This is a genomic window from Allobosea sp. GW821-FHT03A12 (assembly GCF_058986765.1).
In genome coordinates this window covers 55,147-157,619 of record NZ_JBYSVZ010000004.1, presented here as the reverse complement: position 1 = coordinate 157,619, position 102,473 = coordinate 55,147, and the positions used below count along the sequence as shown (strand labels likewise).

Sequence of the window (102,473 nt, the reverse complement as noted above, 5' to 3'; positions counted from 1 at the left end):
TAATGCGGCAGCTTGGTCGGCACCGCCTCGAAGACAATCCAGGACGGCACGATCCAGGCGAGGAGGAAGAGGATTTGCGGCTCGCGCCGCTTTACCCAGGCGAACGGGATCGCCATCGCCGCCAGTGCGGCCGAGGGCCAATAGGTGCCGAAGAACAACAGCAGGTAGAGGCCGGGCGGACCCCAGTGCTTCTCCTGCCCTTCCCCGACCTTGGCGAGCATGTCCTTCCCGACGCTCTCGGCGAAGAAGTCGCCGCCGGTCTTGATCGCGATGGCGACGAACCAGGGCAGCACCACGACGAGGCAGAGCAGCAGGCCGAGCCCGGGCCGCAGCGGCGCGAACCAGCGCAGCGAACGCTCGCGAATGGCGAGCACGATCGTCGCCAGCCCCCAGACCATCGGCACGATCGGGCCCTTGAGCAGCAGGCCGAGCGCCGTCGCCGACCAGAACACCAGCCAGTTCCAGCGGCTCGGCACGAAGGCGAGCGAGCGCGTCCAGTCGAGCCATGCACGGGCGAGCGCGCCCATGGTCGCAACCGCACAGGCGGCGAGCAGCGCGTCGGTCTTGGCGAAGCGGGCTTCGACGCCGAGCAGCACGCAAGCCGCCATCAAGGCCCCGCCGAGGAGAGCAAGGCGGGCGCCGACGAAGGCGAGCAGGGCCCAATAGGTCAGGAGCACGGTCGCGATCGCGCCGACGAGCGAGGGCAGCCGGTAGAGCCACATGGTGGTGCGCGCCTCTGGCACGCCGAGCGCCTCGCCCGCGGCGACGCTCGCCGCCTGCAGCCAGTAGATGCCGACCGGCTTCTTGTGCCGGGCTTCGTCCTGGAAGCGGATGTCGACGAAGTCGCGCGTCTCCAGCATCTGCTTGCTGGCCTGGGCGAAACGCGGCTCGTCGCGGTCGAAGGGCTGCAGGCCGGCAAAGCCCGGCAGGAATGCCGCCAGCGACAGCAGGACGAGCAGCAGGCAGGCGCGCCGGTGGCTCGCGGACGCGAAGCTAGCGAGCCGGTCGAGACCGGAGCCGAGCGAGATCATCGACACTCCTTGCGGGCCGAAACCATGCATGGCCCCTGCCCCTCATGGGCAGCGGACAAGTGGGCAGGCAATCGGGTTGGCCGCGGCGCGTTTACGGCCTCGCATCGCTCGCGGCAAGCGCGCAGACGCAATCCGCGGTGACGCAAGGCGGCGCGTCCGAGCCTGGCAGGTTGGCATTCGAGGCCAAGTTTGTCCTGAACATGGCGAAACGCCTGCCGGAACCCCATATCGCGCCAGGGGTTGCTTGTGCGCACGGCGCGCCGCAGGCCGGTGAGACCGTGCAGGCACCAGGAAGGCAGGAGCACGATGAAGATGCCGATCGCCGTTCATACCGACGAGGACTACGAACAGGCCCAGCAGCGCGTGGCCGAGCTCAACGCCGCGCCCGACAGCAAGGAGAAGGAGCGCGAGCTGGAGGCGCTGGCGGAAGCGATGTTGGCCTTCGAACTGCGTCGCGACGAAGCGCAGGACTGAACCGGCGAGGCATCGCCCCCCTCTGAACTGAAGCTGGCGCAGACCTCGTTTGTGTCATCGCCGACCCGCGGCACGTTCGCCAAAGCAGAATTTGCCACTTAATATCTGCAGCATTCGTCTTCACAGCAGCCTACTCTGCCCCAGCCTATGTGGCAGCCGAGCTTAGGTGATCCAGGACGCGATGAGCAGGCGCCACCGTCATTCGAGCATGATCGCGGCTCGAATCCTCCCCTTCTTGCGTTGATGCTCGGCTTTGCCGCGCCGGCTGCCATGGCGGAGCCGGCACGCATCCTGGACGACAATTCGGATTCGATCGCGGTGGTGATCGGCAACCGCGACTACAAGCAGACCAGCAAGGTCGACTACGCCCATAACGATGCCGAGGCGATCCGGGACTATCTCGTCCGCGGGCTGCGCTTCCGCGAGCAGAACGTCTTCCTCTTGAAGGATGCGACGCTCGGCGAACTCACCCAGATGTTCGGCAGCGAGGCCAATCCGCAGGGCGGCAAGCTCTGGCGCAGCGCAGTCGAGGGCCGCTCCAACGTCTTCGTCTATTATTCCGGCCATGGCGTGCCGGATATTGCGACGCGGCAGCCCTTCCTGCTGCCACAGGACGGTAACCCCAACGCCAGCGAGAGCGGCTACGCGCTTCAGACGCTGTATCGAAACCTCGAACTGGTCCGCCAGAAAATTGGGGCCCAGCGGCAGTTGATCGTGATGATCGACGCCTGCTTCACCGGCGAGACCGGGCGCAAGGGCGAGAGCCTGCTTGCGGTCTCGGCGCCGGGCTTCACCCCGGCCAAGCCGCGCAGCGGCGGCGGCATCGTCAAGCTTATCGCAACCTCTGGCACGACCCCAGCCAATTGGGACGCCAACCAGAAGCTCGGTTTGTTCACCAGCCGCTTCCTGATGAGCGCGGCCGGGCTGGCGCAGGCCGGCCGCGACAGGCGGATCGGCTGGACCGAGCTGCAATCCTATGTCGTCCGCGAGGTCGAGATGGTCGCGCGGCGCGACAGCGGGCGCGAGCAGAAGCCCGAATTCGACACCGCCAGCCTGTCGCTGCCGATCGTCGAGCCGTCGGCCACGATCCGCCGCAGCTTCGAGAGCGCACAGGACGAAGCGCGCTGGCGCAGCGCGACGGCGGACGGCTCGCGCGAGGCCCTCGAACGCTATGTCGCGCAATGCACGGCCCCCTGCGCCTATCGACAGCAGGCGATTGATCGACTGCGGCAGCGCGATGCCGAGGCGACCAAAGACGACGAGAGCTGGCGGCAGTTCAGCGCCGAGGGCAAATACCAAGCCTATCTCGACGCCTGCAACCGGATCTGTGCCTACCGACAATTGGCGCTCGGCTATCTCGGCAAGGATCCGATCGCAGCGGCCGCGCCGGAGGGCACGCAAGCGAAGCCGCAAGTACTCGCAGCAACACCACAGCCGACCGTGACCAGCAATCCGGCCCGGGCCCTCGCCGACGCGAAGGCGGCGGGAACGATCGAAGCGCTGGACCGCTTTCTCAAACTCTACCCCGAAGGCAAGCTGGCGACGGAAGCTTTTGCCGCACGGGCAGCGCTGGTCCAATCTGCCAGGCAAGCTGGCGCGGGCCACGCGCCGACCTCAGGCGCCAATGCGCGCTACTCCGCCGGTCAGACGCAAACCGACGCCATGGCTACGGCAGGCTCCAACCGAACGCCCGGAGTGATCGGGGGGAGATATACGCTTGGAGACATGCCGGTCCCAGGGCATCGTCGTGAAGCTCGGGCCCCGTCGTCCGGAAGACCCGAAGAGCGGGTTCCTGTCCGTGCGCTCCGGACCGGGCGGCAGCGGCTACTTCGAGACCGACCGAGTCTACAACGGCGATCTACTGATCATCTGCGACACGATCGGCCCGTGGCACGCGATCATCTACCCGAATCGTGGCCAGTCGCTTCAAGAGTGCCGAGCGCAGCTGAATGTGAAGTCAGCAGGCCCAGCGACTTACTCAGGCTCGTGCCGCTCAGGTTGGGTTCACAAAAATTATGTCGAGATAACCACAAGATAAGCGCGCACCTGCGCGGTGGCGCTCCTGATCACCGTATCGGACCCCGACGGTGCGCGTGGTAGTTTTACTCCAATCGGAGCAAACAATTGAATGAAAACAGTGGCGAGCCCGACAGGATTCGAACCTGTGACCAGCAGCTTAGAAGGCTGCTGCTCTATCCAGCTGAGCTACGGGCCCTGAAGGAAACGGCGGGCTTGGTATCCGCCGTTCACTTGAACTTCAATGCGTCCACTGGCCGACGCGGTTGAACTTGAAATTGTCGGCATAGGCCATGCCGCGGCGCTTGGGCGCATGCGGCTGCTCCAGGCGATAGGCGATGCCGTTGCGCGTGGCGTAGGCGACGGCCTCCTCGGCGGTGTCGAACCAGAGCCTGAGCTGGCTCTTCATGTCGCCCGACGAGGTCCAGCCCATCAGCGGCTCGATCTCGCGCGGCCGCTCGGGCTCGTATTCCAACAGCCAGCGGCCGGTCTTGGCCGTGCCGGACTGCATCGCGTTGCGGGCCGGCGAATAGATGCGTGCCGTCATGCTCCCCCTCGCCTTCCGGCAAAGCCCAAAATGGTCGGGGCACCAGGATTCGAACCTGGGACCCTCTGCTCCCAAAGCAGATGCGCTACCGGGCTGCGCTATACCCCGCCGCCTCGCAAGTGCATCAAAACACTCGCTAATCGTATCGCCCGGCCCGTTCGTACCCCGGAGCGACGCGGAACGAAATAGCACCGTCGGGAACGTTTGGGAACTGAAAGTTCCCGCGAATTTCCCCATGCTGTTCTCGGTTCCTTCCCGTCCCCTCGCTGCCCCTCTGATGGAGGGCCGGTGATGGGAGCTATGGTCGAGGTCTATTCGAAGAATGGACGCACCGTCAGTGTCCGGGCCGATCTCGCTGAAGCATGGGCAGCGCAGAACCGCGAATGCCCATCATGCAAGGGGCACGGCTCTTCCACCTATCTGGCTGGCGGCAATCTTTGGGTTCGCGGCTGGGCTGTCTACGAAACCTTTGGCTGCCGCGAGTGCAGGGGCACCGGGTTCGTTCGGCCCACCCCTCTGATGGAGGGTGGCCGCCATGGGTGAGCGGGCAAACCCGTACCTCATCACCGGCCCTGCGCTCATCAGCTTCAGCGGCGGCAGGACCAGCGCCTTCATGCTCTGGAATATCCTCCAAGCGCACGGCGGCAAGCTGCCGGACGACGTGGTGGACCTGCGCCGAACGATCCATGAGATCGTGGAGTGGGTAGAGATGGAAGTGGACCTGTCGCTAAGGCCGGCGCTTCGGAAACGCATCGAAGCTGCCAAGTCTCTGCTCGAACGACCCGCCCTGTCCTCTCCCGCGACACCCGAGCCGGTATCTGCTCCCGCGAATGGGGAGGTGGTGAACAAGGTGGAGGGGCGCTCATGAGCCGCCCGAAGGTATATACTCTCTGCGGGTCAAGTCGCTTCCCGGAAGCGTTCCATCTCGTCAATGCACACCTGTCTATGCAAGGACACGTGGTCATCAGCCTCGGTCTGTTCGGCCATGCCGACGAGCCGCGCGGCGCGCGTTTTCTGACTTCCGACGGTGATGAGAGCACGCCCGAGAAAGTCGCGCTCGACCAACTGCACTTCCGAAAGATCGACATGGCGGATGCCATCTTCGTCGTGAACGTTGGCGGCTACATTGGGTCCAGCACGAAGCGAGAGATCGCCTACGCGCAGGAACAGGGCAAAGCAGTTGAATGGCTATTCCCCGCCCTATCCAACCCCGCCCCCGGCCATGGGGAGGGGGGATTATGAGTGGCATCCGCGAGCTATCCTCACCTACCTGGCCGCGTTGGGGAAGTTTAGAGCCGTCGAAAGCCGTACGGCGCCGCGAGGACATATCAATCGGCAGCGTCGTGCTGATCCATGACATGAACAACCGCGTCTATTTGCAGCGGCATGGCGGGCCTGATGCACGACATTTTTTCGTGCCGCGCGAGGTCATCGGAGAGACGAGCCGGTCATGGCTTGTCGGCTGGCCACACCGTGCAGACAAGCATCCGAAGGCTTCACCTACCGGCTTGTACGGACTCGACGATGTCGAGGACGCGCTCTGGGTAAGGGAACACTCTTACCGCCTTGGCCAGCACGTCGGGCGCATCAACGATGCCGAACTCCTTCGGCAAATCGCGAAGCTTGCGGGGTTCGAGCCATGACCCTCTCAAGGCTACACAACGCCTCCTTGCAGTATCTGGAGAACGGTCCTGCAAGTCTCGCGGATGCCACCCCAAAAGCCCTGCGCACCAGCGACGGAGGCAAGGATGCAGACTGACATCCCGAGTGAAGATCTCAAGGTGGAAGTCTGGCCCTACGGCAAGAGCCCCGGTGGCCAACAGGTTGGCACTCATCCGGGCGTCAAGGTCACGCACCTGCCGACCAACACTGTCGCCATTGTCGAGACTGATAGGTCTCAGCACCGCAATCGCGAAATCGCGTTCGACATGATCCTTACCGCGATCACCCATCCGAGGTTCCGGCCATGACTGAACTTACCGCGCTCATAGAGCGGGTGGAGAGCGAGCGCATCACAGGCGTCGCGATCGTTGATGGTCAGGGCCGTCTCTGGGCTCTGCCGGCGCCTCATCGTCACCACCACATCTTCGCGCTGGCGGCGTTCATCGGAGAAAGCGCCGAAGGCAACATGCGCGGCCAAGGCTTCACGACCAGCAATCACCGGTTCGTCGAGCGCGCTGAGGCCCTGACCATCGCCCAAGCGGCCGGCCAGACGCGCTCCGGCGCCAAGCTCGGTCATCAGCTCTATTCGGAGGACGTTTGGTGACCACCGCCCTCCGCGCCATCCAGGAGTCTCGCGCCGATGACAGCTAGCCCCGACTTCTTTGCGGAAAGTGCAAAGAACCCAACCAGTGCAGAAAATGCACACGTTGGGCTGCCGAGCGAGTTGCGAGAGGCCGTCAAATCAGCCCTCCCGAGCATTGCAATCGCAATCGAGGAATGGCTGTTCAACGGCGCGGCTGATGATGAAGCCGCCTCTGCGATCGCAGACCTCATCCGCCCAGCGTTCGAGGCGAAGGACGCGGAGATCGAGCGCTGGCGGCGCAGATGGCTAAGCGCTGAGGCAGAACTTCAATCCGCCGAAGCCAAGCTCGCGCAGGCGGGGGAGGCTATGGAACCTTTCGACGACGCATTGGGCGAGGATGACGAGGGCTACGGCGGCGGCCTGACGGTCGTCATGAAGTGGGGAGCGTGCACCGACTACAGCATCACGCTGGAAGATCTGCGCGATCTCCGTAAGGCCTGCCGCACCGCCTCAGCCTCTGCGAGGGGATAGACGTAGATGAGCGAGATCAAGATTTGTCGGTTAGCGTGGCAGGAGGCCCGTTGTTCGGATCTCTATGAGCGTTTCACGGCGGCATCAGTGTTCGGCAATTACGAAGCGCTGGAATGGAGCGATGGCGGGTTCGGTGGCTCATTTCCGGCACTGGATAGGCAGAGCATCAACACCGAATTTCGAGCCAGCACGATCGAAGAGGCAAAGGCTTTCTGCCAAGCCAACTATGAACGGCGTTTCCTCGCACTCGCAGAGGGGAAAGAGGGATGAGCCCTGAGATCGCTACGGTTTGGCTGCTTATGCACTGGAGCGCGATCGGACAGGCTCGTGGTGACGTGTTCGCTGCGGCCATCCCGCAATCACGGCATGCGACAGCGGAAGAATGCGGCGCCGCTCTCCAAGCGACCCTGCGCGAACGCTACGGTACATGGTCGTGCATTGAGGCATCGCATAGGGCAGCGCCCTACAACCCCAATCTGAAGCGAACGACAACGACCGGAGGAGTGACCTGCACCGGCGATGACCGCTTCTGCGGACGCGCCCTCGCCTCCGTCAAGGAGAATCCATAGACTGGAGGGATGAGCCTGATCCTTTCTCGCACCTACCCTGACGACCCTGACGAAGGAAACCGGGAACACTTCTGGCGCTTAACGAGAAATGCGCCTAGCGAATTTGCTACAACCCACCCACAACCCATGATTGCAGAAACATAGAATCGCGGTAAAGTTGCGTGGCCTGCAGTTGGCCTCCTTGAAGCCTAATGGTCGCGCGGGCAGGGCCGGAGCCACAGCTGGAGGGGTGGCTCCGGGTGGATTTGGGGCGCTCGGTCCACACGGCCACCATGCTCGGCTCGGTCCTGACAGAAGTCCTTAGCGACTCTGTTCGCATGTTGAGTTGCAAAGTTGCGCCAGGGAACAAAGCTGGCCAGCTCTCCCTAGCTGCTTGTTTTGGACGTCGAAGCTATGGTCGCCTGGCTTGGCTCACTCAAGCGAAGATCAGCGGCGAGGCTGACCAGTGCTTCCTGATCGCGCGGAAGCAGCTCCCGGAATATTTGTGTCAGTTTGACTGCCAAGATGACCGACCGGTCTGCACCATCTTTTCGCGTCTGATTATCGTTTGTGGCTTCGACGGACATGCAATGCCTCGCGCAGGTCGTCCCCGACGCGGCATAGAACCAATGGCAATCCCATGCCAGTAGAATGTGCAGGAGGAGGCATCTTGGCTCGTACCGCTCGCGAGTATCCCCCCTCGCTGCGCGCGAGCGATGAGCAGTGCGGGTTGCTGCGGTGTTCGTCTGGGTGCGGGTGCTTGGACTGACCTGCTGGGCGATCAGCGTTTTAGGCGGATGACCATCGCTCGCAGCATGCCTGCTTGCCGCCTCGCCTACCGTTCCTTGTGGCCATAGATCTCGTAGGCTGCTCGCGATACCTCGTTGTCGCCGTGATTGGAATCAAGGCTCTCGCTCGCTTCCCGCCAGTCCGCTGCACGGCGATCGAGTTCGCTTCGCGACAAGAAGGGTAACCCGAGCTTTCGCAGCGCGCGCTCATACTGAAGCGCGGCGGCGTGGGCCCGCCGCAATCGGAGATCGTTAAGGCGGGCCGCCGCGCGCTCGGCGGAGCCATTGGCTGCAGAGATGAAAGCTCGCCGTGCCGTAGATGCAGCAATGGACAGATCAATGGCTGGGGCGGGTGTTATGCTCAGGGCTTCAAACCGGCTAGAGAACCGAGCCCATAAGGCTTCAACCTTCTGTTGCTCCCGAAGATTGCGCCTGAGAACCTCTCGCGCCTGCTCTTTTTCGCGACTGCAGAATTCTTCGAAGGTCATCTGCGGTGCGCCTTGCATTGGCCCTCCCTTCGACCGGTTCGTGAGTTTTCAATCCCGCAGTGGATCATGCGCTTCATCGGCACATGGTTGCCCCGCTGATGCGCGATTGGGAGGAAGGCGACCTCAGCGGGGCCGAGCTGAGGCGATAACCGTCACCCCATCGGTTCAAGCTCGTCTGAACAGGTCCCTGCATACCTTCGGCACCTTAGCACGTGCCACTTCACACCTTGGCAGCTAATATGCCGGCGAGAGATCAGGCGGCCTTGAACTCCGTCGACAGGAGGCGCCGAACCCCCGTGGCGATCGAGCTTATGCCGGCCTTGAGCTCCTCGACACTTTCTCCGATCGATCCGCTGTCTGTGCAGATGTCGAGCAGAGCGAGCACTCCAGGCCAAGTCGTCGGGATTGTGTCCAGCGCTTTTCCCAGCGCGTAACTCCATCTCTCATGCATTTGGTCAAGGTTCGCACTTTCGACCAAATGCCCCTCAACTTTCACGAGAGCGAGATAATCGTTGTATATTCGCTGATATTTCGTAGCGGCGATCAAAGCAGGGTCGTGTTTTTGAGCAGGCGAAGCCGATCGGGCGAATACCCGATGGTTGACCTCATTCATGATGTTTCCCCCATCTGAGTTGTTCGGATACTTACAAACACGAATCACTCAGGCCCACGCAACTAGGGTAATCTCCCTAGCTAACCCTTAGGTTGCAACTTCAATCTTTGTCGGTTGCAACGCATATGCAGTATGCAGATCACGAATGCGCGAGCCAGGACGCATCGTTCGACCTGCGCTCGCCGTAGCCCGCTTGTCCGCGAATGGCGCGCCGACGGCGTCGAGCCTGACGACCTCTCAGAGCAGGCCGAACAGCCAGAGACCTATCGCCACTGAAGCGCCCCAGGCCGCAGCAATGATCGCTGTTTTGCCGTACCGATAGACCTCTTGCCGCCAGTGCGGCCAGGCAGATCGGCGCGCGCGCTCCTCGCGGTTTTCGACGCCGATCTGCTCCCAATGGCCCATCAGAACAGGTCGCCCTGCTTAGGAGATTCGGGCTCCGGCTCTTCCGCCGCGGGCTCGACCGGATCAGCCAGCGTCGGATCATCATCAGGGGCGCGGCTGCTGTTGACCCGCGTCGAGACGATCCATTCCTGCAACTCCGGCGGCGGCCGCATCAGGATTTCCTTGCCGCCTGAACCATCGAGCCAAGCCTGAAAATCCTCCTTGCGCAGCATCGCCGGCATCCGATCATGCAGCTTCGACATGAAGCGATCGGCGTCGCGGGTGATGATCGTGCAGGAAACCACTTCTTCGCCGGTCTGCGTGTCGGTCCAGCGCTCCCATAGGCCCGCGAACGCCATCAAGCCACCGTCCGCCGCGCTGATGCGGTGCGGGATCTTGGCGCCCTTCTCCCCGGTCCACTCATAGAAAGCGCTCGCCGGAATGATGCAGCGGCGCTTGCTCCAGGCTGACCGGAAGAATGCGCTGCTATCGGCGCCCTCGATGCGGGCATTGAAGGTTGAGCCAGTCTCCTTCGCCGACTTCTTCCACCAGCTCGGGATCAGGCCCCATCGCGCTTTCCAAAGCTCGCGGCCAGCCTCGGTCAGAACGAGGATATCGACCTCCGCCGTTGGGCTGATGTTGTAGCGCGCCCGCAGATTCGGGCGGTCCGCAGGCACAATCAGCGGCTGGCTGAAGGCGACGATCTCTTCCCAGCTATAGGCCTGACTGTACCTGCCGCACATTCGACGCCTCCAATCTGACAGCTGGCAGCCTATGCGGCCTTTTTGCGCTCGACCAGATAGTAGTCATCGGCGCCAACCTCGGGGTGACCGAGGTAGGGGCCGCTGCAGTAGCAGCCATGGCCTTCCAGCACGGCTTTCAGATCACTGGAGACTTGATAGGTGACCCAGCCCATGACCTCGACCTCGTCGAACAGGCCGAGGTCCAGCATCTCGCCGCAGGTGATCACGTAAGGCTGGCCAGTCTCTCCTACGCTCTCGATCGCATAGATCAGGTTGGCCACCGGCCGTTCAATCGCCGACAACGCGGCGACGGTCTTTTCGGGAAGGCTTTTCCGTGAGCTGCCCATCTTTGCCTCCTTGGATCAGGGTCAGTCCGGACAGGCTTGGCGGCAGGTCCGGTGGCACGTTGGAGCCAAGATCAGGGCAGTAGCCGCCACAGGGCTCCGGGCTATGCACAAGCCGGCCATTGCGCCTGGCCGGCCGATGCGGGCACGTCGCGTGGAAGCGCTCAACCAGCCTCGCGATCGTCTCGGTCGCACCGAACTTCTCGGCAAGCCGCGCCAGCCGGGCATCGCCGTAGCGCCTGCAGCGCGTGCACCGAAACCTGACGATGATCCAGGGATAATGCTCAAGCGTCGTCTCCGGATGCGGGGTTTCATCACGGCTCGTCATCGGTTGGGAGCGGCCGGGCGCCCTCCGAAAACAGGCCGCGCAGGTAGCCTCTGGACGAAGCTCGATCGCCGTCGCGCGCGAGCTCAGCCAAGTCGAGCAGCAGAGCCCGGATCGCGGCGCGCTCGCTGCCGTGCTCGGCGATCACGTCGTCGATCTCGGTCTCCAATTCCGTCATTGGCGACGTGTCCGGCAACGGCACGGCTGACATCGGCTTCGCTCTCCAGTATGAGAACATAATGAGAACGATACCCGAGGAGAGTCAAGCCATGGCCAACGTCGACAGCTTCTTCATCCAGCCCTTCAGAACACACCGGAAGCGCCTGGTGCCAAGCCAGCGCGTCCCGTCAAAGACCCGCCATCATGCGCTGAACGACGGCGAGCGAATGGCCCGCACGGCTGAGGGATTGGCAGTGATGCACGTGGTCGCGGATGACGAAACCGGCGAGGTAAGCGCCGTCGCTGTTCTGGCGCGGCACGGGGCGATCCCCGAGGAGTTCGAAGAGCAGATCAGGGCGCTATGACACTCAATCTGACCCTGCGCAGGACGTACAACGATCGCCCGCGCGCCGAGGACAACGACAAGTTCTGGTCGGTCGATTGCGACGGCGTCGGAGTGGGGGCCATCGTGCTGCATCAGGGCCGGACCGACAATCCGCCCGTCTGGCAGTGGGTTGTGCACATCCACGCCGGACGGTTCCGCAATGGACTGCCGCTGCAACAAGGGACCGAGGACACGCGAGAGCAGGCGATGGTCGCCTTTCGCAAGGCCTTCGAGCACTGCCGTGAGCAGATTGGCCCCGAAGGCTGGCAGCATCACCACGAGCATATGGCGAGGCTCAGGGCGCGTGCTGAGGGCCGCCGGAAATATTGAGCGGGCGGCGGCTGGCGACTCAACTCTGATTGCCGATAGACGATCCGGCAAAGGAGCAGCCGATGCCGTACCCACCCGACGCCCCGCCCATGACCTATTCCCGCCTCGCCGGCCGGGAAGTCTCGACCTGGTCGGAAGAGTGGAAGCACGAATGCGAGATCGCCTATCTCGCCGGGATGAAGCCGGACAAGCTCAAGGGCATGCTCTACGGCGTCCAAGGCGCTCAGGACGAGAGCGCCAGCGGCATCAAGCAGAAGCGTGGCGAGGCGGCCGTGGCGCATCTCATCAGCGAGATCGAGCGGTACAAACAAACGACGATCTGATCTAGCGCCCGCGAGCGATTGGTCGAGCCAACCTCAGGGAAGGTGCGCGACTTTCGCTCCTAGTCGAGGCGGTGGCTCACCAGGAGGCCTTTGGCTATGAGATGCACATCCGCTACCCTTCGCCACCGCGCCAAACGCTCTAGACGATGCGTGCTCGTTTGTGAAACCTGCGGGAATGAAGCCATCGCCTCGCGACGCCCACCCGCACGAGACTCGCCAGCACCATGACCGCAACAGACGACGTTATGACCTGCGATGAGATGTGGCGGCGCCACGCTGACATCGCGAAGATACCACGGGGCATTGAGCAACGGGCCGCATACGCGGCCCTGTGCCACGCCTACCACCTACAGTTCGCCACACCCGCCACCTATGCAGCGATTGCGAATTGCATCGTCCCTGAGCGCAACACGGTGGGAACTTGGAGCGCGAACGAAGGCTCAGGCCAAGATCTGGTCGATTTGGAAAAGGCGATCAAGCCGACGTGCGACATGAGGAAACTCGCGCTCGCGAATCCCCCTAAAGGTGCATGGTCCCTGAAGTTGGCTGTGAGCATTGCTCAAGCCGTGGCCCATGACATCAAGAGCAGAACGGATGCCACACCCGCAACGCGGGCGGCGGACGCGGCTCGCCAGTAAGCCCCAGAAACGAAAAAAGGCCCGGCCACGCGTGAGCGAGACCGGGCCAGTCTAGGGAGGAAACGCCCAAGGAGGGCAGCCCTTACGGGGCCAGGCGATCGCCGGGCGCGAGCCCAGCAATTCAGGGTCTGACGGTGCGCCGGCGGCGATCGACATCGCGTTGCCGAATACGGCGCTCGACCTCCTCCTCGATGGCGTCGTCTTGGGCTTGATCACGCAGGAGTTTGAGAAGCCCCTCGGCCGCGACGGCGATCCGCTCATTGGCGGCGGTCGTGCGCGCCTGTTCAGCCGCGAGCTCGCGGATCGGCTGCATGTCCGCGATCGTGACGCCCGGAATCACCCGGTCGCCGTTCTGAGCGGTTGCCGGCGCCTTTCGGGTCTTGAAGTACTCCCGCAGCGCATAGATGCCGATGCCGATACCGGCGATCAGCGTGCCGATGATGTTCTCGGTGGTGAGCGCGCTAGGGTCGGTCATCGGAGACGGCCTTGTCCATGCTCCCCGCGTCACGTGTCGCGGCGACGATGTTCATCGCGTCGAGCACAAGCAGGCCGGGATACACAGCAAGGCCAGTCGTCGCCGCATCGGAATTCCAAAGACCGAACGAGATCTGGAACCAGAGAAAGCAGGTGAGGAAGCTCGCCAGCGCCCTGACATGCGGCGACCAGCGGCCGTACCACGTCCGGGAGAAGGTGCCGTTGATGATGAGCGCGACGAGCCGGAAAGCGCCGATTGAGATGGCGAGCTTGCCCCACGCGTCTTCGCTCATCATCGCGGCCATCTGGGCCCAAGCGGGGCTGGCAGCGAAAGCATCGGCTGGCTTCAGCAGGATCCAGCCCCAGGCAATCAGGATGCAGGCGAGCACCCACTCCGACCGCCGAGCCGGAAAGTGGTCATGGATGCCGAGATAGAGCCGGACCGGCAGTGGCTTGTCGCGATGGGGCATGCCGCCCTCCCCGCTCATCCGCGTGTCACGACTGTCGCAGGATCGTCAACCTTCGCTGCGATCTCCGGCGTGGTGACGATCTTCGCAACCTCCGGGAGCGCCGCGGCCGTCGCGACCAAGCCCGCTTTGCGGCGGACATAGAGGCCGTACGCCGCCGTCAGGATCGTGATCACTGCCCCGACAATCGCCTCCAGCGTGCCACTATCCAGATAGCCTTTTGTCACGAGGCCGCCGCCGACGGCCAGGAGGATCTGGCGCAGAAAGCTCCAGAACTGAACGTTGTTGATCATGCTGCTCTCCATGCTGCTGCTGGTGGTGAAGTCAGTTCGCGCCAGGCGCGGGACCAATCGGGATGGCTGAATAGTCAGCAGGATCAAATCAGGCGGCCGAGCTCGTCCTTGCGGACGTCGAAGCTGGGGCAGGCCTTGGCCGCGTACTGGTTGTGGCCAGTCACTTTCTTGACGGTCGGATAGCGCTCGATCAGCGCCTTGACGTGCGCGAGCAAAGCGGCCTTCTGGGCTAGGGTTCGCGTGTCCTTCGGCGTCTTGCCGTCGGCGGCGACGCCGCCGACATAAACGACTCCGAGCGTGCCGGTGTTGTGGCCAGCGACGTGCGAGCCGATCTGCGCCTCCGGGCGACCGGGCTTCACGGTGCCGTCGAGCAGCACGACCCAGTGGTATCCGATGTCCTTCCAGCCCTGGCCGATGTGCCAGCTGCGGATCGTATCGACCGAGACCGCGCGCCCCTCGGGCGTCGCCGTGCAGTGGATGATGATCTCTTCGATCCGCCGGGTAGCCTTGGGCTGGGCAAAGACGGACGCCTTCGCCCGCTGAAGATCAGCGTTCGTCATGGTGTTGCTCCGGAAATGGAAAAGCCGCCCGAAGGCGGCAAAGGTCAGCCAACCCTCATAGGGTGAATGCTGCCAGGGCGTGGCACTCTCGGGTTGCGAAGAGGCTGCCTAAGGTTTAATCCAAACAGGTGGCGGGAGGCTCGCAACTATGTCGATGGACGTGGAAGGCGCCCTGTTAGTTCGTGCAGTGCGCGGCGCAGTCTTGGCCATCACATCGTTCATCTTATTCCAGTTGCAACCCTATTTGACTTCGCCGGCTTGGCTGATTGCAATTGCCTTCGGGTTGCTCGGCACGATGCACTCGACAGAGCGCGTAGCCCGACTGGGCCTCAGCATCTTGATTATACTGGCGCTGCTGCCATCCGGGCTTCTGGAGAGCGCGGGACGCTGGCTCCTCGTCCTGCGCAACGGCGGCACGCTCTGAAAGAGGTGGAACAACCTCGCCGCGCAGCCATCCGAATTGCAAAACACCGCCGTGCGAATTATTGAATGCGCGACAGATCCGGGGGGATGCATGTCACTGCACTTTGATGAAATTGTATTTATTCGCGCCATGCGCGCCATAGCGCTAGCTATAGCAGCGTTCGCTCTTCTGCAACTTCAGGTCTATCTTAGTTTTTCGAATTGGATATTCGCGACAGCTGTCGGATTGCTTGCCCTACTCCATTCGACTGGGCGTGTCGTGGTGCTCGTATTTAGCATTCTTGTTCTTATGGTTTTGGTGCCTCCCGCGCATCTGGAGGCTATTGGACGCTGGGTCCTAGCCCTGCGCAACGGCGCTACGCTCTGAGAGGCTAGAGTAGCCCGGGAGGCGCGCCATTCATCGTCGCCCCGCCCGGGTCGCAGGATGGTCGGAATAGTCGCCTTCATGGACAAGGACGCGGGACAGCGCCCGCGCATAGTTCTGCGCAGTCATCGGTGTTGCTCCGGATATGCAAAAGCCGCCCAGCGGCGGCTAGTTGACCGGTCGCGGGTGGCGGGGCATGAGGCGCTGTGGTTCCTACGACAGGCACGGCGAGCTCAGCTCAGCTTGAAAAGCGGGACACCCGCCAAGGTCAGATCGATATGGCCAGTGCTCATCGGGTCCATCCCTGATGCGGCCAGTCAGGAGGAATTTCAGGAGCGCGTCCATCAGGTGCAGTCGGCGCTGAATGAACAGTATGGCCCGCTTGGTGCGGGCCGCGCCGGCCGCCGGCCGGGCAGCTGGCCCGAACCATAAAGTCATTAATGAGCCGGACAGAACAGACCGAACCGGCGATAGTCGGCTACTACTTCAGGCGAGACGCCTTCATCAAGCTGGGGTCCGAGATGGGAACTCCGGTCATCATCGAGAACGTGCACTCCAAGAGCCCCTATAGCGAGTTTCGATTCAACGCTATCTACCAGAAGCCGCTGGTTTAAAAGCAGAGCCGAATACCCGCCCAAGCTCAGCCGCTGAGATTGATGAGGAGAGCTTGATCGGGGACGCTCCTTGCGACACTACCAGCCCGCTCGCTAGATGCGGCATGCGCTCGATCAAACGACAGGACTGAAGGAACTCGGTAGTGGACCCGGTCATTGGAAAATGGGAACGGACGCCGCTTTGGCTACAGGCTCTCGGAAAGTTACCACTGCGGCGCGAGGGTGCTGGTGGTTGGGAATACGGCGACGCATCGACCGTCAATGCATTGGAAGACGCCCTTCGTCTGTCCGAAGAGAAGGCGATAGAAAATGGCGTGAAATATGAGATGGACAAGAACGCAATTCGCCGCGCGGTCGAAAATATCGGGTCGATTGCAACGGACGATCTGCGCTCTCACCCAGCTATGAAAAGATTAATCAAAGAAACTTCTGTTATTTATAAGGGGATTGAAGGACGCGGACCATTTCCCGGTTCGATCGATGCTCGCGATGTTCTGCCGGAAAAAATACCTGAGGCAATGATAGACCTCGGCCAATTCTATTTGAATTCTCTATCGCCCGATAGAAAATTCATTTGGCCAGAAAGATTCGACTGGCAGCTGTTTTGGACGGTGCTTAAGAATGGGCTCCCCATGCACCCATCCCGCAGAAAGGATGGGCAGACTTTTTATTGAGCCAGTTGCCAGGACTAACGGCGGCCTCGATCGCGATTGGGCCGCCGCAGTAGGGTTTAGACAAGCCGTGACGCAGCCTAGAGCACGGCTTCCATATAGTGCTGCGCCTCGATCGATCCGCGAACCGTCACGGTGAGACCGTTCGATGTCGCCCACTGGTCGAGTTCGTGCACCTCGTAGCGATACGCATAGGGCGGGTGATACCAGTCATAATTGACGAGATCACAGTGCTTTTCGGTGAAATTCGGATTGTACCAGCACTTCATGAAATACTTGTAGATGAAGTCCTGCACCTTGTACTTTCCAGCCTTGACCCCGAGCAAGGGCAAGTCATCGACGATCGTGATCAGGCCATCGCAGGCCTGTAGGTCGCGCCCAAGCTTGCTGAATTGATTTGCCACTGAGAACGCTTCGTCGTTGCTCATCGGAATGACGAGTTCCCGCATTGCGTCGTCAACCGCCTCGCGCATCGGGGCCTTCTTGGCGTACGCCGTGATAGCGATCGTGCCGCCGGGCTTGAGGTGGCTTATGAGTGTCCGGAACGTCGCCTCCGGATCCGGGGTGTGATGGATCGCGGCCCGACAGAGGACGAAATCGAACTTCTCGCCGCCCGGCAGAGGATCAGTGATGTCCCACTGGATCATGCGCGAGTTTGAGGTCTGCTCAATGGTGTCGAGCGAGCCGTGGATATCGGCCCCGAGATAGGAGAGACCTTCCGGATTCGGATCGACTGTCAGCTGGCGAAGAATGTCGCCGAAGCCGCAGGCGGCGTCGTAAACCGACACCGGGCCTGTGGTGGCTTCCTGCCGAATCCGTTCGAACAGCGCAGGCCAGGGCAATTGACGCGCCGGCATGACCGACGCAGCGGCCGGGTTCTTCTGGACAAAGGTCTTGAAATCGAGCTCCGAGCCCCACTGTTTCGTGTAGTGCTCGGCCGTCTTGGCGTTCTTCATTTCGCTCCTCGCGTTCGCCCCGCAACCTTAAATGGTTGCCTACGGCGACGGAAGAGTGTCGACCGCTGTGCCCTTCTACTGCGCGAAGAAAGCCGTCACGTCGGCGGCGCTGTAGTAATGGCTCGGCGAGTTGGAGAACTGCGTCACCAGTGGCTTCCCCCATCCGGCGCGGACAGCGTTCACTGGGTGCAAGACGCGCCCCTGAGCGGCCTCGACCCGATAGCTGATGTCATCGCTCATCGAGAAACTGAGCCGCAGCGGCTTGTCAAAGAGAGCAACGAGGATGGCGTTGCGCTCGTAGAGCAGGCGCTCCCCCATCCCATAGGACCACGCCCCGAGCGAGTAGAACTTGCTCTCGAAGGCGGAAAAGCCCGAGGCCAAATAGACCACATCCACATCCGAATGGATCAGAGCGACGGAGCCGGCCACGGTCGCGCTTTTCGAGACGCCGGTGATCCCGATCGACGCCGCTGGAAACCAGCTTTTCAGTAGGCACACCGCGTCGTAAGCGTCCTGGATCCAGATCGACATAGGCGAAGTGCCGCGAGCCTTGGCGAAGCCATCGAACTGGAAGAGCCCTGAGGAACCCCAGCCGCCCCGGAAATACTTGTCGTCGAAGCCCTTCAAGGCCACGACCAGAACCGGATGACCGTCAGCGCGCAAGATCTCAGCGACATTCTCCCCCGTAGCGCGAGGCGCCGCGGTGCCGATCGCGTAGCGCGCGCCCATCCCGTCATTCACGACAACGACGGGGCGCTTCCAGCCTGCGGCCGGACCAGACGGCGCGCCGTAGTAGATGGTCGTCCGGAGCACTTCGTCGGACCGCTTCGCGTCGCTGTAGACCTCCCAGGTTCCCGCGTAATAGCTGAAGGTGGGTGCCTGGACGTCACAAGCCTGGACCTTGTGGACCGATCGCACAGCGCCGGCGACGCCATCTCTGAACGCCTCAGCCGTCATGCTGCTGGCGGTGATGACGGAGAATTGCGACTGAACCCGGATGGCGTCCCACTGGTAGTAGGCGCGCCCTTCAAGGTCGGCCGCATAATCCATGGTCTCCTGATCGGCCGCGTCCTGGGCGGACCAACCCGAGAAGAATTGCGCATTCGCGGTCCCGCATAGGAGCGCGAGCGCGCAAACGGCCAGAAGCCGCTTGAGCTTGAACATGATTGTCTCTTTGGAAACGGCCGATCCTGGCCAAGTCGGGAGTCGGTCCCGGTACCGGTGGGCTACAACCCAATATAGAGCAGCGGCCGGGTTCAGCGGCCGCCCGAATAGCTAGCTTGCAGGCAAATCCGGCCAGGTCGGGTTCGTGGGATCAGTCGTAACGCGCGGCAGATCTCGCAGTGCCTGCCGGTAGGTTGCCCAGGCGCTGCGCGATTCCGTGACCAACGGCGCGTCCGGCATCTGCGTCCAGTCCGAATCTCGTAAACGAGCGTCGCGCTCTCGGCGCAAACTCGCCCAGTCGGCAGCTCGATTAGCTTCCTCGATCTGCGCAAGCGCCGCGCCATATTCCGTCAGGTCGATCGCCGGTGAGACCTTGTAGCCGATCAGGGCGCCGGACTTGTTCCGCATGTCTTCGACCGCACTGGCGCCAAGAGCATGCAGCACCTCGACCACGGCCTCAGGGCCAACTTTGGTTGTGCCGCTCATGGCTCAAGCTCCGAGAACTGAATGAAGGAGGTCGTCTCAGCAGGCAGGTAGCTGGTGTCAGTGGTTCGGGGATTGATGATGCTGTTCCACGCCAAGGCGTCCCCTCGGCCGAAGGACCATGTCCAGTTGACTACACCAGCGGCAAGCCCAGCGTAGATCTTGCTGCCGGTACAGGCTGGCGAGCTGACACTCCCGTCAGCGTTCCTGGTAGTAAAATCGAGATTGGTCGGCAGACCGGAGACGCGACCGAAGCCTGCGGCCGTTCCGGTAGCGAACAGATTGGTCGACACCTCGACCACGAGCTGTGAGGTCGCCGACTTCTTCGTGTAGGTGCCGGTCTGATAGGTGACCTGTCCCGATCCCGAGAGCGAGACGCGAGCATTGTATAGGATGCGGGTGACGTTGAACGGCGACTTGTTCGCGGCGAGATCACTGGGCAAGAAGGCTACAGCACAGAGGTTCGTGCCGTCGTCGAGGAACGGGTACCAGCGGACGCCGAAGTCACCGGGCACCGGATCGATGCCATCCGCCTTCTTGACGCGACGATTGCCGAGCGTGCTGACGTTGGCGTTGACGGTCGTGCTGGTGTTCACCGCAGGCGGCTTGATCCAGAGAACGCGTCCCGCGGCATAGGCCGGAACCGCGAGCGCGGGCGTCACCGTCCAGGCATTGGCGGAGCCCGTCGCGACAGCCCAGTTCAGGCCGCCGCTCTGCATCGCCTCGGCGAGCTGCTGCATCTTCGCATTGGTCGGCGTGCCGCCGGTCAACGTGATCAGCGCGCCGAGCTCCTGATAGAGCGCGTTCCAAAGGCCGTTGAACAGATCGAGGTCGAGCGGCCCGCAGCCGAAGCCATTGTCGATCTCGCCGGCGGTCGGCATCCGCAGGCTGGGATAGAGATGAGCGAATGCCGGGGAGAAATCGGCCATGAGGACCTCGTGTCAGGCGACGCAGAAATAGGTTTGGGGATCGGTGGCGCAGAGCCATTCTGCGCCCTGGCAGAAGCCGGACCAGCCGGTGCCGAAGCCGGCGATCGGGCCGGTGCCGAGATGGACGAAGGCCTTGATGCCTGGGGCGATCGGGAAGACCCGGAAGGCAATGGGTAGTTGCGCAGTCTCGTCGTCCGTCAACGCGCGCCCGGGAGACAGGATCACCTTGCCGACGCCGGTATCAGCGACCTGTGCGGTCGCGCCCCAGATCAGCTGGATAGCGGCCTGCAGCGACGCCAGATCGTAGAGCCCGAGCATCTGATAGCGGCGGGCGCGCAGATAACGCCGATAGGTCTCGTCATCGTCGAGGCAGACCTCGCCGTCGCCGAGTGTCGGGCAATTGATCCAGCTGGAGCCCGGCGCGCAGAAGCCGACGAGTGTGTATGGCCCGGTATAGGTCCCGCCGCAGTCGAAGCCGGCGACAGGCGGCGTTGCACCACAGACGCAGTGGCAGCGCGGGAACCCGAGCCATTTGCCGAGGATCGTGAGCTGATCGCCCACCGCCGTGTCGAGATCGAAGAAATCGGGCACAGCACAGAGGCTGATCGCGGCCCCCTCGCCTTCCGCAAGGATGTTGCGGATTAGGCCGAGGAATTTCGTCGCCTCGCGATACTGCGTCGCAATCCGGTTGATCTCGATCTCGACGAGCTCACCGGGAACTGGACATGGCCGCTCTGCCATCACGCCACCGAGACGGTGATCTTGTCGACCGACACCTTCATGATCTCGAAGAAGCCAATCGCGAGCGGAACAGGGACAGGCGTCGCAGGAATTCTGGCCGCCTTGACTTCACTGACCTCCAGCATCGGATAGCGGCTCTCGACGATGCGACGGACGAGGAATTCGGTCACGTCCTGCCCGTTGCGTGGCCGCTCTGCTCCGGTCATGCCCTGGGCGATGCCGGCAGCGATGACCGGCCCCGCCGGCGGCGGACATCCATTCCGGTCTGGCCGCGCGATCACATTGACGATCAGCTCGATCGGGACCTCAACCGGGCGGATGATCCGCACCGAGCGGCAGAAGCCTTCGATCTCAGTCTCGACGGTCGTGTTGCCGTAAGTGCCGATGCCGGGCACGACATAGGCCCGGATGGTGCGCGCGATCGCGTCGTCATCGCCGCCGAGCACGGCCGCCGCAACGCTATGCCCGCTGATGCCATCGGAATCGGCGGCATCGAGATCGTTGACATAGGTCTGAGCATAGGCGACGCCGGTCAGCGCGGAGAGCGCCTGCGAGAGGTCGCTCATGTCGATGCGGGCCCGGCCGGCATTGGTGACCGCCTGGCGGAACTCGAGATCGCTCTCGCTGGCGCCGCGCGACAATAGCCGCAGCTTGGCGATCTGGTCGAGCCTGGCGCCTTCGGCCTGGTCGGGGTCGAGGCTCTGGTAGACCGAGAGCGCCAGTTCCCAGAGCGAGGCCGCGAGGTCGGAATGCAGGCCGTTCATCTGGCCCAGCGGCGAAGCTGCGGTCTGGATGACGCCCGGTCCGAAGGTCGCGATGTTCGCCGCTTCGAGATCGGCAAGGATCTCCGGCAGCCGCTTCAGTTCGAAGCCGCTCGGATTGACGCCGTAAGCCATTGCTGCCTCAGAATTCGAGATCGATCAGGTCGTCGAGGACGGTCGCGACCTGGCACCGGTCGATTTTCAACCCGCGTGAAGCGCGGTCGTAGCGCGCTTCGAATTCGATGATCTCCGCGACGCCAGGCGTCGCCATGATCTCCGCCTTGATCACGGCCTCAGCGAGCTCGATCTCAGAGGGCGGCCGTCCAAGGACATGATCGAGCCAGGGCACGCCGGCGGCCTCATTGAGGAACCACTCGCCGGACCAGAGCATCAGCCGCTGGCGGATATGCTGGCCGATCGCCTCGCCTTCGGAGACAAGAACCGGCGTGCCAGTTTCATCCAGCTGCAGGTCGTTATGGGGCTGGATGCTGAGGCCGACGAATTGCGCCATCGCTCAATAACCCCGGATGAGGCCGATCCGAACGAGCAGAGAATCGGCCGCGGCAATATCGCTCGGCCGCATCGGCGACGAAGCGTTCGCGTGGTTTTTGAAGATCGTCACGAAATCGCCGAGGATCTCGAAGAGGGTTTCGCCGCCGGCTTTGAGATCTATCCTACCATCGGGCGCGACAATGAACTTGTCGGACCCGTCCGAGCCTCCGACGATCGCCGCGGAGCCATCGGCCCGCAGTTGCAGGCCCTTCTTGCCGTCAGTCGAGCCGATATGGGCCCCGCCTTCCGGCATGCCCGACATGACCTTCGAGTCCTCGCCGCCGCCTGGATAGGCGACCGCATCCGACAGGTCGTGCATCCGACCAGGGGCGTTGTCCGTGTTCCCGCCCTCGGTCTGGCTCTTGTCGACGCTGCGCTGACGGATCAGCAGCGTGACCGGATCGCCTGGCTTCAAATCGTAGTGGACCCCGAAGCCACCGCCCGCCGCCATGGCGACCTTGATCTCCTTGAGATCGGGCGCCTGCAGGACCTTGTCGCCGAACTTCCGCTCCAGCTTCGGCTTGATGGTGGCCCGCTGGGTAGCGCGGTCGAACGTGACGATGACGCCGTCAATAACCGTGTTGATCTCGCGGCGCTCGGCTTCGATCGCGCCGAAAAGCGCCTCGCTGGGGTCCTTGCGCGTTGACGATCCCTGATATCCAGCCATTACTTCCGAACCTTTCCGCCTTCGACGCGGTTTCCCTCCACGTCGACGAAATAGTCCTCGCCGCGGTTGCTGCCGGAGAAGGTGCAGCTCGAGACGCGGAAGATGCCGCCACCCTCATCGGACTTGCGCTTGTCGCGCCCGCTGTCCTCGTCGAGGAAATCCGAGCGCACATCGATCTGCCGGCCCGGCATGATGTTGGGGTTGAGCAACCCCTTCACCTTCACGCCCTTGTCCGTGACCTCGGGGACGCCGATCATGCCGGTCTCCGAGGAGATGACTATCGGGCCACCGTCCTCGATCACCTCGTCGTACTGGACGACTTCGACCTGGCCATTCTGGATGGACCAATAGAAGCCGTTCGAGCGCCCCAGCGTGTCGAGCGCCTGGAAGCCCCAGCCGAATAGCGTGACCGGCCGGTTGAACGGCGCCAGCTTCGAAATGCCCGCGGAGAGATTGCCGAGTGTCGTCTTCGGCATCTCCTTCACGACGTATTCGATAATCTCCTTGGGCTTGGTGCCGGCGTCGAAGGTCTTGCTGACGGCGCCCTTGTTGATGCCCTCGTCACCATCGCCGCACTCGATCTCCGACTGGATATCGGCGGTGTCCTTCGTGTTGGTGACGTCGCGGATCGAGCCCTTGAACAGCGTCGTCTTCGGGCCGTCGCGGTAGCCGACCTTGAGCTCGATTTGATCGAACTCCTCGCCGAGCTGCTTGCGATGCGACTTCGTCAGGTTCCAGACCGAGATCGTCGCGGTGTTCTGCTTCGACCCGATCGACTTCTGGACGGAGAAGTCGATCTTGAGGTCCTTGATCGTGAGCGTGCCGGCCGAGCCCGAGATCGTGACCTCGATCTCGCGCATCCATTGCCGGGTCATGCCTCTTCCTCGCTGAGATGAAACAGCCGGACGATGCCGGCCGGCAGGTTGTCGCGGTTGGGCTCAGAACTCTGGTCACCCCAGCCTGCGGCGATGATCGAGCCGATGCCGAGCCGGAACGGCGCGATCAGATCGACGCCCGTCACGATGCGCCGGCCGGCGAGAACCGACACACCCTCAACGGCGAGGTCGAACGACCAGCGGTTCGCCCAAGTCGAATAGTTGACGCGGAAGTCGCAGCGCTTGTCTGACAGCGTCGTGGTGAACGCCTGCGACGGCGCCGAGGTGATCGGCAACTCGCGGATGACAGTGGGCATGGGTGGACCTCAGCCTCGCTGCGCTGCGTAGGCGTTAGCGAATGTGGCGTTGGTGTTGGCCGGGATGTTCTGTGCTGGCCGCGCGGCGACTTGCCCGCGCTGAGAGGTCTTCTTGGCGGCATCGCTCTTCGAATTGCCGCCATTGGCGGCATCGTCGTTGCCGCCGCCTTCGGTATCGACGATCCGGATCTCCTGCAGCTCGCACTCGAAATGCAGGACCTGGCTGTTCTCGGGATCGCGGGTGGCGCTAAGCTCTTTGACGAGCATGTTGTTGTAGATGACGAGGCCGGTGACGAGGTCGAAGGGCTCCGCCTTCTCCTGGAAGTCGAGCAGCTGCTTCCAGGCATCCTTGGCTCGGGCTCTGCCGACGACCGCCTCCAGCCGCACCGAGTATGGCTTCGACCACGCGTGATCGCTGATCTTCGCCCCGCTTTCGACCGGATGCTCGGCAATCTCCATTTCGGCACGGTGCTCTTCGCGCATCACCGCGTCGAGCTTCACCGGGCCGATCTTGCGGCTGATGGCGATGCAGGTCACGGCGAAGCGGCAGCAGCCGTCCCTGAATTCGAGCCCTTGGAGGAGATGGCGCCGAGCACGCCGGCACCCTGCGCCTTCAGCTTTCCGGCCGCCTGCTGGATGCTCTGATCGATCATCTGCTGGACCTTCTTGGCCGCCGTCTCATCGAAGATGCCGTTGAAGGTGGCGGTGGCCGTCGCCGTCGCGGTCAAGGTCTGATCGACCTTGGTCTGCGCCGCGGCGTTCTTCATCTTCGAGGCGTTCATCTCAGGTGAGAGATCGGCCTTAATCTTCGGGACTGATTGGAAAATTGACTTGAGCCCGTCGAGCCAGCCAGGCGCCGGCGAAGTGTCCTTGTCACGGGCGGGCAGGCTGCGCTGTCCCTCGAACTCCTGCCGAGCCGCCGTGGCGCTCTCTGCACGCCGGGCCCGCTGGGCCTCCGCGCGCTCCGCCGTCCGCCGTTCGAACCGGCGGTCGGATTCCGAAGCGGCGCGCTCGGCCTCTTCGACTGTGCGGGGAGCGCTCATCGCGCGAGCACGGTTGGCCTCGCGCTCCTGCTCGGTTCGGGCATTCCGCTCGCCGACCGTCTCCGAGATGAGACCGATCTTCTTTGCGAAGCCAACGACGCCGTCCAGGAAGGAATTCAGCGGGGGGAGCAGTTGCGACGCGACCACGACGCCGAGTTCTGTGAAGCGATCCGTCACACCCTTCAGCACGGCGTCGAACTTCAGCCCGGCCTCGGCCGCCTGCTTGGCGACCTCGGCCTGCTGTTGCTCGCTGCCGGGCGATGTGGTCGGCATTAGCGACGCCATGCGATCATACATCGCGCGGAGCTCGGGCATCGACTTATCGTCGATCAGAACCTTGAGCTTGCCCTCGATGCCGGCGTTCTCGGCGAGTTGGTCCGCCTTCCGCTCCTGGTCGAGTGCTTGTGCACCGACCTTGCGCTTCTGGCGCGGGTTTGAGGTCGTCTCCTGCTTCTTCCGGAGCGCCTGCGCCTTGCCTTGAGCCGTCTTGTATGCCTCTACGGCATCAAGCAGCAGCGCCGAGGAATCACGCATCTTGCCGTCGGCGCCGATCGCAAGGCTGCTATCGATACCGAAGCCCTGAAGCTTCTTCTTCGCCTCGGCGCCTTCCTCGCCACCTTTCTTGATGGCCTTGGTGAGCTCGTTCATCTTCTCGACAGCGGCCTGGGCGGACTTTTCCGCTTCGTCGCCGAGCCCGAGGCCCTTGAAGATGTTGGTGACGGTTTCGAGGTGCCCTGCCGTGGTGCCTGCCGTCTTGGCGGTGATCGCCATTTCACGGCGGGCCAGCGCAGCCTTGGCGCCGATCGCGGCGAGGACACCGGCCAGAACGCCACCGCCGGCTACCAATCCGGCGAACGCTGGGACGAGGCGCAGGGCCACCAGCAGGACAGCGCGCAAGACGCCAAGCGCGACCGAGCCGGCCCGCTTGAGTCCGCTCAAGGCGGTGGAGAGCAACAGCACGCCGCGGCTGCTCTTGCGCGACTCGTTCCCGAGCCGCCCGACCGCGACGGCAGTGACGCCCGCAGTCGCCCCCGCCTGCCTCAGCGGATTGGCCGACTTGATGACGTCGTTCTTGACGCCGGCGAACGCCTTGGCGGCGGCCTTGAGCTTGGCCAGGCCCTCGACTTCGAACCCAAGCTTGGAGACGAGTTCTTCGAGGACGGCCATCAGCGCTCACTCTTTGTCGGGTTGGAACTCGGCTTCGCGGATGGTGAAGCCGCCGCGGAATTCCTCACGCAGCGTGACCTTGAACGTCAAAGTGCCCTTGCACTCGGGCTTCGGCGGGTTGGCCGATGCTCCTTTGCAGTGGCGTTCGAGGTGGTAGATCAGCCGCGGGGACATGCCGGCGTCGTCGAGCTTGGCTCCGCCACTGGCATCGCGGGCGAATCCGCCGCGCCCTTCAGCGAAGTTGAAGATCGTCACTCCGGTGACCATCACCGCGTCACCCGCCAGCGCCGGCCGATTGGCTTCGAGATCGGCGAAACTGACGGTCTTCTCCTGCGCCCCGGCTGAGCCGGCTGCCAGCAAAGCCACGACAACCAAGATCGCTCGCATGCCTCATCCTCCCGTCTGAAGGATGCATTGGTGTCATGATGATCGCTAAGGGATTGTCAGCGACGAGGTCCCGGCCGAGAGGCTTCCTCCATGGCCTTGGCCTGAAGGTGCTCTTCGAGATCCATCATCTCGTGAAAGTCCGCGAGGTCGTCGATGTTGTAGATCGACCGGAGCTCGTGGATCGTCGCCAAGGGCGGGTCGGCGCGCGTCGGGCGCCAGAGGTAGAGGTGTTTTGAGACGTTCGGCGCGACCGTTTTGATCTGCGACTGCGACAGGCTTACGCCGCCGGGCGCGCCCTCTGGAGGACCGCTCCCGCGCCGTCGGTAAAAAAACCGCCGAACTCGGTCCTCAGCGCGAAGACCGCCATGGAGATGAGTTCGTTCAGGTCGAGCACCCCGGCAACGGCCTTCTCGCCATCGACATAGCAGCGTTCAGCCATCTCGATCAGAATGTCGTAGATAACCTTGCGATCCATCGTCCGGCAGAACTTGGCAATCGCCGCGATCGCTTCCGCATCCGTGTCGAGACGCCCACTGAACAGCACGGCCGCGATATCGTCGGCGGCGCCTAGCACCTGGACGACGCGAAGGAGCATGTCGAGGCCTTTATCAGCCGGCATGCGGTCATAGCGAACCGTTCGCCCGTCGATCTTCTTCTCAGCCATTCGGTTTCCTCATCGTGATCTTGCGGACGCGATCGCTTTCCGCGGCGTGCCGGACTGCCTCGCGGAAGGAAGATGCCGCCTGTTTCAGGTTGCCGCCGGCCGCCTGGCGCGCCGATGCAGCAAGCGCGCGGCGGGCCGCCTCACATTTTGCGCAGGCCATGGGATCGTCCGTCTGCCTATCCCGTTGATTTGCGCTGCGCGATCGGGTCCGATGCCGGCATGGCGCGTGAACCGAAAGCCCCGCATGACGAAATCCTCGCCGCGATCGAGGCCCTCGGCAAACGCCAGGCTCAACTCGAAACGTCGATGAATGAGATGATCGTCGCCCAAGTCGAAAACGCGGCGCTCCTTGAGGCTCTCATCGAAGCGATCAAAAAGGCGCCGCAGGTAATGCTCGACGGCGTTGAAGTCGAAACGCCGGCTGATCTCGACCTCAATGTCTGGATCGAAAACCAGAAGAAGCCCCGCTAGGCCGGGTTGTAGATGATGTCATTCTCCTGCCAGCAGGGGCAGAACAGCACCCATTCGCGCTCGCTGGCGTTGCCGCCATAGCTCTTGTTCGGCTCCTTCGTGATGACGACGTTGGAGCAGCCACCGCCCTCGCCGGTCGAGGTGTCGATGACGCCGAGCACCATCAGGCGCTGCGAGCCAGCGCGCAGGGCCTTGGCGCGCTGGGTGAGATATTGGTTCATCGCCGAGTTCGGCATCAACTTCAGCGTGACCAGTGCGGACTGGTCCGAGGTCAGCGACACCACCGAGGCACCATCGGCACCGATCAGCGGCGTGCCGAGGTCGGTGTTGCGCTCGATCGTGACCGCGTCGTCGCCTTCCCAGAGCCCGATCACCGGGCGGCCGTCGATGGTGACGGCCACATTCTGCATGGCGTAGATCGTCAGCGACGGGCAATTGTCAGCCATCTTCAATGCTCCTGGTCAGATGGGCGCCGCTTCAGAAGCGCAGGGTGATCGAGGCCGAGGCGTAGTGGATCGCACCGGCGTAGCGGAAATCGACCTTGATATCGGGGGCGATGCGGTTGCGGCGCTGGCTTGGCGGGATGTTCTCGACCCGGTCGACCGCAATGGTGAACTCGGGCGTGAACTCGGTGTCGTCCTCGCCGAAGTCGCCAGCGACGATGCCGGCAGCGACGGCGCGGTTCATGACGCTGCGCACCGTGTTGCAGAGGATGCCGACGCCCGGGTTCGTGTAGGGGATGCGGGGGTTGTTCGCGAGCGTGGAGAGCAGCGCCTCGCGCATCCGGGCGACGATCCAGTCCGAAGCGTGGATCTCGTCGATGAACGCGCGGGAACCGACCGTGCCTTCGACCAACATCGGCAAGCCGCCGATATCGACATAGCAGTTCGCGGCGTGGCCCTGCGCGGGGTCGACGCCGAGCCCGGGCACGAAGCCGGTGATCGCCTGGACGACGGCCGAGGCCTTGTTCAGGACGATGATGCCGGCGAGCTTCTTGAACTTGAGGGTATAGGCGTTGCCGCTGTTGATGTCGCCGCGCTGAGCCGCCCGCAGATTACCGCGGTCGAGATCGCGCGTCGCGCCATAGGCCAGCATGGCGAGGGCGCCGTAGAGCGTCGTGTCGGTGTGATAGAACACGAACGACCGGTCATAGCCCTTCGACTCGATGTATTCGGCGATCGAGCCACCATACTGAGGCGAGGTCGCGGTGTGAGTGCCGCTCTGCGTGCCGGTGGTGTTGATCGCCGAGCCGCCGAGCGTAGCCGAAACCTGGAAGGTGTTCGTCGCCTGGTTGATCACGTAGTAGGTCGTGCCGACGGTGAGGCCGGTCGGCAGTGCGCCCGAGGTGGTGAACCGGACCTGATCGCCGTTCTGGAGGGTGTGACCGGTCCAGGTGATGACCGCAGGCGAAGCGATCGTCATTGTCACCGTGCTGGTCTTGTCCGGTTCGGCGGCTGCCGTCTCGGTCGAGGTGTCGTTGGAATCGAGCCCCATCAGCACGCTGTGAGTTTCGGCCCAATCGGCGGCGAGGTGCGCGCTGATCGTGTCGCGCATCTCCGCGGTGAACCCGATCCAGTAGAAGTCGGGATCGGCGGTGTAGATCGCGTCGAGCTCGTCCGTGATCGGATTGGCGGGGTTGCGGTACCCGATCTTGATCTGCCGCGGGCGCGGGTTCTGCGCGAACATCGCGCTCGCCGCCTTGTAGGCCGCATCGGCGGAGTCGAAATCCTCCGCCACTTCGGTCATGTCGCTGTACAGCTTGGTCCGATGCGTCGCATCGAGGATGCCGACGAGGCTCTCGGTCTGGACGATCAGCGCAACCGAGAAGCCGGTCGCGACGGCAAAGCGATCCTGCCGCGTCAGGGTCACATCCACGACGCGGGAATACGGCAAGCGCGCCATCAGCGGCTCCTATGGCTTGATGTAGGGGAAACCCGCCGTGACGGTCGTTCCGCCGGCGCCTTGGGTGATGACCTCGCCTCGCTCGACGACGTCGATGAGGAGCGGTTCGGTGGCGACTGCGCCGAGGACGACCTCGAACATCGCCCTGCCCTCCCAGCGCTGCTGGATGAGTTGGGGCTCGCGTTTGATGTCGCGGACCTCGCGGACGACGAGCGGCGCCATCCAGACCGACGATTCCGCGCTGCGGAGGCCGGCGACAAACAACCGGGACCAGTCCATCGGTCGCGGCGCATAGACATGGACGCGGAACAGCCACTCCACGCCGCGCGACTTGCACATCAGCACGCGCTCTTCGGCGCTGGGGCCCGAACCAACTGTGATCGCGCTGTAGCGCTCGTCGTTGAATTCCTCGGTGTCGCGATCGGCGAGGAATTCGATCATGGCGTGAGGGCCATGCGGGCGCGGGGCACCCTCGGCATCACGGATGACGTCGCCGAAGGTGGGCCGAGCCGGATCGATCAGGCGGGCATCCGCCTCGATCTTGAGCAGGAAGGCGCGCAGCGCATCATATGCCCCGTCCTCGTCCATCGCTCTCCAGCCTGGCTATGGCGCGGGTGAACCCGGCCTCGGTGCGCTCGACGACGCGGACGATCTTGTAGGTCTGCCCCTGCTCGCCGGTGACGCGATCGGCCTCAGTACGGGCGTCTTCATCAGCGGTCCGCAGATCGGCGCGCGACCAGATCGTGACGAATGCCTCGGTACGCTCGCCTTCCGGCAGCTGGCGGATGTCCGCCTCACTTGGGGCCTGGATAACGGCGCGGATGGATGAACTGGTCGGGCCGCTCGCCACCCACTGGCCGCCGACATATGAGCCCGCCGCCGCCCGGATCAGCGTTGCCGGGCGCGCCATGGCGTCGACGGCAATTCCTGCAATGCCACCGAGGAAGGTCATTTCGAGCGACCCTTGAAGCCAATGCCGCCGGAGCCCGCTGAACCTGCATCGAGCTCCCACGTGATGCTCTGGCGCATACGGCCCGTATCGATGAGCGTGGTCGAGGAGCCCTTCTGCCGGACCGTCGAAGGAGCATTGGCGGGCGGCATGTTCGACGCGATCTGATCCTGGATCTTGCCCGCTCCGAACGCCCCGAGCTTCTGGAGCTCGGGAGTAAGCGGCTTGCCATTCACCGTGACGCTGTAAGCCACCCGGCGCAGGTTGGCCCGGATCTCGCCGCGGGACTTGAACACGGCGACGGTGATGAATGGCCTCGGCGGGATACCGCGAGAGGTGCCGAAATGGTTCCACACGGCGATCGAGACGATGTCCTTGTCCGCCTTCCCGGCCGGCAATCCGACCTTGACCTTCTTCGGGCCCTGCAGCGCCTTCTCGATCTTGAGGATATGGCCGCGGAGATCGCCGCGCTGGCGATGCGTGACCCTCGCCCGGATCATGGCTCAGACCAGGGCAATCGCAGGATGATTGCGGCGGAGCAGCTCGAGGTAGCGTCGACCATAGGGCGTCGAGCGATAGCCGGAGCCATTGCCGCCACCGCCGGCGGCCCCGTCGGAGAGCTTCACCGTGACGTCGCCGACCTTCATGTCAGTGACGAGGCCAGCGTTGATGATGCCGGCGCCGTCTCCGAGCCCAGCCGAACCGATCACGACGCCGTCGATCGTCATGATGTGCGCGGCGAGGTACATGACGGCCGGCTGATAGTCAGCCTCGATCCAAGACGTATCCACCGAGGCCAGAGCCTCGGCGATCGCGTTATCGATCGTGGCGTCGGCGACCGCTGCGAAGGTCGGGAACTTCGCCTTGAACTGCGCAGCGGTCGGGGTGGTGTACGGCATCAGTCAGCCTTGGCCTTCTTCGCCTGGATCACCTTGCCGTCGGGGCGGGTGATCTTGAAGCCGTCGGCCGCGAGGGCTTCCACGGTCTCTTCCGAGATCGGGAGCTCCTTGGAGCGGCCGGCGTCGATCGGCTCCTTGCGGATACCGATCATGGCGAACCTGGGCTCCTGGCGCAGGTTCGTGACGGTGTAGAGCGGGGCCTTGGCCATGGCTCAGTCCTTCTTGAGGAAGGCCGCCTTGTCCTCGTCGGACAGAGCGTTGAAGGCCTCGGCGTCGGCCTTCGTCATGACCTCGCTGACGGGATTGTCGCCGTCCATGACGAAGTAGCGCCCGCCGCCGCGGTGCTCCGCCTTCTGCCCGGTCGAGGACTGCGCGGCTTCCGCCTTGGCCTTCCCGTCGAACTCGAACCAGCCGGTCTTGCGAGCGACCTTGTCCTCCGCGGCGCTGAGCTCGATCTCGACCGTCTCGCCGGGCTCGATCAGGACCGGACCGTCGACGCTGTTCACGCCGCGCGGCCCCTTGGAGATATTGGTGATCTTCATCGCCGAACCTCCTCAGATGCCGTCGAGGTAGCGCACGGCCTTGGGCCGGCGGATGTCGACGCCGCCCAGGCGGAAGATGCCCGGAACGTCGAAGCGCAGCGGCCCGGTCTGCCAGACCGGCAGGAACCGGAACGGCATGGGGATGTGCATCTTCAGCACCTCGGGCGAGCGCCGGTAGGCGACCATCCGCTTGGTGCTGGAGGCGCCGGCGGTGTCGAGGTAGCCGAACACGCCGCGGATGGTCAGGGGCTGACCGGTCGTGCGGGTGTAGATGTTGTTTCGCTCGATCCATTCGAGGATCGTGGTCTGGTTGACCGCGTCGATCCGGCGGGTGGAAAGGTCGAGCAGCACCGAGTACGGCAGCAACAGCGTATCCGCGATTTCGGCGCCGAGCGTGCCGGTGAAGATGCCGGTCAGCTGGCCGTTGATGTCGCGGAGGATCTGATCCGGCGTCTTGCTGGCGAAGGTCGTCGCCGAGCTGGTGCCATCGGCCGGCGCCGTGGTGGCGGTGGGGGTCGAGGCGTTGACCAGACCGGTGAAGCCCTTGCCGGCATCGCCGGCGAAAGCGACCTGGTCGATCTTCTCCTCGGCGACCCGGCGTGCGAGCGTCGCCTTGTCGGCGGTCAGGTTCATGCCGAGCAGCTGGGCGGTGCCAAGCTCCTCGAGCGTGTACCCGTAGCCGATGCCCGCCATCGAGACGGAGGTCTCGAACTTCTCGCGGGTCAGTTCGACCTTGGCCATGTCGTCCGCGTTGCCGTGGAACCACTGCGCCTGGCCGACACCGTCCATCGAGAAATAGGTGACGGACTGGATCCACTCCGGCGCCGAGGTGTCGACGGGGATCAGGGCCTGATACTGGATCTCCTGATACCGCATCGCATAGACGGTCGGCTCGATGAGCGACGCCTGACGGATGAGGAAGCTCAGGGCGACCTGCTGGGCGTCCTGCATGATGTGCTTGTTCATCTGGGACGCTCCTTAGGGCGTGTTGAGGCGCAGCGCGGCGAGGCCGGCACCGGAAGTGCTGGTGTCCCACTGGGCGCCGACGATCTGGGTGTTGCCGGAGGCGGAATTCGTCAGAACGCCGGTCGCCGGGACGTAGTAGACGGGGTCACCGACGGCGACCGCGACCGAGGCCTGAGCGACGATGACGCCCTTCTTCATCAGGGCGACATTGTCGTACTGCTCGTACTTCCCAGTGGGTCGGGTGATGTCGAGCACGGCGATGCCGACGAACTTCACGGTCGCCTCGGAATCGACGACCTGGTTGTCCGCGGTGCCCTGCACACCGACCTTGCCGAACCCGATGCCCTCGGCATCTTCGGCGAGGCGGGTGACGATCGTGGCGTCCTCCATGTTGAGGACCTGGCCCTCGACCCAACGGGCGTGGGTGGCGCTGTAGGTGGTCTGGATCGCGGGCATCAGGCGGCTCCCTTCGTCTGGGTCTTCCAGGCGTCCTGGAGACTGGTGACCATGGCGGCGTGCGCGGTGTCAGCCGGCTTGCGATCGATCTGGTGGACGCCGTCCTTGATGACGCCGCGGACCGGGTCACCGGGCTTGGCGTCTTCGGCGAGGATGTCGAAGCGGGCGTCGATGTAGGCCGCTGCCTTGTCCTTGATCGCCTCGTCGCCGAGCTTGGCGACCACGACGGCGCGGCGAATATCGGCGTCGGTCTTGCCATCGGTGACGACGTCGGGCGCGATGGCCCTCGCCTTGGCGATGAGGTCGCCGCGGGCCTGCACGAGCGCATCGAGCGCGGCGCCGTCGACGATCTTGCCCTTGAGGGCGTCGATCTCGGCATCGCGTTTGGCGAGGTCGGCATCCTTCACCGCCAGAGCGGCCGCATGGTCGCTGGTGAGCTTGTCGCTCGCCGCCTTCGCGTCCGTGAGGCGTCCCAGCAGCGTGGTGATCACGGTGGCGCCCTGATCGGTCACTTCGATCGGGATGCCATCGACGGTAACCGTCTTCAGGGTCATGGGAGGTTCCTTGACAGGAGGAGCCGCCCAGGAGTCCCCGATGCGGCATTGAGGGCCGGCGCGGCCGGCGGCGACAATCGCGAGATGGTTCCCGCGAATGTTCTTCTGGATGGCGTCGTAGGCTTCGCCGGCAGGCGTCGTGCCGGCGGTGAAATCGAGATCACAGGCGTAGCCCATGGAAAGCTCGCGCTTGCCTGCCTCGACGGCATCGATCGCGACCTGGTCCATCACTGTCATCGGCACGCGGACGAACTCGCCGTCGCGGGCGATGTCGCCGCCAGTCATGCCGACGCTGTGCTGCTTCCAGTTGCGGGCGCCGACGGCTTCGGCCGGGTGGTCGTTCGTGACCGGGCGATGAGCGAACGAGGCCAGCGCCTTGTCGCTGAAGACCTCGGCTTCCGGCCGGTACACCCTCACCTGCTCCATCTCAGGCTTCCCGACCTCGCGGCCGAGATAGATCTGGATGCCGGTTCGGGCGACGCGGGCATCAGCCACGAGATAGCCGTCTCCCGTCCGGCGCGTGCCGGACAAGGCGATCTTGTCGGTGAAGAGCATGGATGCTCCAGTTGGACTGTTCTGGCCTGACGGGACGCAGCATCCCGACCTTCCGGCGCCCGCGCTTTGCTAACGGGAGGCACCCTCGTTTGCCCGTTCGGGCGAATTCTCGCGCTTGTGGCCTGCTGTTGCAGTCGCCGTGCGCGCCGGCCTCTGATCTCATTGCTCTGCCCGAGACCGGGGATTGGCAGGCAACTAGCCCCCAGCCACTCAGGGGGCATTGGCACTCGGAGCCCTCGCGGGCGAAACTCGGAGGGGCGAACGGGTGACAAGGCCGCCCGCGATCCCTCGTCGGCAGGGCCCTGCCTCGCGCCCTGCCCCGCCTGTCATGCGGGAGGTTCACTCAGCGCCCCTGCGCGTCTCAGAATTCGATGACCGCGCGCGCCGTGCAGCGGCAGTTGATCGGCTGGCCGGGGTGCCCATCGCTGGGCGGGTCTGACCAACGGAACGTCTTGCCCTCGCGGTCCCAATGCGAGGGCCGGGCATTCGGGTACCGCCCGTCCGGGTTTCCCCTCACCCGCTCGTCCATGCTCGTCGACCAGACGTATTCGGTGACGCCCATGGCCTGCTGGCGGATGTGGTTCAGGTCGCCGTTGAAGCTGGCGGCCTGATCCCGAGCGATGAGTGCGGCGCGCCGGCGGGCGATGCCGAATTCGGCGGCAATGACCTTCTCGATCTCGCGGTTGGCGAGGCCCTTGGTCAGAGCATCGAGCAGCTTGGCCTCCAGCCGCTTCGCGACATCCGAGGTCAGCCCGCGTACCAGCGAGACATTGCGCTGAACCGCGGCCTGCAGCTGGGTTTCGATCCCCTCGCCTATCACGACCGAGCCGAGATCGATCCCGATCGCCGAACGCATCGCCTCGTTGAAGCGGCGCGAGTGGCGGGCGTCCTCTGTCTCGAAGGCCCGCCGCCACTCCGCCCGGGCGCCCTCGACTGCCCCGTCTAGGAAATCGCGCAGCGCCCGCATGGCGCGCTCGAACCAATTCAGGTCATCGCGCATCAGCTGGGCCTTGGCGGACAGCGCCGCCGGCAGGACCTCAGCGACGACGCGCCTGGCGGCTTCTCGAAGGATACGGACGGTCTCCAGCCGCAGCGCCTCCTCAAAGGCAACCGTAGACGAGATCGGCCTCAGTTCGACCCGCTGGCGCTTTGTCGTCCGCGCTGCTCGCATCCAAGCTTGGACATTGATGTTCACGGCGCGTTCGCCTATATTAGCGACAGGTCGCGCCGTTTCGGACGTACGCCCAAGGACTGCTTCGGCAGGCACATGAGGCAGCGACCATTTTCTCAAATCCGATAGAACGTGATTGCGTCGAGCCGTTTGGCCCGACGGCGAACCTCCACGACCAGTCCATAGCGGACGCCCTCGATTGAGGTTCGGTAGAGCACGCGCGGCACGCCGTTGACGCCGCGATCCTGTGACAGCGTCCGCTGCCCTCGAACGATTTGAGGCAGCCGCTTGAAATCTGCCGCGGTCAGATCGGGATGCCGCGTCTTCATGTGGGCGATGGCTTGGTTGCTGATCGCGTGCCGGAAGCCGCGAACATCCTGCCCTATGAGCTTTGACAGCGCGGCTGGAGCTTTGACCGGAGCGAAGACTGCATGCGCGGCGACATTCTGGCCAGCCAGTGCAGCGACGTTCATGATCCGAGTGCCGGCATCGATCCAGCGTCCGTCTGGACCCCGCGGCTGGTTCGGATCGTAGGCATCACCGACGAAAGGGGCGCCGCCGGTTTGCGTACCTCCCTGCTGTTCAGCCTGGCGCCGCTGCGCCTCTGCCTCAGCTTCCTTGTCTTCAGGCTCGTCCCCGAATTCGTCGAGCGCCGTATCGAGCCCCGGGAACGTTCCGTCCTCGACCAGCATGTTCTGCACGCCGCGGGCCAGCGCCTGATCAGGAACCAAGCCCGTATCGTGGAGGTCCTTCACACCCTTCGTTTTCTTGCTGAAGACGTCAGCCTTCTCGACCTCGGTCATCTGCCAGAGCGGTGCCCAGGTGTAGTGGACGTCGTCGGGCCGGCTGCCGATGGCAGAGCGGATCAGCACCTCATCGAGGCGCGACAGCGCCGGCCGAAGATCGAGGTTCTGGCCCGCGCTGATCCGGTCGTAGTAGTTCCGGATGTCGCTCTGGCCGGTCGACTGAAGGCCGCCGGGTGTCTGCCCCAGCAACCGGGTGGCTGGGATATCCGCGGCACCAGAGGCGATCTGCAGATAGGTGTTCAGAATCTCCGGCAGCTGGGCGAACGAGATCTGCTTGGAGTTCCACTCCTCGTCGCCATCGAGCATCAGCGTGTTGGTGATCGATTTACCGGTGTTCGCCAGTGAATAGCGCTGCAGGATCCGGGACCGATACTCCTCGGTCGCCAGGCTCTCCATGAAGCCCGGAACCTTGACGATATCGACCTTGGCCTCCTGCAGGAGCGCCGCGATCGTGGCGCTCGCCGAACTGGCATGCAGCACGGCGTCGTTCACCGCCTGCAAGACGCTGTCGCCCCAACCATCGAAGGCGAGGACCCGATCGGGGATCTCCGCACCGATGAACCGCACCACCCGCGAGGGATGGATATCGACCAGTGCAGTCCTGCCGGCCAGCGAGTACTTGATCGGTTCGCCATAGAACGGCGACAGCGGGTCCTGATCGAGTTCGCCAGCGACCATCTCATGCCGACTGAACACGTTGAGGTATTTCAGCCCGCCCTTGCCGATGCGCTCCGGCACCAGAGGCGTCATCGGATCGGCGGAACCGTCACCGATGAAGATGGCCGAGCCACCATAGAGGCGGGCCTGCTTGCGGGCCTGCGCGACCTTGCGCTGAACGCCGTGCCTGGCTTCCTCCTGCTCGAGCAGCTCGATCTGCGGCTTGTCGGCCTGCCAGTCGCGCCATTCCCGCGTCTCGTCGAAGGCCGGGACGTCCACGATCTTCCGCGCGATCCAGTCTCCCCGATAAGCGGCATCGAGCGCGCTCTTGTCGAGCACCGTCAGCGCGAAGGCGTTCCCGGTCGACTTGTCCCTGACCGTCCCCAGCCCGGAAATCAGATTCACGAGCGTGTCGGAGGTCAGCGGCATGCGATGTTAGCTCACATTGGCGAGGGTGAAGCGCGACCTATCGAGCAGGGCGTTGAAGGCCCGGCTGGTGCTGTCGGCATCATCGTCGTGGGCCGCCTCGGGAAACCCCTCCAGGGACGAAAACCACTGCTCATTCCATTGCCCGCGCAGGACGAGGACGTTGCCCGCCTCGGCCTGAGCCGAGAACGGGCTGAACCGTGTGACCTTGTCGCCGGATTCTGGGGTGGCCCGCGCGACGAAGCCGGTGAGCAGCTTCGTCAGGTTCTGGACTTGCGACTTGCCAGCCTGGCCGGGGTCCTGCGGCAGCGAGATATGCACCTCGCGGCCATCGTCAGTCGCGGTGTTCTTGATCAGCGTCTCGACGCCTGACGGTGATTTCCAGTCGCTGACGTGATGAGCGACGATGTATCGGCCATCGCTGAGCAGCCCGATCTTCGTCCCGGCCGTGGCATCCGGATCGTTGCCCTCGACCTTCGGCGTTCCGGCCAGGTCCCAGCCGCGCATCCAGCGCACGATCTTGGCCGGGACAGCGTCGACGACCTCGCACCAACCACGCTGGAACAGTAGACCGGCCGCAGGCCTGATCTTCCAGTTGCCGCCGAGCAGTCGTTCCCGCTCGACGGTTGGCAGCGCCATGAGGTTGGCGATGTAGCCCGGGTCGGCTGACATGAGCGCGCGGTTGTCGCTCAGTTTGGCTGGGATGAACGTCACCGACTTCGGTGGGATCGGCTTGTCGACGCCGTTCTCGTCGGGCGCCGTGTAGCCGGCGAGCTCCTCCGGACGATCGGCCCAGATGATCTTGTCGCCTATGCGGACGAACCAGCGCAGGACGCTGGCGCGTTCCGGGATGGCAAAGCCGGTGTTCGGATCGATCCACCAGGCGATGAATTCCGCGACCCAGCTATCGGCGTCGGGATTGCAAGTCGCCCGGATGTAAGGCCGCACGCCGCTCATCGAGCGGTTGCGGCTGACCATGTACCAGAACTGCTTCGCGCTGAAATGCGTCAGCTCGTCGAAGCAGAGCAGCGGAATCTGCGAGCCCTGCCAGTTCAGGACCGTCTTGTCGTGTTCTAGGTGCGCGAAGCTGACCGTGCACCCGCTCGGGAACTTCCACTGCAGATCCGGCGCGCTGCGCGGCGAAGCCCGGAGATCGGGATAGAGCTTCTCGCTCTCGTCCCAGAGGCCGCCCTCGTTGCGGACCTGGACCAGAGTCCGGCGAAAGAACACCGCGCCGAACTCAGGATTGGCGACGTGCCGCAGCGGCTCCATGAGGAGCGCCCAGGTCTTGCCGCCACCGGCCGCGCCTCCATAGATCGCGATGTCTGCCGGGCTGGCGAGGAACTGCGTCTGTGGCCCCGCCTGCGGCCTGATGACCTTCGGGGCGCCCTGCCCCTTCTCAGCCCCTGCCATTGTCGGGGAGCTGGAAGATCGTCACCGGGGCCGCGGGCGCCGGGAGGTCCTTTCCATCCTTGCCTGTCAGCTCGCGCCGATTGGTGAAGCTGTCTCCGACTTCCTTGGCCGCCTGCTCCAGCAGACTGGCGGCGAGTACCATGTTGCCCTGTGTCTCGGCCTTCTCCGACATCCGCTGCAGCGCGCGGAGGCGAACGGCGCGATGGCTGATGGCGATGCCGGCCGTGTCCTCCAAAAACGCCTTGCGAGTTTCTTCGAACAGGACGCGCCAGCGCTCTCCGAGCTTCGCCCCGGCCTTCTTGGTCGGGTCATGGCTCTCGCAGAGTTGCCGACTGATCTCGACGCCGAACTCCCTCTTGACGGCCGCGACGACGACAGCGAGGCCATCGAAACACGCCAGGCTCTGGATGATGAAGGCTTTCGCCTCATCCGACAGCTTCGGACCAGCCATTGAGGCGTCAAACCCCGTCTAGGCGCCTATGCTGCTCGCGAGAGGCAAACGCCGCAGGCATGCGCGACGCTCGATGCTCCAATCTCGGGAGGCTGACAGGCGGCCGCGACGAACTCGCGGACATGAGCAGCGTCTGCGCCATAGCGACGGACGATGCTGGTGAATTCCTGCACGTCGTGAGCACGCATGGCCCAGACCGGCTTGCCCGTGGACGGGCTGAACTTCGGAGCACCGAAAGCGTCGCGTTCCTGCGCCGCATGCAGAAGCTCATGCTCGACCAAGGCGCACCATTCGATGTCGCTGCACTGATCAGCATAGGCAGTATCGAAGGTCAGGATGAAGTCCGGGATGTGCCCGAACCAACCCACGACCTGGATGCGTGCCTTGGCCTTCGCCCACTTCCCCATCGCCATCGGGTCGCCGAGCTCGCACTGACCTACGATGGCGCGGCCGCTCCGGCTGTTGGCGACATTCGTCCATAGTGCGCCGATCGATGCAGACTGAAGATGGCCGTGCTCAGGGTTCTGTAGCGAAGCGCCGTCCTCGATGAATGTCTGGCGCGCCCATTCGACAATCTCAGGAGCGGGAATAAACTGCGAGCCGTGTTCGAGATCTAGCAGGATGCTCGGAGGCTGTGGCCTTGTCGAAGCTCCTGGCTCGCGATCAGCCGGCATCGGCGTCGAGAGGAAGCTCTTCGATCATATGGCGGACCATCGCCGTCGCCGCGGCCGCGTCGAGGAGGTTGGTGCCGGACGGCTCATGCTTGGCGGGGTACGCGGTGTTCGTGTTGAATTCCCGCTGAAAGCTGATGCCGCCATCAGGATTGAAGCCCTCGGGTAGCTTCCACATCAGGAAGCGGCTGACCATATGTTTGATCTGAGCTTCGGTCATGGTTCACTCTGAGAGACGTATGGAGGGGGATCATGCAAGACGCGACAAACCGGGCCATTGAGGTGGCCCTCCGCGCACAGCACTCGCTAGGGATCAAAGGCGACAACAAGGACAATTACGTCATCGCCCGAGAGACTTTTCTCAGCGAACTCGGGCTCCATGGCCCCCGGCAGCAAGAGTATGCCTTCGATGATGCAACACGTGATGTCCTGATCGCGCACAGCAGACAGGACGTCGCTCACGCCCTTCTCAATACGACATCCCTGCTCAAACGCGTCGAAGATCTCCAGAAGCAGGTGCGGGGTCTATCGTGGTCGCTGCTCATGCTCGCGGTGCTGATCGCCGTTTTTCGTTACTTCTAGTCGAACGACCGGACCGGGCTCGACACCGGCTCCCCCTTTTCGGGGCCATCTCAGGCAGGTCCTTCCCCACTGCCGGTCGAACTCTGAATACGAGAAAGCCCGACCTGCTAAGGCCGGGCTCCTGTCACCCTTGCGCTGGTACATCCGCAGTCGCCGGGCAAAGCTTCGCACTATGCCACCAGTGAGGCGGCGCGGGGTTCGGGGAGCATCAACCGAGGCGAGCACACGCGCCGAACAATCCGTGAACATCATTTGCCATATGGCTGCAATCGGCGCAAGGTCTCACATCAAAAAACGAAAGTTTTTGATCTGCTCAACAATTCGCGCCCAATGCCTTCGACGCGCCCCACTCATCTGACGAACAAATGGCACCAGGAACAACACAAGCTCGTCGGCGCGCTGAGCGACAAGCGCATGCGCTTTCAGAGCTTTGTCGCCGGCTTTGGCGTCGGTCTTGACCTTGTCGAAAGCCGCGGCCCGCGCTGCGAAAGCCGCGTCCAGGTCGCCTAGCAGCTTATCCAGCTTACTCTCGGCAGCATCGTCGAACGAGATCGGCGACTTCGTAAACGCGCCGACAGAGCATCCGAGGCCATCAAGTGCATCCTGAATGCGACGTGGCAGTGCTGAATTGGCCTGTCCGCCCCGGCGCTCCAATTCGTCTTCGTGTTTGGAAACAAACCCCACAGCCATCTCCGTCCGTCATGGAAGACGATGCTACGCCGCCCGCAATGCCGCAATAGAGATCGTTGTAACTGTCCTCCGCCCGAAGGCCTCGATCAGCACCTTAGCCTGATCGAGGCCGATGCTGTCGACGATGCTAGCCTGCAGCGACATGAACGGCCCTTCGATGATCGTGACGTCATCGCCCGGCTTGAACGCCGGGACCGCTTCTTCGAGGGCGGGCTGCCGGACACCATTCTGATAGTCCGCGATCGCGCGCAGGGCGAAGTTGGGCACCCTCACCCAGCCATTTCTATCCGAGACGACGTCCAGGATGCCGTCGATGTCGAAGATGCCGCCGATCGGCTTGCCCTTGACGACGAACTGGCGACTGTTCGCGGGGGCGGCATCGGCCGAAAAGCTCATGAGCGGCCCGCTCACGAACAGATAGCGTGCGAAGGTCGCGACATCGCCATCGAACGTGGTTCGCTTCCCGACCGTGACCACCTTGTGAGAGCTCGGCCAGAACACCGCACAGCCTGCTTCCTCAAGCCCGGCCATCGCCTTCGCCTCGGCGCGCGGACCGGTGAAGACGACGAACCATTTCGTCTCTGGCCTAAGGTCGAGCTCCGGCGCCGGGTTGAGCGTGATGACCTCACGACGCTCCCGCGGCCCCGGCTCCTTGGCCGCGGCCTTGATGATCGCCTTCTTCGCCTTGCCCTGTCTGCGGTTGTGCTTCTTGCGGGCCATCAGGCGGCTTTCTCGATCGTGGGAGGCAGGCGAGAGGGGAAATACCAGCCGTCCAGGCGGTGCTCGGGATAGAACTTGGAGATCGGCTCCTTGCCGCGGTGGCGGGCCCAGGCGTCCCATTCGTCGCTGCCCTTGGCGACGAAGAACGTCGACGCGGTTTGACCGGCTCCGGCGGACGGGGCGGCGTAGTCATTCCAGCGCTCCTGATTGAGCCAGGTGACGGCCTGGGCACATTTCTCGGTGCCGGCGCGCCCTGCCCTGCGCTCGATCTCGGCGAAGCGACTGGCGGCAGCGATGATGCCCGCCGGATCGGCACCGCGCTTCACGGCTCTGTCGAATTTCTCCTTCGCCGGCTTCTTCGGGTCCGAGGCCTCGCCGCGATGGGGATAGGCCTTCCAGAATTCCTCAAAATCTCCTGCCGGCATTGGTCGCGTCGGTTCGTCGACCGACCGAACGTTGGTCGTAGAGCTCTTGGTTTCAGGAATATCTTTCTGGTCTCTGGCTTCTGGCTTCTGGGCTTTATCCTCTGGGTCGGACTGGGGGTTAACCCCCGCCTTTTCCCTTTTGAGGTTCGGATTGCCGCCAGTCTTGCCGTTGGCCTTATCCCGCGCCTCTTTCTCAGCATCGCGTTGCATCCGGCGGCTGATGATCGTGCCGTCACTCTCGCGGCTGAAGACACCCGCGTCTTCAAGCTCGGCAATCATCGACTCGGCCTCGTCCAACGCGCAGCCCGCCAACGCCGCGATCTGACGCGGGGCTAGAGCCTTGCCGTTGATGACGAGCGCGCCCCGTGGCGTTGCCTCATGCATCACGCAGAGCATTTCCATCCAGAGGCCGCGGGCGCCGATAGAGCACATGCGCAGTGCGGGATCGGCGCGCCAATCTGACGGATAGAATTTGAGCCAGGGCGCGCTCATGCAGCCCTCGCCAAATGCGAACGCGCCGCTAGAATGCACGCGGGGGGATAGGCATGAAGAAGTGGCAGACGATCGCGCTCGGCGGGGCTGCAGCCGTCGTCGCGGCAGTGATGATTTTCGCGATCCAGAAGGCCGGCTTTGCGTGCGCGAACATCAACAAGCGTGCCGCGATGAAAATCGGCGAGGCAAACGGCTGCATCGAGTTCTGGCTCAATCGCTATCAAACTTCCTTTCAAACCGCCTTGAGCTTCCTTGTGGGAGCCATCGGCCTGTACTTCATCCTGCGGCAACTCAAGGCACTTTCGGAGGATAACGAAATGACGCGCGCTTCCTTGGCGGCATCGACAGCTGCTCAGGAGGAAGCATCGCGAATCGCCCTTGGCCGGGCGATCGGAGCAATTGATGCATACACGTTTGCGGTTCTCATCATGATCCAACACGTCGAGCGTGCGAAACAGACAGGAACCAGCGATGAAGACAGACGGAACAGGAAGCGCCTCATCGAAAATGCTGAGGCCCGTCGACCTGATGTCTATGCGGCGCTGGTGAATGGACCCCTTCGTCAGCAATGGCGCGAGTTCGAGCGAGACTTCGATTCGATCTCCATTTTCCTTGCTGAGAACGAAGCGGGAGGTGTGGTTAGTGACCCAACCGTGTTGCGGCTCTCGAAGCGGTCGCCCAATCCAACCGATCTGGATGAAGCCAGCAGACGAGCTGGTGGCTTGGCAATTCGGCTGATGAACATCCGCGACGAGTTGGAGCGATAATGTCACCGCAACGCCTCCAGCTCTTCGACCCTGAGCGCGACCGACCAGCCCTCTTGACCGCCTTCGAGCTCGACATAGATGCGGTCTAGGCCGCAGGGGCGGCCGCGATAGGCGTGCTGGACAGTGCCGCGCTTGCCGGCATGCTCGCCGGCAATGACGCGGACTGAGGCGCCCTTGGCAAAGGGATCGGGCTGGAGAGCGATACGCGTCACGCCGCCCTCCGCTCCTGCTCGCGAGCCGAGGCGATGCCGTTGGCGGCAGCGGCCGGGGTGCATTCGAGGCGCCAAGCGATCTCGACGTTGTCGAGGCCGGTGCGGAACAGAGCGAGCGCATCACGGCAGCCGCGATGATCAAGCTTCTCGTCGAGGGGCGGACAGCGATCAGCCCAGCCAGGAGGAGTGGGATTGCGCTTAAGCACGATCATGCGACCCTCCGAGCGAAGGATTTCAGGTTGAGCTTGCGGTCGATCTCGCGGGTGTAGGCCGGCGAGTAGCTGAGGCTGCTGCAATGAGCGCAGTAGTGCTGGCCGGGCACTGCTGGCCTGCCGCAGTATCGCTTGTCTGCCGCCGCAGCGTCGTTCGGCCAGAGCGGCCAGCGGCAGTGATGCGCGGCCAGATCTCCGAAGGCGACTGAGAGCGGCGAATATGGCGCGCCCCCTTGGATTTTGGGCCGCACCAGCACCGGCTCAGGCCGCGGCGCACGCGGCGCGGGGCTTCTACGCACAACGGGCCGGTCGATCTGCCTGCCGGCTTGCTTTGCGCGGAAGATCACTCCAGCGACCGCGTTGCGGCTAGTGCCTAACGCGGCGGCGATCTGGCCGTAGCTCTCGCCGGCCTCGCAGCGGCGAACTGCCTCGGCTTTCTCGTCCTCGGTCATGGGGCGCGGCGAAGTCGGACCACCCGTCACGGTCTGGACTGCAACGGCGACGAGACGACCGTCCACGCGGCCCCATGTGATGCAGCCGGGCGTCGCTCTCATGTCCGCTCTCCAACGGCGCGAAGCCGGGCACTGGTACCCTTGGCTCGATTGCAGGCCTCGACCAGCTCGGCGAGGGCGTCGTTGATCGCGACATGCTCGTTGGGCGACAGGTTCCCATCACGAAGCGCCTCGGCCACGCGGATGGCGAGATCGCCGAACTCATCCGCAACACCACCGAAGGCCGTCATCATGCAGGCGGGCGGCGCCGAGCCATCGGGCTTGACTAGCGACATGCCGCCATGGGCCGCCATGGCCTCGGTCACGCAGGGCACGCCGCATTCCGCCTCGAGCTTCATCGCCGCGGCGATCGTGATCATGTCGGCATCAGTGGTCGACGACCAGCGGTGCATGACCGACTTCGACACGCCGGCGACGATAGCCGCGTCCTCGATCGTGCCGATCATCTTGATCAGCGCGCGGGTTGCGGTCTTGAAGCGGAAGAACCATTCGTCTCGTTGCATCATCTGAGCCTCGAAGGTGTTGGGATCGGCCCTGGAACTGTCCCGTCGCGGGAACGGTTCTCGACTGCGACTGCTCAGCCGCAGTCGAGTTGCGGGAGTTGCGTCGCGTGAAATGGGATCTGACTGGGTTCGAGGGCCGCCGGCTTATGGAGAAGCTGGCGGTCCGCCGAAGCGACCGGATGGCCGCCAACGACAACGATCCGGATGCGGGCGGCGCGATGGGCGCGCGCCTGCCGGCGGGAAGCCCCGCCAGCGACATCGCGCCGCCCTTCGGCCAGCCCGATCGCCAGCCGATGCGGAAGAACCGCCGCAGGCATCGTGTGAGGCCGTGACATCACGCAGCCTCCCGCTCGGACGCGGCGAGCGCCTGCTTGCAGGTGAAGCAATGGTCCAGTGTGGCAGAACCGCAGGCGTCGGGCTTCTTGCAATGAGGCCGGCAGTCCTGATGGCGCAGCAATCTGGCGAATGGCTTGGCGTCCGCAGCCGGCGCAGGATCAGCGGTTGCTGGCACACTCTCCCCCGCGCCGGCTTGCGTGACGAATTTGGCACCTTGCGCGGGGACTATGTCCGCACCGCCCGCGCTGTCAGATGCCACTTTTCCCGGGCTCGCACCGGCCGCCCCTTCGTTCTGGGCTGCGGGGGAAAGGTCGGGGGAGGTGTTGCGTTGCTCATGCGCATGCGTGGCGCGTCCCGCGCCTGCGCCCGCGAGGCCGTTCTTGAAGGACTGAAGGTAGAGATCGAAGATCGCATCGAATTCGGCGACCTCATCGGCATCCTTGCCGAGGTGCTTGACGACGGCGCGCAGCACCTTGACGTCGTAGCCATTGCTACGAGCCTCGGCGTAGACCTCCTTGATGTCGTCCTCGATCGTCCGCTTCTCCTCCTGGAGCCGCTGGACGCGCTGGATGTAGCTCGTGATCTGCTGGTCGGACATCAGGCGGCCTCCGGCTTTGCCGCCGGGCGCGGGACGTCGACCGGCCAAGCCAAGGGCTGCGGCCATTGTCGATCGAACCATCCGACTGCACGGTCATAGGTCCGCAGCGTGATCGTGCTGTCGGACTGGAGCCGCTCGTGAAAGGCGGGGTCGTTGAAGACCTGACGCCAGACGGTCGTCACGCCCATGCCGGCAGCATTGGCGTAGGCCTCGACCAGGAGAAGAAGGTGGCGCTTGAGTTCGGCTTCCATGGCGAGGAAGATAGTTGGAGAAATCCTACTTCACAAGAGGAAATTTCCAACTCGAATTCGCGCCGCGACATGTGGGATATTTCCAACATGTCGAGCCTCAAGGAATTTACCCAGCAGCGCCTGGCCGTAACCGGACGCAATGCGTTCGAGGCCGCCAAGATCGGTGGCATGGAGAGGAGCTTCGTCAACGATATCCTGATCGACAAAAAGAAGTCGGTTCAGGGGCGCTCGATCGAGAAGCTTGCGATCGCGCTCGACACCACGTCAGAAGCGATCGTTGCGGCGATGTCCGGCAAGGCGCCGGCGACCAAGGCCCCGGACAGTGAACCAGCCGAGTCGACGGTCCACCCCGTCACGCTCGGCGAGCTCGTGCCGGTCAAGATCGCCGGCAAGGTGAAGGCTGGTCAGTTCATCTCAATCGAGGATCTCGGCGACTGGGAAGAGCCGGAGGAATTCGTCGACACGCGTGACCCGCGTTTCCCCCATGCTCGCCACCTCGGCTTCGAGGTCGAAGGCGACAGCATGAATGCGCTGAAGCCGCGACCTATCCAAGATGGCGACCGCCTCTCTGCCCTCGCCTATGAGGACATCGCGGATCGTTTCCCGTTGCGCGACGGCATGATCGTCGTCGTCGAGCGTACCCGTCACGGCGGCCATGAGCGCGAATGGTCGGTGAAGCAGCTCGAGATCTACGAGGACCGGATGGAGTTCCATCCCCGGTCGACCAACCCGCGCCACAAGCCAATCATCATCAAGCGCGACAGCCTGGCCGATGACGGCGTGACCGTTGAGATCATCGCCATCGTTCGGCGCCTAGTCGCGGAGTTCCTCTAGGAACCGCCGGAACAAAAGGCAAAACTCGCCCGCAACCGCTGTGGATATGTGGGTTTAGGTGGATCACGCTCCGCGAAGGCGTTGACCGCGCGGCCCAACGTCATTCACCGTCTGTTCCGGCCGAATCGCCTGAAACAAGAAAGGCCTAGGGCTGCAACCCTAGGCCATTCTCAGTAGAAACGGTGCCAGCGCTGAACGACCGGCGCTGGTCGTGTGGAGCTCAACCACAGCCTCGTCTTAGGCTGATTTGGCTTCCGCACGCAAGATGGTCCTTGGCTGCCAAAACCAGGAGCTCCTCCATGGCAGACCGCAGGAAGCCGCGCGGCGGCACTCGCACTCCTTCTCGTAAGCTCTCGGCCGATGACGCCGCGATCATCAAGAACCGCATCCTTCGGGGTGAGTTCCTGAATCGGATCGCGGCCGACTTCGACGTGAACCCGGGTCGTATCAGCGAGATCAAGACGGGCAAGGTTTACGCCGAGATCCCGCCTGCCGCCTGACGGCACCGTCAAACAGAGGGGCGGGGCTTCGGCTCCGCCTCTTTTCAATCAACAGCCATGCAATTCAATGCCGCCTCGATCTCATCATGCCGCCGTCGAGACGGGGGCGAGGCGTACATGCCGCGACCGCCCTCACCTGCTTCGCCCAAGATCGGGATCACCACTGGCTTCGGGCCCAGGCTGATATCAGTGATTGCGAACTTCAGCTCCGGAAATACCTCGCGAAGCCGCGCTTTGGTGCGCTCCTTGTCTGCGGTCCAGGCTAGAACCTGCCCCGCCGGCGGAAACAAGCTGTATTCGGTCGCCTCGGGCAAACCTGCGTGCCATGGCTTCATGCTGCGATCTCCTCGCACTTCCAGACAGTTACGGCGATCAGCCGGCCGATGAAGCTCTCGCAGCCTTCGCAGGTGTAGCGGACGTTCCGCAGGAAAGCGCTGTCGAGCAGCTCCTCGACGTCACACGGCGCGTCGTCCACGTCCGGGACATCCAGGCGCTGGAAGACGTTCTTTTGGCAGTTGGTGCAGCGATAGTGGAGCTTGAAGCTCGCACGAATTCCCACGTCTTCCGGCATCACCTGGTACTCCGAACTCTGGTTGCGTTGCCCTGTGCGTAGCAGCCTCTTTGTTCTGCTTACGTTCTCATTCTGGGCATGAGCCGCACCCCAAGTCGAGTCGAATCAGGTCCTTACCCCTGACATCTACTGTCAGTAGGAGATTTCCAACTTTCCTATTGACAGTTGGAAATCTCCAACTTAGGTTCTCTCCATCAACGGAGAGCGCCATGCACACCGGCTCACCTTCAACCGCATTCACCGAGGACCAGCTGTTCAGCGCCACCGCGCGGTTCTGCGCCGGCCTCTACCAGGCTCTCGGTCCCAAGCGGGAAGCCTATGACATCCACCCGCTGACCGGGCCCGGCGTGACCACCGCCGATCGCGCCCAACACGCCATGATGGAGTGCGCGCGGATCGACATGGAAGACCGCCGCACCTTCTTCGCCGGCTGCATCGCCAAGCTCGACGCCAGCCTCGCCCGCATCGCCTCCAGCGATGACATCACCCGCTACTCGATCGCTGCGGAGTGATGGTCATGGACCCGACCTATCTCAGCGGCTTCAACTTCTGGATCGCTTCGGCGCGCGACGAGATCGCCGGTAAGGGGCTTGGCGCCGCGATGAGCTGGCGCGGGCTTCTGGGCCTCGCTCTTCGGTATCTCCGCACGGCGCTGACCTATGGCTGCCCTGATCGCCGCGCGCTCTGCATGCGCCTGATTAACTGGCTCCGCGCCGACATGCGGAGGGCAACGGTATGACCAAGATCGACGATGGCGGCTCTGCTTTCCCTCGTTCAGCAGCATGGTCCCCCGATCGCAAGACGGTATCGATGCCTCAAGAGGGCATGTCGCTTCGCGACTGGATCGCGGCACAGATTGCAGCGGCCATCGTCGGGGACCGCGAGCAATGGCTTGCCTTCATCCATGATCGCAAGGGCGTGACGCCGGAGGCGCACGTCGCCAGAGAGTCCTACCTCATGGCTGACGCCCTCCTGGCCGAACGCTCCAAGGCGGGAGGTGGCCAGTGATCCGTCGCCTCGCACGTCAGGCCCTCGCCGCCTTCTTCGCATGGCGCCGCGCCAATCGCGTCGCCAAGGCCTCGCCCGAGATCGCGGAGCTGCAGCGTGAGATCGCGAAGCGCTCCCGTCGCCATCGCAAGACCGAGCCCCTGCGTCGCGAGCTTCGCGCCCGCGTCATCGCCCAACTGGCCCGCGAGCAGGGCATCACCATTCAGGAGAGGAAGTTCTCATGAACGCCCATGCTGCAGCCGGCATCGGCCACAACTCCGCGGCCATCGGCGAGATGGTCAAGGAGGAGCCGGCCATCGTCTTCCGCGATGAGGCCATCCTGCCTGCGCTGCTCAGGGAGATCGACGGGGAGATCGAGGCTCTGGAGGTCGATCTCTCGACCGAGAGCGGCCGAAAGGCGATCGCCTCGCTTTCCTATTCAATCTCCCGTCGCAAGACCCCGATCATCGACGCCGGCAAGGCGCTGACCGAGGACTGGAGGAAGAAGACCGCAGCGGTCAATGCACTGAAGAGCACCATCGAGCAGGAACTCGACGCTCGCCGTGACCGGGCGCGCGAGCCCCTGACGAAGTGGGAAGCTGCTGAGAAGACCCGGCAGGATCGCGTCACCAGCGCCTTCATCATCTTCGACCGAGCGCCAGTGGCGGTGCCTGTGAGCGCAACCTTGGAAGAGGTCGACCAGATCATTGCGCAGGTGGAAGCCATCGCCATCGACGATGACTTCCAGGAATCGAAGGCCAGGGGCGAAGCAGCCAAAGCCGACGCCCTATCGAAGCTGGAAGGTGTCCGCGCATCCTTTGCGCAAGCAGCCGAAGAGCGCGCTGAACTTGCTCGCCTGCGCGCGGCTCAGGAGGAGCGTGATCGCGAGGCAGTGGCCGAGCGCCAGCGTCAGGAATCTGCCGCGGCGGAGAAGCAGCGTCTCGCGGAGGCCGAGAAGAGAGCCGCCGACGAAGCCGAAGCGCGCATTCGTGCGGAAGCTGACAAGGCCATCGCAGCCGAGCGCGAGAAGGCACAGGCTGCCGCCCAGGCGCTGGCTGATGAGCAGCGTCGCCAGCGCGAGGCCAAGGAAGCTGAAGAGCAGCGCGCTGCCGAACAGGCGGCCGAGGAAGCCCGCCGGCAAGCCGACGTGGAGCACCGCAGCAACATCATGCGCTCCGCCAAGGAAGCGCTGATGGAGCACGGCGGCATCGGCGAGGCGACAGCCAAGAAGATCGTGCTCGCCATCGTGGCCGGGACCGTCCCTGCCGTCACCCTTAAATTCTGAGGACGACATGAGCCAAGCTGCATTGACCGTTCTGCACAACGACGAGCCTCTTCCTTCGCCGAGCTTCGCAGTCACCCCCGTCACGCCGATGGCGATGATCAGTCAGGCAGTCGCGAGCGGCGCGAACATGGAGATGATCGAGAAGCTCATGGCCCTCCATGAGAAGATCGAGGCCAACCAAGCGCGCAAGGCCTTCGACGCCGCGCTCGCCGCGGCAAAGGCCGAGTTCCCGGTCATCACGAAGAACCGGCACGTCTCGTACGAGAGCCAGGACAGGAAAAGCCGCACGGAATATTCGCACGAGGATCTCGGCGAAATTGCACGCGCGATCGATCCGATCCTCGGGAAGCACGGGCTCTCATATCGGTTCGACACGAAGTCGGACCTCAATCAGCCGATCATCGTCACGTGCATCCTTGGTCACCGCGATGGTCACACCGTCACGAACACGCTGATGGCCGCCCGCGACGACAGCGGCAAGAAGAACGCTATCCAGCAGATGGGCAGCACGATCACCTATCTGCAGCGTTACACGCTCAAGGCCGCGCTCGGCTTGGCATCCTCCGCCGACGACGACGGGCGGGCTTCCGGCGGCGACGTCGACGCCGACGTTGTCAACGAGGAACAGCTTGGCGATCTCGTCGAGCTGATGGGCAGCGTCAACGCCGACAAGCCGCGCTTCCTGAAGCATTTCCAGATCGAAGCGCTTGGCGACCTGCCAGCCTCCAAGTTCGAGCAGGCGGTGCGCATGCTCAACGCGAAGAGCGGAGGCCGGTGATGCAGATCATCAGCTGCGATCAGAACACGCCGGAGTGGTTCCAGGCGCGCATGGGCATCCCAACCGCCTCCGAGTTCGCGACCGTGATGGCTAAGGGTCGCGGCGGCGGGGACAGCAAGACGCGTCAGACCTACCTCTACAAGCTGGCCGGGGAGATCGTCACCGGCCAGCCGATGGAGAGTTTCTCCAACGCGCACACCGAACGCGGCCACGCCATGGAAGCGGAAGCTCGCACGCTTTACGAGTTCATGGTCGATCGGGACTGTGAGCGCGTCGGCTTCATCCGAAACGGGCGGAAGGGCGCTTCACCGGACAGCCTGATCGGCGCCGACGGGTTGGTCGAGATCAAGACCAAGCTCCCTCACCTCATGGTCGAGGTGCTGCTGCGCGACGAATTCCCGTCGGAGCACAAGGCGCAGTGCCAGGGACAGCTCTGGGTCGCCCAGCGCGAGTGGGTCGACATCGCGGTCTATTGGCCGGGCATGCCGCTCTTCGTGAAGCGGGCATACCGCGATGAGGCGTACATCGCCGAACTCGCCCAGGGCGTCGACCAGTTCAACGCTGAACTCGACATCATCGTCGACCGCGTCCGCGCCTACGAATGCAAGGAGGCGGCATGAACGCCGCCCTTCCCTTCCGCTGGGACGGCTCAGTCATGCAGCCCTTGCCCGGCTTCGCGAAGCGCTGCGATGCGGCTTTCGTCATCGGCGAGGTCTACAACCTCGAAGCGATCGAGCAGCGCTCGGCGAAGTCGCATGCGCACTACTTCGCCTCGATCAACGAGGCGTGGCAGACACTGCCGGAGCGGCATGCGGAACGGTTCCCGACCTGCGAGCATCTTCGCAAGTGGTGCCTGATCCGCGCCGGCTATGCGGCGCAGCGCCAGATCGTCGCGAATAGCGAAGACGAGGCGAAGCAAATCGCCGCGTTCGTCGAGCCCATGGACAGCTATGCCGTCGTGCGGGCTGAAGGCTGCGTCGTCACTGTCTGGACCGCCGAGAGTCAGTCGATGAAGGCGATGGGTCGCGAGCGCTTTCAGGCGTCGAAGTCTGACGTACTCGAGCTGCTTGCCGTCATCCTCGAATGCGAGGTGACCGAGCTCGGGAGGGCGGCATGAAGCGCCATCGCCGCTCCGACAAGGCGCGTCGGGCCATCTGGAAGCGCTTCAACAAGACCTGCCAGATGTGTTTCCGCCCGACGGATGAACGCGGCTTCGACCTCGACCATCATATTCCGCTTGAGATCGGTGGCGACGACACCGACGACAACCTGCGCCCGCTCTGCCGACCCTGCCATCGCCTCAAGACGCAGGGCGACGTGACGGACATCGCCAAGGCGCGCCGGCGTGAGGACAAGCACTTCGGCGTGCGCGAGCGCCGGCCGTGGCCGAAGCCGCCCAAGCGCCGGGCTCCGCCTCAGTGCACCGCCTCGCGCGATCTGACGAAATCCCTTCCGCCCCGGAGGTTCGTATGACCGTCCGCTATTACATCCCTGTCGACAGCGAAGCCGGCGCACGTAAGGTCGTCGAGGGTATCGTCCGCGGCACCATCCCGGCGCTGCCCGAATATCTGGATCCTGAACTCTGCGCCGAGGCGTTCGATCGCTATGCGCCCAGCGCCAAGATCGGCAAGCGCCTTTGGTGCATTGAGAAGCGCACCGTCGATGACGGCGTGATCACCAACGCCTGGACGGTCGACGAGATCGGAGACCGCGCTGCGGCGCTCATCCTCTTCCTGCTGATCCCGCTCGTCGGCATCGGCAGCCTCTACGAGGTGCTGGCATGAAGCGGCCGATGGCTTTCGATGTCGAAGCCTTCAAAGCATGGCTGACCGATTGCGGCGCCGTCCTCTCGGCCCCGACCAGCCAATGGGAAATTCTTCGCGCGACGACCTGCGACGGTGTCCAAGTCGTCTACCGGAACGCCAAAGGCACACAGACTTGGCCCGAGCCGCTCGTCGTCGCCCGCGAGGCTTTTGAGCGCGGCAATCGTATGCGCCTCTCTCCCGAGTCGAAGGCGCGCAAGCAATTGCGCCACTTGGTCGAGGAAATCGCGGGGCGCGATGGCCTATGGTGCTGGTTCTGCGAAGCAGGCTTCCTGTCGGCTGACAGCAGCGAGGTCACCGTCGAGCACCTGGTCGCGAAGGCTCATGGCGGCCCCAACCACATCTCCAACCTCGTTATCGCTTGCGTGCCCTGTAATCGCGAGGCTGGGCACATGTCGGTGTCCGAGAAGGTCGCAATTCGAGATCGAAAGCGACGGATCGCGTGCACGGCCGTGGAAGGAGTTGCGGCATGATCACCTGGCAAGGCTTCTCCGCAGGCATCATCGCGGCTTTGATCGTCTACGGGCTCATTCGCGCCGCGCTCTGGATCGCCAACTCCCGACCTCTTCCCGAACCGATGGAAGACGCTCCTGGCGACTGGCCGCATATGGGCGGGAGGTGAGGATGGCCTCACTGATCCCCATGGCTCAGGCCGCCGAGGCGCTCGGCATCTGCGAGCGCCAGTTGCGCAAGCTGATTCGAAGCGGCGATGTTGCTGCTGTCGATGTCGGAACCGGAGGGCGCCCGTCGTGGCGGCTTTCCCCTTCCGATCTCGACGACTTCATTGCGCGCAGGAGGCGCACCCAATGGCAGCCAAGGTCAGAGGAATCTACTGGGACGAAAAGGCCGGCGTCTACGCGTACGACTTCAGGGTTAGAGGTCATCGATTTCGCGGATCTACGGGCGAAACGGAGCGCAGAGCGGCAGAGAAGTTCGTCAAGGACAAGCGCCGGGAAGCGGATACCATCGCGGCGCAGGACGCCGGAGACGAGCCGATGACCTTCGCCGTCGCGTCGACCCGATGGTATGGCGAGAAAGGCGGCAAGCGCGCACGCTCGACAGAGGTCGAGCGCTATCTCGCGTGGCTCCAGGCCAAGATCGGCAAGAGCACGCTGGTCAGCAAGATCGACGACAATGTCGTCGCGCGGCTTGTCGTCCAGCGCCAGACTGAGAAGGTGGCAGATTCAACGGTCAACCGGACCGTGCTGGAGCCGCTTCGTGCGATCCTGCGCCGTGCTTCGCTCTGGGGCCAGAAGGTCGCCAAGATCGAATGGGCGGCTCACCTTCTCGACGAGCCGAAAGAGCGTGTCCGCGAGCTGACCGACACCGAAGAGGAGAAGCTCTTCGCCAAGCTCCGGCCCTCCTATCAGGCGATCATCCGGTTTGCGGTCCTGTCAGCGCTGCGCCGGCACGAGCTGCTTGCAATGAAATGGGAGCATGTCGACTGGGGCGGCCGGCGCCTGAACCTCGTCGGCAAGGGCGACGTCATCGCCTTCATCCCGCTCTCTGTCGAGATGGAGCGCATTCTGCGCAGCGTCATCCCGGCCGGCGAGACGAGCCCGTCCGGACCGATCTGGCTCTACAAGCCCGAGCGGCACGAGGAAGGCGTCGATAACCTGACGCCGCGGCCGATCACCATGGAAGGGCTCAAGACCGAGTTCCGCCGCGCCCGGAAGCGCGCCGGCATGAAGTCGTCGAAGGCTGACCCGCTGATGGGCTATCGCTTCCACGACAATCGCCACACCGGCATCACGCGCTTGGTCCGCGACAGCGGCAACCTGAAGCTGGGGCAGAAGCTGGCCCGGCACGCCTCGATCGCGACGACGATGAAGTATGCTCACGCGACGGAGGACGATCTGCGCCGCGCGATGGATTCCGCGCATTCTTCCCGCGAAAGTTCCCAGGAGACGGGAACCGAGGCGGAAAACACCAGCGAAATCAAGAGGATTGGATGATTAGGCAATCTGCTCCCAAAGCAGATGCGCTACCGGGCTGCGCTATACCCCGAATATCCTGCAAGTGCATGGAATCACTTGCCGAACCGCCGCCGCACCTCGATGAGGCGAAGCAACGCGCTACGCCATAGCATCGAACCGGCAGGATGGGAACTGCTCGCGGCGCCCTAGCGTCTAGACGACGATCAAATCGCGCGAGCTCCGGGTCAGCAATTCGCAGCCGTCACGGGTGACCAGGACGTTGTCGATGATGCGCGCGCCCAGCCCTTCCCCGTGCAGGAAGACCGGCGGCTCGACGCTGACGACCATGCCGGCGCGCAAGGTGTAGGGGCTGGCTCCGATCATGTGCATCGGCTCGCCCCAGCTCGGCGGGAAGCCGGGCGCCAGCCCGTAGCCGGAGGTGTGGACGCGGCCATGTTCGAGGCCGGCCTCGCCGATCACGCGTTTGGCCGCCTCGTGCGGCGCAGTCGCGGGAGCGCCATCGCGAATCTCGGCGATGCAGGCATCGCAGGCACGGCGCACAATCTCGTGGAGCTCGCGCATCCTGGCGGTCGGCAGGTCGAGGCAGAACTGCCGGCCGAGCGTCGCGGTATAGCGCCGGACCGTCGCGCCATATTCGACGCTGCCATAGTCGCCAGGCTGCAGCCTTCGTTCGGTCGGCGCGCCATGGCTGTAGCAGGAGCGCTCGCCGGAAACGAGGTTGATCGGGCTCGCTGCGAGGCCGCTGCCGCGCGCCAGCAGCGCGCCATAGATCTCGCCGGCGACCTCCAGCTCGCTGCGACCGGCGCGTAGCGCCGAGCCGAAGACAGTCAGCGTCTCGTCGGCGATCGCCGCCGCCCGCCTGATGTAGCCAAGCTCGGCCGGCGATTTCGCCAGGCTGAGATCGTGGACGAGATTGGTCGCCTCGATGAAGGCCGAGCCGAACAGGTCGCGGATCGCGCTGTGGTGATGCGGGTGGAGGTAGTAGGCCGGCACCTCGACGCCGACGCGGCCCGCCAGAAGACCGAGCTCGTCGGCCAGGCGGGCGAATCGCGGCAGCGGATCCTCGTTCTCGCCACCGCCGAAGGTCTCCAGCCGGTCGACCAGCGCATCGTCCAGAATCTCGGCCCGCTCGCCCTCGCGCGCCATCATCGCCAGCGGCCCGTCCGCCGCCGGGACCAGCAGGCACTGGAATTCCTGATAGCTCTTGGCGTCCGAGCCGGTCAGCCAGCGAATCGAGACGGGATGGAAGAGCACGAGCCAGTCCAGCCCCTGCTCCGCCATCGCCCGCCGGACGCGGGCACGCCGATCGGCGAACTCCTCGGCCGTGAAGTCGTGCCTCGACATCTCCGAATCGTCCTCAGAGCGCCGGCAGCGGCTGCATCGGCCCGCCCAGCCACTTCTTGTGGAGCTCGTCGAGATCGCCGTTCAGCGTGCTCTGGAAGATCAGCGTATCGAGCCAGCGCAGCAGATCGTGCTCGCCGCGCCGAATGGTGATGTGCGCCGGAGCACGCCGCAGCGCGAACTTGAAGTCGAATTCCTTGGCCGGGTTCTGCTTGGCGAGCTCGACCACGACGACGCTGTTGGCAGCGAGCAATTGCGCATGGCCCGCCAGATAGGCCTGCACCGCCGTCGCATTGTCCTCGGTGCGCATGATGTCGGCGGACGGCGCCAGCGCCGAGAGCACGAGATCCTCGGTCGTGCCCTTGGCAACCGCGATGCGGCTCTTGCCGAGATCGGCGCCCGATTTCACCGCCAGCGCCTTGGCGCCGTAGACCGCGAGCGAGGTGTCGGCATAGGGCGCGCTGAACATCACCTGGTGGGCGCGCTCGGCGGTGATCGACATCGCCGCGATGTTCATGTCGGACTTGTCGGTGAGCAGGAACGGGATGCGGCTCGCCGCCGGCACCGGCACGAGCTCCAGCTTCACGCCGAGCGACTTGGCGACGAGCTTGGCCATGTCGACGTCGAAGCCTTCGAGCTCGCGCTTGGCGTTCATCATGCCGAAGGGCGGCACATCGGCGAAGACGGTGATGCGCACCACGCCCTTGGACAGGATGTCGTCGAGCTTGTCCGCATGGGCCTCCAGGCTGGCGATCAGCCCGGTGAACAGGGCAAGGGCGGCAAACAACGTCGATCTGAAACCGCGTGCCATGATGCTCCCCCGATGTTGACTGTTGTTGCCGGCCGCTTCTGCGACCGGGCGGCCTGTCGCACCTGCCCTCCCCGGCAGCAGCGGCAATGACCTAGCGGAATGCTATCGGTTTCGTATATGCAGTCAAGCTTCGCTAATAAATCAAACCGGAGACATCAGATGACGGCCGAAACCGCCGCCGATGCCCGCTCCCGCCCCTATCCGGCACCCGCTCTGGAAAAAGGCCTGGAGATCATCGAGTTGCTGGCGCTGGCGCAGACACCGCTTTCGGCGCGGGCGATTGCCGAGCGGCTCGGGCGCTCGAAGAACGAGATCTTCCGCATGCTGTTCGTGCTGATCGAGCGCGGCTATCTCGATCGCGATCCTGCGACCGACGAGATTGCGCTCAGCAACCGTCTGTTCGAGCTCGGCATGCGGGTGCCGCGCGCCCGCGACCTGGTTGCCGTCGCGACGCCAGCACTGGAGGCGCTGAGCGAAAAGATCGGCCAGTCAGCGCATCTGGTTGTGCTGAGCAAGGGCGAGACCGTGGTGATCGTCGCAGTCGCCGGCCCGGGCGACATCAATTTCACGTTGCGGCTAGGCTATCGCCGGCCCGCTTCCGCTTCGACCTCCGGCCAGGTCATCCTCGCCTTCCGGGACGGGGCCGGCTCGGAGCCCGATCTGGCGGCGATCGCGGCGGACGGTTTCCTGATCGCCGACAGCCATGACGTCGTCGGTGTCACCGACATCAGCGCACCGATCCTCGACCGCAAGGGCCAGGCGATCGCCAGCATCGTCGTTCCCTATCTGAACCGGCGCGAAGCGCCCCCGCAGCATCGCGAGGCGCTGGCGGAGTTGCTCGCCACCTGCCGCGCCATCGCCGGAGAACTGGGCTGAGCAGGATGGCCGGCCGAAGAGACAGGCCAAGAGAGATCAGCGCTTGAACAGCGGGTGCTCGACCTTGTCGCCGGGCTTGATGCCGAGCTTCTCGGCGATACCGGCATTGATCTCGAGCACCGAGAGCACCGGCTCGCCCGATGGAATCGTCCGAGTCGACAGCGGCTCGGCCCGCTCGGCGATGCGGGCGACCGTGCCGTCGGCGCGGATGAACAGCATATCGAGCGAGATGTAGGTGTTCTGCATCCACATCGCGACCGGCTCGACCTGCTTGAAGTCGAAGAGCATACCGCGATCGGCCGGCATGAACTGGCGATGCATCAGGCCGCGCGCGCGCTGGTCCGGCGTGCGCATGACCTCGACCTGGAAGGCGTGACGGCCGGAACTCGTGACGATGGTGAGCGGCTCCATGCCGCTGGCGGGCACATTCTGGGCCCGCGCAGGTTCGGGCAGCATGGCGAAGGCGCCGACGACCAGCACGGCGGCGAAGACGCCCCGCAGCAAACGTTCCACAACAGACATCATCGCGCCTCGCGCCCGACAGCCATCCCCACCGCAGCCTTGCCGCGGCCTCGTGGCAGTTCTGGGGCCAATGGCACGAAGCCGCGCCTCGCCGTCAAGCTTTTCACCGATCGGGCGTGCTCGCATCTTCCTTTCGCCGCCGCCTTGCGGCAGGGTCTGCGCCGACTTCCAACCGGAAGCGTTTTCGCCGCGCCGTCGGCGAAAACGCCTCTGACGCCATCAAACGGAGCTTGGCTCGGGCTATGCGCTCACGGGCCTCGACGATGCTTCAGGAGACCACCAATGACGATTTCGCCCGGCCGACGCCTCGCCAGCTCCCGGCCGCTGCCCGCGGCAGGGCTCCTGCTTCTCCTCCTGGGGAGCCCTGCCTTCGCCGCCGACTTCCAGCTCGACAATCTGAAGCTCGACTTCGGCAAGTTCGTCGTCTCGATCCCGAAGCTTGACGTGAAGGGCACGCCGCTCGACCGCGACAGCTTCCGCGCGCTGCTCCTGTCGGGCACCAGCGCGACCCCGGCCGGCGGCGTTGCCGGCGCGATCGCCGGCACGAGCCAGGCGGTCCAGCCCGGCGAGAGCGCGATCGCCCGGCTCGGCAAGCTCACCGCCAGCGAGATCAGCGCGCCGACCCTGGTGATGGAGCAGAATTTCGGGCCGCAGAAGCAGGTCACCACCTATCGCAACATCAAGTTCTCCGACATCAGCGAAGGCCGGATCGGACGCGGCGAAGCGAGCGACGGCTCGATCAAGGTCGAGGGTGCGGCCACCGGCCCGATGAACGGCGAGATCAAGCGCACCAGCTTCGAAGTGCTCGACCTGATGCAGATCGCCCGTATCTTCGGCGAGAAGGCCAAGCCCGGCGAGACCGCGCCGCTGCAGCCGATCATCGGCAAGGTCGACCAGGACGGCTACGTCCTCGACCTCGGCGAGCAGGGCAAGATCACTGCCGGCAAGGCCTCGATGCGCGGCTTCAAGGCGCGCGTCGCCTCCGAGCCGATGGGTGAGCTCCTGACCCGCATCGCCGTGCTCAGCGACGAATCGGAGAAGGCCTCGCGCGATCTCAACAGCAAGGAAGACCCGGCGCTCAGCGAGGCGCGCGAGCGCAAGCTGCTGCTCGCCATGGCCGAGATCTTCGAAGCCGTCGACTATGGCAGCGGCGAGGTCCGCGACCTCGTGATGGCGCTGAAGACGCCGCCCAAGCCCGGCGCCAAGGCCGAGCCGGTCGACATGCGCGTTTCGCGCATCGCCTTCGGCGAGGATGCGCCTGACAAGTCGGGCGTCGCCATCGAGGGGCTGCAGTTCGAAGGCAGCGGCGCCAAGGGCGTCATCGGCCTCATCGGCTATTCCGGCTTCTCGCTGGAAGGCGTCATCCGCGAGGTCAAGGCCGTCGCCAACTCCGCGGTCGACATCAAGACGCTCGACTTCCGCCGCTTCATCCCGAAGCTCGGCACGGTCAAGATGAGCGGCGTGCAGATGAGCGTGCCGCAGGACGGCAAGCGCGGCCGTCCGGCCGGCCCGCCGATCCAGGTCGGCCTCGGCAGTTTCGAGCTCAAAGCCGGCGAGCAGCTCAACGGCATCCCGACCGACATGACGCTGAGCCTCGACAAGATCACCTTCCCGATCGTCGAGAGCGCCGACAATCCCGCCGCCAAGGACCTGCTGGCGATGGGCTACCGTAACATCGACCTCTCGGCGAAGCTCTCCCTCGCCTGGCAGGAAGCGAGCAAGGAGTTCGCCATCCGCACGCTCTCGCTCGGCGGCGCCGGCATGGCCAGGCTCGACGCCACCGGCATGCTCGGCAATATCGGCAAGGAGGTCTTCACCGGCGACCTCGCCTTGGCGCAGGTCGCGCTGCTCGGCGCCACCGCCAAGAATGTCGAGCTCAAGCTGCAGAATCTCGGCCTTGCCGAGAAGCTGGTCGAGAACGAGGCGAAGAAATCGAAGCGCAAGGTCGATGAGGTCCGCCGCGAATACGGCATGATGGCGAGCCTCGGCCTTGCCGCCATCCTCGGCCCATCGGACGGTGCCAAGGCGCTGGCGAACGCGGTCGCCCGCTTCGTCGCCAAGCCGGGCACGCTGACCGTCAAGGCCACCGCCAAGACTCCGGCCGGCCTCGGCTTGGCCGACGTGATCGCGCTCGGCGAGCCGACCGAGATCTTCGACAAGATCGACGTCGACGCCACGGCGGAGTGAGGTCGACGCCTTGAGCTCGTCTATCCTGCCAGCTCCGGACGCCGAATGGCGTCCGGGTGCCCTCGCCATCTGGTGGGCCGGTCTCCCGACCGGCCCACGCAGCTATCTGCGCCGCTGGATCAACCCGCACAACCAGACGCGCCTGCATCTCGCCCATCTGCTGGCGCGCCGGCGCGGGCAGATCGCGATCGGCGCTTATACCTATGGCCGCCCGAAGGTGCGTTTCGCCGAGAGCGGCTCGAAGCTCACCATCGGCCGCTATTGCTCCATCGCCGATGGGGTCGAGATCATGCTCGGCGGCAACCACCGCACCGAATGGGCGACGACCTATCCGTTCCCCGCCTTGCCCGGCCTCTGGCCGGAATCGGTCGGACTCGACGGCAGCCATGTCTCGCGTGGCGACACCGTCATCGGCCACGACGTCTGGCTGGGCTCGCAGGCGCTGATCCTGTCCGGCGTCACCATCGGCCATGGCGCGGTGGTGGCGGCGCGCGCGGTGGTGGCGAAAGATGTGCCGCCCTATGCGATCGTTGCCGGCAATCCAGCCCGCGTCGTGCGCTACCGGATGAGCGAGGAACGCATCGCGGCGCTGCTGCGCAGCCAATGGTGGCTGCTTCCGGAAGCCGAGGTCAGGCGCCTCATCCCGACGCTGCTGTCGGAGCGGATCGAGGATCTGCCCGGCGCCGCGTCATAAAATCAACTGGAGAAGGCCGGGCGGCTCGACTCGATCGCCATGCGTCCTTGGACGTAAAACGGCGATCGGGTCGATTACACGGGCATCGGATCGATCCGAAAAGTGGATTCCACTTTTCGGTCCGATGCTCTAGAGCCTGCCTTCGAGTTTCTCCGCGATACCCCACGCAATCTGGACGGTTTCATGCACGCTTCCGCGAACGACAAGGCGCGGGTCTTCCGCAAGGCCTATCTCGCCGATGTCGAGACGACCCCTCTCACGGTGCTCGATGTCGGCTCCGCCATCGTCGACGGCCAGTCGCTGTCCAATCGCGACGTGATGGGCAATCCGGCCTGGACTTTGGTCGGCATGGATATCGAGCCGGGGCTGAACGTCGAGGTCGTGGTCGCCGATCCCTATGACTGGAAGGAGATCGCCACCGGCTCCGTCGACGTCGTCACTTGCTCCGAGGTCTTCGAGCACGCCGAGTATTTCTGGATCACCATCCTGGAGATCTCGCGCGTGCTGAAGGGCAATGGCCTTGCCTTCATCACCTCGCCCGGCGGCGGGCCGCGCCATCGCTTCCCGGTCGATTGCTGGCGCTTCTATGACGACGCCTTCGCGGCGCTCGCCCGCTATGCCGGCCTCAATTTGCTCGAGGCGCAGGTGCAATGGGTGCCGGCCTATCGCAAGGGCATCCAGTGGCGCGATTCCAGCGCGGTGATGCAGAAGCCGGTGTTCGATGCGAGCCAGAGCCGCCTCGACGCGGCGCGGATCGCGATCGGCAAGAGCCTGCGTGGGTCCGAGCCGGCGCTGGCCGAGATCAACGCCGCCGGCCTCGCCGACGCGCCGGTCGCGCTCAGCCCGATCCCGACCCAGACCGGCAAGGCCGCCTTCGCCGCGCGCGAGGCGGAGTTGCTCGCCGGGTCGAGCAACTTCATGCGCAAGGGCCGGCTCGTCATGCGCCAGTTCCGCGAGATCCGCCGGATCATCGCGACGCCGATGAAGGACCTGCATCTCTGAGCAAGGGCTTTTCGCCCAGCCCTTGCTGCGCCAGCGCGCTGCGGCCGGCCCGGCCGGACAGCGCGCCCAGGGCCGAGCCCGCATGGGCGTACATCTTGTCGCGATTCAAGAGCAGCCCGTAACCGATTGCCTTGGCTAGGTTTTCGGCGATCTTCCAAAGACCTGGCTCCGTCAGCCCCCATTTGCGGGCGACATGGTATTCCGACCAGGCCAGATGCCAGCGCGCAGTGAAACGGCGCTGCGGCGACGGCGCACTGGACTTGCCGCGCCCGTGACGCGCGCTCGCGGCGTCGACATGGACCAGCGCGTGGCCGACCTCGCGCAGGCGGCGGCAGAGATCATCATCCTCGTAGAACAGGAAGATCGCGGGATCGAAGCCGCCGAGCCCCAGGAAGACCTCGCGCCGCAGCAGCAGGCAGGCACCCGACAGGAAGGGCAGGCAGGCATCGCCCTCCGGCAGGACGATCCGGCGTGCCCGGTTGAGATGATCCGGCGAGAGCAGCGAGCGCGGCTGCAGGAAGACACGGCCCGAGGGCTCGACCAGCCGCGGTGCGAAGGCGGCCGCGTCGGGATAGGCTTCCGCCGCCGCCAGCAGGGCTGCGACTGCTCCGGGCTGGATTTCGAGATCGGGATTGACGATCAGGACGAAGGGCGTCGTCGCCGCGCCTACGCCCTGATTGTTGGCACGGCCATAGCCCTCGTTGCGCTCGTTGCGCAGGACCTGGGCGCCGCTCCGCGCCGCGACATCGGCCGAAGCATCGCCGCTGGCATTGTCGACGACGATGGTCGTAACGCCCTCGCCTGCCAGCGCGGCGAGGCAGGCCGGCAGCACCCTAGCGCTGTCGAAGCTGACGACGATGGCGGTGACGTCGGTGGCGGAATGGCTCATGGCCTGCATCTGCGCGGGATGAGCGGCGCGAGGCAAGAGGCGATCAGCGCTTGGAACCCAGGCGCAGCTCCGCCTGGAGCCGTTCGCGCTCATGCGCCTCACAGCGGCGCGGCGCGTTGTAGGACTTCACCGCATAGCTCGCATTGGCGGCGACGAAGCGGCCGCGCTGCTCGGCCGGCAGGCGGGCGATGATGCCGTTGCGGTCGACCCTCAGCCCGCAATCATAGGCGCGCGAGACCTGCGCGGCGGTGAACTCGGGCGTGCCCGGCATCGGCCCGACGGCGGTGCAGCCGGCAAGGCTCATGGCCGCGAGCGCGACGAGACTGGGCTTCAGCGCGATCATGGACGGTCAGGGCGCCTCGAAGCGGCCGGCGCGGACATCGTTCATCTTGCCGCGCAAGGTCGCCCGCTCCTCGGCGGTGCAGGGCTGCGGGCGGATGTCCTGGTTGATCGTCTCGGCCTCGGAGATCGAGACATAGGCCGAACGGGCCGCCGCAAGCTGCTCGTCGCTCGCCCCGCGCGCCTTCTCGGCGGCGAGGAAGCGATCCAGCGTCGTGCGCTGCGGCGAGCCGGCCTTGCAGGCGATGGCGCGCGACACGGTCGTCGCCAGCAGGGAAGCGCGCCCGGCGGCGCTGTCGGCATGGCCGGCGACGCAGGCGCCGAGCGGCAGCGCGACGAAGCAGGCGAGCAGCAGGGCTCGCCCGGCAGGCAGGAAGGCCATGGCTCGCTCAGCCTTCCTTTTCGGTCAGGTTCACGCGCAGATGCGCCTCGCGCAGCTGCTTCGTGCTCGCCGGCGAAGGCGCGCCCATCAGCAGGTCGACGGCCTGCTGGTTCATCGGGAACAGCGCGACCTCGCGCAGGTTCGTCGCCCCGGCGAGCAGCATGATGATGCGGTCGACGCCAGCGGCCATGCCGCCATGCGGCGGCGCGCCGTACTGGAAGGCGCGATACATGCCGCCGAAGCGCTCGATCACCGTCTCCTCGCCATAGCCGGCGATCTCGAAGGCCTTCACCATCGCCTCGGGACGGTGGTTGCGGATGCCGCCGGAGGCGAGCTCGTAGCCGTTGCAGGCGATGTCGTACTGGAACGCCTTGATCGTCAGCGGATCATCTTCGACCAGCGACTTCAGGCCGCCCTGCGGCATCGAGAACGGGTTGTGCGAGAAGTCGACCTTCTTCTCGTCCTCGTTGTACTCGAACATCGGGAAGTCGACGATCCAGGCGAAGGCGAAGGCGTTCTCGTCGATCAGCCCGAGCTCGGAGCCGACCTTGTTGCGGGCGCTGCCGGCGAACTTGTAGAACTTGTCGGGATCGCCCGCCGCGAAGAAGCAGGCGTCGCCGGCCTTCAGGCCCATCTGCTCGACGATTCCCGCAACGCGCTCGGGGCCGATGTTGTTGGCGATCGGGCCCTGCCCTTCGCCGCCTTCCTTGACCATGAGATAGCCGAGGCCGGGCTGGCCCTCGCCCTGCGCCCAGGAGTTCATCCGGTCGCAGAAGGCACGGGAGCCGCCCCCCGGGGCGGGAATCGCCCAGACGCGGTTCTTCTCGCCCTCGAGGATGCGGGCGAAGACCTTGAAGCCCGAACCGCGGAAATGCTCCGAGACGTCCTGCATCTCGATCGGGTTGCGCAGGTCCGGCTTGTCGGAGCCGTACTTGCGCAGCGCCTCGGCATAGGGAATGCGCGGCCAGTTGCGGGTGACGGACTTGCCCTCGCCGAACTCCTCGAAGACGCCGGCGATCACCGGTTCCATCGTACCGAACACATCCTCCTGCTCGACGAAGCTCATCTCAACGTCGAGCTGGTAGAACTCGCCGGGCAGGCGGTCGGCGCGCGGGTCCTCGTCGCGGAAGCAGGGCGCGATCTGGAAGTAGCGGTCGAAGCCCGCCATCATCAGCAGCTGCTTGTACTGCTGCGGCGCCTGCGGCAGGGCATAGAACTTGCCGGGATGCAGCCGGCTCGGCACCAGGAAGTCGCGCGCCCCCTCAGGCGAGGACGCGGTCAGGATCGGCGTCTGGAACTCGGAGAAGCCCGAGGCCTGCATGCGCCGGCGCAGCGAGTCGATCACCTTGGTGCGCAGCATGATGTTGCTGTGCAGCTTGTCGCGGCGCAGGTCGAGGAAGCGGTATTTGAGGCGGGTGTCCTCGGGATATTCGAGGTCGCCGAAGACCGGCAGCGGCAGTTCGGCCGAAGGGCCGAGCACTTCGAGCCCGGTGGCGAAGACCTCGACCGCGCCGGTGGCGAGGTTGGCGTTCTCGGTGCCGGCGAGGCGCGGCTTGACCTTGCCGTCGATGCGGATGACCCATTCCGAGCGGGCCTTCTCGGCATCGGCGAAGGCCGGCGAATCCGGATCGACCACGACCTGGGTCAGGCCGTAATGGTCGCGCAGGTCGATGAAGAGCACGCCGCCATGGTCGCGGATGCGGTGGCACCAGCCGGAGAGGCGCACGGAGGCGCCGATGTCGCTCTCGCGGAGCGCGCCGCAGGTGTGGGAACGGTAGCGATGCAGGGTCACGGGTTCAGCTTTCCGGGCGTCCATGCGGCCGTGGTCGGGCGCGCAAGCGATTTGGCGCCGTAACCACACGCGCGCGGCGCGGTTGTCAAGAACGCCCGCGACATGGCGCGCTTTCATCTGCTAAGAGCGCCGTCCATGAACCTGATCTCCACAACCGAAGAGTTGGCCGCCGCCTGCTCCCGCCTCGCCCTGCACCCGTTCGTCACTGTCGACACCGAGTTCCTGCGCGAGACGACCTATTACCCGAAGCTCTGCCTGATCCAGATGGCGTCGCCGGACGAGGCCGTGATGGTCGATCCGCTGGCGGAGGGCCTGGATCTTGCCCCCTTCATGGCGCTGATGACCGACCAGAACGTGGTCAAGGTCTTCCATGCCGCGCGGCAGGACCTCGAGATCGTCTGGATGCTCGGCCGCGTGCTGCCGACGCCGCTGTTCGACACGCAGGTCGCGGCGATGGTCTGCGGCTATGGCGACTCGGTCGGCTATGAGCAGCTGGTCAACGATCTCGCCAAGGCGCGCATCGACAAGTCCTCACGCTTCACCGACTGGTCGCGCCGCCCGCTCAGCGAGGCGCAGCTGGTCTATGCCGAATCGGACGTCACCCATCTGCGCGACATCTATCTGGCGCTGCAGGCCGATCTCGCCGCCAGCGGCCGCGAGAGCTGGGTCGCCGAGGAGATGGCCGTGCTGAATTCGCCCGGCACCTACGAGGTCAAGCCGGAGAACGCCTGGCAGCGCCTGAAGGGACGCCTGCGCAAGCCGAAGGAACTGGCCGTGCTGATGGAGCTCGCCGCCTGGCGCGAGCGCGAGGCTCAAGCTCGCGACGTGCCACGCCAGCGCGTGCTCAAGGACGATGCGCTGATGGATATCGTCCAGCGCGCGCCGCGCTCGGCCGAGGCGCTCGGTGAGCTGCGCTCGGTGCCGAACGGCTTCGAACGCTCGCGCGCCGGCGGTGAGGTGCTGGCCGCGGTCGGACGTGCCTTGGCGCTCGATCCACACAGCCTGCCCCGGCTGGAGCGCGAGCGTGGCCGGCCGGGCAACGGCGCCGTGCTCGACCTGCTCAAGGTGCTGCTCAAGGCGACCGCCGACGCCGAGCGCGTCGCGCCGAAGATCATCGCCTCCAGCGACGATCTCGAGGAGATCGCGGGCAATGACGAGGCCGACGTCCCGGCGCTGCATGGCTGGCGCCGCGAGATCTTCGGCGAGAAGGCGCTGGCGCTGAAGAACGGCTCGCTCTCGCTTAGAATCGTGCGCGGGCGGGTGACGGTCGGTTAGTCGCTCACCACCGAACGTCTATTCGGAAGGCGGGGGTTGTCCGACGCGACGGAACTGAGGTCTGCTGCGATCGTTCGAGCGCAGACAGATTCTCGGGGGCGACGTGTTCATCCTGTTCCATCAATTGCCGCTGGCGGCGATGTTCCTCGCCGTGCTGGCGCTGGGCGTCGCGGCCTGCTGGCTCCTGATCGGCCTCGTGCGCTTCGCCGTCCCGCGTCTCGGCTACACGCTCGACGAGCCGCTGCCGATCCGCGATTCCATCATCAACACCTGCGGGGCGCTGTTCGCGCTGATCGTCGCCTTCTCGGCCGCCGGCATCTGGAACGATGCCGTCTCGGCCCGAACCGCCGTCCAGCGCGAGGCCGATGCGGTCGAGACGGCGCTGACGCTCGCGGTGGTGCTGCCGGAGGAGACGCGGCCCGAGCTGGTCGGCGGGCTGCAGGCCTATCTGCGCGACGTCATCGCGATCGACTGGCCGGCGATGGCCAGGAGCACGCCGCTGACCGATGCGGTGTTCGACCAATCCGAAAAGCAGCTGCTCGCCGCGATCCATCTGGTCTCGCGGCTGAACACCGCCGCGGCCTATTCGCCGCTGCTCAACCAGCTCCTGGAGATCCGCCACGCCCGGCTCGCACGGCTCACCGCCTCGGTCGCCGGCGTCACCTGGGCGCAATGGTGCGCGATGTGGCTGATCTCGACGACGACCCTGCTCTCGATCATCATCTGCAACAGTCACGCCTTTCGCATGCAGATCGTGGCGGCGCATCTCTATGTGCTGGTCGTCTCGGCCGCCTATTTCGTCATCCTGGCGCATGACCGGCCCTTCGTCGGCCGGATCTCGATCCAGCCGACGGCGTTCCAGAGCTTGATTACAAGGTAGATCGCCCTTCGCCGCTCAGCGGATGTCGATCTCCCGGCCGAGCAGCTTGGCGAGCTGCTTCAGCCGTCCCGTGACACGCTCACTCGCCAGCGATTTGAGATCGTCCGGCAGGCGCAGGACGAGCCGGCTGTCGACGCAGGCCAGCGGCGCCCGCGAGAGGATGCCCGGCATGCCGGCCGAGATCAGATAGGCGACCCGGAAGGCCGCGGCGAGGATGTGCATGCGTTCGAGCAGGCGCACCGTCAGCAGGCGCCGCAAGTTTTCAGCGGCCGGCGCCGAGGCCTTCAGGCCGGCATAGCGATAGAACGCCGTCAGCGCGAGGAAGGCGCGGCCGGCATGGTCGACGCCGCTGAACGAGGCATGGGCGATGACGTTGAGCGTCTGCTCGCCGCGATAGTCGGGATGCGCACGCCAGCCGATGTCGGAGAGCAGGCAGGCGGCGAGCTGCAGCCGCTGCAGTGCCGGATCGTCATGCGAATAGGCGCTGGCGACGAGCCTGTCGGTCCAGGCGACCAGGTCGGCGGCATGGCGGGGATCGCGGGCACGCAGCTGGTTGTAGTCCTCGGCTCCGCGCAGCAGCGCGTCGGCACTACGCTCGCCCTCGTCGAGCTGCTCGTGCAGCAGGCCTTCGCGGACGCCATTGGCGGAGATCACGACATTGCGCGGCCGGCCACGCTTGATGATCTGGTCGAGCACCAGCGCGCCATAGGCGAGCAGCGGACGCCGCGCCGAGGAGACCGCCTCGATCGCCTCCAGCATCGAGGCGTCGGCGCGCTCGACCAGCCGGACGAAGTCGCTCGCCTCGCGCGCCGGCACGATATAGCCGTGCATGACGTTGAGCGGATAGCCCGATTGGCGCTGGTGCAGCGTCGCGAGCGCGCGCCAGGTACCACCGACGGCGTAGAAATCGCGCCCGCGCATGGCGGCGAGCTGCGGGTGATGGTCGAGATCGTCGCGGACGATCTTCTCGGCCGCCTTCATCGAGTTCTTCGAGCGGTCGATCAGGGCAAGGCCGCCGAGCGGCAGGCTGATCCCCTCCCCGACCTTGTCGCCATCGACCGAGATCAGTTCGAGCGAGCCGCCGCCGAGGTCGCCGACGACCCCATGCGGCTGGTCGAAGCCCGAGATCACGCCAAGCGCCGAGAGATAGGCTTCGCGGTCGCCGGAGATCAGCTCGATCGGCTGGCCCACGGCCGCTTCGGCGCGGGCGATGAAATCGGGGCCGTTCGAGGCATAGCGGGCCGCCGCCGTGGCGATGACCCGGAGCTGCCCGACATGCATCGCCTCGCAGAGGATGCGGAAGCGCACCAGCGCCGAAAGCGCCTTGTCGATCGCGTCCTGCGCCAGCATGCCGGTCGAGGCGACCTGCCGGCCGAGACCCGCCATCTCCTTCTCGTTGAAGACCTGCGCGGGCGCCCGTGACAGGTTCTCATAGACGACGAGGCGGACCGAGTTCGAACCGATGTCGATGATCGCGATGGTGTCGTCGACGCTCAGCCGGCCAGAAGCCTGCTCAGGCCTTCTTGCCGGCGCGGCGGGAGAGGCTGCGGGGGCTCGAACTGGAGAGAGATTTGCCACGACCAGACAGGCTCGGATTCGTCATGAAATACTTGTGGGCGTTGAACGACTCTTCGGCCGATGGCGGGACAATGCGTCGCGAGCCGCCATCGGGCAAGATGGTCCAGCTCTGTTCGTTGTCGAGAAAATTCGCCAGCATGATCTGCTCGAGCAGCTGCTGGTGGACCGTGGCGTTCTGGATCGGCGTCAGCGCCTCGACGCGGCGGTCGAGATTACGGGGCATCAGGTCGGCCGAGGAGATATAGAGCTTGGCCTTGGCCGAGGGCATGCCGTGGCCCGCGCCGAAGGCATAGACGCGGGTGTGTTCCAGGAAGCGCCCGACGATCGACTTGACGCGGATATTGTCGGAGAGCCCTGGCACGCCCGGCCGCAGGCAGCAGATGCCGCGCACGACGAAGTCGATCTGCACGCCGGCCTGGCTGGCATCGTAGAGCGCATCGATGATCTCGGGATCGACCAGCGAGTTGCACTTGCCCCAGATCGCGCCCTTGCGGCCCGCCTTCACATGGGCGACCTCCTCGGCGATATCGTCGAGCAGGCGCTGCTTCAGGTTGACCGGCGAGACAGCCATGCGCTCCAGCTCGGCCGGCTCGGCATAGCCGGTGATGAAGTTGAAGATGCGGGCGACGTCCTGCGCCATCACCGGATCGGCGGTGAAGAAGGAGACGTCGGTATAGATGCGCGCCGTGATCGGGTGGTAGTTGCCGGTGGCGATGTGGCAGTAGGTCACGAACTGCCCGGCCTCGCGGCGCACCACCATCGAGAGCTTGGCGTGGGTCTTGAGCTCGATGAAGCCGTAGACGACCTGGACGCCGGCGCGCTCCAGATCCTTGGCCCAGCGGATGTTCGCCTCTTCGTCGAAGCGCGCCTTGAGCTCGACCAGCGCGGTCACCGACTTGCCGGCCTCGGCGGCCTCGGCCAGCGCCTGGACGATCGGCGAGTTCGAGGATGTCCGGTATAGCGTCTGCTTGATCGCGACGACGTTGGGATCGCGCGCCGCCTGCTGCAGGAACTGCACGACGACGTCGAAGCTCTCATAGGGGTGGTGGACGATCAGGTCCTTCTGGCGGATCGCGGCGAAGCAGTCGCCGCCATGCTCGCGGATACGCTCGGGAAAGCGGGCGTTGTAGGGCTTGAACTTCAAGTCCGGCCGGTCGGCGCCGACGAGCTGGGAGAGCTCGTTCAGGGCGATCATGCCGTCGACCACCACGACCTCGTCGGGATCGACCCTGAGCTCGCGGATGATCATGTCGCGCAGATGCGTCGGCATGTCGGCATGGAGCTCCAGCCGGATGACGACACCGCGGCGGCGCTGCTTCAGCATGGTCTCGAAGACGCGGACCAGGTCCTCCGCCTCCTCCTCGATGTCGAGATCGGAGTCGCGGATGATGCGGAAGGAGCCGGTGCCCTTGACCTCGTAGCCGGGGAAGAGCTTGCCGATGAAGAGCGCGACCAGATCCTCCAGCATGATGAAGCGCTGGACGCCCTCGCGGGCGAGATCGGGCAGCTCGATGAAGCGGTCCATCTTCACCGGCACGCGGATCAGCGCGTCGAGCGCGCGCCCGTCGCTGACGCGCTCCAGCGCCAGCGCGATGGTGAAGCCGAGATTGGGAATGAACGGGAAGGGATGGGCCGGGTCGATCGCCAGCGGCGTCAGCACCGGGAAGACGTAGTGCAGGAAGCGGTCTTCCAGCCAGATGCGGTCCTGCGCGCCGATATCGGCCGGGCGCAGCAGCACGATCCGGTTCGCTTCCAGGTCCTGCTTGAGCTCGGTCCAGCGGATCTGCTGGTCGCGGGTCAGGGCTGCGACGCCCTCGCCCAAGGCCGAGAGCTGCTCGGCCGGGCTCAGGCCGTCCTGGCTCGGCGTCACCACGCCGGCCTTGAGCTGCTCGCGCAGGCCGGAGACGCGCACCATGAAGAACTCGTCGAGATTGTTCGCCGAGATCGAGAGGAAGCGCAGCTGCTCCAGCAGCGGATGATTGCGGTTGGACGCCTCCTCCATCACGCGCCGGTTGAACTGCAGCCAGGACAGCTCCCGGTTCATGAAGCGCTTCGGCGACTGCCGCAGCTCCTCGTCGAAGTGGAGAACCGTCTCTGTCGCCACCGAGGCCACAGCCTTCGGAACCGGCGCTTCCGCCACATCTTGGGTCATGCGCTTTGCTCTCGCTGTCGACGCCGCTCGTGCCACTGCCGGTCCTGTAGCTGTGCTGTGTGTCGGTTTGCTTGCAGCCGCAGCGGCCACATCCGCCTTGAAGCCATCGTAGCGTGACGCTTCGATGACAGGCGAGGCCAAACGTCACATTTCACCAACGCACACGGCGCTTGCGCCAGCCCCGCCCCTGCTGTTTGGTCGGCATGCGAATCCCGCATGACTTCAGACGCACTCTAGAGAACGACCTTGTCAGAGCAGCAGCACGCCGACGACCACGGCGACATCGTCTACCCCTCAGCCATTCCCTTCGTGCTGGCGCATCTGGCCTGCTTCGGAGCGCTCTGGAGCGGCATCAGCGCGACGTCGCTCTGGCTCGCCTTCGGCCTGTACTGGCTGCGCATGTTCGCGGTGACCGGCGGCTACCATCGCTACTTCTCGCACCGGACCTACAAGACCAGCCGGGTCGGCCAGTTCATGCTCGCCCTCCTCGCCCAGTCGACGGCGCAGAAGAGCGTGATCTGGTGGGCCTCGAAGCACCGGCATCACCACCGCTTCTCCGACACGGAGCACGACGTGCACTCGCCGGTGCTGACCTCGTTCTTCTACTCCCATGTCGGCTGGATCTTCAGCAACGGCCACGATCGCTGCGACACCTCGACCGTCACCGACCTGACGCGCTTCCCGGAGCTCACCTTCCTGCATCGCTTCGAATTGCTGCCGGCAGCCGCGCTCGCCCTGATCTGCTTTGCCATCGACGGCTGGAGCGGCCTGTTCGTCGGCTTCTTCTGGTCGACGGTCGCGGTCTACCACGGCACCTTCTGCATCAACTCGCTGGCTCATGTTCACGGCGACAAGGACTATGTCACCGGCGACGAGAGCCGGAACAACTGGTGGCTGGCGATCATCACCATGGGTGAAGGCTGGCACAACAACCACCACGCCTATCAGTACAGCGTCCGCCAGGGTTTTCGCTGGTGGCAATGGGACCCGACCTATTACCTCATCCTCGGCCTGTCGAAGCTGCGCCTGGTCTGGGACCTGAAGGCGCCGCCGCAGGCTGTGGTCGAGCGCTCGCAGGCGCTGCCGCCGCGCGTGATCGAGCGCTCGGCCGAGCGGCTCGCGGCCTCCGTCCCGGTCGAGCGCATCGTTCAGTCCTTGCGCGACGCCTATGCCAACGCGCCCGGCCTGCCCGAACTGCATCTGCCCACGCTGACGCTGCCGGAGTTCCGCGAGGCTCTGGCCGCGATGCAGGCCCGCGCCGGCGAGCGCCTGCATGCCGTCCAGGCCCAGGCGCAGGACGCGATCGCGCATTGGCACATGCCGACGCTGCCGAGCCGCGAGGAGCTCTCCGAGAAGGCCGCGGCGATGTTCGTCAAGACGCCGTCGCTCGACGCGATCGCGGCACGGGCGCACGATCTCCTGATCGAGACGGTCCACGCCCGCCTGACCGGCACGGCGGCTACGGCGAAGGCCTGAGGCCTCACTCCTCCGGGAAGAGCGAGGCGACCACCTCGGTGGCCATGGCGCGGGTGACGCGCCGGCCGCGCTCGAGCGAGAGCTTGTCGATGGCGTCGACAAGATCGCGCGCCGCGGCGAAGGAGCGCTCCATCCGCAGCGCCAGCGCCTCGATCGTGCCGGTGTCGACGATGAGCTGGCGGTCGACGAAGAGCTTGACCAGCAGCGCCCGCAGCAGCGCATCGTCCGGCGGCGCGATCTCGGCCTGCGGCGCCAGGCGCAGGCGCGAGAGCAGGTCCGGCACCTTCAGGCCCCATTGCCCCGGCTCGGTCCGCGCCGTCAGCAGCACGGAGGCGCCGCGCGCCTTGGTCGCGTTGAGCAGATGGAACAGCGCGGGCTCGTCGAGCGGAGCGCGGTCGCAGTCCTCGATGACCAGCGCGCCGCCCGAGGCCAGATGCGGCACCTTGGCTTCGTCGAGCTCGGCGGCGGAGAGCGTCCAGGCATGGGCGCGCGCCGCCCAGATCGCGGCGAGATGGGTCTTGCCCGCTCCCTCCGGCCCGACCAGGCGCAGCCAGGAGGCCGGCCAGCCCGGCCAGCTCTCGATCAGCCCATAAGCCTGCTCGTTCGACGGACCAACGAGGAAATCCTCGACGCCGTGGCGGCTGTCGACCGGCAGGTCGAAGGCGAGCTGACGCGGTTTCACCGGCGGCTCACGGTTCGGCATGAATCTTCGGAGCCTGACCGGTGCGCCCGCGGTAATAGGGGCTGGCAAGGTATTGCCGCAGCACGAAGCGGGCGAGCACGCCGATGATCGCTGCCAGCGGCACGGCGAGCAGCAGGCCGACGAAGCCGAAGAGCGAGCCGAAGGCGAGCAGCGCGAACATCAGCCAGACCGGATGCACGCCGATGGAGTCGCCGACCAGCTTGGGCTGCAGGATGTTGCCCTCAACGAACTGGCCGACGGCGAAGACGGCGAGCGTCAACAGCGGCATCGTCCAGTCCGGCCAGAACTGCACGGTGGCGACGCCGACCGAGAGCACCAGCCCGGTCAGCGAGCCGACATAGGGGATGAACGACAGGAAGCCGCTGATGATGCCGATCAGCGCGCCGAAATTGACGCCGACCAGCGACAGACCGATCGCATAGAACGTCCCGAGCAGCAGGCAGACCAGCGCCTGTCCGCGCAGGAAGCCGGCGATGGCGGTGTCCATCTCGTGCAGCAGGCCGCGGATCGTCTCGCGATGGTCGAGCGGCAGCCAGCTGTCGACTGTCGCGACCATGCGATCCCAGTCGGCGAGAAGGTAGAAGGCGATGACGGGGGTCAGCACCAGCAGCGAGAACACGCCGATGATCGCCGTGCCGCCGGACCAGAGCGAGCCCAGCAGCTTGCCAACCCAGCTCGTTGCCTCGCCGACGAGATTGCCGAGCGAACTCTGGGCATCCTGCGCCAGCTTGGCGCCGCCGAAGCGCTCGATCAATGGCGCGCCGCGCTCCATGATCAGCGCCTGGAGCTTTGCGGCGTCACCCGGCAAGCGTGCGACGAGGCCAGCGAGCTGCTGGCTCAGCAGCGGGGCGAGCAGGACCAGTCCGGCGATGAAGACGAGCAGGAACAGGCAGAGGATCGCGATCGTCGCGGTCAGCCGGCTGAGGCCCCAGCGCTCCAGCCTGTCAGCAAGCGGATCGAGCAGATAGGCCAGCGCCAGCGCCGCGATGAAGGGCAGCAGCACGTCCCGGAACAGCATCAGCGCCAGCACGAGGACGGCAAGGGCGAGCAGCCAGAAGAGCAGTTGACGCTGAAGACTCATGCACTCGCCTCTACGGGGCCTTGCGGTCCCTGATTATGGTGATCCGCCACGGACCATCCAAGGAGCCGGCTCAGCCCGCCATATGCCGCAGCCAGAGCGCGAGGTAGGCGCCCATCGAGGCGAGCGTCAAGGTCGCGACGGTGATCTGCGCCGCCGGCATGATGGCGCCGACGTCGATCTCGAAGGATTTCGAACCGAGCACCAGAGCGGCAAAGACGAGCTGGGCGGCGGTGTTGAGCTTGCTGACGACAATCGGCGCGATCGTCACCGGCTTCTCCATCAGCCAGGACAGGATCACCGCAGTGACGATCATCAGGTCGCGCGAGACGACGACGATCACCAGCCAGACCGGGATGATGCCGATGATGGCGAGGGTGATGTAGATCGAGACGATCAGCGCCTTGTCGGCGAGCGGATCGAGATAGGCGCCGAGCTCGCTCTTCATGTCGAAACGCTTGGCGATGAAGCCGTCGATCGCGTCGGAGACGCCGGCCGCGACGAAGAGGAAGAAGGCCTCGTCCCAGCGGGCATTGACGATCATGACGATCACCAGCGGCACCAGGATCAGCCGGGCGATGGTGATCAGGTTCGGAAGCGTCATCGCGGGAAACCTGCCGGCTGAATCGCAGCTCAGGGTAGAACATGGGCGGGAGAAGTGCGAAACGCTTTCGCAGAAGGGCTTGCCCGCGGCCGTCCCCTTGCCTATTCGCTCGCGCAGCAAGAGCCGGATCCGATCAGGTCGAAACGACCTGATCGGTGAATCCGTCTCTCACTTTTAGTGTAAAGACCGTTTTGCGGATCAGCTTGCAGAGCAATCCGATCGGACCGGGCTTTAGGAGCTGAAGCCGATGACGAAACCGGGCGCCAACGGGCTGACCTATGCGCAGGCGGGCGTCGATATCGATGCCGGCAACGCCATGGTCGATGCGATCAAGCCGCTGGTGCGCTCGACGCGCCGGCCCGGCGCCGATGCGGAGATCGGCGGCTTCGGCGGATTGTTCGACCTGAAGGCCGCCGGCTTCAGCGATCCGATCCTAGTCGCGGCCAATGATGGCGTCGGCACCAAGGTCAAGATCGCGATCGAGAGCGGCCGGCATTCGACCATCGGCATCGATCTCGTCGCCATGTGCGTCAACGACCTCGTCGTCCAGGGCGCCGAGCCGCTGCTCTTCCTCGACTATTACGCCACCGGCAAGCTCGACCCGCGGGCCGGCGTCGAGATCGTCCGCGGTATCGCCGAGGGCTGCCGCCAGGCCGGCTGCGCCCTGATCGGCGGCGAAACCGCCGAGATGCCCGGCATGTATGCCGGCAACGATTACGACCTCGCCGGCTTCGCCGTCGGCGCGGCCGAGCGCGGCACACTGCTGCCGCGCGCCGATGTCGTCGCTGGCGACGTCGTCCTCGGCCTGCCCTCCTCCGGCGTGCACTCGAACGGCTATTCGCTGGTCCGCCGCATCGTCGCACTCTCGGGCCTGGCCTGGGACGCACCCGCCCCGTTCGCTTCGGACAAGACCCTTGCCGAGGCGCTGCTGGAGCCGACCCGGATCTATGTGAAGAGCCTGCTGCAGGCGCTGAAGGCGGCGCCCGGCATCAAGGCCCTCGCCCACATCACCGGCGGCGGCTTTCCCGACAACATCCCGCGCGTGCTGCCTGACGATCTCGGCGTCGCGATCGACCTGCCGGCGATCAGCGTGCCGCCGGTTTTCGGCTGGCTCGCCCAGGTCGGCGGCGTTGCCGAGCGCGAGATGCTGCGCACCTTCAACTGCGGCATCGGCATGATCGTCGTGGCCGAGGCCGCTCAGGCGGACGCCGTCATGGCAGCGCTGGCCGAGGCCGGCGAGAAGCCGGTGAAGCTCGGCGAAGTCACCGCGCGCGGCGCGGACGAGGCCGTCACCTATCGCGGGAAGCTCGCCCTGTGAGCACGGCAAGGCGGGTACCGACCGCTATCCTGATCTCCGGGCGCGGCTCGAACATGGTCGCGCTGATCGAGGCGGCCAAAGCTGCCGACTTTCCGGCTGAGATCGCGCTGGTCGCCGCCAACTTGCCGGATGCAGGCGGGCTGGAGCGGGCTGCCTCCGCCGGTATCGCCACCACCAGCGTCGACCACCGCCCCTTCGGCAAGGACCGCGAGGCTTTCGAGCGGGCGCTCGACGCGGAGCTGCGGGCGCACGGCATCGAACTCGTCGTACTCGCCGGCTTCATGCGGGTGCTGACGCCCTGGTTCGTGACGCGCTGGCAGGGCCGGATGATCAACATCCACCCCTCGCTGCTGCCCGACTTCCGCGGCACGCACACCCATGCCCGCGCGCTGGAGGCCGGCGTCGCCGAGCATGGCTGCACGGTGCATTTCGTCGTGCCCGAGCTCGATGCCGGCCCGACCATCCTGCAGGCGAAGGTACCTGTGCTGCCCGGCGACGACGAAGCGAGCCTATCGGCCCGCGTGCTGGAGCAGGAGCACCGGATCTACCCGCAGGCGCTGGCGCTGGTGGCGTCCGGGGCGGTGAAACTGGAAGACGGAGTGGCGGTCGGCGCCTAGGGCCGACCCCAAAGCGTCATTCTCGGCCGCAGCGAAGCGGAGATCCGAGAATCTCGTGACGAGAGGGCGCAGACTGGAGCCTCCTCCGGCCAGAGATGCTCGGGTCAAGCCCGAGCATGACGCACCCGCCCCTTGGCTACTGCACCGTCACCGCTCCGCCCTGCAGCGCCTGCTGCTCGATCGCCCGGCGGGCGGCCGCCTCCTGCTCTTCCTTCTGCCAGCGCCGGAACAGGTCGGCGCGGCGGGCCGGGTAGCGCTCCTCGCGGGCGGTGAGCTCGGCGATGCGGTCGGTGCGGAAATGGCGGAAGGCCTGCCGGAGCTCGCACCAGGCGATGACGACGCGGACGCGGTCGAAGAAGGTCATGCCGATCGGCCAGATCATCCGCCGCGATTCGGCACCGGCCTCGTCGCGATAGGCGATGTCGAGCTTGCGGCCATTGCGGATCGCGGCGCGGATGGCAGCAGCGTCGACCTGGTCGACGATCGCCGAATCCTTGCAATAGGCCGGCGCGAACAGGGCGCCGTCGAGCAGGATGGGCCTGAGATGCGGAGGCAACACCGCCGCGACCTTGGCGACGACGTCCTCGGCGGCGCGCGCCAAGGTCGGGTCGGCGCGCTCCGAGAGCCAGCGCATGCCGACCAGCACCGCCTCGATCTCGTCCGGCGAGAACATCAGCGGCGGCAGGTCGAAGCCGGCGTCGAGGACATAGCCGATGCCGGCCTCGCCGCGCACCGGCACGCCCTGGCGTAGCAAGGCCGCGATGTCGCGATAGACGGTGCGGACCGAGACATCGAGCTCGGAGGCAAGCGTCTCGGCAGTGACGGGGCGACGCCGGCGGCGCAACCCCTGAATCAGATCGAGCAAACGTTCAGCACGCTGCATGGCGTAGTTCCGCTGATAGGAAGATGGCGTAAGCTCATCCTGCTCTACTCGCCCTGACACGAATTGTCAGGAGCGTGTCAGCAGCATGCTGCATACCGAACACCGGGGGAAATACGAATGCTGGAGCTGCATGTGTTCGGGCCTGCCTTCGGCCAGCCTGATCCGAGCCCGTTCTGCATGAAGGGCATCATCCTGATGGAGATGTCCGGCCTGCCTTACACCCGCGTGCGTGGCAATCTGCAGAAGGCGCCGAAGGGTAAGTTCCCGATGCTGCGCGACGGCGACAGAATAGTCCCCGACACGACCTTCATCCGCATGCATCTCGAACAGGCGCATGGAGTCGACTTCGACAAGGGCCTCTCCGCCGAGCAGCGCGGCACCGCCTGGGCTGTCGAGAAGATGCTCGAGGACCACATGTACTGGATGGTGGTGCAGGAGCGTTGGGCCAATCCCGCCAATTTCGACCGCGGACCGCGCCGCTTCTTCGACGCCGTGCCGGCGCCGTTGCGGCCGCTGGTGGTCGCGATGGTCAAGCGCCAGATCCGCCGCAACCTGCACGGCCACGGCGTCGGCCGGCACAGCGATGCCGAGCGGCTGGAACTGGCGCGGCGGGCGCTCGATGCGCTCGCCGGAATCCTCGGGGGCAATCCCTATCTCACCGGCCCCGATCCGAGCGGAGCCGATGCCACGCTCGGCGCCTTCATGATCGCGGGGCTGTGCGACATCTTCGACTCGCCGATCCGCGGCGCGCTGCAGGAGCACGCCAACCTCGTCGCCTATGCCGGCCGCATGCGCGCACGCTATTTCAGGGACGAGGCAGAAAAGGCGGCGTGAGCCGCCCTCCCATCAAGGCCGCTTTAGCTTGCAGCGGTCGAGGAACTCGTAGCCCTTCTCGCGGGCCGTGTCGTTGAAGTAGCCGGTGTCGCGGAAGGCCTGGAGCTCGTCCTTGGTCATCGCGTTGACCGTGCCCTTGGCGTAGCAACTGCACGGCGTGTGCACCGCCTCGCGGGTCGTGTTCATCAGGCGCGACTGGGTGATCAGGCAGGCATCGAAGGCACGCAGCTGGATCATGTAGGGCGTCAGGTTCTTCGCCGTCGGATCCGGCGGCGGCAGAGCGCTGGTGCTGCCAGCGGCCAGCGCCGCGCCGGCAGAAACCAAGAGGGACAACCCAGCGGCCCACAGGACCGCACCAACCCGCCGCTTGATCATTGTTCGCACTGTCCGTTTCCGCGGCTCAAGCCCGGGAGACCCGAATCTCCCCTCGACAGGCCATGCCGTCGCCCGGGCGCGGATGGTCCATAGGCCCAGTAAAAAAGCAATGACGCAAAGGTCACACCGCCTTGCGAATCCAGACCTTGTTGTCGTGGAAGGCGGCGCCGCCATAGGGCGCGGGCGAATCCGCGCCGGTGATGGTGTTGATGCCGCGCCCGCCGCGATGGGCGCCGTTGGGCCAGATCGATTCGGCGATGACGACGCCGCGCACCAGCCCGTCGAACAGCACAGCGTCGAGCTCAACCGTGCCGCGCCGGTTGCCGACCGTGACGTGATCGCCCGCAGCGATGCCGAGCCCGGCCGCATCGTCCGGATGCAGCATCAGCGTCGGAGCGCCCTCCTTCTTCTGCGAGGTCGGCGTCTCGGTGAAGCTGGAGTTCAGGAAATTGCGCGCCGGACTGCTGGCAAGCCGGAACGGATGCTCGGCATCGGCGGCTTCGATCACGGCCCAATGATCGGGCAGAGAAGGCAATGTCTCGTGCGGGCCGACAAGACCGGCATTGCTGTTCGGCACTTTGGTCCAGTCCGGCTTGAAGCGGAACTTGCCATCGCGCCAGCCAAAGCCCTTGAGATAATGCGCCGTCTCGAAATCCGGCTGGATGTCGATGAAATCATTGGCGACCAGCTCTTCGAGCGTGCCGCGGCCGGTCTCCTGCAAGGTCCAGTCGACGATCTCGCGCGGGCTCATCGTGAAGCCGCGATGCTCGGCGCCGAGGCGCTGCGCCAAAGCGCAGATCACCTCATGGTTCGAGCGGCATTCGCCCGGGGGCTCGACGAGCTTGCCGCCCCACATGATGTGCTGATGGCCGCCGCCCTGGTAGAGGTCGTCATGCTCCATGAACTGCGTCGCCGGCAGCACGATGTCGGCCATCTGCGCGGTCTCGGTCATGAACTGCTCATGCACGACAGTGAAAAGGTCCTCGCGGGCAAAGCCGCGCTTAACCAGCTCCTGCTCGGGTGCGACGGTGACCGGATTGGTGTTCTGGATGAACAGCGCCTTGACCTGCCCGCCCTGGCGCAATGCTTCGGCATCGCCGGTAAGCACGCGGCCGATCTGCGACTGGTCGAGCTGGCGGACGTTGCGGTCGATCTTGTCGAGCCCCTCGATCAGGCCCTTGCGCCACTTGTAGATGCCGCTGTTCGAATGAAAGGCCCCGCCGCCCTCGTACTGCCAGGCGCCGGTCACCGTCGGGATGCAGGAAGCGGCGTGGATGTTGACCGCGCCGTTGCGCTGGCGGGCGAAGCCGTAGCCGAGCCGGAAGAAGCTTTTCTTGCGGGTGCCGACGAGTGTGGCGAATTCCTCGATCTCGGCGACGCTGAGGCCGGTGATCGCCGCCGCCCATTCCGGCGTGCGGGTGGCCAGATGCGCTTCCAGCTCATCCGGCGCATCGGCGAAGCGAGCGAGATAGTCGCGGTCGGCATGGCCGTCGCGGAAAAGCACATGCATGACGGCGCAGGCGAGCGCGCCGTCCGTACCGGGCTTGAGCACGAGCGGCAGATCGGCCTGGTCGAGCGTGGCGTTGCGGTAGATGTCGATCGCGACGATCTTGGCGCCGCGCTCCCTCCGCGCCTTCACCGCATGGTGCATGACGTTGACCTGGGTGTGCACCGGATTGGTGCCCCAGATCACCACGCAGTCAGACTTGGCCATCTCCCGCGGATCGGGCCCGGCGAGCTTGCCGGTGCCGGCGATGAAGCCGGTCCAGGCCGTGGTGGTACAGATCGTCGAGTACTGGCCGGAATAGCGCTTGGCGTGGCGCAGGCGGTTGATGCCGTCGCGCATCACCAGCCCCATCGTGCCGGCATAGTAATAGGGCCACACCGCCTCGGCGCCGTGCTCGGCCTCGATCGAAAGGAAGCGCCGGGCGATCTCGTCGAGCGCCTCGTCCCAAGAGATGCGCTCGAAGGCGCCGGAGCCCTTCGGCCCGGTGCGCCTTAGCGGATGCAGTAGCCGGTCGGGATGATGGATGCGCTCCGAATAGCGGGCGACCTTGGCGCAGATCACCCCGTCCGTGTAGCTCTGGCGCTTGTTGCCGCGGACCCGGCCGATCGTCCTGCCATCGATGACCTCGACCTCGAGCGAGCAGGCCGAGGGGCAATCATGCGGGCAGACCGAAGGCAGGCGCGCGATACGAGGAAGCTCTGTCATGGCCCCTTCCTAGAACAGGTCCAGGATCGGCGGAAGCGGGACGGTTGCAATGCCCCGCTGCGATGGGCCAAGCTGGCCGTATCCGGCGGCTGGGGATTCCTCCGGTTCAGCAGCCATACGCGCAGCATTGTCGCAGTCTGCCGCGCGTCAACTCCGGATTAAGATTAATGATTCAATTTGGCCGCACCCGAGTAGTCCAAGGCGCTTTTGCGCCGGAGTCCTGACGATGCGTTGCGTTGCGTTTCTTGCCGGCCTCGCGGCCGCGTGCCTGTCCCTCGCGCTGGCCGCGCCGGCGCAGGCACAGTCCTCCCAGTACACGCAGTACACCTCGCCCGAGCCGGTGCAGAACTGGCACCTGACGCTCGGCGCCGGCCTGCGCTACCAGCCGGACTATATGGGCTCGAACGACTACGTCTTCCGGCCGCGGCCGATCATCTCGCTGGCGCGCGGCACCAAGAGCACCTGGTGGACCTCCGAGGACGATGCGATCAGCATCGGCTTCTTCTCGGGCCAGGCCTGGCGCGTCGGCTTCTCCGGCAACCTGCTCTGGGAGCGCAAGGCCGACACCAATGTGGCCCTGCGCATCATGGGCGTGCCCGACACCAAGTTCGGCGCCGAGGCCGGCGCCTTCGTCGAGTTCTATCCGACCTCCTGGCTGCGCACCCGCATCGACCTGCGCCGCGGCATCGTCGCCCATGACGCGATGGTGGCCGAAGCCAAGGTCGACGTCTTCCAGCGCATCGGCCCCTGGTCGCTCGGCATCGGCCCGCGCATGACCATCGCCGGCGCCGACTATGTCCGCACCTATTTCGGCGGCACCGTCGCCGGCAATGGCGGCATCCTGCAGCGCTTCAACGCCGGCGTGCTCTCGGTCGGCGCCATCGCCCAGGCGACCTACAACTGGACCGACAAGTTCCAGACGACGACCTATATCGAATACAAGCGCCTGATGGGCGACGCCGCCAAGGCGCCGATCGTCAAGGGCTTCGGCGACCGCGACTCCCTCACCTTCGGCATCTCGGCAAGCTACGCCTTCGATCTCGGGTTCTGAGGCGCCTCGGCCAGGCAAAGAAAAAAGGGCGGGCCCGGCGGGCCCGCCCTTCTTGTTTCCGGAACGGAGAATCGGCTCAGCCGACGATCTCGTTGCCCGCGAAGAACTGCGCGATCTCGATCGCGGCGGTCTCCGGCGCGTCCGAGCCGTGCACGGTGTTCTCGCCGACCGACTGGGCGAAGAGCTTGCGGACGGTGCCGTCGGCGGCGTTGGCCGGGTTGGTCGCGCCCATCACTTCACGATACTTGGCGATCGCATCCTCGCCCTCGAGGACCTGCACGACGACGGGGCCGGAGGTCATGAACTCGACCAGCTCGCCGAAGAAGGGGCGCTCCTTGTGGACGGCGTAGAAGGTCTGCGCCTGCGCCGTGGTCATCTGGATGCGCTTCTGCGCGACGATGCGCAGGCCGGCCTTCTCGATGACCGCGTTGACCGCGCCGGTGAGATTGCGCTTCGTCGCGTCGGGCTTGAGAATGGAGAAGGTACGCTGGACAGCCATCGTTGAGATCCTTGCGGGAAAATCGGGGAATGCGGCGCGCTTATAGCGGCGCCCTCCCCCGGCCACAAGGCTGCGACGGCCGGTTTGCGCTTCAGTGCCGCGTCAGGAACCTGCGAGCCTCGCGCAGCGCCTCGGCGACCTCATCGCGGCTCATCTCGAGCGCCAGCTCGGTGCGGTGGGAGGCGGCGCGGGCGCAGCCCTTGGCGAAGGCGACGTTGAACCAGGTCTGCGCCGCGACTAGATCGACCGGGCCGGAGCGGCCGGACGCATGCATCAGGCCGAGCTCGTAATAGGCGTCGGCGGAAGCTTCCATCGGGATCGCCAGCGAGGCCGGGATCGCGCTCATTTCCATGCGTGCCATGACAAACTCTCCCTGTTTTCCTTCGATGCCGGCCCGTTTGGAGGCCGCGGCTTGTGAGGAGAGTTTCGGGTCGGGCGGTAAAACACTCCGCTAAACTTTGAGATGAATCGAAGCTCAACGAGTCGCAAACGAGCGGTTAAAGCAAGATTCGATTCAGGCTATCGCGCCGAATATCGTAATGATTTCAACCCATTCCGAAATTGGCGCCAGATCGCGCGTCAACCTGCGATTCACCTTGCCCCTAGGTCAGCGCGACGAGCGTGCCTTCATGAGGAGCCATCTTGAAGCTGGCGCGACTTCGGATATAGTTTACATCTGAACCATCTGAGCGACGAAGATCGCCACCACCGAGGAGGAACGCTATGGCCATCCGTCCGATCATCATCGCCGCGGGCCTGCTGCTCGCTGTCGCCGTCCCTGCTTCGGCGCAGGACGTCACCGGCACCTGGCTGCGCGACAGCGGCGCCTCGAAGGTGCGCTTCTCGAAATGCGGCGAGGCGATGTGCGGCGTGATCTCCTGGCTCAAGGAGGCCAACGGCCCGGCCAAGGTCGGCCAGCGCATCTTCTACGACATGAAGCCGGCTGGCGCAGGCAAGTGGAACGGCAGCGCCTTCAATCCGGAGGATGGCAAGACCTATTCCGGCACGATGTCGCTCGCTGGCGATACATTGACCACGGCGGGCTGCGTCTTTGGCGGGATGATCTGCCGCTCGGTGAAATGGTCGCGCAGCAATTGACGTTTTCACGCGGCCTGCGGGAAAACGTCATGCTCGGGCTTGACCCGAGGATCTCTTGACCAGAGATGCTCGGGTCAAGCCCGAGCATGACGCTCCATGATCAGCGCGCCTTCTGGCCGAACAGGACAGCCTTTTCCTCCGGCGTCGAGATGCCGGCGGGGTTGCGCAATTCCTCGGCGACCTTGAGCCCGCGCTGGACCGCCGGGCGCGCCAGCACCGTCTCCAGCCAGCGACCGACATTGGGGAACTGCTTGATGTCCTGGCCCTGGCGTTCCCAGCCGCGAGCCCAGCCGACGCAGGCCATGTCGGCGATCGAATAGTCGTCGCAGATGTAGTCACGGCCTTCGAGGCGCCTGTTCAGCACGCCGTAAAGGCGGTTGGCCTCATTGGTGTAGCGATCGATCGCGTAGGGCACCTTCTCCGGCGCATAGATACGGAAATGATGGGTCTGGCCGAGCATCGGACCGAAGCCGCCCATCTGCCAGAACAGCCATTCGTCGACGGCGACGCGGCCGCGCTCGTCCTTCGGATAGAACTTGCCGGTCTTGCGGCCGAGATATTGCAGGATCGCGCCGGATTCGAAGACCGAGATCGGCTTGCCGTCCGGCCCATCGGGATCGACGATCGCCGGCATGCGGTTGTTCGGCGAGATCGCCAGGAATTCCGGCTTGAACTGATCACCCTTGCCGATGTTCACCGGGATGACGTTATAGGGCAGCCCGGTCTCCTCGAGCATGATGGAAATCTTCCAGCCGTTCGGCGTCGGCCAGTAGTGGAGATCGATCGGCTTGCCCTGCACTTCTGACATGTCCCGGTCCTCGCGGTTTGTTGCGGGTCGAGAGGACATCTAGGTTGCGGGTCCGGCCAGCGTAAGCGCCGGGGCCGTGCGCCCGAAGCGGGCGCGGCATGCGGATAGCGCTCACAGCGCCAGCTTGAAGCCTTCATGGGTCTGGCTGAAACCGATGCGAAGATAGAAGCGATGCGCCGCCTCGCGCGCCTTGTCCGAGGTGAGTTCGACCAGGCCGGCGCCCTTCTGGCGGGCGACGTCGACGGCATGGGCGACCAAGGCCTCGCCGACACGCCGGCCGCGCAGGTCCGGATGGACGTGGACACTTTCAAGCTTGGCGCGCTTGCGGCCGCGATAGGCCAGGCCCGGGATCAGGGTGAGTTGCAAGGTGCCGACCACCTTGCCGTCGAGCTCGGCGACGATGAGTGTGTTGTAGGGGCTGGCGTCGACTTCCTCGAAGGCAGCGAGATAAGCCGGGTTCTGTGCCTCCTCCTCGATCTCGGCGAGCGTGCGCGTCTGCGCGGCGGCGCCCAGCATGATCAGGGAGGCGATGCGCGCGACATCCTCGCGGCGCGCCTCGCGCATGGTCACGGCCGCAAGATCGGCTGCCTTGGTCATCATCGTCTCCATCGGGGATCCGCCAGGCCGGCGCTTAGATCATCACCAGGCGCTTGGCCATGATCAGCGTGTTGGGCGTGTCCTCGCGCCCATCGAAGCGGGCCTGGCGCTGCAGGAAGAAGCCCATGCGCTCGTAGAAGGCGATGGCGAGCTCGTTCTGGCTCTCGACCTCAAGCCGCGCCACCGGCGCGTCGGGAAAGCAGGCGAGCGCGACCTGCAGCAGCGTGCGCCCGATGCCCTCGCCCTGCCGCGTCGGCGAGACGTAGAGCCGCGTGAGCATGGCGGCGCGGTCGGGCTCGCGCCGGGCGGAAGCCGTGCCGACGACCTCCTCGCCCAGGAGCGCGATCAGGAAGACGCCGCTGTCGCGGCCGAGTTGGGCATTCAGCGCGTCGAGCGAATGCCAGGCATTGGTGATCTCGGCAACGCGGCGCCAGCCATAGATGCCGTCATAGGTGTCGTGCCAGGTCTCGACCAAAAGCGAGCGGACCGCCGGCAGATCGGCGGCGAGCGCATCGCGGATGATCAAGTCCTTCTGCGTCACTCGATACCCAGCTTCTTCTTCAGGATCTCGTTCAGCGCCTGCGGATTGGCCTTGCCGCCCGAGGCCTTCATCGCCTGGCCGACGAACCAGCCGAGCATGGTCGGCTTGGCCTTGACCTGCTCGACCTTGTCCGGGTTGGCCGCGATGATCTCATCGACCGCCTTCTCGATCGCGCCGGTGTCGGTGACCTGCTTCATGCCGCGGGCCTCGACGATCTCACGCGGGTCGCCGCCTTCGGTCCAGACGATCTCGAACAGGTCCTTGGCGATCTTGCCGGAGATGACGCCCTCGCCGATCAGGTCGACCAGACCGCCAAGCTGCGCCGCCGAGACCGGCGAGGCCGAAACGTCCTTGCCTTCCTTGTTGAGGCGGCCGAACAACTCGTTGATCACCCAGTTGGCTGCGGCCTTGCCGTCGCGCCCCTTGGCGACCGCCTCGAAATAATCGGCCTGCTCGCGCTCGGCGACGAGCACCGAGGCGTCGTAGGGCGAGAGCCCGTACTGCGCGATGAAGCGAGCCTTCTTGGCGTCGGGCAGCTCCGGCAGCTGCGCCTTCAGCTCGGCGATGAAGGCATCGTCGAATTCGAGCGGCAGCAGGTCCGGATCGGGGAAGTAGCGATAGTCATGCGCCTCTTCCTTCGACCGGAGCGAGCGGGTCTCGCCCTTGCCGGGGTCGTAGAGGCGGGTCTCCTGGTCGATCGTGCCGCCATCCTCGAGGATGCCGATCTGGCGGCGGGCCTCGACCTCGATCGACTGGCCGATGAAGCGGATCGAGTTGACGTTCTTGATCTCGCAGCGCGTGCCGAAGGGCGCGCCGGGCTTGCGCACGGAGACGTTGACGTCGGCGCGCAGATTGCCCTTCTCCATGTCGCCGTCGCAGGAGCCGATATAGCGCAGGATGGTGCGCAGCTTCGAGACATAGGCCTTGGCCTCGTCGGCCGAGCGCAGGTCCGGCTTGGAGACGATCTCCATCAGCGCCACGCCCGAGCGGTTGAGGTCGACGAAGCTCATGGTCGGATGCTGGTCGTGCATCGACTTGCCGGCGTCCTGCTCCAGATGCAGGCGCTCGATGCCGACGCTGATCTGCTCGGTCGGCGACAGGTCGACCGCGATCTCGCCCTCGCCGACGACCGGATGCTTGTACTGGCTGATCTGGTAGCCCTGCGGCAGGTCGGGATAGAAATAGTTCTTGCGGTCGAAGACCGAGCGCTTGTTGATCTGGGCGTTGAGGCCGAGCCCGGTGCGGACCGCCTGGCGCACGCATTCCTCGTTGATCACCGGCAGCATGCCCGGCATCGCCGCGTCGACCAGGCTGACATGGGCGTTCGGCTCGCCGCCGAAGGCGGTCGAGGAGCCCGAGAACAGCTTGGCGTTGGAGGTGACCTGCGCATGGATCTCGAGGCCGATCACGATTTCCCAGTCGCCGGTCGCACCCTTGATCAGCTTCTTCGGGTCGGCGGGGCGGACATGCGCGTTCATAGAGGTGGCTTCCATCGGGTGTTGCTACTGACGCTGGCGCGCGCGTCCCTCAGGTAGAGCTTCGGCCGGCCGCCAGCAAGCACCTGTTGCATCCGTTCCGGGCAGCGATGGGGTGATCGCGGCCCGTTCCGATGAAAATTACGCCGAAATGTCGAGTGAAGAAACTTGACAATCGTCAGTCCGATGGAGTTGTTGCGCATTGGCCGGAAACCGTGAAGGTTGCGCCGCGCCCGCATTCTCGGAGTTTCACATGATCCGCCGCTCCAGCCGGGCCTTCGCCGCCCTGGCGGTCCTGCTTCCGGCCTTCTCCGTCGAGGCCCTCGCCCAAGGCGCGCCGCCGGCTCCGCCGGTCACCGTCGCGACGCCGCTCGCCAAGCGCGTCACCAATTGGGACGAGTTCACCGGCCGTTTCGAGGCCAGCGACCAGGTCGAGGTCCGCGCCCGCGTTTCGGGCTTCCTCGATTCGGTGCATTTCCGCGACGGCGACCTGGTCAAGGCCGGCGACCTGCTCTTCACCATCGACCAGCGGCCCTACAAGCTCGCCGTCGATGCCTCCCGGGCCGAGGTCGCGCGCGCCAAGGCGCAGGTCGACCTCAACCAGAACGAGGTCGAGCGCGCCGAGGCGCTGACGCAGAACCGCACGATCACCGCCCGCGACATCGACCAGCGCCGCGCCAACCTGAATGGCGCGATCGCCAGCCAGCAGGCAGCCGAGGCCAATCTGAAGACGGCCGAGCTCAACCTCGAATGGACGCAGGTGCGCGCGCCCCTTGCTGGACGCGTGTCCAATCGGCGCGTCGACCAGGGCAACCTGATCGCCGGCGGCCAGTCGGGCGCGACGCTGCTGACCACGATCGTCGCCGTCGATCCGATCAAGTTCGTCTTCGACGCCTCGGAGGCCGACTATCTGCGCTATGCGAAGTCGCAGGATCTGCGGAAGCCCGGCACGCCGGTGCGTGTGCGGCTTTCGAGCGAAACCAAATGGGACCGCGAAGGCAAGATCGACTTCGTCGACAATGCGCTGAACGCCCGCTCGGCGACGATCCGGACCCGCGCCGTCTTCCCGAATCCCGACGGGCAGCTGACGCCGGGAACCTTCGGGCGGCTGCGCCTCTTCGCCGGCGAAGGCGATGCGCTGCTGGTCCCGGACGCCGTCATCGTCTCCGACCAGGCCAACAAGATCGTGTTCACGGTCGGCGCCGACAACAAGGTGGTGCCGAAGCCGGTTCAGCTCGGCGCGATCAGTGACGGGCTGCGCGTCATCACCAACGGCCTCGCGGCGAACGACAAGGTTATCGTGAACGGCATCGCCAACCCGATGGTGCGCCCGGGCGTCGCTGTCACGCCGCAGCCGACCGAGATCAAGGCCGCCGCCGCCAACTGACGGCTGCAGCAGGCCGCACCAAGAGCGGACGGCATTGTCCGTCCGCTCTGCCCAAGCCTTCGTGTTCGCCGCGATTCCGGACGGAGACCCGTTCTCCACTTTCCCTGGAATTGCTTACGGCCAGGACCATCGCATGTTCCGCTTCGCCCATTTCTTCATCGACAGGCCGATCTTCGCGACCGTGCTCTCGGTGCTGCTGACGATCGCCGGCGCCATTACGCTGCGCACCCTGCCGATCGCCGAATACCCCGAGATCGCGCCGCCGACCGTCACGATCACAGCGAACTATCCGGGCGCCTCGGCCGAGGTCGTCGCCTCGACGGTGGCCGCGCCGATCGAGCAGGAAGTCAACGGCGTCGACGACATGCTCTACATCTCGTCGCAGTCGACCGGCGACGGGCGCGTGACGATCAACGTCGTCTTCAAGGCCGGCACTGACGTCGACCAGGCCCAGGTGCTGGTGCAGAACCGCGTCTCCGCCGCCGAGCCGCGCCTGCCACAGGAGGTCCGCACGCTCGGCCTGCAGGTGCGCAAGGCCTCGCCGGACTTCCTGATGGTCATCCACATGCTGTCCCCGGACGGCTCGCGCGACCAGCAATACGTCTCGAACTACACGACGCTGAACGTCAAGGACGTGCTGACCCGCGTCGAGGGTGTCGGCGACGTCCAGGTCTTCGGCGCGCGCGATTATTCGATGCGCGTCTGGCTCGACCCGGCCAAGGTCGCGGCCCGCAACCTGACCGCGGGCGACGTCGTCGCGGCGATCCGTGCCGCCAACATCCAGGTCGCGGCGGGTGCGATCAACCAGCCGCCGGCGAAGTCGGACGGCGCCTTCCAGCTCTCGGTCAACACGCTCGGGCGTCTCACCAGCATCGACGAGTTCTACAACATCGTCGTCCGCTCGGATGCCGATGGCGGCACGATCCGCGTGCGCGACGTCGCCCGGGTCGAGCTCGGCGCACAGGACTACCTGTCGAATTCCTATCTCGACAACAAGGAGGCCGTCGCGATCGGCGTCTTCCAGCGCCCTGGGACGAATGCGCTGGCGGCCTCCGAGGCGCTCATCAAGACGATGCAGACGCTGTCGAAGAACTTCCCGGCCGGCGTCGAGCACACCATCGTCTACAATCCGACGGAGTTCATCAGGGAATCCGTTTCGGCGGTGGTCACGACGCTGCTCGAGGCGATCGTGCTCGTCGTGATCGTGGTGATCCTGTTCCTGCAGACCTGGCGCGCCGCGATCATTCCGATCATCGCGATCCCGGTCTCGCTGGTGGGCACCTTCCTGATCATGAGTGCGGTCGGAATCTCGTTCAACACGATCTCGCTGCTGGCACTCGTGCTGGCGATCGGCATCGTCGTCGACGACGCGATCGTCGTGGTCGAGAACGTCGAGCGCTATCTGGCGCAAGGCATGAGCGCGGTCGATGCCGCGCACAAGACGATGGACGAAGTCGGCGGCGCGCTGCTGGCGATCGCCCTCGTGCTCTGCGCCGTGTTCATCCCGACCGCCTTCATCACCGGCCTGCAGGGCACCTTCTACCAGCAGTTCGCGGTGACGATCGCAGCCTCGACGGCGATCTCGTGCTTCGTCTCGCTGACCCTGTCGCCGGCCCTGGCCGCGATCCTCCTGAAGCCGCACAGCCATGAGGAGCCGAAGGGCTTCCTAGCGGTGCTCAGCGCGCCGCTGCGCTGGTTCTTCAAGTACTTCAACAAGGCCTTCGACTGGCTTTCGCGCGCCTATGGCGCACTGACCTCGCGCCTGATCCGCTTCGGCGTGATCATGCTGCTGGTCTATGCCGGCCTGATCGCGGTCGCCGGCCAGCGCCTCGCCGCGATTCCGACCGGCCTCGTCCCGCAGCTCGACCGCGGCTACTTCATCGCGGTCTTCCAGCTGCCGCCAGGCTCGTCGTTGCCGCGGACCGACGCGGTCATCCGCAAGGCGACCGATATTCTGCTGTCGCGGCCGGGCGTCGCCCATGCCGTCGCCTTCGCCGGCCTCGACGGCGCGACCTTCACGCTCGCCCCCAATGCCGGCGTCGCCTTCGTCACGCTCACCGACTTCAAGGAGCGGGCCAAGCAGGGTCTGACCACCCAGGGCATTCTCAACGACCTGCGCACCCAGCTCTTCGGGATCGGCGAGGCCTTCGCGTTGATCATCGAACCGCCGGCGGTTCCCGGCATCGGCAATGGCGGCGGCCTCAAAGGCTATGTCCAGGATCGCGGCGGCAAGGGCCTGGCGGCGCTGGAAGGCGCGACCTGGGCGGTGGCGGGAACGGCGGGTCAGACCCCCGGCATCCAGCAACCCTTCACGCTGTTCTCGACCAGGACGCCGCAGGTCTATGCCGATATCGACCGCACCAAGGCGGAGATGCTCGGCGTGCCCGTGACGCGCGTGTTCGAGACGCTGTCGATCTATATGGGCTCGGCCTATGTGAACGACTTCAATATCCTCGGCCGGACCTTCCGGGTCACGGCCCAGGCCGACAATCCGCAGCGGCTCGACATCCGCGACGTTGCCGACCTGAAGACGCGCAATGCCGATGGCGAGATGGTGCCGATCGGCTCGGTCGCGACCTTCTCGGACACGACCGGCGCCTATCGCGTGCCGCGCTACAATCTCTATCCGGCAGCGGAAGTGCAGATGTCGATGGCGCGCGGCTATTCGACCGGCCAGGGCATCGCGGCGGTCGAGCAGATCGCCCAGAAGGTCCTGCCGGCCGGCTTCGGCTTCGAATGGACCGAGATCGCGCTGCAGGAGAAGCTCGCCGGCAACACCGCGATCATCGCCTTCGGCCTCGCCGTCGTCTTCGTCTTCCTGCTGTTGGCGGCGCTGTACGAAAGCTGGACCTTGCCGCTGGCGGTCATCCTGATCGTGCCGATGTGCATCCTCGCGGCGATGATCGGCGTCGGTTACAAGGACTTCGACCGCAACGTGCTGGTCGATATCGGCCTCGTCGTGCTCGTCGGCCTCGCGGCGAAGAACGCGATCCTGATCGTCGAGTTCGCCAAGCAGGCCGAGGACGAGGGCATGAGCCGGCGCGACGCTGCGATCGCAGCCGCCAGGACCCGGCTGCGGCCGATCCTGATGACCTCGCTGGCCTTCATCCTCGGCGTGCTGCCGCTGACGATCTCGATCGGCGCCGGCGCCGAGATGCGCCAGGTGCTCGGCATCGCGGTGTTCTCGGGCATGATCGGCGTCACCTTGTTCGGCCTGCTGTTCACCCCGGTGTTCTACGTCATGGTGCGCTGGCTCGCCTCGCTCGGCGGCAAGAAAAAGCCGGTCGAGCCGAAGGACGCGACGCCGCAAGCGCACTAACGGGAGCGCGCAATGAACGCCGCCGCCATCATCATCGGCATGGTGGTGGCGGTCGTTCTCCTGCTCGTCGCGGGCAATGCGCTCGCTTCGTACAAGCGCCTGCGCCGGGCGGAGTTCATCCGGCGCTATCCCTGGCCGCCTGGGCTGCTCGACAAGCTCGCCAGCCATCACCCCGGCTTCACCCGCAAGCAGACGGCGCTGGTCTCCGAGGGCCTGCGCCAGTTCTTCCTGGCCTATCTCAATTCCGGGCGGCGCGAGGTCGCGATGCCCTCGCAGGTCGCGGATGATCTCTGGCACGAGTTCATCCTCTACACCCGCGACTATGGCCGCTTCTGCAACCAGGCCTTCGGGCGCTTCCTGCATCACACCCCGGCCGTCGTGCTGCGCGAAGGCGCGCGCCGCGACAACTCGGCCCTGCGCCGCGTCTGGTGGCAATGCTGTCGCGACGAGAACATCGACCCCGCCCGCCCGACGCGCCTGCCGCTGCTGTTCGCGCTCGATACCAAGCTCAGGATCGCCAACGGCTTCGTCTATGCGCCCGATTGCGAAGCGCTCAGGCGCAAGGGCGACCGCGGCACGCAATGCGGCGGCGACTTCTCGAGCTCATCGGTCGACGGGAGCACCGACGGCTTCGGCGACAGCACCAGTTCCTCTGGCGACAGCAGCTCCGATAGCGGAGGCGGCGACAGCGGCGGAGGCGATGGCGGCGGCTGTGGCGGTGGCGGCGGCGACTGAGCCGCGGCTCAGTTCTGCTTGATCTTCGACCCCTTGATCACGACGTCAGAGCTCGCCGTCGCATTGATCTTGCCACTCGCCTTGATCGTGACGTCCTTGCCCTTGAGGTCGACGGAACCGTCCTTCTTGAGGTTGAGCTCGGCCGACCCCGTGTCGAGCAGGATGGCGTCGGCGGCCTTGATCGCGAGCGACTTGCCGCTGGCGATCTCGAAACCCTTGCTGCTGTCGAGGTCGATGCTGACCGCAGCCGCGACCTCGAAGGCGCGGGTCGCCAGGCTGATCTCGCGATTGGCGCTCATGCTGAGCGCGGTGCCCGCGATCAGGTTGATGCCGGTACCGGCAGTTGTGCGCAGGCCGGCGCCGACATTGACGACATAGGCCGAGCCCACCGCGGTGCGGAAATTGCTCCCGACCGTCAGCGCCAGATCGGAGCCGACATTGATCGTGCAGGTGCCGCCGGCCGTGATCGAGAGCCCGGCCGGAGCCGTGATCGCCAGCGTGCCGCCGCGCCCGACATTGACCGCCTGCAGCAAGGCGGAGAGCTGCGCCTCGAGCGCGGCGACCCGCCGCGCGAGGGCCTCGACTTCTGGCGTGGCCATGAGCGCGTTCCCCTTCTTTTTCGCGCGATCGATACAATCTACCACGAACCTCTGCGGTGCGCGGCGCCGCTATCCCTTTGCGCCATGCAACCAAACTGGCTTCATCGGCGTATCAGAGCATCGCATCGACAAGGCCTGATCGAGTGACCGCACGCCCTGCCCTGCTTTGGTTCCGCGACGATCTGCGCCTGTCCGACAATCCGGCCCTGAGAGCTGCGCTCGATCATGGCCCCCTGATCTGCCTCTACATCCTCGACACATCGACGCAGCGCCGGCCGCTCGGCGGGGCTGCGCGCTGGTGGCTGTCGCGCTCGCTGGAGGCCCTGTCGGCGGCTGTCTCGGCGAAAGGCGGCGATCTGCTGATCCTGCGCGGCGATCCGACGGACCTGCTGCCCGATGTCGTGCGCACGGCCGATGTCGGCTACGTCGCCTGGAATCGCCGCTATGACGGCGCCGCGATCGCGCTCGACAAGGCGATGAAGGCCACGCTCACCGAGGCTGGCATCGCCGTCGAGAGCTTCAACGCCAATCTGCTCAACGAGCCTTGGCAGGTGAAGACCAAGGCAGGCGGGCCCTTCAAGGTGTTCACGCCCTATTGGCGCGCCGTGCGCGAAGGCGGCGAGCCCTCGGCGCCGCTCCCTGCCCCAGCCAGGCTGAGCAAGACGAGATTGCCGGCGGCACTGCGCGAACAGGCTCTCACGGTCTCAGATCTCGCTCTGGAGCCGACAACGCCCGACTGGGCCGGCGGGCTGCGCGACGCCTGGACGCCGGGCGAAGACGGGGCGCAGGACCGGCTTTCCGCTTTCCTCGGCGAGACGCTCGCCGGTTATCGCGAGGCACGCGACCTGCCCGATCGGCTCTCAACCTCTCGGCTGTCGCCGCATCTGCGCTTCGGCGAGATCAGCCCGCGCCAGATCTGGCATGCGACAAGGACGGCACTGGAGACGGGCGAGACGCCTGGCTCGGCCACCGATGTCGAGAAGTTCTTCAGCGAGATCGGCTGGCGCGAATTCTCCTACCATCTGCTCTTCCACAATCCCGATCTCGCCAGCGTGAACTATGATCGCCGCTTCGACGCGATGGCCTGGGAGACGGACGAGGCCGGCCTTAAAGCCTGGCAGAAGGGTATGACCGGCTATCCGATCGTCGATGCCGGTTTGCGCGAGCTCTGGCAGACCGGCTGGATGCACAATCGCGTCCGGATGATCACCGCCTCCTTCCTGATCAAGCACCTACTGACCGACTGGCGCGCCGGCGAAACCTGGTTCTGGGACACGCTGGTCGATGCGGACCCCGCCAATAATCCGGCGAGCTGGCAATGGGTCGCTGGCTCCGGTGCCGATGCGGCGCCTTATTTCCGCGTCTTCAACCCGGTGACGCAGGGCGAGAAATTCGATCCGAAAGGCGTTTACGTCCGGCGCTTCGTTCCCGAACTGGCGGAACTCGGCGACAAGTTCATCCACCGCCCCTGGGAGGCACCTGCAAGCGTGCTGACGAAGGCCGGCATCGTCGTCGGCCAGAACTATCCCAAGCCGATCATCGCGCTCGACTTCGGCCGCCGGCGCGCGCTCGACGCCTTCGCCGCCCTTCGATCCGAGTAGCCTCTTCGCAATGACGTCCCCCACCGCCACCTTCGTGACCCGCACCTCGCTCGCCGCCGATCTCGCCGCGCTTGGCCTTACCCCGGGCGATGCGGTCATGGTCCACGCCGCCGTCAGCAAGGTCGGCCGCCTCCTCGACGGCCCAGACACGATCATCCGCGCCCTCTCCGACGCCGTCGGCCCGGAAGGCACGGTCCTCGCTTATGCCGACTGGGAAGCACGCTACGAGGACCTCGTGGACCATGACGGCCGCGTTCCGCCGGAATGGCGCAAACATGTCCTGCCCTTCGATCCGCTACGCTCGCGCGCCATCCGCGACAATGGCGTGCTTCCGGAATTCCTGCGGACGACACCGGGCGCGCTACGCAGCGGCAATCCCGGCGCCTCGCTCGTCGCGCTTGGTGCGAAAGCGGAGTGGTTCACCGCCGATCACCCACTCGATTACGGCTATGGCGAGGGCTCGCCGCTGGCGAAGCTGGTCGAGGCGGGCGGCAAGGTGCTGTTGCTCGGGGCGCCGCTCGACACGCTGACCCTGCTGCACCATGCCGAGCATCTGGCTGACATCCCCGGCAAGCGGATCAGGCGGATCGAAGTCCCACTTGCGACTCCGACCGGCACGCAATGGCGCATGATCGAGGAGTTCGATACCGGCGATCCGATCGTCGAAGGTTTGGCCGAGGACTATTTCGCGGAGATCGTGACCGAGTTCCTCGCCGACGGCCGAGGCAGGCAAGGCCTGATCGGCGCAGCGCCGTCAGTGCTGGTCGATGCCGCGGCGATCACAACCTTCGGCGTCGTCTGGCTGGAATCTCGGTTCGGTAGACCCTCATCCTGATTGCGAGCTTCGTCGAGCAAGCTGCTGGAAAGGAGTCGTCTTCGGCTATACCGCCCCGTCGCGGCGGCCGCCGCGATGCTCGCCGGCGAGCTTGCGCACAGCCCAGAAATAAACCGGATAAGGCAGCAGTCGCATGCCCTTCATCAGCCAGGCGAGCCGGCGTGGGAAGACGATCTCGAAGCCGCCGCGGGCGAAGCCGTCGACGACCCGCCTCGCCGCCTCGTCGAGCGGCAGCATGAACGGCATCGGGAAGCTGTTGCGCTTGGTCATCGCCGTGTCGACGAAGCCGGGATTGACCAGTTGCAGGCGGATGCCGTGCCGTTCGCAGTCGAAGCGCAGGGCTTCGCAGAGATGGATCGCGGCCGCCTTCGAGGCGCCATAGGCCGCGGCGCCCGGCAAGCCGCGATAGCCCGCCAGTGAGGCATTGACCGCGATCTGGCCCTTGCCGCGCGAGGCCATGCGCGCAGCGACCGCGGCGGCGCCACGCACGACGCCCAGAAGATTGACGGCGAAGACCTGCTCGAAAGCAGCGACATCGATCAGGCCAGGACCGTTGCGCGGGGCGATGCCGGCGTTGAGGAAGGCGAGCGCGATAGGGCCGTGCACGCTCTCGATGCCTTCGACCACCGCTGCCATCGCGGCGGGATCGACGACGTCCCCGACATGGGCGACGATCCGCCCCGGCATCCCGTCTGCGCTCAGTGCCAGCGCTTCGAGCTTGTCGAGCCGGCGTGCCGTGGCGGCGACCGTCCAGCCACGCCGCGCCAGTTCAAGCGCCACCGCCGCGCCGATGCCGGAGCTCGCCCCGGTCACCCAGGCGATGCCATCCTGCGGCTCGATGCGCGGCGGGGTCATATCTCGATCGGGCCTCCATGCCGCGGCAGTCCTGGCCGGACCGTAGTGATGCAAGGCCTCAAGCGGAAGCCCTGCCGGCAAACTCCCCGCCTCGCCTTCCACCGGCTTTTCCAGCCTCTCCTTGCCTGCGATAAGTTCACGGGATGAAGGAGATCGCGATGCCGACCAAATTGCTGTTTCGAGACGACGCCTATCTGACCGAAACGACCGCGACCGTCGTCGCGATCAACGAGCGCGGCGGCATCGAACTCGACAAGACCGTGTTCTACGCCACCGGCGGCGGCCAACCGGGCGATGCTGGCGTGCTGGTTCGCAGCGATGGCTCCGAAATCACGATCGGCACGGCGATCTACAATCCCGAGGACAAGAGCCGCATCCTGCATGTCCCACTCGAAGGCCAAGCGGCACCGGCGGTCGGCGACACGGTGATCGCCAGGCTCGACTGGGAGCGTCGGCTGAAACGCATGCGCATCCACACGGCGCTGCACCTGCTCAGCGTCGTCCTGCCCTATCCCGTCACCGGCGGCGCGATCGGTGACGGCGACGGCCGGCTCGATTTCGACATCCCCGAAGGCGGGCTCGACAAGGCGGAGCTGACCGAGAAGCTCAGCGCACTGGTGGCGAAGAACGCCGCGATCAGCGAGCGCTGGATCACCGACGAGGAACTCGACGCCAATCCCGGCCTGGTCAAGACCATGTCGGTCAAGCCGCCGCGCGGTTCGGGCCGAGTCCGGCTGGTCTCGATCGAGGGCATCGACCTGCAGCCCTGCGGCGGCACGCATGTGCGCAACACCTCCGAGATCGGCGCGGTCGCCGTCACCGATGTCGAGAAGAAGGGCAAGCAGAACCGGCGCGTGCGCATCGCGCTCGCTTGAACTTTCGATCATAACAGCCTGAGAACAGACTCTTTCGAGGACGCAGCCCATGGCCCGCAACGACATCTTCGTCTCCACGCAATGGCTGGCCGAGCGGCTCGATGCGCCCGACATCGTGGTGGTCGACGGCTCCTATTACCTGCCGGCCCAGAAGCGTGACGCGGATGCCGAATATCTGCAGCAGCGCATCCCCGGCGCGGTGCGCTTCGATATCGACGCGATCAAGGACAAGAGCTCCGACCTGCCGCATATGCTGCCGCGCCCGGACGCCTTCGCCGCGGCCGTCGGCGCCATGGGCATCGGCGACGGCATGCGCATCGTCGTCTATGACGGACTCGGCCTGTTCTCGGCGCCGCGGGTGCGCTGGACCTTCCAGACCTTCGGCGCCAAGGACGTGGTGATCCTCGACGGCGGCCTGCCGCAATGGCTGGCCGAAGGCCGCCCGGTCAGGGAGGGCGCGCCGCGCACACGCGCGCCACGTACATTCACCGCCAGGCTGGATCATTCCGCCGTCGCCGATATCGACGACGTGGCCCGCGCGCTGGAAAGCGGCGCGATCCAGGTGGTCGACGCCCGCCCGGCCGATCGTTTCCGCGGCGAGGCGCCGGAGCCGCGCCCCGGCCTGCGTTCCGGCCATATGCCCGGCGCGCTCAACCTGCCCTCCTCCGCGCTGGTGGCGGACGGCAGGTTGAAGGAACCGGAGGCGCTCGCCGCAGCCTTCCGCGAGGCCGGCGTCGACATCGACAAGCCGCTGCTGACGAGCTGCGGCTCGGGCGTCTCGGCGGTGATCCTGTCGACGGCGCTGGAGCTGCTCGGCAAGCCGGCGCGCGCCGTCTATGACGGCTCCTGGGCCGAATGGGGCGCAAGCGAGCGCCCGGTCACGACCGGGCCGGCCAAGGGCTGAGCTCTCAAAAAACCGACCAGCCGGTGCGCTCGACCAGCCGTTCGAGCGCCAGCGCGCCGACATGCGAGGTACCGGCGGCGTTGAGCCCCGGCGACCAGACCGCGATCGCCGCCTGCTTCGGCACAATGGCGAGGATGCCGCCGCCGACGCCGCTCTTGCCAGGCAAGCCGACCTTGAAGGCGAATTCGCCGGAGGCGTCGTAATGGCCGCAGGTCATCATCAGCGCCTTGACGCGGCGGGCCCGCGCCGGGCGGCAGATCACGGCGCCGCTCAGCGGATCGACGCCGTCGCCAGCAAGGAAGAGGCCGGCGCGGGCGAGCTGGGCGCAGCTCAGGCTGAGCGCGCATTGGTGGAAATAGACGTCGAGCACCCCGGCGACAGGGTTCTTCAGATTGCCGAAGGCGCGGATGAAATTGGCGAGGCTGGCATTGCGGAAGCCGGTCTGCGCCTCCGAGCCCGCCACCTCCTGGTCGATCGAGACCGTGCGGTCGCCCGAGCACTTGCGCAGGAAGGCGAGGATCTCGGCGGCCGTCTTCCTCGGCGTCCGGCCGGCCAGCAGCGCATCGGTGACCACGAGCGCACCGGCATTGATGAAGGGGTTGCGCGGCACGCCGCGCTCCTGCTCGAGCTGGACGATCGAGTTGAAAGGCGAGCCCGACGGCTCGCGCCCGACCCGGTGCCAGAGCCGGGCACCGACCCGCTCCAGCGCCAGCGTCAGGGTGAAGACCTTGGAGATGCTCTGGATCGAGAACGGGACATTGGCATCCCCGGCCTGTGCGCGCTCGCCAGTGCAGGTAATCACGGCAAGGCCGAAACGGCGCGGATCGACCCGCGACAGCGCCGGAATGTAGTCGGCGACCTTGCCAGCGCCGATATGCTCGGCCATGTCGGCATGAACGGCCGTGACGATGTCCGACAGGTTGCGCATGTCCGAACTCCGCCACGGCTTGGTCGAGGCGACCTTGGCATTCGCCCGACCATGTCGCAATCGCGGCGGAGAGAGCTTGGCAAAGTCCTCGCTGCTACGCATTCTGCGCCGGTGCTGGGGAGCCGCCCATGACCTATTGCCTCGGGATCCTGCTGCCCTCGGGCCTGATCCTCGCTTCCGATTCGCGCTCCAGCGCCGGCGTCGACCAAATCGCGGTGGTGAAGAAGCTCGCTCTGTTCGAGGTTCCGGGCGAACGGGTGATCGCAATCCTCTCGGCCGGAAATCTCGCGACGACCCAGGCCGTGATCACGATGGTCCGGCAATACACCAGGCATAAGCAGGACAGCGCTTCGGGTGGCGAGAACCGCGACATCCTGGCGGCGCGCACCATGTTCGACGTGGCGCAGATCGTCGGCGGCGTGCTGCGCGAGGTGTTGCGCGCCAATCGCGCCTTCGTCGAGCCCTATGGCGACCCGAACGGCTCGTTCCTGGTCGCCGGCCAGATCGCCGGCGAGCCGCACCGGCTCTTTCAGGTCTATTCGGCCGGGAATTTCGTCGAGGCCTCGGGACGCACCCAGTTCCTCCAGCTCGGCGAGACCAAATACGGCAAGCCGATCCTCGACCGGGCCTTGCAGGAGGCCAGCGGGCTCGATGAGGCGGCCAAGCTCACCCTGCTCTCGTTCGATGCCACTGTCCGCTCCAACCTCTCGGTCGCGCCGCCGATCGATCTCCTGCGCTACGAGGCCGACAGCTTCTCGACCCGGCATCTCGCCAAATACGACAGCAACCACCCTTATTGGGCCGATCTGCGCCAACGCTACAGCGACGGGCTGACGGCGCTGGTGGCGAGCCTGCCGTCGCCGGATTTTCCGCGCTGACTACTGTAGCAGCGCGACCATCGCCGCATAGCCGCGGCGGCGGGCGTGTTCGAGCGGCGTGGTCCCCTCGCGATCGGCGAGGTCGCGGCGCGCACCCGCAGCCATCAGCGCCTTCACCGTCTCGACATGACGCGGCCCGCCATTCCCAAGGATCACCGCCTCGATCAGGGCGGTCCAGCCGAGATTGTTGACATGGTCGAGCGGCGCGCCAGCGGCGATCAGGTCGCGGACCACGCCGTCATGGCCGAGATTAGCGGCAGCGATTAGCGCGGTGCCTTGATAGGGGCTGGTGATGGCGCGCGGGTCGCCGCCGATGGCGAGCGCGGTGCGCATCGTCTCCAGATCATCGGCGACCGCAGCGATGGTGATCGCGTCATAGGCGCGGCCATCGAGCGCGCGCGGGTCGGCGCCCGCCTTTGCGAGCTCGCGCATCGCCTCGCGCTGGCGGGCATGGGCGGCGGACAGCAGAGCAGTACGGCCCTCGCCATCGCGGGTTTCGAGGCCACGGCCAGTCGCGATCGCTTGCCGGAGAGCCGGCAGATCGCCGCGATAGGCCGATAGATGCAGCGCATCATAGGCCGCGACTTCGGCCGGTGACGGCGGAACCTGAGCCTGCGCAGCACCGCCCATGCCCAAGATGGCCGCCATGAGCAGCGCCGAAAACCCATTTCGGCAAACGTTCGCCCCGCGTCGTTTCGTCTCAGGCATCTGCATTCCCCCGGCATTTTCGCGCGATCGGCGCGAAAAATCGCATCTTGCACAAATTAAGGTCAGCCTTGCTGCCCATTCCCTCTTGCAGGCCAAGCCGCAGCGCCCTATCTCCAGTGCACCGCAGCAGAGATGTTGCGGCGCCCTCCTTGGGCGTTTCCTCCCTAGACTTGGGCCTGCGCTCCGGCGTGGGCCTTTTTCTTTGCGCAGAAGGCTAGCTTGGTCTCGCGCGCGACCGCAAGCGGCGCGGCTCAGTCGCCGACCTGGAAATCGCCGGGCTGCGGCGGCGCGATCGGGGTGAACAGAGCCCGGTCCGGCTTCAAGTCCAGGAGTGGTGTACCGTCCAGGCAATCGAGGCCTCGTACCCGTAGGACCGAGCTTTCGCGCGAGACGAAATGGGCGATCGAGGTACCGATCGGGTTCGGCCTCACCGGCGTGCGCAAGGCGAAGGTGCCATAGGTCTCGCCATTATTGGCCGGGCTCTGGCGCACGAGATCGCGCCGCGATTCGTGCAGCCAGTAGAGCACTTCGAGCCGTTCGAACGCCTCGATGCCATCGAGCGCCGCGCCCCA

136 protein-coding genes, 2 tRNA genes and 1 pseudogene (2 of these 139 only partly in view) are annotated in these 102,473 nt (G+C 65.3%); 56 read left to right on the top strand and 83 right to left on the bottom strand.

Going from position 1 to position 102,473, the window contains the following annotated elements:
- Positions 1-1,031: the 5' portion of an ArnT family glycosyltransferase gene (locus tag AC3WLC_RS15035; RefSeq protein WP_493684741.1), read on the bottom strand. It extends 658 nt beyond the left edge of the window; only the first 1,031 of its 1,689 coding nucleotides appear in the window; it begins with the start codon at positions 1,029-1,031; the stop codon falls past the left edge of the window.
- Between the two features lie 306 nt (positions 1,032-1,337).
- Here AC3WLC_RS15035 and AC3WLC_RS15030 point away from each other — a divergent pair, with 306 nt between their 5' ends.
- The gene (locus AC3WLC_RS15030) at positions 1,338-1,505 is read left to right on the top strand and encodes a hypothetical protein (protein ID WP_493684740.1); all 168 of its coding nucleotides are present in this window, start codon (positions 1,338-1,340) and stop codon (positions 1,503-1,505) included.
- Positions 1,506-1,748: 243 nt separating this feature from the next.
- Positions 1,749-3,605 carry a caspase family protein gene (locus AC3WLC_RS15025; RefSeq protein WP_493684739.1) on the top strand — a complete coding sequence of 619 codons (1,857 nt, stop codon included), beginning with the start codon at positions 1,749-1,751 and terminating at the stop codon, positions 3,603-3,605.
- Between the two features lie 38 nt (positions 3,606-3,643).
- Here the strand turns inward: AC3WLC_RS15025 and AC3WLC_RS15020 are convergent.
- The 3 genes from AC3WLC_RS15020 to AC3WLC_RS15010 form a co-directional block, all read right to left on the bottom strand.
- A tRNA-Arg gene (locus tag AC3WLC_RS15020) sits at positions 3,644-3,720 on the bottom strand.
- Between the two features lie 42 nt (positions 3,721-3,762).
- Positions 3,763-4,068, bottom strand: coding sequence for an ETC complex I subunit (locus tag AC3WLC_RS15015; RefSeq protein ID WP_092161815.1), 306 nt, complete (start codon positions 4,066-4,068; stop codon positions 3,763-3,765).
- 31 nt (positions 4,069-4,099) lie between these two features.
- A tRNA-Pro gene (locus AC3WLC_RS15010) sits at positions 4,100-4,176 on the bottom strand.
- 427 nt (positions 4,177-4,603) lie between these two features.
- On the opposite strand from AC3WLC_RS15010, the gene AC3WLC_RS15005 reads away from it, so the two are divergent.
- From AC3WLC_RS15005 to AC3WLC_RS14975, 7 genes are all read left to right on the top strand, one after another.
- Positions 4,604-4,936, top strand: coding sequence for a hypothetical protein (locus tag AC3WLC_RS15005; RefSeq protein WP_493684738.1), 333 nt, complete (start codon positions 4,604-4,606; stop codon positions 4,934-4,936).
- Entirely contained in the window at positions 4,933-5,310 is a 378-nt protein-coding gene (locus tag AC3WLC_RS15000; RefSeq protein WP_493684737.1) for a hypothetical protein, read from the top strand. The genes AC3WLC_RS15005 and AC3WLC_RS15000 overlap by 4 nt, the downstream gene beginning before the upstream one ends.
- Positions 5,307-5,711, top strand: a complete 405-nt coding sequence (locus AC3WLC_RS14995) for a hypothetical protein (RefSeq protein ID WP_493684736.1) — start codon at positions 5,307-5,309, stop codon at positions 5,709-5,711. Before AC3WLC_RS15000 ends, AC3WLC_RS14995 begins: the two co-directional genes overlap by 4 nt.
- Positions 5,712-5,816: 105 nt before the next feature.
- On the top strand, positions 5,817-6,038 hold the full coding sequence (locus AC3WLC_RS14990; protein ID WP_493684735.1) for a peptide chain release factor family protein: 222 nt from the start codon (positions 5,817-5,819) through the stop codon (positions 6,036-6,038).
- Positions 6,035-6,334 carry a Y16D family protein gene (locus AC3WLC_RS14985; protein WP_493684734.1) on the top strand — a complete coding sequence of 100 codons (300 nt, stop codon included), beginning with the start codon at positions 6,035-6,037 and terminating at the stop codon, positions 6,332-6,334. The genes AC3WLC_RS14990 and AC3WLC_RS14985 overlap by 4 nt, the downstream gene beginning before the upstream one ends.
- 36 nt (positions 6,335-6,370) lie before the next feature.
- Positions 6,371-6,844, top strand: a complete 474-nt coding sequence (locus AC3WLC_RS14980) for a hypothetical protein (protein ID WP_493684733.1) — start codon at positions 6,371-6,373, stop codon at positions 6,842-6,844.
- Between the two features lie 6 nt (positions 6,845-6,850).
- Positions 6,851-7,114: a hypothetical protein gene (locus tag AC3WLC_RS14975; RefSeq protein WP_493684732.1), complete on the top strand. Its 264-nt coding sequence runs from the start codon at positions 6,851-6,853 to the stop codon at positions 7,112-7,114.
- Positions 7,115-8,227: 1,113 nt separating this feature from the next.
- Here AC3WLC_RS14975 and AC3WLC_RS14970 read toward each other — a convergent pair.
- From AC3WLC_RS14970 to AC3WLC_RS14945, 6 genes are all read right to left on the bottom strand, one after another.
- Positions 8,228-8,668 carry a hypothetical protein gene (locus AC3WLC_RS14970; protein ID WP_493684731.1) on the bottom strand — a complete coding sequence of 147 codons (441 nt, stop codon included), beginning with the start codon at positions 8,666-8,668 and terminating at the stop codon, positions 8,228-8,230.
- Positions 8,669-8,921: 253 nt separating this feature from the next.
- Positions 8,922-9,281: a hypothetical protein gene (locus tag AC3WLC_RS14965; protein WP_493684730.1), complete on the bottom strand. Its 360-nt coding sequence runs from the start codon at positions 9,279-9,281 to the stop codon at positions 8,922-8,924.
- A gap of 237 nt (positions 9,282-9,518) precedes the next feature.
- A complete protein-coding gene (locus tag AC3WLC_RS14960; RefSeq protein ID WP_493684729.1) occupies positions 9,519-9,686 on the bottom strand; it encodes a hypothetical protein in 168 nt (55 codons plus the stop codon).
- Positions 9,686-10,408, bottom strand: a complete 723-nt coding sequence (locus AC3WLC_RS14955; RefSeq protein ID WP_493684728.1) for an SOS response-associated peptidase — start codon at positions 10,406-10,408, stop codon at positions 9,686-9,688. Before AC3WLC_RS14955 ends, AC3WLC_RS14960 begins: the two co-directional genes overlap by 1 nt.
- A 29-nt stretch (positions 10,409-10,437) precedes the next feature.
- A complete protein-coding gene (locus tag AC3WLC_RS14950; RefSeq protein WP_493684727.1) occupies positions 10,438-10,755 on the bottom strand; it encodes a hypothetical protein in 318 nt (105 codons plus the stop codon).
- Positions 10,756-11,066: 311 nt separating this feature from the next.
- A complete protein-coding gene (locus tag AC3WLC_RS14945) occupies positions 11,067-11,288 on the bottom strand; it encodes a hypothetical protein (RefSeq protein WP_493684726.1) in 222 nt (73 codons plus the stop codon).
- 58 nt (positions 11,289-11,346) lie between these two features.
- Here AC3WLC_RS14945 and AC3WLC_RS14940 point away from each other — a divergent pair, with 58 nt between their 5' ends.
- The 4 genes from AC3WLC_RS14940 (at position 11,347) to AC3WLC_RS14925 (ending at position 12,912) form a co-directional block, all read left to right on the top strand.
- On the top strand, positions 11,347-11,601 hold the full coding sequence (locus tag AC3WLC_RS14940) for a hypothetical protein (RefSeq protein WP_493684725.1): 255 nt from the start codon (positions 11,347-11,349) through the stop codon (positions 11,599-11,601).
- On the top strand, positions 11,598-11,951 hold the full coding sequence (locus AC3WLC_RS14935; RefSeq protein ID WP_493684724.1) for a hypothetical protein: 354 nt from the start codon (positions 11,598-11,600) through the stop codon (positions 11,949-11,951). The genes AC3WLC_RS14940 and AC3WLC_RS14935 overlap by 4 nt, the downstream gene beginning before the upstream one ends.
- A gap of 62 nt (positions 11,952-12,013) precedes the next feature.
- Positions 12,014-12,274 carry a DUF7696 family protein gene (locus AC3WLC_RS14930; protein WP_493684723.1) on the top strand — a complete coding sequence of 87 codons (261 nt, stop codon included), beginning with the start codon at positions 12,014-12,016 and terminating at the stop codon, positions 12,272-12,274.
- Between the two features lie 224 nt (positions 12,275-12,498).
- Positions 12,499-12,912 carry a hypothetical protein gene (locus tag AC3WLC_RS14925; RefSeq protein ID WP_493684722.1) on the top strand — a complete coding sequence of 138 codons (414 nt, stop codon included), beginning with the start codon at positions 12,499-12,501 and terminating at the stop codon, positions 12,910-12,912.
- Between the two features lie 121 nt (positions 12,913-13,033).
- Here AC3WLC_RS14925 and AC3WLC_RS14920 read toward each other — a convergent pair whose 3' ends face one another.
- The 4 genes from AC3WLC_RS14920 to AC3WLC_RS14905 form a co-directional block, all read right to left on the bottom strand.
- The gene (locus tag AC3WLC_RS14920) at positions 13,034-13,387 is read right to left on the bottom strand and encodes a hypothetical protein (RefSeq protein ID WP_493684721.1); all 354 of its coding nucleotides are present in this window, start codon (positions 13,385-13,387) and stop codon (positions 13,034-13,036) included.
- Positions 13,374-13,856, bottom strand: coding sequence for a hypothetical protein (locus tag AC3WLC_RS14915; protein ID WP_493684720.1), 483 nt, complete (start codon positions 13,854-13,856; stop codon positions 13,374-13,376). The genes AC3WLC_RS14920 and AC3WLC_RS14915 overlap by 14 nt, the downstream gene beginning before the upstream one ends.
- 14 nt (positions 13,857-13,870) lie before the next feature.
- Positions 13,871-14,146: a Pam3-gp28 family putative phage holin gene (locus tag AC3WLC_RS14910; RefSeq protein WP_493684719.1), complete on the bottom strand. Its 276-nt coding sequence runs from the start codon at positions 14,144-14,146 to the stop codon at positions 13,871-13,873.
- Between the two features lie 83 nt (positions 14,147-14,229).
- Positions 14,230-14,706: an N-acetylmuramoyl-L-alanine amidase gene (locus tag AC3WLC_RS14905; RefSeq protein ID WP_493684718.1), complete on the bottom strand. Its 477-nt coding sequence runs from the start codon at positions 14,704-14,706 to the stop codon at positions 14,230-14,232.
- A 148-nt stretch (positions 14,707-14,854) separates the two neighbouring features.
- Here AC3WLC_RS14905 and AC3WLC_RS14900 point away from each other — a divergent pair, with 148 nt between their 5' ends.
- From AC3WLC_RS14900 to AC3WLC_RS14890, 3 genes are all read left to right on the top strand, one after another.
- Positions 14,855-15,130, top strand: a complete 276-nt coding sequence (locus tag AC3WLC_RS14900) for a hypothetical protein (RefSeq protein WP_493684717.1) — start codon at positions 14,855-14,857, stop codon at positions 15,128-15,130.
- Between the two features lie 90 nt (positions 15,131-15,220).
- A complete protein-coding gene (locus tag AC3WLC_RS14895) occupies positions 15,221-15,496 on the top strand; it encodes a hypothetical protein (RefSeq protein ID WP_493684716.1) in 276 nt (91 codons plus the stop codon).
- Between the two features lie 754 nt (positions 15,497-16,250).
- Positions 16,251-16,781: a hypothetical protein gene (locus AC3WLC_RS14890; protein WP_493684715.1), complete on the top strand. Its 531-nt coding sequence runs from the start codon at positions 16,251-16,253 to the stop codon at positions 16,779-16,781.
- A 77-nt stretch (positions 16,782-16,858) separates the two neighbouring features.
- Here AC3WLC_RS14890 and AC3WLC_RS14885 read toward each other — a convergent pair whose 3' ends face one another.
- The 15 genes from AC3WLC_RS14885 to AC3WLC_RS14815 form a co-directional block, all read right to left on the bottom strand.
- Positions 16,859-17,734 carry a class I SAM-dependent methyltransferase gene (locus AC3WLC_RS14885; protein ID WP_493684714.1) on the bottom strand — a complete coding sequence of 292 codons (876 nt, stop codon included), beginning with the start codon at positions 17,732-17,734 and terminating at the stop codon, positions 16,859-16,861.
- 75 nt (positions 17,735-17,809) lie between these two features.
- On the bottom strand, positions 17,810-18,898 hold the full coding sequence (locus AC3WLC_RS14880) for a hypothetical protein (RefSeq protein ID WP_493684713.1): 1,089 nt from the start codon (positions 18,896-18,898) through the stop codon (positions 17,810-17,812).
- A gap of 111 nt (positions 18,899-19,009) precedes the next feature.
- The gene (locus AC3WLC_RS14875) at positions 19,010-19,384 is read right to left on the bottom strand and encodes a tail fiber assembly protein (protein ID WP_493684712.1); all 375 of its coding nucleotides are present in this window, start codon (positions 19,382-19,384) and stop codon (positions 19,010-19,012) included.
- Positions 19,381-20,262, bottom strand: coding sequence for a hypothetical protein (locus AC3WLC_RS14870; RefSeq protein ID WP_493684711.1), 882 nt, complete (start codon positions 20,260-20,262; stop codon positions 19,381-19,383). The genes AC3WLC_RS14875 and AC3WLC_RS14870 overlap by 4 nt, the downstream gene beginning before the upstream one ends.
- A gap of 60 nt (positions 20,263-20,322) precedes the next feature.
- On the bottom strand, positions 20,323-21,051 hold the full coding sequence (locus AC3WLC_RS14865; protein ID WP_493684710.1) for a baseplate wedge 1 family protein: 729 nt from the start codon (positions 21,049-21,051) through the stop codon (positions 20,323-20,325).
- Positions 21,051-21,947, bottom strand: a complete 897-nt coding sequence (locus tag AC3WLC_RS14860; RefSeq protein ID WP_493684709.1) for a hypothetical protein — start codon at positions 21,945-21,947, stop codon at positions 21,051-21,053. Before AC3WLC_RS14860 ends, AC3WLC_RS14865 begins: the two co-directional genes overlap by 1 nt.
- A gap of 7 nt (positions 21,948-21,954) precedes the next feature.
- Positions 21,955-22,323, bottom strand: coding sequence for a contractile injection system sheath initiator (locus AC3WLC_RS14855; RefSeq protein WP_493684708.1), 369 nt, complete (start codon positions 22,321-22,323; stop codon positions 21,955-21,957).
- A gap of 3 nt (positions 22,324-22,326) precedes the next feature.
- A complete protein-coding gene (locus AC3WLC_RS14850; protein WP_493684707.1) occupies positions 22,327-23,031 on the bottom strand; it encodes a Gp138 family membrane-puncturing spike protein in 705 nt (234 codons plus the stop codon).
- A complete protein-coding gene (locus tag AC3WLC_RS14845) occupies positions 23,031-23,906 on the bottom strand; it encodes a phage protein (protein WP_493684706.1) in 876 nt (291 codons plus the stop codon). The genes AC3WLC_RS14850 and AC3WLC_RS14845 overlap by 1 nt, the downstream gene beginning before the upstream one ends.
- Positions 23,903-24,223 carry a phage baseplate plug family protein gene (locus AC3WLC_RS14840; RefSeq protein WP_493684705.1) on the bottom strand — a complete coding sequence of 107 codons (321 nt, stop codon included), beginning with the start codon at positions 24,221-24,223 and terminating at the stop codon, positions 23,903-23,905. The genes AC3WLC_RS14845 and AC3WLC_RS14840 overlap by 4 nt, the downstream gene beginning before the upstream one ends.
- A 9-nt stretch (positions 24,224-24,232) precedes the next feature.
- Positions 24,233-24,760 (bottom strand): phage baseplate protein, encoded by a 528-nt coding sequence (locus AC3WLC_RS14835; protein ID WP_493684704.1) that lies wholly within the window; start codon positions 24,758-24,760, stop codon positions 24,233-24,235.
- Positions 24,757-26,433: a hypothetical protein gene (locus AC3WLC_RS14830; protein ID WP_493684703.1), complete on the bottom strand. Its 1,677-nt coding sequence runs from the start codon at positions 26,431-26,433 to the stop codon at positions 24,757-24,759. Before AC3WLC_RS14830 ends, AC3WLC_RS14835 begins: the two co-directional genes overlap by 4 nt.
- Positions 26,434-26,439: 6 nt before the next feature.
- Complete coding sequence (locus tag AC3WLC_RS14825) at positions 26,440-26,820, bottom strand: hypothetical protein (protein ID WP_493684702.1); 381 nt, start codon at positions 26,818-26,820, stop codon at positions 26,440-26,442.
- 56 nt (positions 26,821-26,876) lie between these two features.
- On the bottom strand, positions 26,877-27,011 hold the full coding sequence (locus AC3WLC_RS14820) for a hypothetical protein (protein WP_493684701.1): 135 nt from the start codon (positions 27,009-27,011) through the stop codon (positions 26,877-26,879).
- An 86-nt stretch (positions 27,012-27,097) separates the two neighbouring features.
- Complete coding sequence (locus AC3WLC_RS14815) at positions 27,098-27,484, bottom strand: phage tail assembly chaperone (protein ID WP_493684700.1); 387 nt, start codon at positions 27,482-27,484, stop codon at positions 27,098-27,100.
- A 114-nt stretch (positions 27,485-27,598) separates the two neighbouring features.
- On the opposite strand from AC3WLC_RS14815, the gene AC3WLC_RS14810 reads away from it, so the two are divergent.
- Positions 27,599-27,955, top strand: a complete 357-nt coding sequence (locus AC3WLC_RS14810; RefSeq protein ID WP_493684699.1) for a hypothetical protein — start codon at positions 27,599-27,601, stop codon at positions 27,953-27,955.
- On the opposite strand, the gene AC3WLC_RS14805 is transcribed toward AC3WLC_RS14810, so the two are convergent.
- From AC3WLC_RS14805 to AC3WLC_RS14725, 17 genes are all read right to left on the bottom strand, one after another.
- Positions 27,952-28,401, bottom strand: coding sequence for a phage structural protein (locus AC3WLC_RS14805; RefSeq protein WP_493684698.1), 450 nt, complete (start codon positions 28,399-28,401; stop codon positions 27,952-27,954). The genes AC3WLC_RS14810 and AC3WLC_RS14805 overlap by 4 nt on opposite strands.
- 31 nt (positions 28,402-28,432) lie before the next feature.
- On the bottom strand, positions 28,433-29,857 hold the full coding sequence (locus AC3WLC_RS14800; RefSeq protein ID WP_493684697.1) for a hypothetical protein: 1,425 nt from the start codon (positions 29,855-29,857) through the stop codon (positions 28,433-28,435).
- 9 nt (positions 29,858-29,866) lie between these two features.
- A complete protein-coding gene (locus tag AC3WLC_RS14795; RefSeq protein WP_493684696.1) occupies positions 29,867-30,445 on the bottom strand; it encodes a phage neck terminator protein in 579 nt (192 codons plus the stop codon).
- Entirely contained in the window at positions 30,423-30,809 is a 387-nt protein-coding gene (locus tag AC3WLC_RS14790) for a hypothetical protein (protein ID WP_493684695.1), read from the bottom strand. Before AC3WLC_RS14790 ends, AC3WLC_RS14795 begins: the two co-directional genes overlap by 23 nt.
- A complete protein-coding gene (locus AC3WLC_RS14785) occupies positions 30,806-31,306 on the bottom strand; it encodes a hypothetical protein (RefSeq protein WP_493684694.1) in 501 nt (166 codons plus the stop codon). The genes AC3WLC_RS14790 and AC3WLC_RS14785 overlap by 4 nt, the downstream gene beginning before the upstream one ends.
- Positions 31,307-31,309: 3 nt before the next feature.
- Positions 31,310-31,705, bottom strand: coding sequence for a DUF4054 domain-containing protein (locus tag AC3WLC_RS14780; protein ID WP_493684693.1), 396 nt, complete (start codon positions 31,703-31,705; stop codon positions 31,310-31,312).
- Positions 31,705-31,914: a hypothetical protein gene (locus tag AC3WLC_RS14775; protein WP_493684692.1), complete on the bottom strand. Its 210-nt coding sequence runs from the start codon at positions 31,912-31,914 to the stop codon at positions 31,705-31,707. Before AC3WLC_RS14775 ends, AC3WLC_RS14780 begins: the two co-directional genes overlap by 1 nt.
- A gap of 3 nt (positions 31,915-31,917) precedes the next feature.
- Complete coding sequence (locus AC3WLC_RS14770) at positions 31,918-32,247, bottom strand: hypothetical protein (protein WP_493684691.1); 330 nt, start codon at positions 32,245-32,247, stop codon at positions 31,918-31,920.
- Between the two features lie 12 nt (positions 32,248-32,259).
- Positions 32,260-33,213, bottom strand: a complete 954-nt coding sequence (locus tag AC3WLC_RS14765; protein WP_493684690.1) for a DUF2184 domain-containing protein — start codon at positions 33,211-33,213, stop codon at positions 32,260-32,262.
- 12 nt (positions 33,214-33,225) lie between these two features.
- Positions 33,226-33,669: a structural cement protein Gp24 gene (locus AC3WLC_RS14760; RefSeq protein ID WP_493684689.1), complete on the bottom strand. Its 444-nt coding sequence runs from the start codon at positions 33,667-33,669 to the stop codon at positions 33,226-33,228.
- Entirely contained in the window at positions 33,669-34,778 is a 1,110-nt protein-coding gene (locus AC3WLC_RS14755; protein WP_493684688.1) for a DUF2213 domain-containing protein, read from the bottom strand. The genes AC3WLC_RS14760 and AC3WLC_RS14755 overlap by 1 nt, the downstream gene beginning before the upstream one ends.
- Before the next feature lie 361 nt (positions 34,779-35,139).
- Positions 35,140-36,045: a phage minor head protein gene (locus tag AC3WLC_RS14750; RefSeq protein WP_493684687.1), complete on the bottom strand. Its 906-nt coding sequence runs from the start codon at positions 36,043-36,045 to the stop codon at positions 35,140-35,142.
- Positions 36,046-36,065: 20 nt separating this feature from the next.
- Positions 36,066-37,841, bottom strand: coding sequence for an anti-CBASS protein Acb1 family protein (locus AC3WLC_RS14745; protein ID WP_493684686.1), 1,776 nt, complete (start codon positions 37,839-37,841; stop codon positions 36,066-36,068).
- A 6-nt stretch (positions 37,842-37,847) separates the two neighbouring features.
- Positions 37,848-39,251, bottom strand: coding sequence for a phage terminase large subunit (gene terL / locus AC3WLC_RS14740; protein ID WP_493684685.1), 1,404 nt, complete (start codon positions 39,249-39,251; stop codon positions 37,848-37,850).
- Positions 39,238-39,702 (bottom strand): DUF2280 domain-containing protein, encoded by a 465-nt coding sequence (locus AC3WLC_RS14735; protein WP_493684684.1) that lies wholly within the window; start codon positions 39,700-39,702, stop codon positions 39,238-39,240. The genes terL and AC3WLC_RS14735 overlap by 14 nt, the downstream gene beginning before the upstream one ends.
- 26 nt (positions 39,703-39,728) lie before the next feature.
- On the bottom strand, positions 39,729-40,376 hold the full coding sequence (locus tag AC3WLC_RS14730; RefSeq protein ID WP_493684683.1) for a putative metallopeptidase: 648 nt from the start codon (positions 40,374-40,376) through the stop codon (positions 39,729-39,731).
- On the bottom strand, positions 40,366-40,593 hold the full coding sequence (locus AC3WLC_RS14725) for a hypothetical protein (protein ID WP_493684682.1): 228 nt from the start codon (positions 40,591-40,593) through the stop codon (positions 40,366-40,368). The genes AC3WLC_RS14730 and AC3WLC_RS14725 overlap by 11 nt, the downstream gene beginning before the upstream one ends.
- 32 nt (positions 40,594-40,625) lie before the next feature.
- Here AC3WLC_RS14725 and AC3WLC_RS14720 point away from each other — a divergent pair, with 32 nt between their 5' ends.
- The gene (locus AC3WLC_RS14720) at positions 40,626-40,955 is read left to right on the top strand and encodes a hypothetical protein (RefSeq protein ID WP_493684681.1); all 330 of its coding nucleotides are present in this window, start codon (positions 40,626-40,628) and stop codon (positions 40,953-40,955) included.
- A gap of 282 nt (positions 40,956-41,237) precedes the next feature.
- Here the strand turns inward: AC3WLC_RS14720 and AC3WLC_RS14715 are convergent, their stop codons facing one another.
- From AC3WLC_RS14715 to AC3WLC_RS14705, 3 genes are read right to left on the bottom strand one after another with little or no spacing between them, the layout of a single operon-like run.
- Positions 41,238-41,645: a hypothetical protein gene (locus AC3WLC_RS14715; protein ID WP_493684680.1), complete on the bottom strand. Its 408-nt coding sequence runs from the start codon at positions 41,643-41,645 to the stop codon at positions 41,238-41,240.
- 24 nt (positions 41,646-41,669) lie between these two features.
- A complete protein-coding gene (gene nusG, locus AC3WLC_RS14710; RefSeq protein WP_493684679.1) occupies positions 41,670-42,365 on the bottom strand; it encodes a transcription termination/antitermination protein NusG in 696 nt (231 codons plus the stop codon).
- Positions 42,365-43,282 carry an LvrA C-terminal domain-related protein gene (locus AC3WLC_RS14705; protein WP_493684678.1) on the bottom strand — a complete coding sequence of 306 codons (918 nt, stop codon included), beginning with the start codon at positions 43,280-43,282 and terminating at the stop codon, positions 42,365-42,367. The genes nusG and AC3WLC_RS14705 overlap by 1 nt, the downstream gene beginning before the upstream one ends.
- Before the next feature lie 53 nt (positions 43,283-43,335).
- On the opposite strand from AC3WLC_RS14705, the gene AC3WLC_RS14700 reads away from it, so the two are divergent.
- Positions 43,336-44,049 carry a hypothetical protein gene (locus tag AC3WLC_RS14700; RefSeq protein WP_493684677.1) on the top strand — a complete coding sequence of 238 codons (714 nt, stop codon included), beginning with the start codon at positions 43,336-43,338 and terminating at the stop codon, positions 44,047-44,049.
- Between the two features lie 2 nt (positions 44,050-44,051).
- Here the strand turns inward: AC3WLC_RS14700 and AC3WLC_RS14695 are convergent, their stop codons facing one another.
- From AC3WLC_RS14695 to AC3WLC_RS14680, 4 genes are read right to left on the bottom strand one after another with little or no spacing between them, the layout of a single operon-like run.
- The gene (locus tag AC3WLC_RS14695) at positions 44,052-44,261 is read right to left on the bottom strand and encodes a KOW motif domain-containing protein (RefSeq protein WP_493684676.1); all 210 of its coding nucleotides are present in this window, start codon (positions 44,259-44,261) and stop codon (positions 44,052-44,054) included.
- The gene (locus tag AC3WLC_RS14690) at positions 44,258-44,473 is read right to left on the bottom strand and encodes a hypothetical protein (RefSeq protein WP_493684675.1); all 216 of its coding nucleotides are present in this window, start codon (positions 44,471-44,473) and stop codon (positions 44,258-44,260) included. Before AC3WLC_RS14690 ends, AC3WLC_RS14695 begins: the two co-directional genes overlap by 4 nt.
- Positions 44,470-45,027 (bottom strand): GcrA family cell cycle regulator, encoded by a 558-nt coding sequence (locus tag AC3WLC_RS14685; RefSeq protein WP_493684674.1) that lies wholly within the window; start codon positions 45,025-45,027, stop codon positions 44,470-44,472. Before AC3WLC_RS14685 ends, AC3WLC_RS14690 begins: the two co-directional genes overlap by 4 nt.
- Positions 45,024-45,488 carry a phage regulatory CII family protein gene (locus tag AC3WLC_RS14680; protein WP_493684673.1) on the bottom strand — a complete coding sequence of 155 codons (465 nt, stop codon included), beginning with the start codon at positions 45,486-45,488 and terminating at the stop codon, positions 45,024-45,026. The genes AC3WLC_RS14685 and AC3WLC_RS14680 overlap by 4 nt, the downstream gene beginning before the upstream one ends.
- Positions 45,489-45,634: 146 nt before the next feature.
- Between AC3WLC_RS14680 and AC3WLC_RS14675 the strand changes: the two genes are divergently transcribed.
- On the top strand, positions 45,635-45,820 hold the full coding sequence (locus AC3WLC_RS14675; RefSeq protein WP_493684672.1) for a hypothetical protein: 186 nt from the start codon (positions 45,635-45,637) through the stop codon (positions 45,818-45,820).
- Positions 45,821-45,822: 2 nt separating this feature from the next.
- Here the strand turns inward: AC3WLC_RS14675 and AC3WLC_RS14670 are convergent, their stop codons facing one another.
- Together AC3WLC_RS14670 and AC3WLC_RS14665 are read right to left on the bottom strand one after the other, a co-directional pair.
- Entirely contained in the window at positions 45,823-46,422 is a 600-nt protein-coding gene (locus AC3WLC_RS14670) for a DUF2312 domain-containing protein (RefSeq protein WP_493684671.1), read from the bottom strand.
- Positions 46,422-46,673, bottom strand: a complete 252-nt coding sequence (locus tag AC3WLC_RS14665) for a hypothetical protein (RefSeq protein ID WP_493684670.1) — start codon at positions 46,671-46,673, stop codon at positions 46,422-46,424. Before AC3WLC_RS14665 ends, AC3WLC_RS14670 begins: the two co-directional genes overlap by 1 nt.
- Here AC3WLC_RS14665 and AC3WLC_RS14660 point away from each other — a divergent pair.
- Entirely contained in the window at positions 46,650-47,507 is an 858-nt protein-coding gene (locus AC3WLC_RS14660) for a S24 family peptidase (protein ID WP_493684669.1), read from the top strand. The genes AC3WLC_RS14665 and AC3WLC_RS14660 overlap by 24 nt on opposite strands.
- Before the next feature lie 299 nt (positions 47,508-47,806).
- Positions 47,807-48,007, top strand: a complete 201-nt coding sequence (locus tag AC3WLC_RS14655; RefSeq protein ID WP_493684668.1) for a hypothetical protein — start codon at positions 47,807-47,809, stop codon at positions 48,005-48,007.
- Positions 48,008-48,051: 44 nt separating this feature from the next.
- Here the strand turns inward: AC3WLC_RS14655 and AC3WLC_RS14650 are convergent, their stop codons facing one another.
- A complete protein-coding gene (locus AC3WLC_RS14650) occupies positions 48,052-48,342 on the bottom strand; it encodes a hypothetical protein (protein ID WP_493684667.1) in 291 nt (96 codons plus the stop codon).
- Positions 48,339-48,578 (bottom strand): hypothetical protein, encoded by a 240-nt coding sequence (locus AC3WLC_RS14645; RefSeq protein WP_493684666.1) that lies wholly within the window; start codon positions 48,576-48,578, stop codon positions 48,339-48,341. The genes AC3WLC_RS14650 and AC3WLC_RS14645 overlap by 4 nt, the downstream gene beginning before the upstream one ends.
- Positions 48,579-48,787: 209 nt before the next feature.
- On the opposite strand from AC3WLC_RS14645, the gene AC3WLC_RS14640 reads away from it, so the two are divergent.
- From AC3WLC_RS14640 to AC3WLC_RS14575, 14 genes and pseudogenes are all read left to right on the top strand, one after another.
- The gene (locus AC3WLC_RS14640) at positions 48,788-49,090 is read left to right on the top strand and encodes a hypothetical protein (RefSeq protein ID WP_493684665.1); all 303 of its coding nucleotides are present in this window, start codon (positions 48,788-48,790) and stop codon (positions 49,088-49,090) included.
- Positions 49,091-49,095: 5 nt separating this feature from the next.
- The gene (locus AC3WLC_RS14635) at positions 49,096-49,317 is read left to right on the top strand and encodes a hypothetical protein (RefSeq protein WP_493684664.1); all 222 of its coding nucleotides are present in this window, start codon (positions 49,096-49,098) and stop codon (positions 49,315-49,317) included.
- The gene (locus AC3WLC_RS14630) at positions 49,314-49,586 is read left to right on the top strand and encodes a hypothetical protein (RefSeq protein ID WP_493684663.1); all 273 of its coding nucleotides are present in this window, start codon (positions 49,314-49,316) and stop codon (positions 49,584-49,586) included. The genes AC3WLC_RS14635 and AC3WLC_RS14630 overlap by 4 nt, the downstream gene beginning before the upstream one ends.
- Positions 49,583-49,810 carry a hypothetical protein gene (locus AC3WLC_RS14625; RefSeq protein WP_493684662.1) on the top strand — a complete coding sequence of 76 codons (228 nt, stop codon included), beginning with the start codon at positions 49,583-49,585 and terminating at the stop codon, positions 49,808-49,810. Before AC3WLC_RS14630 ends, AC3WLC_RS14625 begins: the two co-directional genes overlap by 4 nt.
- Positions 49,807-50,850 (top strand): hypothetical protein, encoded by a 1,044-nt coding sequence (locus AC3WLC_RS14620; RefSeq protein ID WP_493684661.1) that lies wholly within the window; start codon positions 49,807-49,809, stop codon positions 50,848-50,850. The genes AC3WLC_RS14625 and AC3WLC_RS14620 overlap by 4 nt, the downstream gene beginning before the upstream one ends.
- Positions 50,851-50,857: 7 nt before the next feature.
- Positions 50,858-51,628 carry an ERF family protein gene (locus AC3WLC_RS14615; protein ID WP_493684660.1) on the top strand — a complete coding sequence of 257 codons (771 nt, stop codon included), beginning with the start codon at positions 50,858-50,860 and terminating at the stop codon, positions 51,626-51,628.
- A complete protein-coding gene (locus AC3WLC_RS14610) occupies positions 51,625-52,248 on the top strand; it encodes a lambda exonuclease family protein (RefSeq protein ID WP_493684659.1) in 624 nt (207 codons plus the stop codon). Before AC3WLC_RS14615 ends, AC3WLC_RS14610 begins: the two co-directional genes overlap by 4 nt.
- Positions 52,245-52,745, top strand: a complete 501-nt coding sequence (locus AC3WLC_RS14605; protein ID WP_493684658.1) for a hypothetical protein — start codon at positions 52,245-52,247, stop codon at positions 52,743-52,745. The genes AC3WLC_RS14610 and AC3WLC_RS14605 overlap by 4 nt, the downstream gene beginning before the upstream one ends.
- Positions 52,742-53,101, top strand: coding sequence for an HNH endonuclease (locus tag AC3WLC_RS14600; RefSeq protein WP_493684657.1), 360 nt, complete (start codon positions 52,742-52,744; stop codon positions 53,099-53,101). The genes AC3WLC_RS14605 and AC3WLC_RS14600 overlap by 4 nt, the downstream gene beginning before the upstream one ends.
- A complete protein-coding gene (locus tag AC3WLC_RS14595) occupies positions 53,098-53,412 on the top strand; it encodes a hypothetical protein (protein WP_493684656.1) in 315 nt (104 codons plus the stop codon). The genes AC3WLC_RS14600 and AC3WLC_RS14595 overlap by 4 nt, the downstream gene beginning before the upstream one ends.
- An 8-nt stretch (positions 53,413-53,420) precedes the next feature.
- Entirely contained in the window at positions 53,421-53,924 is a 504-nt protein-coding gene (locus AC3WLC_RS14590; protein WP_493684655.1) for an HNH endonuclease, read from the top strand.
- On the top strand, positions 53,921-54,073 hold the full coding sequence (locus AC3WLC_RS14585; protein WP_493684654.1) for a hypothetical protein: 153 nt from the start codon (positions 53,921-53,923) through the stop codon (positions 54,071-54,073). Before AC3WLC_RS14590 ends, AC3WLC_RS14585 begins: the two co-directional genes overlap by 4 nt.
- Before the next feature lie 2 nt (positions 54,074-54,075).
- Positions 54,076-54,189 (top strand): annotated as a pseudogene (locus AC3WLC_RS14580) (hypothetical protein); the annotation flags it as partial.
- An 11-nt stretch (positions 54,190-54,200) separates the two neighbouring features.
- Positions 54,201-55,406, top strand: coding sequence for a tyrosine-type recombinase/integrase (locus AC3WLC_RS14575; RefSeq protein WP_493684653.1), 1,206 nt, complete (start codon positions 54,201-54,203; stop codon positions 55,404-55,406).
- Positions 55,407-55,580: 174 nt separating this feature from the next.
- Here AC3WLC_RS14575 and AC3WLC_RS14570 read toward each other — a convergent pair whose 3' ends face one another.
- Both AC3WLC_RS14570 and AC3WLC_RS14565 read right to left on the bottom strand, forming a co-directional pair.
- Positions 55,581-56,732 carry a M24 family metallopeptidase gene (locus AC3WLC_RS14570; RefSeq protein WP_493684652.1) on the bottom strand — a complete coding sequence of 384 codons (1,152 nt, stop codon included), beginning with the start codon at positions 56,730-56,732 and terminating at the stop codon, positions 55,581-55,583.
- Positions 56,733-56,745: 13 nt separating this feature from the next.
- A complete protein-coding gene (locus AC3WLC_RS14565; RefSeq protein ID WP_493684651.1) occupies positions 56,746-57,540 on the bottom strand; it encodes a transporter substrate-binding domain-containing protein in 795 nt (264 codons plus the stop codon).
- A gap of 159 nt (positions 57,541-57,699) precedes the next feature.
- On the opposite strand from AC3WLC_RS14565, the gene AC3WLC_RS14560 reads away from it, so the two are divergent.
- Entirely contained in the window at positions 57,700-58,416 is a 717-nt protein-coding gene (locus AC3WLC_RS14560) for an IclR family transcriptional regulator (RefSeq protein WP_493684650.1), read from the top strand.
- 36 nt (positions 58,417-58,452) lie between these two features.
- On the opposite strand, the gene AC3WLC_RS14555 is transcribed toward AC3WLC_RS14560, so the two are convergent.
- Entirely contained in the window at positions 58,453-58,938 is a 486-nt protein-coding gene (locus AC3WLC_RS14555; protein ID WP_493684649.1) for a DUF192 domain-containing protein, read from the bottom strand.
- Between the two features lie 282 nt (positions 58,939-59,220).
- Here AC3WLC_RS14555 and AC3WLC_RS14550 point away from each other — a divergent pair, with 282 nt between their 5' ends.
- From AC3WLC_RS14550 to AC3WLC_RS14540, 3 genes are all read left to right on the top strand, one after another.
- Positions 59,221-61,125, top strand: coding sequence for an aq_1923 C-terminal domain (locus AC3WLC_RS14550; protein ID WP_493684648.1), 1,905 nt, complete (start codon positions 59,221-59,223; stop codon positions 61,123-61,125).
- A gap of 106 nt (positions 61,126-61,231) precedes the next feature.
- Positions 61,232-61,819, top strand: coding sequence for a CatB-related O-acetyltransferase (locus AC3WLC_RS14545; protein WP_493685387.1), 588 nt, complete (start codon positions 61,232-61,234; stop codon positions 61,817-61,819).
- 183 nt (positions 61,820-62,002) lie between these two features.
- The gene (locus tag AC3WLC_RS14540) at positions 62,003-62,821 is read left to right on the top strand and encodes a class I SAM-dependent methyltransferase (protein ID WP_493684647.1); all 819 of its coding nucleotides are present in this window, start codon (positions 62,003-62,005) and stop codon (positions 62,819-62,821) included.
- Here AC3WLC_RS14540 and AC3WLC_RS14535 read toward each other — a convergent pair.
- Genes AC3WLC_RS14535 through aspS form a run of 4 tightly spaced genes read right to left on the bottom strand, consistent with a single transcriptional unit; the run spans position 62,787 to position 66,217 of the window.
- Positions 62,787-63,710: a glycosyltransferase family 2 protein gene (locus AC3WLC_RS14535; RefSeq protein ID WP_493684646.1), complete on the bottom strand. Its 924-nt coding sequence runs from the start codon at positions 63,708-63,710 to the stop codon at positions 62,787-62,789. The two genes, AC3WLC_RS14540 and AC3WLC_RS14535, sit on opposite strands and share 35 nt — an antisense overlap.
- Positions 63,711-63,753: 43 nt before the next feature.
- A complete protein-coding gene (locus AC3WLC_RS14530) occupies positions 63,754-64,053 on the bottom strand; it encodes a hypothetical protein (RefSeq protein WP_493684645.1) in 300 nt (99 codons plus the stop codon).
- 6 nt (positions 64,054-64,059) lie between these two features.
- Positions 64,060-64,431, bottom strand: coding sequence for a hypothetical protein (locus AC3WLC_RS14525; protein ID WP_493684644.1), 372 nt, complete (start codon positions 64,429-64,431; stop codon positions 64,060-64,062).
- A gap of 7 nt (positions 64,432-64,438) precedes the next feature.
- Positions 64,439-66,217 (bottom strand): aspartate--tRNA ligase, encoded by a 1,779-nt coding sequence (gene aspS, locus AC3WLC_RS14520; RefSeq protein WP_493685385.1) that lies wholly within the window; start codon positions 66,215-66,217, stop codon positions 64,439-64,441.
- A gap of 141 nt (positions 66,218-66,358) precedes the next feature.
- Here aspS and rnd point away from each other — a divergent pair, with 141 nt between their 5' ends.
- The gene (gene rnd, locus AC3WLC_RS14515; RefSeq protein WP_493684643.1) at positions 66,359-67,498 is read left to right on the top strand and encodes a ribonuclease D; all 1,140 of its coding nucleotides are present in this window, start codon (positions 66,359-66,361) and stop codon (positions 67,496-67,498) included.
- Positions 67,499-67,601: 103 nt separating this feature from the next.
- Positions 67,602-68,378: a bestrophin-like domain gene (locus AC3WLC_RS14510; RefSeq protein ID WP_493684642.1), complete on the top strand. Its 777-nt coding sequence runs from the start codon at positions 67,602-67,604 to the stop codon at positions 68,376-68,378.
- 15 nt (positions 68,379-68,393) lie between these two features.
- On the opposite strand, the gene ppx is transcribed toward AC3WLC_RS14510, so the two are convergent.
- Both ppx and AC3WLC_RS14500 read right to left on the bottom strand, forming a co-directional pair.
- Complete coding sequence (gene ppx, locus AC3WLC_RS14505) at positions 68,394-69,956, bottom strand: exopolyphosphatase (RefSeq protein ID WP_493684641.1); 1,563 nt, start codon at positions 69,954-69,956, stop codon at positions 68,394-68,396.
- On the bottom strand, positions 69,892-72,108 hold the full coding sequence (locus tag AC3WLC_RS14500) for an RNA degradosome polyphosphate kinase (protein WP_493684640.1): 2,217 nt from the start codon (positions 72,106-72,108) through the stop codon (positions 69,892-69,894). Before AC3WLC_RS14500 ends, ppx begins: the two co-directional genes overlap by 65 nt.
- Before the next feature lie 246 nt (positions 72,109-72,354).
- Here AC3WLC_RS14500 and AC3WLC_RS14495 point away from each other — a divergent pair, with 246 nt between their 5' ends.
- The gene (locus AC3WLC_RS14495; protein ID WP_493684639.1) at positions 72,355-73,584 is read left to right on the top strand and encodes an acyl-CoA desaturase; all 1,230 of its coding nucleotides are present in this window, start codon (positions 72,355-72,357) and stop codon (positions 73,582-73,584) included.
- Between the two features lie 4 nt (positions 73,585-73,588).
- Here the strand turns inward: AC3WLC_RS14495 and AC3WLC_RS14490 are convergent, their stop codons facing one another.
- From AC3WLC_RS14490 to AC3WLC_RS14480, 3 genes are all read right to left on the bottom strand, one after another.
- A complete protein-coding gene (locus AC3WLC_RS14490) occupies positions 73,589-74,266 on the bottom strand; it encodes a P-loop NTPase family protein (protein WP_493684638.1) in 678 nt (225 codons plus the stop codon).
- A gap of 7 nt (positions 74,267-74,273) precedes the next feature.
- Positions 74,274-75,368 (bottom strand): AI-2E family transporter, encoded by a 1,095-nt coding sequence (locus tag AC3WLC_RS14485; RefSeq protein WP_493684637.1) that lies wholly within the window; start codon positions 75,366-75,368, stop codon positions 74,274-74,276.
- A gap of 70 nt (positions 75,369-75,438) precedes the next feature.
- Positions 75,439-75,969 carry a CDP-alcohol phosphatidyltransferase family protein gene (locus tag AC3WLC_RS14480; RefSeq protein ID WP_493684636.1) on the bottom strand — a complete coding sequence of 177 codons (531 nt, stop codon included), beginning with the start codon at positions 75,967-75,969 and terminating at the stop codon, positions 75,439-75,441.
- Between the two features lie 247 nt (positions 75,970-76,216).
- On the opposite strand from AC3WLC_RS14480, the gene purM reads away from it, so the two are divergent.
- A complete protein-coding gene (purM, locus tag AC3WLC_RS14475; RefSeq protein WP_493684635.1) occupies positions 76,217-77,287 on the top strand; it encodes a phosphoribosylformylglycinamidine cyclo-ligase in 1,071 nt (356 codons plus the stop codon).
- The gene (gene purN, locus AC3WLC_RS14470) at positions 77,284-77,904 is read left to right on the top strand and encodes a phosphoribosylglycinamide formyltransferase (RefSeq protein WP_493684634.1); all 621 of its coding nucleotides are present in this window, start codon (positions 77,284-77,286) and stop codon (positions 77,902-77,904) included. Before purM ends, purN begins: the two co-directional genes overlap by 4 nt.
- A gap of 136 nt (positions 77,905-78,040) precedes the next feature.
- Here the strand turns inward: purN and AC3WLC_RS14465 are convergent, their stop codons facing one another.
- The gene (locus AC3WLC_RS14465) at positions 78,041-78,787 is read right to left on the bottom strand and encodes a helix-turn-helix transcriptional regulator (protein ID WP_493684633.1); all 747 of its coding nucleotides are present in this window, start codon (positions 78,785-78,787) and stop codon (positions 78,041-78,043) included.
- Between the two features lie 117 nt (positions 78,788-78,904).
- On the opposite strand from AC3WLC_RS14465, the gene AC3WLC_RS14460 reads away from it, so the two are divergent.
- On the top strand, positions 78,905-79,621 hold the full coding sequence (locus tag AC3WLC_RS14460) for a glutathione S-transferase family protein (RefSeq protein ID WP_493684632.1): 717 nt from the start codon (positions 78,905-78,907) through the stop codon (positions 79,619-79,621).
- 12 nt (positions 79,622-79,633) lie between these two features.
- Here the strand turns inward: AC3WLC_RS14460 and AC3WLC_RS14455 are convergent, their stop codons facing one another.
- Together AC3WLC_RS14455 and AC3WLC_RS14450 are read right to left on the bottom strand one after the other, a co-directional pair.
- Positions 79,634-79,945 (bottom strand): hypothetical protein, encoded by a 312-nt coding sequence (locus AC3WLC_RS14455; RefSeq protein ID WP_493684631.1) that lies wholly within the window; start codon positions 79,943-79,945, stop codon positions 79,634-79,636.
- 172 nt (positions 79,946-80,117) lie between these two features.
- Positions 80,118-82,208, bottom strand: a complete 2,091-nt coding sequence (locus tag AC3WLC_RS14450) for a molybdopterin-containing oxidoreductase family protein (RefSeq protein WP_493684630.1) — start codon at positions 82,206-82,208, stop codon at positions 80,118-80,120.
- Between the two features lie 226 nt (positions 82,209-82,434).
- Between AC3WLC_RS14450 and AC3WLC_RS14445 the strand changes: the two genes are divergently transcribed.
- Positions 82,435-83,259, top strand: coding sequence for a MipA/OmpV family protein (locus AC3WLC_RS14445; RefSeq protein WP_493684629.1), 825 nt, complete (start codon positions 82,435-82,437; stop codon positions 83,257-83,259).
- A 76-nt stretch (positions 83,260-83,335) separates the two neighbouring features.
- Here AC3WLC_RS14445 and ndk read toward each other — a convergent pair whose 3' ends face one another.
- Positions 83,336-83,758, bottom strand: coding sequence for a nucleoside-diphosphate kinase (gene ndk / locus AC3WLC_RS14440; RefSeq protein WP_346359655.1), 423 nt, complete (start codon positions 83,756-83,758; stop codon positions 83,336-83,338).
- 91 nt (positions 83,759-83,849) lie between these two features.
- Positions 83,850-84,119 (bottom strand): sel1 repeat family protein, encoded by a 270-nt coding sequence (locus AC3WLC_RS14435; protein WP_137880417.1) that lies wholly within the window; start codon positions 84,117-84,119, stop codon positions 83,850-83,852.
- 362 nt (positions 84,120-84,481) lie between these two features.
- Here AC3WLC_RS14435 and AC3WLC_RS14430 point away from each other — a divergent pair, with 362 nt between their 5' ends.
- On the top strand, positions 84,482-84,856 hold the full coding sequence (locus tag AC3WLC_RS14430) for a DUF2147 domain-containing protein (protein WP_493684628.1): 375 nt from the start codon (positions 84,482-84,484) through the stop codon (positions 84,854-84,856).
- A gap of 100 nt (positions 84,857-84,956) precedes the next feature.
- Here the strand turns inward: AC3WLC_RS14430 and AC3WLC_RS14425 are convergent, their stop codons facing one another.
- The 4 genes from AC3WLC_RS14425 to gatB all read right to left on the bottom strand — a co-directional run bounded on the left by AC3WLC_RS14425 (position 84,957) and on the right by gatB (position 88,280).
- On the bottom strand, positions 84,957-85,664 hold the full coding sequence (locus AC3WLC_RS14425) for a glutathione S-transferase N-terminal domain-containing protein (RefSeq protein ID WP_493684627.1): 708 nt from the start codon (positions 85,662-85,664) through the stop codon (positions 84,957-84,959).
- A gap of 111 nt (positions 85,665-85,775) precedes the next feature.
- Positions 85,776-86,261, bottom strand: coding sequence for a GNAT family N-acetyltransferase (locus AC3WLC_RS14420; protein WP_493684626.1), 486 nt, complete (start codon positions 86,259-86,261; stop codon positions 85,776-85,778).
- Between the two features lie 34 nt (positions 86,262-86,295).
- Positions 86,296-86,802 carry a GNAT family N-acetyltransferase gene (locus AC3WLC_RS14415; RefSeq protein WP_346359651.1) on the bottom strand — a complete coding sequence of 169 codons (507 nt, stop codon included), beginning with the start codon at positions 86,800-86,802 and terminating at the stop codon, positions 86,296-86,298.
- Positions 86,799-88,280 carry an Asp-tRNA(Asn)/Glu-tRNA(Gln) amidotransferase subunit GatB gene (gene gatB / locus AC3WLC_RS14410; protein ID WP_493685383.1) on the bottom strand — a complete coding sequence of 494 codons (1,482 nt, stop codon included), beginning with the start codon at positions 88,278-88,280 and terminating at the stop codon, positions 86,799-86,801. Before gatB ends, AC3WLC_RS14415 begins: the two co-directional genes overlap by 4 nt.
- Positions 88,281-88,530: 250 nt before the next feature.
- On the opposite strand from gatB, the gene AC3WLC_RS14405 reads away from it, so the two are divergent.
- The 3 genes from AC3WLC_RS14405 to AC3WLC_RS14395 all read left to right on the top strand — a co-directional run bounded on the left by AC3WLC_RS14405 (position 88,531) and on the right by AC3WLC_RS14395 (position 93,718).
- Positions 88,531-89,664 carry an efflux RND transporter periplasmic adaptor subunit gene (locus tag AC3WLC_RS14405; RefSeq protein ID WP_493684625.1) on the top strand — a complete coding sequence of 378 codons (1,134 nt, stop codon included), beginning with the start codon at positions 88,531-88,533 and terminating at the stop codon, positions 89,662-89,664.
- A 133-nt stretch (positions 89,665-89,797) separates the two neighbouring features.
- The gene (locus tag AC3WLC_RS14400) at positions 89,798-92,983 is read left to right on the top strand and encodes an efflux RND transporter permease subunit (protein ID WP_493684624.1); all 3,186 of its coding nucleotides are present in this window, start codon (positions 89,798-89,800) and stop codon (positions 92,981-92,983) included.
- A gap of 12 nt (positions 92,984-92,995) precedes the next feature.
- Entirely contained in the window at positions 92,996-93,718 is a 723-nt protein-coding gene (locus AC3WLC_RS14395) for a glycine-rich domain-containing protein (protein WP_493684623.1), read from the top strand.
- Positions 93,719-93,726: 8 nt separating this feature from the next.
- Here the strand turns inward: AC3WLC_RS14395 and AC3WLC_RS14390 are convergent, their stop codons facing one another.
- On the bottom strand, positions 93,727-94,317 hold the full coding sequence (locus AC3WLC_RS14390) for a DUF2345 domain-containing protein (RefSeq protein WP_493684622.1): 591 nt from the start codon (positions 94,315-94,317) through the stop codon (positions 93,727-93,729).
- 143 nt (positions 94,318-94,460) lie between these two features.
- Between AC3WLC_RS14390 and AC3WLC_RS14385 the strand changes: the two genes are divergently transcribed.
- Positions 94,461-95,918 (top strand): cryptochrome/photolyase family protein, encoded by a 1,458-nt coding sequence (locus AC3WLC_RS14385; RefSeq protein ID WP_493684621.1) that lies wholly within the window; start codon positions 94,461-94,463, stop codon positions 95,916-95,918.
- A 10-nt stretch (positions 95,919-95,928) separates the two neighbouring features.
- Complete coding sequence (gene aac(3), locus AC3WLC_RS14380; protein ID WP_493684620.1) at positions 95,929-96,753, top strand: aminoglycoside 3-N-acetyltransferase; 825 nt, start codon at positions 95,929-95,931, stop codon at positions 96,751-96,753.
- A gap of 45 nt (positions 96,754-96,798) precedes the next feature.
- Here the strand turns inward: aac(3) and AC3WLC_RS14375 are convergent, their stop codons facing one another.
- Positions 96,799-97,608 (bottom strand): SDR family NAD(P)-dependent oxidoreductase, encoded by an 810-nt coding sequence (locus AC3WLC_RS14375; protein WP_493684619.1) that lies wholly within the window; start codon positions 97,606-97,608, stop codon positions 96,799-96,801.
- Positions 97,609-97,766: 158 nt separating this feature from the next.
- Here AC3WLC_RS14375 and AC3WLC_RS14370 point away from each other — a divergent pair, with 158 nt between their 5' ends.
- Positions 97,767-98,483, top strand: a complete 717-nt coding sequence (locus AC3WLC_RS14370) for an alanyl-tRNA editing protein (RefSeq protein WP_493684618.1) — start codon at positions 97,767-97,769, stop codon at positions 98,481-98,483.
- A 49-nt stretch (positions 98,484-98,532) separates the two neighbouring features.
- A complete protein-coding gene (sseA, locus tag AC3WLC_RS14365) occupies positions 98,533-99,387 on the top strand; it encodes a 3-mercaptopyruvate sulfurtransferase (protein ID WP_493684617.1) in 855 nt (284 codons plus the stop codon).
- Between the two features lie 4 nt (positions 99,388-99,391).
- On the opposite strand, the gene AC3WLC_RS14360 is transcribed toward sseA, so the two are convergent.
- On the bottom strand, positions 99,392-100,315 hold the full coding sequence (locus AC3WLC_RS14360; RefSeq protein ID WP_493684616.1) for a glutaminase: 924 nt from the start codon (positions 100,313-100,315) through the stop codon (positions 99,392-99,394).
- A gap of 128 nt (positions 100,316-100,443) precedes the next feature.
- On the opposite strand from AC3WLC_RS14360, the gene AC3WLC_RS14355 reads away from it, so the two are divergent.
- A complete protein-coding gene (locus AC3WLC_RS14355) occupies positions 100,444-101,193 on the top strand; it encodes a proteasome-type protease (protein ID WP_493684615.1) in 750 nt (249 codons plus the stop codon).
- Here the strand turns inward: AC3WLC_RS14355 and AC3WLC_RS14350 are convergent, their stop codons facing one another.
- Together AC3WLC_RS14350 and tsaA are read right to left on the bottom strand one after the other, a co-directional pair.
- Positions 101,194-101,841 (bottom strand): ankyrin repeat domain-containing protein, encoded by a 648-nt coding sequence (locus AC3WLC_RS14350; RefSeq protein ID WP_493684614.1) that lies wholly within the window; start codon positions 101,839-101,841, stop codon positions 101,194-101,196.
- A gap of 311 nt (positions 101,842-102,152) precedes the next feature.
- Positions 102,153-102,473, bottom strand: partial view of a tRNA (N6-threonylcarbamoyladenosine(37)-N6)-methyltransferase TrmO gene (tsaA, locus tag AC3WLC_RS14345; protein ID WP_493684613.1) — the 3' portion only. It continues 174 nt past the right edge of the window; only the last 321 of its 495 coding nucleotides appear in the window; its start codon lies beyond the right edge, outside the window; it ends in the stop codon at positions 102,153-102,155.

What these genes read in the sequence shown, in the direction of transcription:
- AC3WLC_RS15030 (WP_493684740.1), top strand. Translation starts at nt 1,338, where the DNA reads ATGAAGATGCCGATCGCCGTTCATACCGACGAGGACTACGAACAGGCC.
- AC3WLC_RS15025 (WP_493684739.1), top strand. Translation starts at nt 1,749, where the DNA reads ATGCTCGGCTTTGCCGCGCCGGCTGCCATGGCGGAGCCGGCACGCATC.
- AC3WLC_RS15015 (WP_092161815.1), bottom strand. Translation starts at nt 4,068, where the DNA reads ATGACGGCACGCATCTATTCGCCGGCCCGCAACGCGATGCAGTCCGGC.
- AC3WLC_RS15005 (WP_493684738.1), top strand. Translation starts at nt 4,604, where the DNA reads ATGGGTGAGCGGGCAAACCCGTACCTCATCACCGGCCCTGCGCTCATC.
- AC3WLC_RS15000 (WP_493684737.1), top strand. Translation starts at nt 4,933, where the DNA reads ATGAGCCGCCCGAAGGTATATACTCTCTGCGGGTCAAGTCGCTTCCCG.
- AC3WLC_RS14995 (WP_493684736.1), top strand. Translation starts at nt 5,307, where the DNA reads ATGAGTGGCATCCGCGAGCTATCCTCACCTACCTGGCCGCGTTGGGGA.
- AC3WLC_RS14990 (WP_493684735.1), top strand. Translation starts at nt 5,817, where the DNA reads ATGCAGACTGACATCCCGAGTGAAGATCTCAAGGTGGAAGTCTGGCCC.
- AC3WLC_RS14985 (WP_493684734.1), top strand. Translation starts at nt 6,035, where the DNA reads ATGACTGAACTTACCGCGCTCATAGAGCGGGTGGAGAGCGAGCGCATC.
- AC3WLC_RS14980 (WP_493684733.1), top strand. Translation starts at nt 6,371, where the DNA reads ATGACAGCTAGCCCCGACTTCTTTGCGGAAAGTGCAAAGAACCCAACC.
- AC3WLC_RS14975 (WP_493684732.1), top strand. Translation starts at nt 6,851, where the DNA reads ATGAGCGAGATCAAGATTTGTCGGTTAGCGTGGCAGGAGGCCCGTTGT.
- AC3WLC_RS14970 (WP_493684731.1), bottom strand. Translation starts at nt 8,668, where the DNA reads ATGACCTTCGAAGAATTCTGCAGTCGCGAAAAAGAGCAGGCGCGAGAG.
- AC3WLC_RS14965 (WP_493684730.1), bottom strand. Translation starts at nt 9,281, where the DNA reads ATGAATGAGGTCAACCATCGGGTATTCGCCCGATCGGCTTCGCCTGCT.
- AC3WLC_RS14960 (WP_493684729.1), bottom strand. Translation starts at nt 9,686, where the DNA reads ATGGGCCATTGGGAGCAGATCGGCGTCGAAAACCGCGAGGAGCGCGCG.
- AC3WLC_RS14955 (WP_493684728.1), bottom strand. Translation starts at nt 10,408, where the DNA reads ATGTGCGGCAGGTACAGTCAGGCCTATAGCTGGGAAGAGATCGTCGCC.
- AC3WLC_RS14950 (WP_493684727.1), bottom strand. Translation starts at nt 10,755, where the DNA reads ATGGGCAGCTCACGGAAAAGCCTTCCCGAAAAGACCGTCGCCGCGTTG.
- AC3WLC_RS14945 (WP_493684726.1), bottom strand. Translation starts at nt 11,288, where the DNA reads ATGTCAGCCGTGCCGTTGCCGGACACGTCGCCAATGACGGAATTGGAG.
- AC3WLC_RS14940 (WP_493684725.1), top strand. Translation starts at nt 11,347, where the DNA reads ATGGCCAACGTCGACAGCTTCTTCATCCAGCCCTTCAGAACACACCGG.
- AC3WLC_RS14935 (WP_493684724.1), top strand. Translation starts at nt 11,598, where the DNA reads ATGACACTCAATCTGACCCTGCGCAGGACGTACAACGATCGCCCGCGC.
- AC3WLC_RS14930 (WP_493684723.1), top strand. Translation starts at nt 12,014, where the DNA reads ATGCCGTACCCACCCGACGCCCCGCCCATGACCTATTCCCGCCTCGCC.
- AC3WLC_RS14925 (WP_493684722.1), top strand. Translation starts at nt 12,499, where the DNA reads ATGACCGCAACAGACGACGTTATGACCTGCGATGAGATGTGGCGGCGC.
- AC3WLC_RS14920 (WP_493684721.1), bottom strand. Translation starts at nt 13,387, where the DNA reads ATGACCGACCCTAGCGCGCTCACCACCGAGAACATCATCGGCACGCTG.
- AC3WLC_RS14915 (WP_493684720.1), bottom strand. Translation starts at nt 13,856, where the DNA reads ATGCCCCATCGCGACAAGCCACTGCCGGTCCGGCTCTATCTCGGCATC.
- AC3WLC_RS14910 (WP_493684719.1), bottom strand. Translation starts at nt 14,146, where the DNA reads ATGATCAACAACGTTCAGTTCTGGAGCTTTCTGCGCCAGATCCTCCTG.
- AC3WLC_RS14905 (WP_493684718.1), bottom strand. Translation starts at nt 14,706, where the DNA reads ATGACGAACGCTGATCTTCAGCGGGCGAAGGCGTCCGTCTTTGCCCAG.
- AC3WLC_RS14900 (WP_493684717.1), top strand. Translation starts at nt 14,855, where the DNA reads ATGTCGATGGACGTGGAAGGCGCCCTGTTAGTTCGTGCAGTGCGCGGC.
- AC3WLC_RS14895 (WP_493684716.1), top strand. Translation starts at nt 15,221, where the DNA reads ATGTCACTGCACTTTGATGAAATTGTATTTATTCGCGCCATGCGCGCC.
- AC3WLC_RS14885 (WP_493684714.1), bottom strand. Translation starts at nt 17,734, where the DNA reads ATGAAGAACGCCAAGACGGCCGAGCACTACACGAAACAGTGGGGCTCG.
- AC3WLC_RS14880 (WP_493684713.1), bottom strand. Translation starts at nt 18,898, where the DNA reads ATGTTCAAGCTCAAGCGGCTTCTGGCCGTTTGCGCGCTCGCGCTCCTA.
- AC3WLC_RS14875 (WP_493684712.1), bottom strand. Translation starts at nt 19,384, where the DNA reads ATGAGCGGCACAACCAAAGTTGGCCCTGAGGCCGTGGTCGAGGTGCTG.
- AC3WLC_RS14870 (WP_493684711.1), bottom strand. Translation starts at nt 20,262, where the DNA reads ATGCCGACCGCCGGCGAGATCGACAATGGCTTCGGCTGCGGGCCGCTC.
- AC3WLC_RS14865 (WP_493684710.1), bottom strand. Translation starts at nt 21,051, where the DNA reads ATGGCAGAGCGGCCATGTCCAGTTCCCGGTGAGCTCGTCGAGATCGAG.
- AC3WLC_RS14860 (WP_493684709.1), bottom strand. Translation starts at nt 21,947, where the DNA reads ATGGCTTACGGCGTCAATCCGAGCGGCTTCGAACTGAAGCGGCTGCCG.
- AC3WLC_RS14855 (WP_493684708.1), bottom strand. Translation starts at nt 22,323, where the DNA reads ATGGCGCAATTCGTCGGCCTCAGCATCCAGCCCCATAACGACCTGCAG.
- AC3WLC_RS14850 (WP_493684707.1), bottom strand. Translation starts at nt 23,031, where the DNA reads ATGGCTGGATATCAGGGATCGTCAACGCGCAAGGACCCCAGCGAGGCG.
- AC3WLC_RS14845 (WP_493684706.1), bottom strand. Translation starts at nt 23,906, where the DNA reads ATGACCCGGCAATGGATGCGCGAGATCGAGGTCACGATCTCGGGCTCG.
- AC3WLC_RS14840 (WP_493684705.1), bottom strand. Translation starts at nt 24,223, where the DNA reads ATGCCCACTGTCATCCGCGAGTTGCCGATCACCTCGGCGCCGTCGCAG.
- AC3WLC_RS14830 (WP_493684703.1), bottom strand. Translation starts at nt 26,433, where the DNA reads ATGGCCGTCCTCGAAGAACTCGTCTCCAAGCTTGGGTTCGAAGTCGAG.
- AC3WLC_RS14825 (WP_493684702.1), bottom strand. Translation starts at nt 26,820, where the DNA reads ATGCGAGCGATCTTGGTTGTCGTGGCTTTGCTGGCAGCCGGCTCAGCC.
- AC3WLC_RS14815 (WP_493684700.1), bottom strand. Translation starts at nt 27,484, where the DNA reads ATGGCTGAGAAGAAGATCGACGGGCGAACGGTTCGCTATGACCGCATG.
- AC3WLC_RS14810 (WP_493684699.1), top strand. Translation starts at nt 27,599, where the DNA reads ATGCAGCAAGCGCGCGGCGGGCCGCCTCACATTTTGCGCAGGCCATGG.
- AC3WLC_RS14805 (WP_493684698.1), bottom strand. Translation starts at nt 28,401, where the DNA reads ATGGCTGACAATTGCCCGTCGCTGACGATCTACGCCATGCAGAATGTG.
- AC3WLC_RS14800 (WP_493684697.1), bottom strand. Translation starts at nt 29,857, where the DNA reads ATGGCGCGCTTGCCGTATTCCCGCGTCGTGGATGTGACCCTGACGCGG.
- AC3WLC_RS14795 (WP_493684696.1), bottom strand. Translation starts at nt 30,445, where the DNA reads ATGGACGAGGACGGGGCATATGATGCGCTGCGCGCCTTCCTGCTCAAG.
- AC3WLC_RS14790 (WP_493684695.1), bottom strand. Translation starts at nt 30,809, where the DNA reads ATGACCTTCCTCGGTGGCATTGCAGGAATTGCCGTCGACGCCATGGCG.
- AC3WLC_RS14785 (WP_493684694.1), bottom strand. Translation starts at nt 31,306, where the DNA reads ATGATCCGGGCGAGGGTCACGCATCGCCAGCGCGGCGATCTCCGCGGC.
- AC3WLC_RS14780 (WP_493684693.1), bottom strand. Translation starts at nt 31,705, where the DNA reads ATGCCGTACACCACCCCGACCGCTGCGCAGTTCAAGGCGAAGTTCCCG.
- AC3WLC_RS14775 (WP_493684692.1), bottom strand. Translation starts at nt 31,914, where the DNA reads ATGGCCAAGGCCCCGCTCTACACCGTCACGAACCTGCGCCAGGAGCCC.
- AC3WLC_RS14770 (WP_493684691.1), bottom strand. Translation starts at nt 32,247, where the DNA reads ATGAAGATCACCAATATCTCCAAGGGGCCGCGCGGCGTGAACAGCGTC.
- AC3WLC_RS14765 (WP_493684690.1), bottom strand. Translation starts at nt 33,213, where the DNA reads ATGAACAAGCACATCATGCAGGACGCCCAGCAGGTCGCCCTGAGCTTC.
- AC3WLC_RS14760 (WP_493684689.1), bottom strand. Translation starts at nt 33,669, where the DNA reads ATGCCCGCGATCCAGACCACCTACAGCGCCACCCACGCCCGTTGGGTC.
- AC3WLC_RS14755 (WP_493684688.1), bottom strand. Translation starts at nt 34,778, where the DNA reads ATGCTCTTCACCGACAAGATCGCCTTGTCCGGCACGCGCCGGACGGGA.
- AC3WLC_RS14745 (WP_493684686.1), bottom strand. Translation starts at nt 37,841, where the DNA reads ATGCCGCTGACCTCCGACACGCTCGTGAATCTGATTTCCGGGCTGGGG.
- terL (WP_493684685.1), bottom strand. Translation starts at nt 39,251, where the DNA reads ATGGCAGGGGCTGAGAAGGGGCAGGGCGCCCCGAAGGTCATCAGGCCG.
- AC3WLC_RS14735 (WP_493684684.1), bottom strand. Translation starts at nt 39,702, where the DNA reads ATGGCTGGTCCGAAGCTGTCGGATGAGGCGAAAGCCTTCATCATCCAG.
- AC3WLC_RS14730 (WP_493684683.1), bottom strand. Translation starts at nt 40,376, where the DNA reads ATGCCGGCTGATCGCGAGCCAGGAGCTTCGACAAGGCCACAGCCTCCG.
- AC3WLC_RS14725 (WP_493684682.1), bottom strand. Translation starts at nt 40,593, where the DNA reads ATGACCGAAGCTCAGATCAAACATATGGTCAGCCGCTTCCTGATGTGG.
- AC3WLC_RS14720 (WP_493684681.1), top strand. Translation starts at nt 40,626, where the DNA reads ATGCAAGACGCGACAAACCGGGCCATTGAGGTGGCCCTCCGCGCACAG.
- AC3WLC_RS14715 (WP_493684680.1), bottom strand. Translation starts at nt 41,645, where the DNA reads ATGGCTGTGGGGTTTGTTTCCAAACACGAAGACGAATTGGAGCGCCGG.
- nusG (WP_493684679.1), bottom strand. Translation starts at nt 42,365, where the DNA reads ATGGCCCGCAAGAAGCACAACCGCAGACAGGGCAAGGCGAAGAAGGCG.
- AC3WLC_RS14705 (WP_493684678.1), bottom strand. Translation starts at nt 43,282, where the DNA reads ATGAGCGCGCCCTGGCTCAAATTCTATCCGTCAGATTGGCGCGCCGAT.
- AC3WLC_RS14700 (WP_493684677.1), top strand. Translation starts at nt 43,336, where the DNA reads ATGAAGAAGTGGCAGACGATCGCGCTCGGCGGGGCTGCAGCCGTCGTC.
- AC3WLC_RS14690 (WP_493684675.1), bottom strand. Translation starts at nt 44,473, where the DNA reads ATGATCGTGCTTAAGCGCAATCCCACTCCTCCTGGCTGGGCTGATCGC.
- AC3WLC_RS14685 (WP_493684674.1), bottom strand. Translation starts at nt 45,027, where the DNA reads ATGAGAGCGACGCCCGGCTGCATCACATGGGGCCGCGTGGACGGTCGT.
- AC3WLC_RS14680 (WP_493684673.1), bottom strand. Translation starts at nt 45,488, where the DNA reads ATGCAACGAGACGAATGGTTCTTCCGCTTCAAGACCGCAACCCGCGCG.
- AC3WLC_RS14675 (WP_493684672.1), top strand. Translation starts at nt 45,635, where the DNA reads ATGGAGAAGCTGGCGGTCCGCCGAAGCGACCGGATGGCCGCCAACGAC.
- AC3WLC_RS14670 (WP_493684671.1), bottom strand. Translation starts at nt 46,422, where the DNA reads ATGTCCGACCAGCAGATCACGAGCTACATCCAGCGCGTCCAGCGGCTC.
- AC3WLC_RS14665 (WP_493684670.1), bottom strand. Translation starts at nt 46,673, where the DNA reads ATGGAAGCCGAACTCAAGCGCCACCTTCTTCTCCTGGTCGAGGCCTAC.
- AC3WLC_RS14655 (WP_493684668.1), top strand. Translation starts at nt 47,807, where the DNA reads ATGGCAGACCGCAGGAAGCCGCGCGGCGGCACTCGCACTCCTTCTCGT.
- AC3WLC_RS14650 (WP_493684667.1), bottom strand. Translation starts at nt 48,342, where the DNA reads ATGAAGCCATGGCACGCAGGTTTGCCCGAGGCGACCGAATACAGCTTG.
- AC3WLC_RS14645 (WP_493684666.1), bottom strand. Translation starts at nt 48,578, where the DNA reads ATGCCGGAAGACGTGGGAATTCGTGCGAGCTTCAAGCTCCACTATCGC.
- AC3WLC_RS14640 (WP_493684665.1), top strand. Translation starts at nt 48,788, where the DNA reads ATGCACACCGGCTCACCTTCAACCGCATTCACCGAGGACCAGCTGTTC.
- AC3WLC_RS14635 (WP_493684664.1), top strand. Translation starts at nt 49,096, where the DNA reads ATGGACCCGACCTATCTCAGCGGCTTCAACTTCTGGATCGCTTCGGCG.
- AC3WLC_RS14630 (WP_493684663.1), top strand. Translation starts at nt 49,314, where the DNA reads ATGACCAAGATCGACGATGGCGGCTCTGCTTTCCCTCGTTCAGCAGCA.
- AC3WLC_RS14620 (WP_493684661.1), top strand. Translation starts at nt 49,807, where the DNA reads ATGAACGCCCATGCTGCAGCCGGCATCGGCCACAACTCCGCGGCCATC.
- AC3WLC_RS14615 (WP_493684660.1), top strand. Translation starts at nt 50,858, where the DNA reads ATGAGCCAAGCTGCATTGACCGTTCTGCACAACGACGAGCCTCTTCCT.
- AC3WLC_RS14605 (WP_493684658.1), top strand. Translation starts at nt 52,245, where the DNA reads ATGAACGCCGCCCTTCCCTTCCGCTGGGACGGCTCAGTCATGCAGCCC.
- AC3WLC_RS14600 (WP_493684657.1), top strand. Translation starts at nt 52,742, where the DNA reads ATGAAGCGCCATCGCCGCTCCGACAAGGCGCGTCGGGCCATCTGGAAG.
- AC3WLC_RS14595 (WP_493684656.1), top strand. Translation starts at nt 53,098, where the DNA reads ATGACCGTCCGCTATTACATCCCTGTCGACAGCGAAGCCGGCGCACGT.
- AC3WLC_RS14590 (WP_493684655.1), top strand. Translation starts at nt 53,421, where the DNA reads ATGGCTTTCGATGTCGAAGCCTTCAAAGCATGGCTGACCGATTGCGGC.
- AC3WLC_RS14585 (WP_493684654.1), top strand. Translation starts at nt 53,921, where the DNA reads ATGATCACCTGGCAAGGCTTCTCCGCAGGCATCATCGCGGCTTTGATC.
- AC3WLC_RS14570 (WP_493684652.1), bottom strand. Translation starts at nt 56,732, where the DNA reads ATGTCGAGGCACGACTTCACGGCCGAGGAGTTCGCCGATCGGCGTGCC.
- AC3WLC_RS14565 (WP_493684651.1), bottom strand. Translation starts at nt 57,540, where the DNA reads ATGGCACGCGGTTTCAGATCGACGTTGTTTGCCGCCCTTGCCCTGTTC.
- AC3WLC_RS14560 (WP_493684650.1), top strand. Translation starts at nt 57,700, where the DNA reads ATGACGGCCGAAACCGCCGCCGATGCCCGCTCCCGCCCCTATCCGGCA.
- AC3WLC_RS14555 (WP_493684649.1), bottom strand. Translation starts at nt 58,938, where the DNA reads ATGTCTGTTGTGGAACGTTTGCTGCGGGGCGTCTTCGCCGCCGTGCTG.
- AC3WLC_RS14550 (WP_493684648.1), top strand. Translation starts at nt 59,221, where the DNA reads ATGACGATTTCGCCCGGCCGACGCCTCGCCAGCTCCCGGCCGCTGCCC.
- AC3WLC_RS14540 (WP_493684647.1), top strand. Translation starts at nt 62,003, where the DNA reads ATGCACGCTTCCGCGAACGACAAGGCGCGGGTCTTCCGCAAGGCCTAT.
- AC3WLC_RS14535 (WP_493684646.1), bottom strand. Translation starts at nt 63,710, where the DNA reads ATGAGCCATTCCGCCACCGACGTCACCGCCATCGTCGTCAGCTTCGAC.
- AC3WLC_RS14530 (WP_493684645.1), bottom strand. Translation starts at nt 64,053, where the DNA reads ATGATCGCGCTGAAGCCCAGTCTCGTCGCGCTCGCGGCCATGAGCCTT.
- AC3WLC_RS14525 (WP_493684644.1), bottom strand. Translation starts at nt 64,431, where the DNA reads ATGGCCTTCCTGCCTGCCGGGCGAGCCCTGCTGCTCGCCTGCTTCGTC.
- rnd (WP_493684643.1), top strand. Translation starts at nt 66,359, where the DNA reads ATGAACCTGATCTCCACAACCGAAGAGTTGGCCGCCGCCTGCTCCCGC.
- AC3WLC_RS14500 (WP_493684640.1), bottom strand. Translation starts at nt 72,108, where the DNA reads ATGACCCAAGATGTGGCGGAAGCGCCGGTTCCGAAGGCTGTGGCCTCG.
- AC3WLC_RS14485 (WP_493684637.1), bottom strand. Translation starts at nt 75,368, where the DNA reads ATGAGTCTTCAGCGTCAACTGCTCTTCTGGCTGCTCGCCCTTGCCGTC.
- AC3WLC_RS14480 (WP_493684636.1), bottom strand. Translation starts at nt 75,969, where the DNA reads ATGACGCTTCCGAACCTGATCACCATCGCCCGGCTGATCCTGGTGCCG.
- purM (WP_493684635.1), top strand. Translation starts at nt 76,217, where the DNA reads ATGACGAAACCGGGCGCCAACGGGCTGACCTATGCGCAGGCGGGCGTC.
- AC3WLC_RS14465 (WP_493684633.1), bottom strand. Translation starts at nt 78,787, where the DNA reads ATGCAGCGTGCTGAACGTTTGCTCGATCTGATTCAGGGGTTGCGCCGC.
- AC3WLC_RS14460 (WP_493684632.1), top strand. Translation starts at nt 78,905, where the DNA reads ATGCTGGAGCTGCATGTGTTCGGGCCTGCCTTCGGCCAGCCTGATCCG.
- AC3WLC_RS14450 (WP_493684630.1), bottom strand. Translation starts at nt 82,208, where the DNA reads ATGACAGAGCTTCCTCGTATCGCGCGCCTGCCTTCGGTCTGCCCGCAT.
- AC3WLC_RS14445 (WP_493684629.1), top strand. Translation starts at nt 82,435, where the DNA reads ATGCGTTGCGTTGCGTTTCTTGCCGGCCTCGCGGCCGCGTGCCTGTCC.
- ndk (WP_346359655.1), bottom strand. Translation starts at nt 83,758, where the DNA reads ATGGCTGTCCAGCGTACCTTCTCCATTCTCAAGCCCGACGCGACGAAG.
- AC3WLC_RS14435 (WP_137880417.1), bottom strand. Translation starts at nt 84,119, where the DNA reads ATGGCACGCATGGAAATGAGCGCGATCCCGGCCTCGCTGGCGATCCCG.
- AC3WLC_RS14430 (WP_493684628.1), top strand. Translation starts at nt 84,482, where the DNA reads ATGGCCATCCGTCCGATCATCATCGCCGCGGGCCTGCTGCTCGCTGTC.
- AC3WLC_RS14425 (WP_493684627.1), bottom strand. Translation starts at nt 85,664, where the DNA reads ATGTCAGAAGTGCAGGGCAAGCCGATCGATCTCCACTACTGGCCGACG.
- AC3WLC_RS14420 (WP_493684626.1), bottom strand. Translation starts at nt 86,261, where the DNA reads ATGACCAAGGCAGCCGATCTTGCGGCCGTGACCATGCGCGAGGCGCGC.
- gatB (WP_493685383.1), bottom strand. Translation starts at nt 88,280, where the DNA reads ATGAACGCGCATGTCCGCCCCGCCGACCCGAAGAAGCTGATCAAGGGT.
- AC3WLC_RS14405 (WP_493684625.1), top strand. Translation starts at nt 88,531, where the DNA reads ATGATCCGCCGCTCCAGCCGGGCCTTCGCCGCCCTGGCGGTCCTGCTT.
- AC3WLC_RS14400 (WP_493684624.1), top strand. Translation starts at nt 89,798, where the DNA reads ATGTTCCGCTTCGCCCATTTCTTCATCGACAGGCCGATCTTCGCGACC.
- AC3WLC_RS14395 (WP_493684623.1), top strand. Translation starts at nt 92,996, where the DNA reads ATGAACGCCGCCGCCATCATCATCGGCATGGTGGTGGCGGTCGTTCTC.
- AC3WLC_RS14390 (WP_493684622.1), bottom strand. Translation starts at nt 94,317, where the DNA reads ATGGCCACGCCAGAAGTCGAGGCCCTCGCGCGGCGGGTCGCCGCGCTC.
- AC3WLC_RS14375 (WP_493684619.1), bottom strand. Translation starts at nt 97,608, where the DNA reads ATGACCCCGCCGCGCATCGAGCCGCAGGATGGCATCGCCTGGGTGACC.
- AC3WLC_RS14370 (WP_493684618.1), top strand. Translation starts at nt 97,767, where the DNA reads ATGCCGACCAAATTGCTGTTTCGAGACGACGCCTATCTGACCGAAACG.
- sseA (WP_493684617.1), top strand. Translation starts at nt 98,533, where the DNA reads ATGGCCCGCAACGACATCTTCGTCTCCACGCAATGGCTGGCCGAGCGG.
- AC3WLC_RS14360 (WP_493684616.1), bottom strand. Translation starts at nt 100,315, where the DNA reads ATGCGCAACCTGTCGGACATCGTCACGGCCGTTCATGCCGACATGGCC.
- AC3WLC_RS14355 (WP_493684615.1), top strand. Translation starts at nt 100,444, where the DNA reads ATGACCTATTGCCTCGGGATCCTGCTGCCCTCGGGCCTGATCCTCGCT.
- AC3WLC_RS14350 (WP_493684614.1), bottom strand. Translation starts at nt 101,841, where the DNA reads ATGGCGGCCATCTTGGGCATGGGCGGTGCTGCGCAGGCTCAGGTTCCG.